The following is a 115,343-nucleotide window of genomic DNA, read 5'->3' as shown; positions in this document are numbered from 1 at the left end:
TACCGTCGTCCGACGCGTCCCCGATCGACGTGCGGCTGCCGGGCCGCGCGGTTCGCCTGCGGCCGGGGGAGACCCGCCGGCTGGCGCTCGCGGACCGACGCCGGCCGAGCGGTGCGCACTGACGTCCGCCGAGCGGCGCGGGAGCCGACCGGGCATCGCGGGGCGGGACCCATGGACCGTGCGCGGGAGCGTGGTCGAGGCTCGTCTCAGGGCTTCAGGGCTTCAGGGCTTCAGGGCGTCTCACCGCGCGGGCCGGTCACCGGCCTCCGGCCGCTCCAGGTGCGAGGCGAGCACTGCGGCCTGTACCCGGCGCTGCACGCCCAGCTTGGCCAGCAGCCGGGAGATGTGGTTCTTGACCGTCTTCTCCGACAGGTAGAGCCGCTTGCCGATCTCCCGGTTGGTCAGCCCGTCCTCGATCAGTGCGAGGATCTCCCGCTCCCGTGGGGAGAGGACCGCCAGTTGGGGCGCCACCTCCGGACCCGCGGCGGGCTCGGCGCGCAGGGACCGCATCAGCCGGGCCGTCGTCGCGGGGTCGAGCATGGACTGTCCCGAGGCGACCGTGCGCACCGCCGAGACCAGGTCGGAGCCCCTGATCTGCTTGAGCACATAGCCCGACGCCCCGGCCATGATCGCGTCGAGGAGGGCGTCCTCGTCGTCGAACGACGTCAGCATCAGCACTGCCAGCTCCGGCATGCGGCTGCGCAGTTCGCGGCAGACGGTGATGCCGTCGCCGTCCGGGAGGCGTACGTCGAGTACGGCGACGTGCGGCCGTATCACGGGAGCCCGTACGAGCGCGTGTTCGACATTCTCGGCGTCGCCGACCACGCTGATGTCCGGCTCAGCGTCCAGCAGATCGGTCAGGCCGCGCCGGACGATCTCGTGGTCGTCCAGCAGGAAGACGCGGATCGAGTCCTGTGGCGTGAAGGTCCGTGGCTCGGTCATGTCGACCCCTTGTTCCCCGGTGGGTGGCGGACTGCGGACGGCCCCTGACGCCGATCATCACGCGCCGGAGCCGATCGCACCAGGGCCGACCGGCCCTATCGGCCCCCGCGGCTACCCCGACAGTGTTCCCCCCACCGGCGCGCGACCAGAGCGCCGTGCCCCGTCGGAGTCGGCGCCGACGCGGCACGGCTCACCGCTGCCCGGGCCGCTGCCGGGGCAGGGCTCACCGCCAGTCAGCACGATGTGCTTGCGGCGGCCCGGCGGCCGACGGTGGCGACGGCGCTGGTCATCACATCGCCGACGACGGGCGGGAGTCATCCGTGCACGGTGCTCCCTTCGACGCGTCGTGCGTATGACCGGTGCGGGGCGTGGTCACCGCAGGCCCCCGCTGCCGTACGGGCCGTACAGGTCCAGCAGCCGGGTACGGGCCGTGCGCAGCCGATGGGCCACGACATCGCCCACCCACTGGGCGACGGACACACCGAACAACGGGTCGTCCTTGCACAGCGCGCGCACGACGGCGGCATCGAACTCGTACGCCCGCACCGGGGTCGCCGCCTCGGCACCCAGGTGCCAGGTGTGCGGGGCGAACAGCCAGGACGAGCCGACGAGTTCATCGGGTCCGAGGGACTCGATGACCGCGGCGCGCCGTCCGGGCACGCGCATGTCGAGGTAGACCGTGCCGGACCGGATGATCCAGAAGCGGTCGGCGTGGCCGCCCTCCTGGAAGAGACGGGTGCCCTGGGGGAACGACACCTCCCGGGCGATCTCCATCAGCCGCTGCCGGTGCTCGGCCGGCAGAGCCCGCGGCATGGTTGTGGTGACGGGAGCGTTCATGGCCTGCCTCCAGGAAGGCGGGAAGGGACTTGCCACCTCCAGCGTCTCCGCGCCGTGCGTCGCGTGCCATGGGCCACCCGGCCCCAGAACCGGCCACCCGGCGGCCGGTGGGAGTCCCTCGGCAGTCTGTGCCGCGGGGCGGGCCCGCTGCACCGGGTCGTCGGCCGCGACCGCCGGCTGCTCCGACCGCGCCGGCGCGCCCCCTGGGGCCGGTCGGTCCCTGCCGGGGACCACCGGCCCCTGCACCACCGCACCCCCGGTCACCAGGCTGGAAACAGATCCCCGAACAGGAGGCAGAATGATGGTCCGCACTGTTGTCGTAGGCCTCGACGGCTCTCCCGAGGGCCGGGCCGCCGCTGAATGGGCGGCCCGCGAGGCGAAGCTGCGCGGCCTGCCGCTGAAGCTCGTCCACGTCCGGGAGCCCGTTCCGGACCCGATGGCCCAGGCCCCGCTCCTCGGCGCCGAGACGCAGCAGCACTGGAGCGAGCGGATCCCCCGCGAGACGGCCGAGGGCATCGAGCTGCGCCACCCCGGGGTGGCGTCGTCGCGGAACAGCTGCACGGGCGGCCCGCCGACGTGCTGACGGACGCGGCGAAGGACGCCGAACTGCTTGTTCTGGGTTCCCGCGGGCTGAGCGGGATCGGCGGCTTCGTGGTCGGCTCCGTCGGCATGGCCGTCGTGGCGCACGCCGAACAACCGGTGGTCCTGGTCCGCGCCGGTGAGCAGGCCGCCGACGAGCACGAGACGGACCCGGCGGGCATTCCGTCGGCCGCCACGGGCTGCCGGCCGGTCGTCCTCGGCCTCGACGCCGGCAGCCCCGACGACACGGTGATCGAGTTCGCCCTCGACGCGGCCGCCCGCCGCGGCACTGACCTGCAGGTCGTGTACGGCTGGAACCTGCCGCCGTACTACGTCCACGGACTCGCCGCCGACCTCGAACTGCACGACGAGATCGCCCGGCAGCACGCCGCCACCCTGACCGAGGCGATGGCGTCCTGGCGGCACAAGTACCCCTCCGTGGAGGTCGTCGAGCAGTCCCGCTCCGGCAGCGCCGCCGGCCTGCTCGTCGACGCCTCCCGCGAGGCCTCCCTGGTCGTCGTCGGCCGCCGCGTCCGCCGCGGCGCGCTCGGCACCCACATCGGCCCCGTCACACACGGCGTCCTGCACCACGCCATTGCCCCCGTCGCCGTCGTCGCCCACGCCTGACCGCTGCCGCGGACCGGCCCCACACAGGGCGTGACGACGCCCGCACCCGAGGTCGGGCCTCCCTGGTGCACCGACAACGGCGGTGCCCGGCCTTACCCTGGGCGCCGTGCGTATCCGCTGCCCCCGCCCCGACGCATGAGCCGCCGACCGACGGCCGGTCCCGGCGAAGGCCCGCGTTCCGCGGCGGCCCGGCTCACCGGGCGTCGGGCGGTCGGAATCCGTCCGCTGTCGGGAGCGCTCGCCGAAGTCGTCCTCGACGACGGGCACGTGGTGATGGTCAAGCACGGCGACGGCCCCGGCGCAATACGGGCCGAGGCGACCGGACTGCGCTGGCTGGCGGACGCCGGAGCGGTTCGCGTCCCGGCCGTGCACGGCCATGACGGCCAGTGGCTGGTGACCGACCGGGTCCCGACGGGCCGGCCGAACGCGGGGAGCGCGGCCCGGTTCGGCCGCGAGCTGGCCGCCCTGCACGCCGCCGGCGCGCCCGCGTTCGGCGCCGCGCCGCCCGGCGGCCCCGAGGACGCGTACATCGGGCTCGCCCCGATGCGCAACGTCCCCGGAGCCGACTGGCCGCACTGGTACGCCGAGCACCGGGTGCTGCCCTACCTGCGCGGAGCGGTCGACAACGGCACCGTGCGCCGGCCCGAGGCGGCCGTCATCGAGCGGGTCTGTGCACACCTGCCCGAGTTGGCGGGCCCCGCGGAGCCGCCCGCCCGGCTGCACGGCGACCTGTGGCACGGCAACGTGTTGTGGGGCGCCGACGGGGAGATCTGGCTCATCGACCCGGCGGCCCACGGCGGACACCGGGAGACCGACCTCGCCATGCTCCGGCTGTTCGGCTGCCCGCATCTGGACCGTGTACTGGACGGCTACCAGGAGGTGGCACCGCTCGCCGACGGCTGGGCGGACCGCGTCGGGCTGCATCAGCTCTTCCCGCTGCTGGTGCACGCGGTGCTGTTCGGCCGTGGTTACGCCGAGCAGGCCCTCGCGGTGGCCCGGGCGGCCCTGACGGGGTGAACCGCGGGCCCGCTCGGGGTGGAACCGAGGGCCCGCTCGGGGTGGAACCGAGGGCCTGCTCGGGATGGAACCGAGGCCCCGCCTGGTGCGAACTGCGGGCCCGCCGGCGTGAACTGCGGGCCCGCTCGGCGCGCCCGCAGTTCACGCCGGTGGCCTTGGCCCCCGGCACCTCGTCAGTGGCCCCCCAGCCCGCCGCCCCCGAACGACCCGCTGGTGCCCTTGCTCCAGCGCGGCCGTGGCTTGGACGGGCTCGAACGGGTTCCGAGATTGCCGAACGCGTGCAGGTCGTGCGGCAGCACCCGGGCGGGGCTCTGGGGCATCTCGTCGGGTTCGCGGTTCTCCCGAACCTCACGGACCGCTCCGCCCGGCGGCAGATGCGGCTGTTCGTCGGGGCGTGGCGGAGGCGACTCACGGCGCCGCACGATGGCCCCCCACCAGAAGCCGCCGAGCAGCATGGCCACGACCGCCACTCCCGCCAGGAGTGGCCCGAGGGTCAGCCAACCGCTTTGTGCGGCTATCTGCATGTTTGCGGTATTCATGCCCTACGAATACCCCTTGCGGTCGAGGGTGAACCCCAAGTTCCGGAACGGTCGTCGGAGCGCGGGGTTTGACGCCGTCCGGCGCGGCTACCCGCAGGGTGTGGCATCTACGAGATCCCAGCAGGAGCTGTTCCGCTTCCTGGAGGACCGGTTCGCGTGCGCGCAGGCGTGTACGGAATGCGCCCGGGCGTGTGCGCTGCGGGCGAGCCTGGTGGATCCCAGAGGAACCGAGGGGCAGGAAGTCGTACGGCGGAAGGGGATCATGTGCGCGGAGGTCTGCGACGCCACCTGCCGTGTGCTGACCGAGCAGAACGACATGGACGAGGCCGGTATGCGCTTCCAGCTGGAGTGGTGCCGGACCGTCTGCCTGGAGTGCGCATGGGTGTTCGATGAGCAGCCGAGTGCCGAGGGGAGCGCGGAGGTCTGCCGCGCGTGCGCACGGGCCTGTACGGAGTTCATGGCCACGCTGGTCTGACCCTTCATGGCCTCTCGCGGCCTCACTGATCCGACCCTCATCGCGCAGGCTCGGGCGCGATTGTCCCGCGCTCCCATTCCTAATTTCTGAAACACGTTCTACGGTGTGCGCCGTCAGGACCGGCCAAGGGGAGCCTGGAGGCGCCGTGCACCTCGATCACACGCCCGAACAGCAGCGGCTGCGTACGGAATTGCGCGCCTACTTCGCCGAGCTGGTGCCGGACACCGCCCACACCCGGCACGGTGATCCCGCCGCCCAGAAGCGGTTCTACCGCGACACCGTCCGCAGGCTCGGCGCGGACGGGTGGCTCGGCGTGGGCTGGCCGAAGGAGTACGGCGGGCGTGGCCTGACGGCGATGGAGCAGTTCATCTTCTTCGACGAGGCCGCCCAGGCGGGTGTACCGCTGCCGCTGATGGCCCTCAACACGGTCGGCCCGACGATCATGCAGTTCGGCACGGACGAGCAGAAGGAGTACTTCCTGCCCCGGATCCTCTCCGGCGAGATCGACTTCGCGATCGGCTACAGCGAGCCCGACGCGGGCACGGACCTGGCCGCCCTGCGCACGCGCGCGGTGCGGGACGGCGACGAATACGTCGTCAACGGCCAGAAGATCTGGACCACCAACGGCGACACGGCCGACTGGGTGTGGCTCGCCGTCCGCACCGACCCCGATGCCCCGTCCCACAAAGGCATCACCATGCTGTTGATGCCGACCACCGACCCCGGCTACTCCTGCACCCTCATCCACACCCTCGCCGGTCACGACACCACGGCCAGTTACTACGAGAACGTCCGCGTCCCCGTCTCCCGTCGCGTCGGCGCGGAGAACCAGGGCTGGCGGCTGATCACCAACCAGCTCAACCACGAGCGCGTCACCCTCGCCGCGCACGGCACGATGGCCATCCGCGCCCTGCACGACGTCCAGCGCTGGGCGATGGAGACCAAGCTCGCCGACGGCCGCCGCGTCGTCGACCTGCCCTGGGTGCGCCGCCGCCTGGCGCAGACCCACGCCAGGCTCGACGCCCTCAAGCTCCTGAACTGGCAGATGGTGACCGCCGTCCAGAACGGCACCCTCACCCCGCAGGACGCCTCCGCCGTCAAGGTCTACGGCTCCGAGGCCCGCCGGGACGCCTACGCCTGGCTCCTGGAGATCGTCGGGGGCCCGGGCGCACTGCAGGAGGGCTCGGCGGGCGCGGTCCTGCACGGCGAACTGGAACGCGGCTACCGATCGGCGGTGATCTTCACCTTCGGCGGCGGCAACAACGAGATCCAGCGGGAGATCATCTCCTGGATAGGCCTGGGGATGCCGCGGGTACGGCGTTAGCTTCCCGAAGCCAATCACCGCACCGTCAGGGACCCTGCGGGCATGGAGCCCCGACGCGCAGCCGACCCCGGGCTCTTCGGCCCCGCCCGCCGGTCCGGCTTCTCGCTCACTGACGCCCAGGCCGACCGCTACATCGCCGAACACCGCGTCGGCGCGCGTCTGGTGGGTCTCGACCCCGACGCCGTACCCGCGAACCAGGCCGAGATGGCCGCCTGCTTCGAGAAGGTGCGCCCCGAACTCGCCGCCGGACCCGAGGCACGCACAGTGGACGACTTCCTCCTCTGCCCGCCGACGCACCCCCTCCTCGTCCCGGCGCGCGAGGCGCTGTGGCGGCGCGTGGCACATCTGGCGTACGCCTCTCTGCCGCCGTACGCCCACGCGTTGTACGGCAGACCGGCCCCGCAACCCGTCACCGTCACCCGCCGGTTGCGTGCCACCGGCACCCTGTTGCGCTGCGTTCCCGCACGTCTGCGCTGGCAACTCCCGCCCAAACACATCCTCCGCGCCATGGTCCGCCTCGGCTCCGGCGCTCGCCCGGCACCGTACAAAGTAGGGCGATAGGCCGCCATACTGGACGAGCCAGGGAAGGACGGGGCGAACGGGGGCGACCGTACGAGATGGCGGAGACCAGGCTGATCCAGGGCCGGTACCGGCTGCTCGACCTGATCGGGCGCGGTGGCATGGGCGAGGTGTGGCGGGCACGCGACGAGTCCCTCGGCCGGCATGTCGCCGTGAAGTGCCTCAAGCCGCTCGGTCCGCCGCACGACCAGTCCTTCACCAGGGTCCTGCGGGAGCGGTTCCGGCGTGAGGCCCGGGTTGCGGCGGCCCTCCAGCACCGCGGGGTGACCGTCGTCCATGACTTCGGCGAGTCCGACGGCGTCCTGTTCCTGGTCATGGAGCTCCTGGAGGGCCGCAACCTCAGCCAGCTCCTCGAGGACAACAAGCACCATCCGCTGCCCGTCCCCGACGTCGTCGAGATCGCCGACCAGGTCGCCGCCGCGCTCGCCTACACGCACCGGCAGGGCATCGTGCACCGCGACCTCAAACCCGCCAACATCGTCCGGCTCACCGACGGCACGGTGAAGATCTGCGACTTCGGCATAGCGCGTCTGGGTCACGACATCGGCTTCACCTCCCGCCTGACCGGCACCGGCATCGCGATGGGCACCCCGCACTACATGTCGCCGGAGCAGATCGGCGGCACCGAGGTCGACCAGCGCAGCGACCTGTACTCGCTCGGCTGCGTGCTGTACGAGATCGCCACCGGGGCGCCGCCGTTCGACCTCGACGACGCCTGGGCGGTCCTCGTCGGCCACCGCGACACACCGCCCCGCCCGCCGCGCAGCCACCGCGCCGAGCTGCCCGAGTACCTCGAGCGGATCATCCTGGACCTGCTGGCCAAGCAGCCGGAGCAACGCCCCTGCGACGCACGTGAGCTGGGCCGCCGGATCAGCGCGGGCCGCACCACACCGACGTACGTGCCGACGGTGGTGACGCCCCGGCCGGAGCTGCGCCTGCCCGCGCCGGCCGCCCGCGAGCCGCGCCTGCCGTCCTGGACCCGGGGCATGACCACCGGTCACAAGGCGACCGCGGCCGGGCTGCGCACCACGCCCCCGGACAGCGGAGCCGGACTCACCGGCGAGTGGATCCCGCGCTCCGTCACGGGCCGTCCCCCGGAGCCCCAGCCGGACACGCCGCCCGCCCCGAGCCCGGAGACCCTCACCGCCCTCGCCGGACGCCACAACGCCGGGCTCAGCCTGGGCCGCCTCGGCCGGTGGACCGAGGCCGGCGAGGTGCACCGCGCGGTCGCCGCCGAACGCGAACATCTCCTCGGTCCCGACCACCCCGACACCCTCGCCAGCCGCTACGAGGTCGCCTTCACCCTCAGCCGCACCGGCCGTGCCGCCGACGCGCTGCGCGAGTACAAGCACGTCGCCGCGGCCCGCACCCGGGCGCTGGGCGCCGACCACCCCGACTCGCTCGCCGTACGCCAGGAAATGGCCTACGTACTGGGCCAGCTGGGCCGCCACTTCGACGCGCACCAGGTCTACAACGCGGTACTTGCCGCCCGGGAGCACACCATGGGCCCCGACCACCCCGACACCCTGCGCTGCCGCCACAACCTCGCCTTCAACCTCAGCAGGCTCGGCCGCCTGGAGGACTCGTACCGCATGGCCTGCGAGGTGGCCGCGGCCCGCGCCCGCGTCCTGGGGCCCGACCACCCCGACACCCTGGTGACCCGCTACGAGGTCGCCTACGCCCTCGGCCAGCTGGGCCGCTGGCCGGAGGCATTGCAGACGTACTACGAGGTCGCCGAGGCCCGCGCCCAGGCCCTCGGCCCGGACCACGCCGACACCCTCGCTGCCCGCTACGAGATCGGCATCAGTCTCGGCCGCCTGGGCCGCAGCGCGGAGGCGCTCACCCTGTACCGCGACCTCGTCGACGACCGCACCCGAGTCCACGGCCCCGCCCACCCCGAGACCCTCCGCGCCCGCCATGGCCTGGGTGTCAACCTCGGCCGCCTCGGCCGCTGGGAGGAGGCCCTGGCCGAGTCCCGCGACGTCTGCGCGATCCGCGAGCGTGTCCTGGGCCCGGACCACCTGGACACCCTGGTCAGCCGGCGCGAGGTCGCCGTCGGCCTGGGCTGGCTGGGCCGCTGGCCGGACGCGCTGGCCGAGTACCGGCGGGTGGCGTCGGCCCGTGAGCGCGTCCTCGGCCCGGAGCACCCCGACACCCTCGCCAGCCGCAACGACGAGGCCCACTGCCTGGAACAACTCGGCCGGGGCGCGGAGGCGGTCGAGCTGTACCGGAGGGTCGCGGTGCTGCGCCAGCAGCAGGCGCCGGGCGGGCGCTGACCTTGGCGCCCTCCCTCTGGCCGACCTAGATCATCTCGTGTTACCAAGGAACATGCCTGCACACGAGGGACACCGCAGCTACGACGCCGTCATCGTCGGCGGAGGGCACAACGGCCTGGTCGCCGCCGCCTATCTGGCCCGGGCCGGACGGTCCGTGCTGGTGCTGGAGCGACTGGACCACACCGGGGGCGCCGCCGTCTCCAGCCGCCCGTTCGCCGGCGTCGACGCACGGCTGTCACGCTACTCGTACCTGGTCAGCCTGCTGCCGAAGAAGATCGTGCGCGACCTGGGCCTGGACTTCCGGGTGCGCGGGCGGACCATCTCCTCGTACACCCCCGTCGAACGCGACGGACGGCCCACCGGCCTGCTCGTCGGCGGCGGCGAACGGCGCAACCGGGAGGCCTTCGCGCGCCTCACGGGCGGCGCGCGCGAGTACGAGGCCTGGCAGCGCTTCTACGCCATGACGGGCCGCGTCGCCGAACGGGTGTTCCCGACCCTGACCGAACCGCTGCCCACCCGTGAGGAACTGCGCCGCCGGGTCGACGACGAGGACGCCTGGCGGACGCTGTTCGAGGAGCCTCTCGGGGTCGCCGTCGAGGAGTACTTCGCCGACGACCTGGTGCGCGGTGTCGTCCTCACCGACGCGTTGATCGGCACCTTCGCCGACGCCCACGATCCCTCGCTGAAGCAGAACCGCTGCTTCCTCTACCACGTGATCGGCGGCGGCACCGGCGCCTGGGACGTACCCGTCGGCGGCATGGGCGCCCTGACCGACGCCCTGGCCGCCGCCGCGCGCCAGGCGGGCGCCGTGCTCGCGACCGGGCACGAGGCGGTACGGATCGACACGGACGGGCGAACCGCCTCGGTGACCTACCGCACAGCGGACGGGGAGGGCGTCGCCGAGGCCCGGCACGTCCTGGTCAACGCCTCCCCCCAGCAGCTCGCCGCCCTCACCGGCGACACCCCGCCCGCCCCCGCCGAGGGCGCCCAGCTCAAGGTGAACATGCTGCTCAAGCGGCTGCCGAGGCTGCGCGACAGTGCCGTCGACCCGCGCGAGGCTTTCGCCGGCACCTTCCACATCGCCGAGGGCTACGAGCAACTGGCCGCCGCGCACGCCCAGGCCGCCGCCGGTGACCTGCCGACCGCGCCGCCCTCCGAGATCTACTGCCATTCCCTCACCGACCCGACGATCCTCGGCCCGGAGCTGGTCGAGCGGGGCTACCAGACACTCACCCTCTTCGGCCTGCACACGCCGGCCCGTCTGTTCGAACGTGACAACGACGCGGTACGGGCGGAGCTGCTGAAGTCGACGCTGGCCCAGCTCGACGCGCACCTCGCCGAACCCCTCGCCGACTGCCTCGCCATCGACGCCGACGGCCGCCCGTGCATCGAGGCGAAGACCCCGCTGGACCTGGAGCGCGACCTGCGCCTCCCCGGCGGCAACATCTTCCACCGCGAACTCTCCTGGCCGTACGTCCAGGAGAACACCGGCCGCTGGGGCGTGGCGACCCGGCACGCCAATGTGCTGCTCTGCGGGGCCGGCGCGGTGCGCGGGGGAGGGGTGAGCGGGGTGCCGGGGCACAACGCGGCGATGGCGGTGCTGGAGGAGGGGGACGGCTGACCGGGCCCTGACACCCGGTCACGTACGTCCGGCACCCGGGCATGTACGTCCGGCACCTGGGCATGTACGTCCGGCACCCGGGCACATACGCTCGACACCCGGCCACGTACGCTCGGCCGATGGACACCACGTTCGTACGACTGGAGGCGGCCGCCACTGCGTCGGCTTGCGCCCTTCTCCTGCGCCCCTGGAACCAGGCCGACGCCCCCGGCCTGATCGAGCTGTACCGGGACGAGGCGCTGCGCCGCTGGACCAGTGGGGCCGTGGACGACGCGGAGAGCGCGGCGAGCTGGGTGCGGGAGCAGGAACGGGGATGGGAGGCGGGGGACCGCTTCGCGTTCGCCGTCGTGGAGACCCGGACGGACGGCGCCGACGGGCGGTTGGCGGGCCACGTCGTCCTCAAGAGGCCCGTCCCCGATGCTCCGTCGGCCGAGGTCGGCTACTGGACGGCGGCACACGCCCGCGGCCGGGGAGTGGCGCCCCGGGCCCTCCACACGCTGACGGACTGGGCCTTCGCCGCCGACGGGCTGACCCGGCTCGAACTCATACACAGGGTGGACAACACCGCGTCCTGCCGCGTCGCGCAGAAGACCGGGTTCGCCTTCACCACCCTTCTGCCGGCGGCCCCGCCCGCGTTCCCCCTCGACGGTCACCTGCACACCCTCGTACGCGAGGCATGCCAAGAAAACTGACGGAGCATCAGAAAAGGTCTTCCGTCGTCGGGACGGCTGCGGCATTCTGCGCCCATGCAGACGGAGCTGAGCAGGAAACTGGGAGTCGAGCACGCCGTCTTCGGCTTCACGCCGTTCCCCGCCGTCGCCGCGGCCATCAGCCGGGCCGGCGGTTTCGGAGTGCTCGGCGCGGTTCGCTACACCGCCCCGGGCGACCTCAAGCGCGACCTCGACTGGATCGAGGCACACGTCGACGGCAGGCCCTACGGCCTGGATGTCGTCATGCCCGCCAAGAAGGTGGAGGGCGTCAGTGAGGCCGATGTCGAGGCGATGATCCCCGAGGGGCACCGGCGGTTCGTCACGGACACCCTCGCCAAGTACGGCGTGCCCGAGCTGGCGGAGGGCGAGGCCTCCGGCTGGCGCATCACCGGCTGGATGGAGCAGGTCGCCCGCACCCAGCTCGACGTCGCCTTCGACTACCCGATCCGGCTGCTCGCCAACGCCCTCGGCTCGCCGCCCGCCGACGTGGTGGCCCGCGCCCACGAGCACAACGTGCTGGTCGCCGCGCTCGCGGGCAGCGCCCGGCACGCCGTCAAGCACAAGGAAGCCGGCATCGACATCGTCGTGGCCCAGGGCTACGAGGCCGGCGGGCACACCGGCGAGATCGCCTCCATGGTGCTCACCCCGGAGGTCGTCGAAGCCGTGGATCCGCTGCCCGTGCTGGCCGCGGGGGGCATCGGCAGCGGTCAGCAGGTGGCGGCCGCGCTCGCCCTGGGCGCCCAGGGCGCGTGGCTGGGTTCCCTGTGGCTGACCACCACCGAGGCCGAACTCCCCTCGCCGAAGCTCATCCAGAAGCTGCTCGCCGCCGGCTCCGGCGACACCGTCCGCTCCCGCGCACTGACCGGGAAGCCCGCACGTCAGCTCCGTACCGAATGGACCGACGCCTGGGACGCCCCGGACGGACCCGGCACCCTCCCCATGCCCCTGCAGGGCCTGTTGGTAGCCGAGGCCGTCTCCCGCATCCAGAAGTACGAGGTCGACCCCCTGCTCGGCACGCCCGTCGGCCAGATCGTCGGCCGGATGAACAGCGAACGCAGTGTCCAGGCCGTCTTCGACGACCTCACCCGCGGCTTCGAGCAGGCCGTGGACCGCATCAACCGCATCGCCGGAAGGAGCGGCCAGTCGTGAGCACACCCCCCGCCGGATTCTGGGCCCAGGCCACCGCCGACCCCGACCGCACGATCCTCGTCGCCCCCGACGGCGAGCAGTGGACCGCCGGACGCCTGCACGCCGCCGCCAACAGGCTCGTCCACGGGCTGCGCGCGGCCGGACTCGAACGCGGTGACTCCTTCGCGGTCGTCCTGCCCAACTCGGCCGAGTTCTTCACGGCGTACCTGGCCGCCACCCAGGCCGGGTTCTACCTCGTCCCCGTCAACCACCACTTCGTCGGCCCCGAGATCGCCTGGATCGTCGCCGACTCCGGCGCCAAAGTGCTCATCGCCCACGAACGGTTCGCAGGACCCGCCCGCCACGCAGCCGACGAGGCGGGCCTGCCGGCCGGCCACCGGTACGCCGTCGGCACCGTCGAGGGCTTCCGCCCGTACGCCGAACTCCTCGACGGTCAACCGGAGTCGGCGCCCGCCGACCGCACCCTCGGCTGGGTCATGAACTACACCTCGGGCACCACCGGCCGCCCCCGCGGCATCCGCCGCCCGCTGCCCGGCAAGCTCCCCGAGGAGGCCTACCTCGGCGGCTTCCTCGGCATCTTCGGCATCAGGCCCTACGACGACAACGTCCACCTCGTCTGCTCGCCGCTGTACCACACGGCCGTCCTCCAGTTCGCGGGCTCCTCCCTGCACATCGGCCACCGCCTGGTGCTGATGGACAAGTGGACGCCCGAGGAGATGCTCCGCCTCATCGACACCCACAAGTGCACCCACACGCACATGGTCCCGACCCAGTTCCACCGCCTCCTCGCCCTCCCCGAGATCGTGCGCGCCCGGTACGACGTCTCCTCCATGCGGCACGCCATCCACGGCGCCGCTCCCTGCCCCGACCACGTCAAACGCGCCATGATCGACTGGTGGGGCCACTCCGTGGAGGAGTACTACGCGGCCAGCGAGGGTGGCGGTGCCTTCGCCACCGCCGAGGACTGGCTGAAGAAGCCCGGCACGGTCGGCAAGGCCTGGCCCATCAGCGAACTCGCGATCTTCGATGACGGCGGCAAGCGGCTCCCGCCCGGCGAACTCGGTACCGTCTACCTGAAGATGAACACCGGCGGCTTCTCGTACCACAAGGACGAGGCCAAGACGAGGAAGAACCGCATCGGCGACTTCTTCACCGTCGGCGACCTGGGCCTCCTCGACGAGGACGGCTACCTCTTCCTCCGCGACCGCAAGATCGACATGATCATCTCGGGCGGAGTCAACATCTACCCGGCCGAGATCGAGTCCGTCCTGCTCGCGCACCCCGCCGTCGCCGACGCCGCCGCCTTCGGCATCCCGCACGACGACTGGGGCGAGGAGGTCAAGACCGTCGTCGAACCGGCGCCCGGGCATGAACCGGGCCCGGCCCTCGCCGCCGCGCTCCTCGACCACTGCGCCGGGCAGCTCGCCGGCTACAAGCGCCCGAAGACGGTCGACTTCATCGCCGAGATGCCGCGCGACCCCAACGGCAAGCTCTACAAGCGACGGCTGCGGGATCCGTACTGGGAGGGCCGCACGAGAGTGGTGTGAGGGGGCCACAGGGCGTACCTGTCACGCGGAAGGGTGGTCGCCCGTCCTGATGCCGAAACGCCCCCGGGCATGGACCACACCCGGGGGGCGACTTCAGGATTGAGCGGACCGACAGGTACCCGCCCTGCTGCCGGGCGCTTGACCTCCTTCTTCGGCGGACCGAGGATCAAGTCTCATGACGCCTGGACACGGGAGCACGGTTGACGGGGTGCTGCGGCGCAGCGCCCGGCGCACCCCGGCGCGGGTCGCGGTGGGCTACCGCGACCGCACCTGGACCTACGACGAACTCGACACGGCCGTCTCCCGCGCGGCGAGCGTCCTGCTCGACCAGGGCCTCGCCCCCGGCGACCGGGTCGGCGCCTACGGCCACAACTCCGACGCCTACCTCATCGCCTTCCTTGCCTGCGCCCGCGCGGGCCTGGTGCACGTACCGGTCAACCAGAACCTGACCGGCGACGACCTCGCGTACATCGTCGGCCAGTCGGGCAGCGCGCTGGTCCTGACGGACCCGGACCTGGCCGGACGACTCCCGTCCGAAGTCCGTACGTTGCCCCTGCGCGACACCGACGGCTCACTGCTGGCACGGCTGGTGACGGCAGCGCCGTACGATGGCCCGGAGCCGCGCGGTGAGGACCTGGTGCAGCTGCTCTACACCTCGGGGACGACGGCCCTGCCGAAGGGCGCGATGATGACCCACCGCGCCCTGGTCCACGAGTACCTGAGCGCGATCACCGCCCTCGACCTGAGCGCGGGCGACCGCCCGGTGCACTCCCTGCCCCTGTACCACTCCGCGCAGATGCACGTGTTCCTGCTGCCCTACCTCGCGGTCGGTGCCACGAACGTCATCCTCGACGCGCCGGACGGCGACGAGCTGTTCGACCTGATCGAGACGGGCCGGGTGGACAGCCTGTTCGCGCCGCCGACGGTTTGGATCGGCCTGGCCAACCGCCCCGACTTCACCACCCGCGACCTCGGCGGCCTGCGCAAGGCCTACTACGGGGCGTCGATCATGCCGGTCCCGGTCCTGGAGCGGCTGCGCGAACGCCTGCCGAAGCTGGCCTTCTACAACTGCTTCGGCCAGAGCGAGATCGGCCCCCTGGCCACGGTCCTCGCCCCCGACGAGCACAAGGGCCGGATGGACTCCTGCGGCCGTACGGTCCTCTTCGTGGACGCCCGGGTCGTCGACGAGGACGGCAAGGACGTCCCCGACGGCACACCCGGCGAAATCGTCTACCGCTCCCCGCAGTTGTGCGAGGGCTACTGGGACAAGCCCGAGGAGACCGCCGAGGCCTTCCGGGACGGCTGGTTCCACTCCGGCGACCTCGCGGTGCGCGACGCCCACGGCTACTTCACCGTCGTCGACCGGGTCAAGGACGTCATCAACTCCGGTGGCGTCCTGGTCGCCTCACGCCAGGTCGAGGACGCCCTGTACAGCCATGAGGCCGTCGCCGAGGTCGCCGTCGTCGGCCTGCCCGACGAGCGCTGGATCGAGGCGGTCACCGCGGTCGTCGTCCCGCGCGGCGAGGTCACCGAGGCCGAACTCATCGCCCACGCCCGCGAGAAACTCGCCCGCTTCAAGGCGCCCAAGAGGGTGCTGTTCGTGGAGGGACTGCCGCGGAACGCGAGTGGGAAGATCCTCAAGCGGGAGTTGAGGGAGCGGTTCAAGGACCGTTCGTGAGCGGCATCGGCGGCCGCAGTCCCGGTGCGAAGTGTGTTGCGCTCGGCCGTCGGGCCACGTGAAGATCGGGGTCATGCCGGCGTTCACCGCAGCTGACGGAACCGAACTCGCCTACCACATACGGGGTGAGGGCGACCCGCTGGTCGTCCTCCCCGGGGCCCCATGCGTGCCTCCGCCTACCTCGGCGACCTCGGCGGACTGACCGCCCACCGCCGCCTGATCCTCCTCGATCTGCGCGGCACCGGCGACTCCGCGGTGCCGGCGGACCCGGGGACGTACCGGTGCGACCGGCTCGTGGACGACGTGGAGGCGCTCCGAGTCCGCCTGGGCCTGGAGCGGATGGACATGCTCGCCCACTCGGCGGGCGGCAGCCTTGCGATGCTGTACGCGGGCCGGTATCCGGAGCGGGTGGCACGGCTCGCGCTGATCACCGCCACCCCGTGGGTGCTGGGGCTGCCGGCCACGGCCGAGCACCGCCTGGCCGCGGCACGGCTGCGCAAGGACGAGCCGTGGTTCGCGCAGGCGTACCCGGCGTTCGAGGCGTGGCTCGCCGGCGACGACGCGGCCGACGACGACCTGATGGCCTTCGCCGGATTCTTCTACGGCCGCTGGGACGACACCGCCCGCGCCCACATCGCCCCCCTGGACGAGCAGTCGAACGAAGAGGCCGAGGACGTCTACTTCGCCGAGGGTGCCTTCGACCCGGCCGCCACCCGGGAGGGGCTCGCCCGGGTCACTGCCCCTGTCCTGGTCCTCGCCGGTGAAGTCGACGGCGGCCCGCGCCCCGAGCTCGCCCGCGAGACCGCCGCAGCCTTTCCGAACGCCGAGTTCGCCGTACAGCCCGGCGCCGGCCACTACCCGTGGCTGGACGACCCGGAGTGGTTCGTGCGCCGGGTCGCCGCGTTCCTCGACGGTCGTGGTGCCACTGCCCCCTCGGCGGAGTAGCGCGGCGACGGGCGGCGGACGTGTGGGAGGTGTGAGCGGCGTCCGTCACCGGTCAGCCGCCACCGCCACCTCCCGCGCCCACCGGTAGTCCGCCTTGCCGCTCGGGGAGCGCCGGATCGCGTCGGTGATGACCAGCTGTCGGGGGATCTTGTACCCGGCGAGGTGGGCGCGGCAGTGGGTCTGGATGTCCTCCAGGGACGGTCGCGCCGCGCCCGAGCGCAGCTGCACGACGGCTGCCACGTGGTTGCCCCACTGCACGTCGGGCACCCCGGCCACCAGCGCGTCGTACACGTCCGGATGGGACTTCAGCGCCTGCTCGACCTCCTCCGGATACACCTTCTCGCCCCCGGTGTTGATGCACTGCGAGCCGCGGCCGAGGACGGTGACCACGCCCTCCTCGTCGACGGTCGCCATGTCGCCGAGCAGCACCCACCGCTCGCCGTCCTTCTCGAAGAAGGTCTCGGCGGTTTTCCGCGGGTCGTTGTAGTAGCCGAGCGGGACGTGTCCGCACTGGGCGACCCGGCCGATCTCGCCGACGGCGACCGGCTCGTGCGTCCCCGGGTCGACCACCTGCGTACGGGAGTTGACGCGGACGCGGAAGCCGCGCTCGGGGCCGGAGTCCTGTGTCGCGGTGCCGTTGAAGCCGGACTCGGAGGAACCGAAGTTGTTGAGGAGCATCACGTTCGGGATCAGGGCGAGGAACTGCCGGCGCACCGTCTCCGACATGATCGCGCCCGACGACGACACGCTGAACATCGACGAGCAGTCCGTGCCCTTCATCGGACCGCTCAACGCGTCGATGAGCGGGCGCAGCATGGCGTCGCCCACCAGCGACATGCTGGTGACCTTCTCCTTCTCGATCGTGCGCAGGACTTCATCGGGCACGAACTTGCGGTGCAGCACGACCCGTTGGCCGAAGTTGAAGCCGATGAACGCCGTGAGGGTGGAGGTGCCGTGCATGAGCGGGGGCGTGGGGAAGAAGGTGATCCCCGCCCCGCCGGCCGCGACGCGCTCCGCCAGTTCCTCCGGTTTCTGCACCGGCTCGCCGGTCGGCGCCCCGCCGCCCAGCCCGGAGAAGAACAGGTCCTCCTGGCGCCACATCACGCCCTTGGGCAGCCCGGTGGTGCCGCCGGTGTAGATGATGAACTGGTCGTCGCCGGACCGCGCCGGGAACCCGCGCCCGGGCGACCCCGCGGCCTCCGCCTCCGCGAACGGCACGGCGTCCACCCCCGCGAGGGGTTCCCCCACCCGCAGCAGGTGCCGCAGCTTCGGGGCTCGCGGCAGCGCCGCCGCCACCCGGTCCGTGAACTCCGCGTCGAAGACCAGCGCCACCAGATCGGCGTCCCGGTAGAGATAGGCCAACTCCTCTTCCACATACCGGTAGTTGACGTTGACCGGGACGATCCGCGCCTTCAGGCACCCCAGCACCGTCTGGAGGTATTCGACACCGTTGTAGAGGTGCAGGCCGAGGTGCTCGCCGGGGCGTATCCCGCTGTCGATGAGGTGGTGGCCGACGCGGTTGGCGGCCGCGTCCAGCTCCGCGTATGTCAGACGGCGTTCCGCGCCCGTGCCGGGGTGGTCGATGTACACCAGTGCCTCGCGGTCCGGCACCACGTCGACGACCGACTCGAACAGGTCGGCAATGTTGTACTCCACCGCTCCTCCTGACCCCGGGTGTGCCTGGCATCCGACGGTTCGCCGGTCATCAGAGCAAAGGGCACGGCAACTGTGAAGGGTCCGCGCGAAGAAATCTGACTGTCTGTCAGAAAACCCTTGAAGTGCCATGCCGGCTACTGCAACCTGTTCTCGTTCTTCGAGAGGGGAGATGGGCGATGGGTGGGACGGAACACCTCACCGTGCGGCGCGAAGGCGCCACACTGGTGCTCACGCTCAACAGGCCGGGCGCCAAGAACGCGCTCTCACTGGGGATGCTCGTCGGCCTGTACGACGGCTGGGTCGACGCCGACGAGGACGACGCCGTCCGCTCGATCGTGCTCACCGGCGCGGGGGGCGCCTTCTGTGCCGGGATGGACCTGAAGGCCCTCGCCGGGAAGGGGATGGAGGGCGAGCGGTACCGCGACCGGCTCAAGGCCGACCCCGATCTGCACTGGAAGGCGATGCTGCGCCACCACCGTCCGCGCAAGCCGGTGATCGCCGCCGTCGAGGGGTACTGCGTCGCGGGCGGCACGGAGATCCTCCAGGGCACCGACATCCGGGTGGCCGGCGAATCCGCGACCTTCGGGCTCTTCGAGGTCAAGCGGGGCCTGTTCCCGATCGGCGGCTCCACGGTCCGGCTGCAGCGCCAGATCCCGCGCACCCACGCCCTGGAGATGCTGCTCACCGGCCGCCCCTACAGCGCCCGGGAGGCGGCCGACATCGGCCTGATCGGGCATGTCGTCCCCGACGGCACGGCCTTGACGAAGGCCCTGGAGATCGCCGAACAGATCAACGCCTGCGGGCCGCTGGCCGTCGAGGCCGTCAAAGCCTCGGTATACGAGACCGCCGAGCTGACCGAGAGCGACGGCCTCGCCGCCGAACTGAAGCGCGGCTGGCCGGTCTTCGACACCGCCGACGCCAAGGAAGGCGCCCGCGCCTTCGCGGAGAAGCGGCCGCCCGTCTACAAGCGCGTCTGACCCCGCCGAGGAGAGAGAGCCGCCATGCCCGAAGTCCTCAAAGCCCCACTCGTCGTCGAGTTCCCCTTCACCCGCTCCCTCGGCCCGGTCCAGAGCGCCTTCCTCACCGGCCTGCGCGAGCGCGTCGTCCTGGGGGTGCGGACCGGCGACGGCCGCGTCCTCGTCCCACCCGTCGAGTACGACCCCGTCACCGCCGACGAGATACGCGACCTCGTCGAGGTCTCCGCCACCGGCACGGTCACCACCTGGGCCTGGAACCACGCACCCCGCCGCGGCCAGCCCCTCGACACCCCCTTCGCCTGGATCCTGGTCCGCCTCGACGGCGCCGACACCGCCCTCCTGCACGCCCTCGACGCCCCCGGCCCCGACGCCGTACACACCGGTATGCGCGTCCGCGTCCGCTGGGCCGCGGAACGCACCGGCGCCATCACGGACATCGCCTGCTTCGAACCGTACGACGGCTCGGCGCCCCAACTCGCGGGTCACGTCGGGGAGTTCGAGGACGCGGTCACGCGTATCGTCGCCCCCGCCCGCCTCGACTACACCTACTCGCCCGGCCGCGCCCAGGCCGCCTACATCGGCGCGCTCACCGAACAGCGGACCGTCGGTGAGCGCTGCCCGTCCTGCCGGAAGGTGTACGTCCCGCCGAGGGGCGCCTGCCCCACCTGCGGCGTCGCCACCGCCGAGCAGGTGGAGGTGGGTCCACGCGGCACCGTCACCACCTTCTGCATCGTCAACATCAAGGCGAAGAACCTGGACATCGAAGTGCCGTACGTCTACGCCCACATCGCCCTCGACGGCGCCGACCTCGCCCTGCACGGCCGCATCGGCGGCATCCCCTACGACCAGGTGCGGATGGGCCTGCGCGTCGAGCCGGTGTGGACCGAAGGGGCCCGCTACCCCGACCACTACCGGCCCACCGGCGAACCCGACGCGGACTACGAGACCTACAAGGAGCTGCTGTGACGCGCGAAGAAGCCCCGGGGGAACGCGAGATCGCCGTCGTCGCCTTCGCCCAGACCGACCACCGGCGCTCCACCGACGAGCTCTCCGAGGTGGAGATGCTCATGCCGGTCCTGCACGACGTGCTCGACCGGACCGGCTTGAAGACCGCCGACATCGGCTTCACCTGCTCCGGCTCCAGCGACTACCTCGCCGGCCGGGCCTTCTCCTTCACGCTCGCCCTCGACGGCGTGGGCGCCTGGCCCCCGATCTCCGAGTCGCACGTCGAGATGGACGGCGCGTGGGCGCTGTACGAGGCGTGGACCAAGCTGCTCACCGGTGACGCGGAGACGGCCCTGGTCTACGCGTACGGCAAGTCCTCGCCCGGCTCCGTGCGCGATGTGCTGACCCGGCAGCTCGACCCGTACTACGTCGCCCCCCTGTGGCCCGACGCCGTATCCCTCGCCGCGCTCCAGGCGCAGGCGCTCGTCGACGCCGGGGACACCGACGAGCCCGCGCTCGCCGCCGTGGCCGCCCGCAGCAGGGCGTCCGCCACCTCCAACCCTCATGCCCAGCTGCGGGGTCCGGTGCCGCACGGGGACTACGCCGTACGGCCCCTGCGCACCGGCGACTGCCCGCCCGTCGGCGACGGCGCCGCCGCCGTGGTCCTCGCGGCCGGGGAGCGGGCCCGGCAGCTGTGCGCGCGGCCCGCCTGGATCCGCGGCATCGACCACCGCATCGAGGCGCACAGCCTGGGGGTGCGCGATCTGACCGACTCCCCGTCCACCCGCCTGGCCGCCGAGCGTGCCGGTGCCTTCGAACGGCCCGTCGACACCGCCGAGTTGCACGCACCGTTCACCGCGCAGGAGGTCGTCCTGCGCAAGGCGCTGCGGCTCGACGACAGCGTGCGTGTCAACCCCTCCGGTGGAGCTCTCGCCGCCAACCCGATGATGGCCGCCGGACTCATCCGAATCGGCGAGGCCGCCGCCCGTATCCACCGAGGTGACTCCGACCGGGCCCTCGCCCACGCCACCTCCGGCCCCTGCCTGCAACAGAACCTGGTCGCCGTACTCGAAGGGGATCCGCGATGAGCAAGGAGCCCGTGGCCGTCGTAGGGATCGGCCAGACCAAGCACGTCGCGGCCCGGCGGGACGTGTCGATCGCCGGGCTCGTCCGCGAGGCCGCCCGGCATGCCCTCGCCGACGCGGAGCTGACCTGGGCCGACATCGACGCCGTCGTCATCGGCAAGGCGCCCGACTTCTTCGAGGGCGTGATGATGCCGGAGCTCTACCTCGCCGACGCGCTCGGCGCGGTCGGCAAGCCCATGCTGCGGGTGCACACGGCCGGTTCGGTCGGCGGATCGACGGCGCTCGTCGCCGCCAACCTCGTCGCGGCCCGCGTGCACGGCACCGTGCTGACCCTCGCCTTCGAGAAGCAGTCCGAGTCGAACGCCATGTGGGGCCTGTCCCTGCCGATCCCGTTCCAGCAGCCGCTGCTCGCCGGGGCGGGCGGCTTCTTCGCGCCGCACGTGCGGGCGTACATGCGGCGCAGCGGAGCGCCCGACACGGTCGGCTCCCTGGTCGCCTACAAGGACCGGCGCAACGCGCTGAAGAACCCCTGCGCCCACCTGCACGAGCACGACATCACGCTGGAGAAGGTCCAGGCCTCGCCGATGCTGTGGGACCCGATCCGCTACTCGGAGACCTGCCCGTCCTCCGACGGCGCCTGCGCGATGGTCCTCACCGACCGGGCGGGGGCGGCGCGCGCCCCCCGGCCACCGGCCTGGATGCTCGGCGGCGCCATGCGCAGCGAGCCCACGCTCTTCGCCGGCAAGGACTTCGTGTCGCCGCAGGCCGGGAAGGACTGCGCGGCCGACGTGTACCGGCAGGCCGGGATCGCCGACCCGCGGCGGGACATCGACGCCGTCGAGATGTACGTGCCGTTCTCCTGGTACGAACCCATGTGGCTGGAGAACCTCGGCTTCGCGGAGGAGGGCGAGGGCTGGAAACTCACCGAGGCGGGGGTGACCGAGCTGGACGGGGACCTGCCCGTGAACATGTCGGGCGGGGTGCTGTCGGCCAACCCCATCGGCGCCTCCGGCATGATCCGCTTCGCCGAGGCGGCGCTCCAGGTGCGCGGGCAGGCCGGGGAACACCAGGTGGAGCGGGCCCGCAGGGTGCTCGGACACGCCTACGGGGGAGGGTCGCAGTTCTTCTCCATGTGGCTCGTGGGAGCGCAGCCTCCGGATGCCTGAGAGCAGGCCCGCGAGCACAGAGTGAAGGGCTCCCGAAAGGTCCCCCTCACGTGGCCTGTCGGCGGTAGGAACCGATCGCTAGGCTGGCCCGCGGACGACGAATCGGGAGGAGCACGGACGTGGCCGAGAGCACCATCCAGATGCAGCCGCTCACCGGCTGGGACAAGCCGGAGCTGGACCTCAGCAACGCCGAGTGGCAGTCCAGCAGCCGAGGCCGAGGGGATGTTCAGATCGCTTTTGTCGAGGGATTCATCGCGATGCGCAACAGCGGCCGCCCGGAAAGCCCTTCCCTGATCTTCACGCCGGCGGAGTGGGGCGCGTTCGTGTCGGGCGCACGGGAAGGGGAGTTCGACCTCACCTGAACCGCGGGCGGTGAGCCGCGGGCCGATCCGGGTGTGTCGCACCTGATTTTCCGGACACGCGACCTTGTGCGCCGTACTGGAGCCGATGCCTGAGCCAGGCTGACCCCAGGAACGGGAAGGTCGTATTCCGGAGGTGGAGAACCATGAGCGCCCTGCCGGTCATCACGGCGGTCGACGGCTCGGACGACAGCTTGCGCGCCCTGGAGTGGGCCCTCGGCGACGCCCGCAGGCGCGCGGCACCGCTGCGGGTGGTCCACGTGCGGCAGTACGCCGCATGGGTACCGCCCGCAGTCCCGGTCGTCGCACCGCCGGCCCCGGCGGACGACCCGGTACTGGCCCAGGTCAGGGAGCACCTGGCAGGGCGCACCGACCTGCCGGAGACGGAGTACGTCGCCCTCGACGGCGCCCCCGGCGCCACGCTGCCCGAACTCGGCTCCGACGCCCAGCTCCTGGTACTCGGCTCCCGGGGCCGCGGCGGCTTCGCCAGCCTGCTGCTCGGCTCCAACGGCCTGGCCGCCGCCCGTGACGCCGAGTGCCCGGTCGTCGTGGTGCCCCGGCCCGACCGCCAGGTCGAGGACGCGCCGCCGGCCGGGCCCGGACCCCGGGTGGTCGTCGGCCTGAACGTGGACGGCCCCGACGACGCCACCCTCGACTTCGCCTTCACCGAAGCGGCGCTGCGCGAAGCGCGCCTACAGGTGGTCGCCGCCTACCCGTGGCCGATCCATTCCTGGGTGGCCCCCGGTGAGCTCGTACCGCCGACGATCGACCAGGACGCCATCGAGAGCGAGACACGCACCCTCGCCGAGGGCTTCCTCGCCCCGCACCGCGAACGGCACCCCGACGTCCGGGCCGAGCCGTACGTGCCCCCGGGCGACGCCGCAGGCCATCTCGTCGCGGCCTCGAAGGACGCCGACCTGGTCGTCGTGGGCCGCCACCGCCGCCGTCTCCTCGCGCCCGCCCGCATGCTGGGCTCCGTCACCCACGCCGTTCTGCTGCACGCGGCGAGCCCGATCGCGGTGGTGCCGCCCGGGCCTCCGGAGGAGTGACGCCGGCCACCCTCATGGGCTAATGGGAAACCGTGGATCTATCATTAACCGCATGCAGGACTCGCCCAGTACGGACACCACGCTCGCCCTCGACCTCGCCCTCACCATCCGGCACGACGGCAACGGCGGGGTCGCCGACGACCTGTCCGACCCCGCCGGTCTCACCGCCTGGGTCCGCGCCCACCCCGACGCCGTCCCGGACGCCGCCGGTTTCGTCGCCGACGGCCCGGCCCTCGCCGCCGTACGCGACCTGCGCGCCGCCGTCCGCGCGCTCCTCGCCCGCGCCGTGCGGCCGGGCGAGCCGAGCCCCGCCGACGCGGCCCGCCTCATGCCCGTGCCGGAGGCACTGGAGCGCCTCAACACCGCGGCCGCCCGTATGCCCACCGTCCCCGTCCTGCACTGGCCCGCGGACACCGAACCCTTCGTCCATCGGCGGCCGGATCGAGGAGAGCTGACCGCGGTCCTCGCGCAGGCCGCGATCGCCTTCCTCGCCGGCCCCGACCGGCAACGGCTGCGCGCCTGCCACGCGCCGCGCTGTGTGCGCTACTTCCTCAAGGAGCACCCGCGCCAGGAGTGGTGCAAGCCGTCCTGCGGCAACCGGGCCCGCGTCGCCCGCCACCACGAGCGGCACCGGCAGGACGCCGGGACGGCTTCGGTCAGTAACGGTCAACGACGGGGCACGTGACCCCCGCCAGGCGTACGCTGAGCTGCCTGTAGGTCATGGTGTGCGCCCGCTCCCCGCGCGGGTGGACCACCGTGGCAGGGGGTGCATCATGGGGCAGCACATCGCACGCGGCAGAAGGACCCTCTTCGAGCGTGAGAGCGAACTCGCCGCCGTCGACGAGGCGTTGGGGGAGCTGACCGGCCTGCGCGCGGACGGCGCCGAACCGTCCGACCGGCCGCGCGGCGCCCTGCTCGCCTTCGCCGGACACGCCGGCATCGGCAAGACGACCCTGCTCGGCGAGGTCCGCCGTCGCGCCGTCGCCCGCGGCTGCACCGTGCTCTCCGCCCGCGGCGGTGACCAGGAGCAGCGCGTCGCCTTCCACGTCGCCCGCCAGCTCCTCCAGCCGCAGTTCGCGGGCGCGGCGGAGGCCGATCTGCGCTCCGCGCTGGGCAGTTGGTACGACATCGTCGGGCCCGCACTCGGCATCTGCGCCCCGACCGAAGGCGCCCCGCCCGACCAGCAGGGCCTGCGCGACGGCCTGGACTGGGTGCTCACCCACCTCACCGTCCAGCGCGCCCCGATGGTCCTCCTCCTCGACGACGCACACTGGGCCGACCCCGAATCGCTGCGCTGGCTGGCCGCTTTCGCACCCCGCGCAGAGGAACTCCCGCTGCTGGTCGTCGTCGCCTACCGGCCCGACGAACTCCCCGACCACGCCGAGTCGTTCCGACGGCTGCCCGGGCGCGCCGGCGGACGTCCCATCGACCTGGAGCCGCTGAGCGCCGGCGCCGTCGCCCGCCTGGTGCGCGAGACGGTCGGCGGCCACGCCGACGACGCGTTCTGCCGCGAGTGCTGGGCCGTCACCGCGGGCAACCCGTTCGAGACCGTCGAGCTGACGGCCAAAGTGCGCGACCGCGGCCTCAACCCGACCGAGGACGGCGCCCACCTGCTGCGCGACCTCGCCGCGGCCGCCAAGGGCAGCGGCCTGATCGCCCGCCTCGAACGCCTCGGCGCCTCCACCGTCCGCTTCGCCTGGGCCTGCGCCGTCCTCGGCACCGAGATCCCCCAGGCCCTCGCCGCCGCCGTCGCCGGACTCGGCCACGAGGAGGCCGCCGACGCCGCCGACGCCCTGCGCGGCGCCCGTATCCTCACCGGCGAGAGCACCCTGGAGTTCGTCCACCCGCTGATCGCCACCGCCGTCTACCGGGCCATCCCCGCGGGCTTCCGCGTCGCCCTGCACGGCCAGGCCGCCTGGTGCGTCGTCGACGCGGGCCTGGGCCCCGCGGCAGCCGCCCGCCACCTCCTGGAGACGCACCCCGAGGGCGACCCCTGGGTCGTCCAGCAGCTGCGCGCCGCCGCCGGCGAGACCCTCCGGGCCGGCGCCCCCGACGCCGCCCGCAGCTATCTGGCCCGCGCCCTGCGCGAACCCCCGACCGCCGGGCACCGGGCCGCCATCCTGTACGAACTGGGCTGCGCCTCCCTGCTCACCGAACCGGCGACCACCGTCAACCACCTGCGCGCCGCCCTCGAAGAACCCATCGCCGACCCCGAGCTGCGCCACCACATCGTCTACCGCCTCTCCCAGGTCCTCGCCCACAGCGACCACCTCGCCGAGGCCTCCGACACCCTCGCCCGCGAGATCCACGTCACCGACGACGCCCGGGTCAGGCTGCGCATGGTCGCCGAACAGTTCATGTGGGACGCCTTCCGCGCCGACGAACCCGACCACCCCGCCCGCTCCCGCCGCCTCACCCGGCTCGCCGACCGGCTCAAGGGCCGCGACCTCACCGAGCGCTACATCATCGGCCTGCGGACCTGGGACGCGATCCAGCGCGGCGAACCCGCCCACGTCGCCCTCCACCACGCCGGACGCGCCCTAGCCGGCGGCCTCGGCTGGGCCGAACCCGACCGCGGCTTCGAGGTGCCCGTCCTGGTCGCCGTCGCCTTCATGTACGCCGACCGCCCGGGCCGCGCCGAGGAACTCTTCGCCGCCGGCATCGCCGACTTCGAACGCCAGGGCTGGCGCGGCGCCCACCTCTCCTTCGCCTACACGCTCCTCGCCTACGTCCGCTACCGGCGCGGCCGGCTCGCCGAGGCCGAGGACTTCGTCCGCGCCGGCCTGCGACTGGCCGAACGCGTCGGCCCCGGCACCCCCGCCCACTGGTACGCGGTCGGCATCCTCATCGAGGTCCTGATCGCCCGCGGCCGCGTCGCCGAGGCCGCGCAGACCGCCGACGACCACAGCTTCTCGGCGCCCTTCCCGGCGGCCGTCGTCTTCCCCGACGCCCAGACCGTGCACGGCGAACTGCTTCTCGCCCGCGGACTGGCCAAGGAAGCGGCGGCCGAGCTGGCCGCCGCCGGCCGCCGCCTCGACCCGCGCGGCATCCGCAACCCCGCCTGGTGTCCCTGGCAGCTCCACCTCGCCCGCGCCGAGAGCCACGACGACCCCGAGCGCGCCGTCGCCACCGCCCTCGAAGCACTCGCCCGCGCCCGCCAGTTCGGCGCCCCCTCCGCGATCGGCCAGGCGCTGCGCACCGCCGCCGAAGTATCCGCGGGCTCCGCCCGCGTCAAATACCTCGAGGAGTCCGTGGCCCACCTGGAGCGCTCCCCGGCCGCCTACGAACTTGCCTGCGCCCTGGTCTCCCTCGGTACCGAGCTGCACCGCACCGGCCGCACCCAAGAGGCCGCCGAACACCTCTACCGCGGCCTCGACACGGCCGCGCAGTGCGGCGCGGACGGACTCGCCGAGGCCGCCCGCGACGGACTCGCCGCCGCCGGACTGCGCCCCCGCCGCCTCCACACCACCGAGACCGACACCCTCACCGCCCGCGAACGCACCGCGGCGGCGCTGGCCGCCCGTGGCCGCACCGAGACCGAGATCGCCGGGGAACTGCACACCGACGAGCAGACGGTCGTCCGCCTGCTCTCGGCGGTCTACCGGAAGGTCGGCACGGAGCCCACGGGACTGGGGGCGGCCCTGACGGAGCGGACGCGGGCGTAGACCGGTACCCCCGTCCGGGCGCCTCCCGCACGCCGCCGAACACGCCCGGGCACGTACCATGGCCGCATGTCGTTCCTCCGCCGCCGCAGCGCCACTCCCGCCGGGCCCGACTTCGACGTCCTGGCCATGGACCCGGGCGACTGGCCCGGCAATCTGGGCGCCGGCCTGCTGCCCGCCCCCGACGGCAGCTGCCAGGGTGTCTTCCTGCGCTACGACCTCTTCGGCGGCCGCGGCCCCGCGATGATCATCGGCAATCTGCCCGAGGGCTCACCGGCCCGGGAGGTCGCCGAGGGAGAGGTCCCCTTCGAGGTGGCCCAGCTGCTGCTGGCGCTGGAGAACGACGAGGAGGTGACCGTCGTCGGCACCGAGGACATGCCCGTGATGCAGGGCGACAACCTCCTGATCGTGCGCCGGCTGAAGCTGTCGGAGGGCAGGATCTCCTGCGTGCAGTTCGACCGCAGCGACAACGTCCTGGTGACCATCGCCGCCTGGGACCGCCCCATCACCGACGACCTGTACGCCCTGCTGAAGCCGCTCCCGGCGGAGCTTTTCCAGCAGGGCTGAGGCGGCCGCTAGGCGGCCGACGGCACCAGCTGTACGTCCGCGGCGCGCACGAACTCCACCCGGTGGCCGTACTGGATCTCGTAGTACAGGTCCGTGCCGACGACCACCTTGTGCGAGTCGGTGGTGAAGGTGACCGCGTAGTAGTACTCGCCCGGCACCTCGTCGCCGACCGCGTACCTCTGGCCCGCGAGCACCTTGTACGGCAGCGGTGACACCGTCTGGGCGGGTACGCCCGTCGGGTAGGCCTCCTTCTCCGGGTAGGCGCGCCCGTACACGGGGACGCTGTCCAGGCCGTCCTTCGGCGTGATCACGAAACCGGCCGCGTTCACCGCGGTCGGCTGCTTCTTCGGGTTCTTGAACCAGGCCTTCTGGCCCAGGTACCAGATCGCGGTCCAGTCGCCCCACCGGTCGGCGACCGCGTACTGCTGTCCGGTGGACACCCGCGAGGACAGGTCGTTCACTCCGGTGGTGGGCGTCGTCCCCAGGCCGATGTCCTTGATCAGCGCCGAGCTCTCGTCGTGGTCGGAGTACAGCCGCACCTCACCGGAACCGTGGGCCGCGCACGGCTCGCCGCTGGTCACACAGCCCGTGTACACCGGCTGGTTGGCCGCGTAGTCAGGCAGGATGGTCACCAGGCCGCCGCTCTTTCCGGCGGTGCGCTTGAAGGGGTGGTCGAGCAGCTCGAAGTAGTGCCGCCAGTCCCAGTACGGGCCCGGGTCGGTGTGCATACCCGGGACGGTCCCGGTGGTCGGGCCGGGCACGTTGTCATGGCCGAGGATGTGCTGCCGGTCCAGCGGGATGTCGTACTTCTTGGCGAGGTACTTCACCAGGCGCGCCGACGACCGGTACATCGCCTCCGTGTACCAGGCGTCCGGCGAGGCGAGGAAACCCTCGTGCTCCAGGCCGACCGACTTGGCGTTGACGTACCAGTTACCGGCGTGCCAGGCCACGTCCTTGGCCTTCACATGCTGGGCGATGTGGCCGTCGGTGGAGCGCAGCGTGTAGTTCCACGACACATAGGTCGGGTCCTGCACCAGGTTGAGGACCCCGTCCCAGGTGCCCTCGGTGTCGTGGATGACGATGTACTTGATGCTCTGGGAGGCCGGGCGGTCGCCCAGGTCGTGGTTTCCGTAGTCGTTGTCGCCGAACTCCTCGTACGGCGCCGGGATCCACTCGCAGGACACCGACTTCGGGCACTCCGTGCCGTCGGCGGAGGCCGTGCGCAGGCCCGTCCGTCCCAGTTGCGCGGTGTCGGGGGTGAGCTCCGGCTGTGCGGCCAGGGCGACCTGCTGCCCGGCGTCCGTGGTGCGCTCCTCGCCGCCGCGCAGCACGTCGTACACGTCGTTCGCGTACGCCGCCGCCGTCGCGGTGTCGTCCGCGCCGGAGAAGCGGGCCACCGCTCCATACCAGTCCGCCGGATCGTCGCTCAGCGGTTCGCCCAGGTCCTGCTGGGCGGCGGCGAGCAGCGCGGCGCCGCCCGCCACGTTGGCGGCGGGGTCCGTACGCAGCTCCTCGGCGCTCAGACCGGTCAGCTCGGCCGCCTTCGGCAGTGTCTTCAGGCGGGCGGGAAGTTCCGTGTTCTCCGGCACCTTCGTGTCGGGGAGCAGGGCCGGGCGGGCGCTGTCGCCGCGCGCGTCCTCCGTGCCCTCGCTGTGGTGCGGTGCCCGCGCGAGCGCGGTGCGGGCGTCGGTGAGGTGCATCGGGCCGTACCCGCCGGTGACGCTCGGCGCCCCGTCGTGCGTGTCCCAGCGGGACTGGAGGTAGGAGACGCCGAGGAGGACGCTCTGCGGTACGTGGTACTCGGCGGCCGCGGTGGCGAACGCCTGCTGGAGGGGGCCCGGGGAGTCCGTGGCGCCGGCGGACGGGGCCGCGCCGAGCAGCGGCAGCAGCAGAGCCGCGGAGGCCACGGCGCCCGCGGCTCTGCGCGCGCGTCTGTGCCCGGGGGCTCGGTTGGGGTCGGTGGCGGATCCTCGCAATGCAGCCTCCAGGGACGGTTGAGCGCGATGAGCCGTGCGGGGCCGGGCGTGTCAGTGCTACCGGTTCTCCGACGATCCGTCAATCATGCCCAGAAGGAGGCGATTTCCCATGTCAACGGGGGGTGCGGGGAGTTTCGTGGCGGTGGGCCGCGGGCCTGCGGGGCGTCAGTGGCGTACACCAATGGCCGCAGTGGACACATGCGGATATGACGAAGGTCCGCGGTGCGCCGTTGTTCCTGGCGCACCGCGGACCACCATCCCCGTCAGCGAGTGCCGACCGCCGCGCGTACGGCCCGCCGGGCCATCTGGCAGTCGTCGTGCAGCCGCCGTAGGAGCAGCCGCTGTTCCTCGCCGGACGGCGCAGCACCCGGGGGAGCCACTCCCGGTGCCGCCGGGGTCGTGTCGTGCATCGAACGCTGCACGGCCGTCTCGTAGGTACGGATCTCACGGGTCAGGACGAGCATCAGGTTCACCAGGAACGCGTCCCGTGACGCCGGTCCCGCCGACTGCGCCATCTGGCTGATCTGCCGACGGGCCACCAGCGAGTCGCCGAGCACCGCCCACAGCGTCGCCAGGTCGTAGCCCGGCAGGTACCAGCCCGCGTGCTCCCAGTCCACCAGCACTGGACCGGCCGGTGAGAGCAGGATGTTCGAGAGCAGTGCGTCGCCGTGGCAGAACTGGCCCATGCCCTGCCGGCCCGAGGAGAGCGCGATGCCGTGCAGCAGCTTCTGGAGGTCCCCCATGTCCCGGTCGGTGAGCAGCCCCAGCTCGTGGTACCGGGAGATGCGCGCCGCGTAGTCCAGCGGTGCGTCGAACGTGCCCGCCGACGGCCGCCAGGCGTTGAGCCGGCAGATCGCGCCTAGTGCCGTCCGGATGTCGGCGCGGGGCGGGGCCTCGGCCGGGTGCCGCTGGAGGGCCGCCACCCGCCCGGGCATCCGCTCGATGACCAGGGTGCAGTTGTCCGGATCCGCCGCGATCAGTCTCGGCACGCGCACTGGGGGGCGGTGCCGGACGAACGTGCGGTACGCGGCTATTTCGTGCCGGTACCGCTCGGCCCACACGGGGGAGTGGTCCAGTAAACACTTGGCGACGGCCGTGCTGCGTCCCGTCGTGCCGACGAGGAGCACCGAGCGCCCGCTGCGGCGCAGCACCTGCACCGGGGCGAACTCCGGGCAGATCCGGTGCACCGACGCGATCGCCGTGCGCAGCTGGGCGCCCTGAGGGCCGGACAAGTCGAGTCTCCCGCTGAGCGGTTGCGTGCCGATCCCCGGTGCGCGCCGCGGCCGGCCCGCACCGATGACGGGGGCCGCCGCCGACCGCGCGGGGTCGAGGTAGGGGCCGCTGCCGCCCGGGCGGGGGTGCAGGGGCCGGGGCGGGGCGGACACGGAGGACGATGCTGCGTACATGGGCGAAACAGATCCCTTCGTGTGCCTGCGACGTCAAAGCGCTGCCCCGCCCGACCGCCCGGGTGCACCCTGGGGAATGCGTCCGCCTTGTCAGGATGGCGACCGGGTCGGGGTGGCGCATTCCTACCTGACACCCGATGCCCAGTGGCAGACCATCTGGCGCACCCTGGCGAAGCCTGGCGAATAGTCGCCCGGCAACTCTCACCGGGCTACTGTCAAATCAGCCGAGAACCTGGGGGCTTGACGTGAGCGGAGAACCCAACACCCGCCTCTCCGACCTGTTCGGCCTGGCCGGCTGGTCCAAGGGCGAACTCGCGAGGCTGGTCAACCGGCAGGCGGCGGCCATGGGCCACCCCCAGCTCTCGACCGACACCTCCCGGGTGCGGCGGTGGATCGACATGGGAGAGATCCCGCGCGATCCGGTACCGCGGGTGCTGGCAGCCCTGTTCACCGAGCGTCTCGGCCGTGTCGTGACCATCGAGGACCTCGGTCTGGTCCGGCACGGGCGTGCGGGGAAACGGCAGGGCGCCGGGAGCGTGGAGCATCCCGACGGTATGCCGTGGGCGCCCGAGCGGACTGCCGCGGTCCTCACCGAATTCACGGGAATGGACCTCATGCTCAACCGACGCGGCTTGGTGGGCGCGGGTGCCGCGCTCGCCGCCGGATCCGCCCTCAGCAGTGCCATGTACGACTGGCTGCACACCGATCCGACCCTGTCTGCCGACGCTCCTCACTCCGACAACCCCCTGCACGCCGACCCCGCTGGGTTCGACCGCTACGAGGCCGCCCCCATCGGGGCGCAGGAGGTCGATGAACTGGAGCGCTCCGTCGAGGTGTTCCGGGCCTGGGACGCAGCCCGCGGCGGCGGGCTGCAACGCAAGGCCGTGGTAGGCCAGCTCAACGAGGTGGGCGGCATGCTCGCCTACCACCATCCACCCCATCTCCAGCGGCGCCTGTGGGGCGTCGCCGCCAACCTCGCCGTCCTCGCGGGCTGGATGTCGCACGACGTCGGCCTGGAGCCCACGGCGCAGAAGTACTTCGTCATCGCCGCCCATGCCGCGAGAGAGGGCGGTGACCGGCCGCGCGCCGGAGAGGCGCTCTCCCGGGCGGCCCGCCAGATGGTGCACCTCGGCCGGCCCGACGACGCACTCGACCTGATGAAGCTCGCCCAGTCCGGTGCCGGCGAAGAGGTGCTGCCGCGCACCAAGGCGATGCTCTACACCGTCGAGGCCTGGGCGCAGGCGTCGATGGGCAAGGGCCAGGCGATGCGCCGCACCCTCGGACAGGCGGAGGATCTGTTCGTCTCCGACAAGGCCGACGTGGAGCCGCCGGACTGGATGCAGACGTTCAAGGAGGAGGATCTGTACGGCATGCAGGCCCTGGCCTACCGCACACTGGCCGAGCACGACCCGGAAGCGGCCGTGCACGCCCAGCACTACGCGGAGAAGGCCCTGGCCCTGCGGGTCGACGGACGGCAGCGGTCGAAGATCTTCGACTTCCTGTCCATGGCCTCCGCCTGCTTCATCGCGGACGACCCCGAACAGGCGGACCGCTACGCCCGGCTCGCGCTGGTGTCGATGGGCTCGAACTCCTCACACCGCACCTGGGACCGGCTGCGCCAGATGTACCGGCTCACCGCCGAGTACGCCAGCTACCCGAAGATCCACGAGCTGCGGGAGGAGATCAGGCTGGTGCTGCCGAAGACGGCGAAGGGCGGCGACAGCGCACGGGCATAAGGGTTCCCGCGGCTGTCCTGATTGATTGTTACGAGGCCACCCTGACCAGGAGCACGCACGCGTCGTCCTGCCGGTCGGTCTCGCCGAACTCCTCCACGACCATCCGTACGCAGTCCTGTGCGGTGCGCGCCTCGTCAAAGCGTGGGGCCAGGTCGAGGAGACGGTTCACGGCCGCCGCTCCTCCCCATCGACTGGGCACCAGCCCGTCGGTGTGCAGCAGGAGCAGATCGCCCACCTCGAGGGTCTCTTCGGCCTGTCCGTAGACGGCACCCGAGGTGGCGCCGAGCAGCACGCCGTCCGGAGCGTCGAGCCTGCGCCCCGTCCCGCCGCGGTACAGCAGCGGGGCGGGGTGTCCGGCCTGGGCCCAGAGCAGTGTGCGGGTGTCGGCGCGGTAGCGGCAGCAGACCGCGCTACCCAGGGCCGGCTGGACGGTGGCGTCGAGTAACTGGTTGAGCCAGGTCATCAGTTGGGCGGGCTGGGTGCCCGCCATCGCCATGCCGCGCAGGGCACCCAGCAGCATCGCCATGGCAGAGGTGACGGTGGGGCCGTGTCCGGTGAGGTCGCCGACGGTCAGGAGCGTCTCACCGTCGGACAGTTCGAGGGCGTCGTACCAGTCGCCGCCGATCAGTGTGCTCGTCGACGCGGGCAGGTAGTGGGCGGCCAGGTCCAGTGCCCGGGGGCCCTGGTGCGGGAGCCGCAGGGAGCCGCGCCACGGGGGCAGCACGGCTTCCTGCAGCTCGACCGCGAGCCGGTGCTCGGTCTGTGCGCGGTGCTGGTGGCGCTGGAGCGAGTCACGGGTCTCGCTCACCGCCCGCTGACTGCGCCGCAGTGCGCTGACGTCCCGCAGTACGGCCCACATCGAGGCGGTGCTGCCGTCGGCGTCGAGCACGGGTTCGCCCATCATGTGCACGGTCCGGACCTCGCCGTCCGGGTGCACGACCCGGAACTCCCCGTCGATGGGTTTGGCGTCGACGAGGCAGTCCGTGACCATCGCCGTCAGCATCGGCCGGTCCTCGTCGAGGACCAGGGACGGCAGTTCGTCGAGGGTGAGCGGAGGAGCGGCCGGGTCCCGGCCGAGGATCTGGAACAGCTCACCGGACCAACTGGCCTCGTCCGTCAGCAGGTTCCACTCCGCGCTGCCGACCCGGCTGAGCAGCGAGTCACGCTGGGGGGCGTCCGCGGCGGGCTGGGGGAAGGACACCGTCTCGGACGCCGTGGGCGCGGGCGGTGGACCGTCGCGCAGTTGTGCCAAGTGCGCGTCGAGGTCGCTGAGTTGATGGAGCGCCAGGTCGCACAGCGCGCGTTGCCAGCGTCCCTCCGGGTGTGATCCGTCGCTCTGCGCATCCCGCCGTACGGCGTCCACCTCGCCCTTGAGGTGTCGCGTCTGCGATATGAGCGCGTCGACCGAGCCGCGTCCGGGCGGCTGGGCGGCTGGGCGGTCCGCAGAGAGATGGGACGGCATGACGCACTCCGATGCGGGGACGGTACGACCAAGGCTGACGGAAGGACCGTTATGACTGTTGCACAGCCCGCGACGCCGTGTAAGGGATTTGGCAACACTCGATCCGGTGGTGCTTCTGGCATATGCCACAGTCTTTATGGTGTGGTTGTGCAGGGTGAATGATGTACGTCACCGGCGGGTGCGAGTCGTAGGTGGCCTACGTGGCTTGACGGAGCGTCGAGGCTTAGGGGATCGCGCCAATCCATATGTTCGACGTCTCTGTGTTCTATGACGTGGGTGAACCGCGTCCCGAGTGACGCAGGTCACATCAAATTGTTGTCGGTTCTGCGTAATGCGAAGGCCCTGTGCGAGGTCGTAAAGACAACACGGCAATGCCGACCGACCGCCACTCACCCGGGGGAGACCGACCATGGACGTCACCGTCGAGCAGCTCAGCCACGGCCGCCTGATCACCGCGGAGCAGCAGGAGCTTCCCGTCCCCGCCACCTTCCGCTACACCGACGCCGACCCGCTCGCCGTGCACGTCGACTTCCCGTCCGAGGTCTCCCTCGACGGCGAGGAGGCCACCTGGACCTTCGGCCGCACTCTGCTGGAGGCCGGGCTGCGGGGACCGTCCGGAAGCGGTGACGTGCACATCTGGCCGTGCGGTCGGGACCGCACGGTCCTGGAGTTCCACTCGCCCCACGGGATGGCCCTCCTCCAGTTCGACACCCCGGCGCTGCGCCGCTTCCTGCTCCGGACGTACGCGGTCGTGGCGCCCGGCGAGGAGGACCTCGCCGCCGCCGTCGACAAGAGCCTCAGCGCCCTCTTCCGCCCTGCGTGAGTGCGCACCACACCCTTCGAGGTGACCGTGAACGTCACCGCGGCGGCCGACGAGCTGGTCGGCTTCAACCGCGTCGAGCGTCAGCGGCTCACCCCCGCGTACAGGTCCGGGCGTGGGGCGAGCTCGACGGTCACCCGGCCGCCGCTCTCCAGCGCTCGGACCCCGGCCTCGGCGACGACGGAGGCCGCGTAGCCGTCCCAGACGCTCGCGCCGGTGACCTGCCCCCGCCGGGTCGCGTCGACCCATGCCTGCACCTCACGGTCGTAGGCGTCCGCGAACCGCACGAGGTAGTCCTGCGGCACGTCCTGGCTCGCGCTGCCCCGTGCCGTCACGGCCATCGTGTGCTCCTCGCCGATCCGGACGCTGCCCGCCTCGCAGACGGCCTCGCAGCGCACCTGGTAGCCGAAGCCGCAGTTGACGAAGACCTCCACGTCGACCAGGGCGCCCCCGTCGGTCTCGAAGAGCACGAACTGCGGGTCGAGCAGGCCCTGGGGAGCACCCGAGGCGGACCGGGGGCGCAGCACGCTCACCGCGGTCAGCTCCTGGTCCAGCAGCCAGCGGGCCGCGTCGATCTCGTGCGACACGGAGCTGTTGATCAGCATGGCGCTGGTGAAGCCGGGCGGGGAGGAGACGTTGCGGTGGGTGCAGTGCAGCATCAGCGGCCGCCCCAACCGTCCGCTGTCCAGCAGGGACTTGAGCCGCCGATACTCGGCGTCGTAGCGCCGCATGAACCCGATCTGCGCCAGCTGTCGGCCCAGCCGCGCCTCCGCCTCCACCACGCGTAGCGCTCCCGCGGAATCGGGCACCATCGGCTTCTCGCACAGCACCGGCAGCCCGCGTGCGAAGGCCGCGAACAGCGCCTCCTCGTGCGCGGGACCCGGCGAGGCGATCAGTACGGCGTCGACCCCCGGCGCGTCGAGGGCGGCCTCCACCTCTGTGTGCACGCAGACGCCGTCCAGCCCGGCCACCGCCTCCTTCGCCCGGCCCGCATCGGGATCGGCCACGGCGGCCACCCTCGCGCCGCTCACCACCTGATCGAGGCGTCGTATGTGGTCGGCCCCCATGTGGCCGGCACCCAGGACGGCTACCCCCAGCAGTTCAGACACGATCCGTCGGCTCCTTTCCCAGCCCCACGCGCACACCCGGCGGAGCGAGCCGGCGCAGGGCCTCACATACGTCGATCCGGTCGATTCCGCCCTCGCCGAGCGGACATTGGACATTGCAGGACGGCCCCCTCGCTGGTCCGCCGCCATGCCGAGAGGGGTTCCACGCCCTCGGCCGTCGCATCGCCGACCACCCACAGCCGCAGCCGGCCCGGAGGGGGACGGCCGACGTCGAGCCTGCGTACATGGCGCCACGGCAGGGAGAACGCCTCCTGGCCGTCGCACCGCGCGCACATGCCCGACTCGTCGAAGCCGACGGCGCCCGGCAGGGCCGAGGCTTGGGGATGCGGTGCAGACCGGGGAGGGAGGCGACCAGACGGCTGAGCGACGCCGGCGGGCGGCAGGCGGCGGGGACGGCGGCCGTGCACACGAACACGGCACCGGGACCGAAGTCCGCGGGCGGTTCGAAGCGGGACGGCTCGGGCGACTCCACGCCGACCAGGGTTTCATGGTCGTCAAGAGGCCCCTGGGGCAGGGCCTCAGTACCGCAGCACGCCCGCGATCCCCTGGGCGTCACCCAGCGTGCCGTCCGGTACGAAGCGCACGTCCGCGCCCGTCTCCAGGCACTGCTCGACGATCTCGTCCACGATGTCGTCGCGGGCGTCCAGGTCGCCGCTCGAAGCCGGGATCAGATGGTCGCCGTCGTCGCGCATCGTGACGCGGTAGTTCTCCTCGACGGCGAGCAGCCGGATCCGCGCCTCCCGGGCGTTCTGCCAGACCTCGTCCACCCCGGCCGCGAACTCCTTCCGGCCGCGGGCGGTGACGAGTTCCCGGCTCACGGTGTCCACGTTCTTGCGGTCCTCGGCGGCCAGGATGGGGCGTACGGCCTGCCACACCGCGTCGGGGGAGGCGTTCGCGAGACCGCCGTGCGGGATGTGCACCGCGTTCCTGCTGGTGGCGCCGCCGGCCTCGTCCAGGAGGGACAGCGCCGCCCGCTCCCCGGTGATGTACAGCGGCCGCGGATCGTCCCGAAGGATCTTGCTCATCGCCGTGTCCGCCTCGCGCAGGAAATGGCGGGTCCCCTCGTCGCGGAAAGTGCTGGGCAGGTCGCCGATCTGCTCCTGACGCTCCGCGTCGAAGTTCTCGGCGCTCCGCGTCAGCGGGAAGCCGCCGACGTGCTCTTCGGTGACGCGTTCGGCGCCGCCGCTCCACAGCGTCACGCGGCCGGCGGAGACCGACAGCACCCAGAAGGGGCGCTCGGCGGCCTGCGCGGAGACCAGGTTGCGGGTCAGGAAGGTGTCCGAGAGCACCACCCGTTCCGGCACGGGGCGGGCCAGCGACCACACCTGGTGTTCACCCGGGGCGGCGAAGATCACCAGGCCGTCCTCGGCGTGCGCCAGGTCGACCTCGGCCAGCGCCCGGTCCAGTTGCTCGACGACTTCCGTGCGCCGCTCGCGGGTGACCGCTGGATCAGCCTCCAGCTGCCGCTTGGCCTCGGCCAGCACATTGCGCAGCCGGACCGGGTCCTGGGTGTTGTCGGGCTCGCGCCGGTGCGTCGGGGTCAGTACGGACACCGCCGGGTACGGGCGGGGCCGGCGCAGCTCGGTGAGGGTCGCGGGACTGAGTGCGTGCTCCATATCAGCACCATAGGACTGATTCGCGTATCAGGCATTTGGGGCAGTTCGGTCGGGCATTCGGGAGGTTTCAGGGTTAGCGTCGCTGGCGTGGCTGCCGCGAAACTGAGCCTGCCGACCCTCACGACCATGGTCGTCGGCTCCATGGTCGGGGCGGGTGTGTTCTCCCTCCCGAGCCGCTTCGCCCAGGAGACGGGCGTGGCCGGCGCGCTGATCGCCTGGGCTGTCGCCGGCACCGGCATGCTGATGCTGGCCTTCGTCTTCCAGACCCTCGCGGTGCGCCGGCCGGATCTCGACGCCGGCGTGTACGCCTACGCCAAGGCGGGCTTCGGCGAATACCTCGGTTTCTTCTCGGCCTTCGGCTACTGGGCCAGCGCCTGCGTCGGCAACGTGACGTACTGGGTGCTGATCATGTCGACGATCGGCGCGATCGCCCCCTCCCTCGGCGAGGGCGACACCGTGCTCGCCGTGGTCCTCTCCTCGGTGGGCCTGTGGCTGTTCTTCCTGCTCATCAGCCGCGGGGTGAAGGAGGCGGCGGCCATCAACCGGATCGTCACGATCGCCAAGGTCGTGCCGATCATCGTCTTCGTCGTCCTCGCGCTCTTCTACTTCGAACCCCGGGTCTTCGCCGACAATTTCGCCGGCGCGGACTACGCCGGATCGCTCTTCAACCAGGTCAAGGGCACCATGCTGGCCACCGTCTTCGTCTTCCTCGGCGTGGAGGGGGCCAGCGTCTACTCCCGGCACGCCCGTCGCCGCGAGGACGTCGGCCGGGCCACCGTTCTCGGTTTCCTCAGCGTCTTCGCGATCTTCGCGTCGGTGACCATCGTGTCGTACGGCCTGATGCCGATGAGCGAGATCGCCGAACTGCGCCAGCCGTCCATGGCCGGCGTCCTGGAGCACGCGGTGGGCACCTGGGGCGAGGTCTTCGTCAGCGTCGGGCTGATCGTCTCCGTGCTCGGCGCCTATCTCGCCTGGACCCTGATGGCCGCGGAGGTGCTGTTCGTGGCGGCCAAGGACGACGACATGCCGCGGTTCCTCAAGCGCTCCACCGCGGCCGACGTGCCGGTGCCCGCTCTGGTGATGTCGACCCTGCTCAGCCAGCTCTTCCTGATCGTGACGCTGTTCTCGGACGACGCGTTCAACTTCGCGCTGGACCTGACCAGCGCGCTGACGCTGATCCCCTTCCTGCTGGCCGCGGCCTTCGCCGTACAGGTCGGGCTCGCCCGCGGGCCGCGCGGGGAGGGGGAGGGCGGGGAAGTGGAGCGGCTGGGGGACCGGGGCGGGGGCAGGGACGGGGAGCTGCTCGTCGCCGCGCTCGCCACCATCTACACCGCGTTCCTCCTCTATGCGGCCGGCCTGAAGTTCCTCCTCGTCTCCTTCATCATCTACGCCCCCGCCACCGCCCTGTTCGTGATGGCCCGCAGGGAGCAGGGCAGGCGGCTGTTCTCGCCGCACGAACTCGTCGTCCTGGCCGTGTCGGTGGCCGGCGCGGCCGTCGGGATCGTCGCCCTGGCCCTGGGCTGGATCAGCCTCTGACCCCGGAAGGTGCACCGTGACCAGTCAAGACACCCGCCCCGTGTACGGCGTCCACTCCGAGGTCGGCAGGCTGCGCAAGGTGCTCGTCTGCGCCCCTGGGCTCGCCCACCGCAGGCTCACCCCCACCAACTCCGACGACCTGCTCTTCGACGACGTGATGTGGGTGGAGAACGCCCAGCGCGACCACCTCGACTTCGTCAACAAGCTGCGCGGACGTGGCGTCGACGTGGTCGAGTTGCACGACCTGCTCGCGCAGACCATGGCGATCCCCGAGGCCCGGGACTGGCTCCTCGACCGGAAGATCACCGCCAACGAGGTCGGGGTCGGCCTCATCGACACCACGCGCGCCTACCTCGAGACCCTCGAACCGGGCCGGCTCGCCGAGTTCCTGATCGGCGGCCTGGCCACCGCCGACCTGCCGGACGAGTACCGCACCGGCTACGTCACCCTCGCCCGCGAGTCGACCGGCGTGCGCGAGTACCTGATGCCCCCGCTGCCCAACACCCTCTACACCCGCGACACCACGTGCTGGCTGTACGGCGGCGTCACGCTCAACCCGCTGTACTGGCCGGCCCGGCACGGCGAGACCCTGCTGATGAAGGCGATCTACGCCTTCCATCCCGACTTCGTGGACTCCACCGTCTGGTGGGGCGATCCCGAACTCGACTGGGGGCAGGCGACGTTCGAGGGCGGGGACATCATGCCCGTCGGCAACGGTGTCGTGTTGATGGGGATGAGCGAACGCACCTCACGGCAGGCCATCACCCAGGTCGCCAAGGCCCTGTTCGACCGGGGCGCCGCCAGGCACGTCGTCGTCGCCGGCATGCCGAAGCTGCGCTCCGCGATGCACCTGGACACCGTGTTCACCTTCGCCGACCGCGACCTGGTGACGCTGTATCCGACCATCATGGAGGCCGTCCACGCCTTCTCCCTGCGGCCCTCGGACAAGGCGCCCGGCGTCGACATCACCGACGAGGGCTCGGCCTCGTACGTCGACGTGGTCGCCAAGGCGCTCGGCCTGCCGGAGTTGCGGGTCGTGGAGACCGGCGGGGACGTCTACGCCTCCGAGCGGCAGCAGTGGGACAGCGGCAACAACGCGGTCGCCCTGGAACCCGGTGTGGTGTTCACGTACGACCGCAACACCCAGACGAACACACTGCTGCGCAAGGCCGGTATCGAGGTGGTCACCATCGTCGGTGCCGAGTTGGGGCGAGGGCGGGGCGGCGGGCACTGTATGACGTGTCCGATCGTGCGGGACCCTGTGGAGTTCTGACGGCAAGGCAGCAGTTCAGGATGCAATCAGTCCACTTCGCGGCCAACTCCGTTGGACACTCAGGGTTTACATGCGTTCGGCCTGTCGGACGAACAGAGTTGCTATGGTCTACCCGTTGGTAGCAAGCCGAGTGGGGGACGCGAGGAGTAGGTGGCCGTAGTGCCGCGACTTCTCGGGCGGGTCGTCGAGGTGGACGGTCCGGCAAGGGGGCCGGACCGAACGCGAATTCTGCGCATCAGCAGCACGCGATTCTCGAACTCCAGTTCCCTTTCTTCTGATCCCGGACAGGTGAAACTCGTCACATGGCTCGTTCCCTGGTTGATGTCCTGACCACGCACGCCTCGCAACAGCCGGACCGCATCGCCTACCGCTACCTCGTCACGGGTGACTGTGACGGAGAAACACGGGACATTTCCTACGCCCGCCTGGCCCGCCGCTCCCGAGCCGTCGCCGCCTGGCTCCAGGAACGCGGCCTCGCCGGCTCCCGCGCCCTGCTGCTCTATCCGCCCGGCCTGGAGTTCATCTGCGGCTACCTGGGCTGTCTCTCGGCCGGCGTGGCCGCCGTACCGGGCGTGCCCCCGCAGGGCAGAGCGCACAACCACCGCGCCCTGACCCGGATGAAGCGGCTGATCGCGGACGCGGACACCAAGGTGATCCTCGGCGGCCGCGAAGTGATCGCCGCCCTCGGTGCCATGGCGGAGCACCTGCCCGAACTGGCCGACCTCACCTGCGTCGTCACCGAGGACATCCCCGACGACGCGGCTGACGCCTGGCTCGAGCCCGAACTCGGCGCCGACTCGGTCGCCTTCCTCCAGTACACCTCCGGTTCCACCTCCGCCCCGAAGGGCGTGGTCGTGACCCACGGGAACCTGCTCGACAACGAGCGGGTCATCACCGAACTGATGGGCCACACCCCGGACGTGATCGACGAGTACGACCACGAGATGTTCGTCAGCTGGCTGCCCGTGTACCACGACATGGGCCTCATCGGTCCTGTTCTGAACGCGGTGTACCTCGGAGTCACCGCCACGCTCTTCTCCCCGCTGCACTTCCTCCAGCAGCCCACGCGCTGGCTCACCGCCGTCAGCCGCTACCGCCCGCACACCAGCGGCGGCCCCAACTTCGCCTACGAGCTGGCCCTGAAGCACGCGACCCCGGAACTCCTCGACGGCCTCGACCTCGGCTCGTGGAAGGTCGCCTTCAACGGCGCCGAGCCCGTGCGGGCGGCCACGCTGCGCCGGTTCACCGAGACCTTCGGCCGGGCCGGCTTCCGCCGTGCGGCCTTCTACCCCTGTTACGGCCTCGCCGAAGGCACCCTGATGGTCACCGGCGGCACGGTCGACGCCCCGCCCACCCTCCTGGCCGCCGCCGACTCCGGACCGCACGCCGGTGAGGCCGACGCGGCAGCCGTCGGATGCGGCCGCCCCGGCCCGGGCGTGACGGTGGCCATCGCCGACGCCGAACGGGGCGAGGAGCTGCCCGAGGGGGAGACCGGCGAGATCTGGGTGAGCGGCGCCGGCGTCGCCAAGGGCTACTGGCGCAACGCCCTCGCCACCCGCCAGACCTTCCGCGCCACCCTGGCCGGCCGCGAGGGACGCTTCCTGCGTACCGGCGACCTCGGATTCCTGCGCGACGGCGAGCTGTTCGTCACCGGCCGCCTGAAGGACCTGATGGTCATCGACGGACGCAACCACTACCCGCAGGACCTGGAACTCGCCGCCGAGATGTCCCACCCGGCGCTGCGGCCGGGCTGTACCGCCGCGTTCTCCGTCGACGCCGGAGTGGAAGGCGAACGGCCCGTCCTCGTCGCCGAGGTGGTCCCGGACGCGGCCGGCGAGGCCGAGAAGATCACCGACCTGGTGCGCGCCGCGATCGGCGAGGCCCACGGCCTGCCCGTGCGCGATGTCGTCCTCGTCCACCCCGGCACCATCCCCAAGACGTCCAGCGGGAAGATCCAGCGCCACGCCTCCCGGGCCGCGTACCTCGAAGGCACCCTCTCCCTGGTCGGCGCGCCCGCCGGGAGATGACCCCGTCCCCCGTCGGCGCGGCCGTCCGCGCCGGCGGCCCGACGCAGTCCGTGTCCGGCCGTACGCCCCCGCGTATGCCGTCCTGCGCTGCGGGCCGCGCGCGCCCGCGTTCGCCGTACACCCGCGCCTCGGTGGTACGGACATCCACCTGAGCTCCCAGTTCACGAGGACACCCTTTTCCAGATGCCTGCGAACGAGTCCCCGAAGCCTGCGCACGAGTCCCCGGAGCAGACCCCCGAGCCCGTGACGACCGCCGAGGGCGTGCGGGCCTGGCTGGTGTCGGCCGTCGCCGAGGCGGCCGGACTCGACCCGCTGACCGTCGACCCGCACCGGCCCATCGCTGAATTCGGCCTGGGGTCACGTCAGTTGGTCGCCCTGGCCGTCGACCTGTCCGAGCGCATCGGCCGGACCCTGGAGCCCTCCCTCCTGTTCAACCACCCCACCATCGCGGCGCTCGCCGACGCGGTGCTCGCCGACCGGCCGGCCCGGACCGTGGAGTCCGCGCAGCTTCCCGAACGGGCCGGCGACGACATCGCGATCATCTCCATGGCCTGCCGCTTCCCCGGCGGTGCCGACGACCCCGAGGCGCTGTGGCGGCTGCTGACCGCAGGCGACGACGCCATCTCCGAGGTGCCCCCAGGCCGTTGGGACACTCAAGGACTCCTCGACCCCGACCCGGAGGCCACCGGCAAGGCCTACACCCTGCGCGGCGGATTCCTCGACGGCGTCGACCGCTTCGACGCGGCTTTCTTCGGCATCTCCCCGCGCGAGGCCGCGGCCATGGACCCCCAGCAGCGGCTGCTGATGCAGACCAGCTGGGAGGCGATCGAGCGCGCCGGCATCGTCCCGGACACCCTGAACGGCAGCTCCACGGGCGTCTACGTCGGCCTCTACGACAGCGGCTACCTGGCCTCCGCCTCCCTCGGGCAACTCGACGGGCACGTCGGCACCGGCTCGGCGTCCAGTGTCGCCTCCGGGCGCATCGCCTACACCCTCGGCCTCCAGGGCCCGGCCGTCACTGTCGACACCGCCTGCTCCTCCTCCCTGGTCGCCCTCCACCTGGCGGCGCGGGCCCTGGCGAGCGGCGAGTGCGACCTGGCGCTGGCGGGCGGAGCGACCCTGCTGGTGACCCCGCGCGGCCACGTCGAGTTCAGCCGTCTGCGCGGGTTGTCGCCGTCCGGACGGTGCAGCCCCTTTTCGACCGACGCGGACGGTGTGGTGTGGGCCGAGGGCTGCGGACTGGTGCTGCTCAAGCGGCTCGCGGACGCACGTCGGGACGGCGACCGGGTGCTCGCCGTCGTCAAGGGCTCGGCGGTCAACCAGGACGGCCGCAGTCAGGGCCTGAGCGCCCCCAACGGTCTTGCCCAGGAGCGGGTGCTGCGCGCCGCCCTGTACGCGGCCGGACTCCGGCCGGACGACATCGACTACGTGGAGGCCCACGGCACCGGCACCCGGCTCGGCGACCCCATCGAGGGCAACGCGCTGGCCGCCGTCTTCGGGCCGGGCCGTCCGGCCGACCGGCCGCTCGGCGTCGGTTCCCTGAAGTCCAACATCGGTCACACCCAGGCCGCGGCCGGTATCGGCGGCGTCATCAAGACCGTACTGGCCCTGGGGCACGAGCAGATCCCGGCGTCCCTGCACGCCGGGACACCGACCGAGCACGTCGACTGGGCGCGCGGCGGCCTGCGCGTGCACAGCGGCGCCGGGGCGTGGCCGCGTCGCGAGGACCGGGTGCGGCGGGCCGGGGTGAGCGCGTTCGGGATCAGCGGCACCAACGCGCACGTGGTGCTGGAGGAGGCGCCGGGCGATCCGTCCGCGGGCGCCGAAGGACTGCCTGACTCCTCCCTCTTCCCGCTCTCCGCCCGCACTCTCCCCGCCCTCCGGAGCCAGGCCGCCCGCCTCCTCGAAGCTCTCGACGCACGGCCCGAGTTGCCGTTGCCGACGGTGAGCGCCACGCTCGCCCACCATCGCACCCATTTCGAGCAGCGGGTCGTCATCCGGGCCGGTGACCGCGACGAACTGACGACCGCACTGCGCGCACTGGCCACCGGAGGCGCCGATACCGACCTGACCGTCAACCCCCAACAGGCCGTTTGCGCCGGTAAGTTGGCTTTCGTTTTCCCAGGCCAGGGCGCCCAGTGGGCCGGCATGGCCCGCGACCTGCTGGAGCAGGACCCGGTGTTCGCGGACGAACTCGACCGCTGCGACGGCGCCCTGCGCCCGTTCACCGAGTGGTCGGTGGCGGCCGTCCTGCGCGGTGACGCCGGCGCGCCGTCCCTGGAGCGCGTGGACGTCGTGCAGCCGGTCCTCTTCGCCGTGATGGTGTCACTGGCCGCGGTGTGGCGGGCACGCGGCATTCGGCCTGACGCCGTGATCGGACACAGCCAGGGCGAGGTCGCCGCGGCCTGCGTCGCCGGGGCGCTGAGCCTCAACGACGCGGCGGCCGTGGTCGCCCTGCGCAGCCAGGCCCTGACCGAGCTGTCCGGCTCCGGTGCGATGGCCGTCGTGGCCCTGCCGCACACAGAGGTGGCAGCCCGCATCGCCGAATCCGACGGAGCCGTCTCGGTCGCCGCCGTCAACAGCGGCCGCTCGACGGTGATCGCCGGTGCGGTCGAGCCTCTGGAGGCGCTGCTCGCCGACCTCGACCGGGAACAGGTCTTCGTCCGCCGCCTCGACGTCGACTACGCCTCCCACAGCGCCCAGGTCGAACCGGTCCGTGCGACGATCCTCGACGAACTCGACGGCGTCGCCACCTACCCGACGTCCGTCGCCTGGTACTCCACGGTCACCGGCGAACCGATCACCGACGAGCTCGAAGCCGACTACTGGTACACCAACCTCCGCGAACCCGTCCGCTTCGCGGCCACCGTGGAGCGCATGGCGGCCGACGGCTACCGCCACTTCGTCGAACTCAGCCCGCACCCGGCGCTGTTGACCGCACTGCGTACGGTCGGTGAGGACCACGGCCACGACCTGGTCGCCGTGGGCTCCCTGCGCCGTGCCGAGAACGGCCCAACCTGCCTGGACCGGGCGGCTGCCGAACTCCACGTCCACGGACGGCAGATCGACTGGCGCCGCCTGGTTCCCGACACCGCACCTGCTGACCTGCCGACCTACGCGTGGGATTCGCAGCGGTACTGGATCGAGCCCGAGTCCGGCACCGGAGGGCCCGGCCTGTTCGACCGCGCCGCGCACCCGTTGCTCGGCATCCAGCTCCAGTCGGCCGACGAGACCCGTTGGACCTTCCGTAACGAATGGTCCCCGGCCACCGCCGGCTGGCTGCCCGACCACGCGGTGTTCGGCCGGACCGTGGTGTCCGGCACGACCCTGATGGAGCTGTGCCGCGCCGCCCTGGAAACGGCCCGCCCGGACCGCCCGGCCGACGTCACCGGCCTGCTCGTCCTCACCCCGCTCATCCTGCCGGCCTCCGGCACGGTCGAGGTGTCCGTCGAGGTGGTCGCCGAGGGGCCCGTGCCGGAGATCACGGTGCACAGCCGCCAGCGCGGCGGCGAGACCAACGGCTGGACCCTGCACGCAACGGCGTCCGCGACGACCGACGCCCCCGCGACGACCGGGCGGCCGCCCGCGTGGCCGGACGCCGCCGAACCCGCCTGGAGCCCGGACACATACGAGCGCCTGACCGCGCTCGGCCTCGGCTACGGCCCCGCCTTCCGGGGCGTACGGGAGGCAGTCGTGGCCGACGACGGCCGGCTCCTGGCCCGACTGTCGCTCCCGCCCGTGGCCCGGGACGTGGCCGACCCCTACCCCGTCCACCCCGCGCTGCTCGACGCCGCACTGCACGTGGCCTCCGTGCTCGACCCGTCCGAGGACCGGGTCCTCCTGCCGGTGGCGGTGGGCCGCTGCGTGCTGCCGCCCGGCGGCGCGACCGACCTGACCGCCTCCGTACGGCGGACGGGCGGCTCGGCGACCGACCTGACACTGGACGTGACCCTGTGGGACGCCGACGGCTTCCCGGCGGGCCGGCTGGAGGGCGTACGGCTGCGAGCGGTGAACCCGGCCGACCTGAAGACCGGCTCGGGGAACGGCCGCCACCTGTACGAGGTGGCGTGGACGGAGGTGCCCGCGGCGGAACCGGACGACGGCACCTGGGCCGTCCGCGGCGAGCCGTCGGACCCCGCGGTCGAGGCGACTCTGCGCGGCCTCGACGCAGCGGGCATCCCGGTACGGGAGACGGGCGCCGACATCGTCGTACGATTCTGGCCACGCCCGGCGTCGGGCGCCGAACCGGCAGCCAGTGCACAGGAGTTGGCCGCCACCGCGCTCTCCGAACTGCACGCCCTGATCGCCCTCCCGCCCGGCGAGGCGCCGGGCCGGACCGTCTGGGTGACCCGCGGAGCGGTCGCGGCCGGTGGCGGCGAGGCCGTACCCGGGCTCGCCCAGTCAGTGCTGTGGGGCCTGGCCCGCAGCGCCCGCACTGAACACCCCGACCTCGGTCTGACCCTGCTCGACCTCGACGACGCTTCCCCCGACGCACCGATCACCGTCCTGGCGCACACCGATGAGCCCGAACTCGCCCTGCATGCAGGCGTGTTGCTCGCCCCACGGCTCGTGCGGGCCCGCGCGGCGGAGCCGACCGGCGGCATACCCGTCGACGGCACGGTGCTGATCACCGGCGGACTGGGAGCCGTCGGGCGGCACATTGCGCGGCTGCTCGCCGAGCACGGCGTGCCGAAACTGGTTCTGACCTCCCGCGACAAGGCTGCCGACAGGCGTGCCGCCGAGGCCACGGCCGAACTCGCCGCGCTCGGCGCCGAGGCCGAGGTGGCGGCATGCGACATCGCCGACCCGGACGCCCTCGCCGACGTCCTCGCCGGTATCGGCGACGAGATGCCGCTACGTGGTGTCGTGCACTGCGCCGGTGTCCTGGACGACGGGGTGGTCGCAGAGCTGACGCCCGAACGCCTCGCACGGGTACTGCGCCCCAAGGTCGACGGCGCCGCCCACCTCCACCGGCTCACCGCCGGCCTGCCGCTCGACCTGTTCCTGCTGGTCTCCTCGGCCGCTGGAGTCGTCGGCAACGCCGGACAGGGCAACTACGCGGCGGCCAACGTCTTCCTCGACCAGCTCTCCCACCACCGCTCGGCCCTGGGTCTGCCCGCGACCTCCGTCTCCTTCGGTGCGTGGGCCGGCGAGGGACTGGCCGCCGAGCATGCCGACCTGGAGCGGATGGCCCGCGCCGGCCACCGTGCCCTCACCCCCGAGCAGGGCCGCGACCTGACCGAACTCGCCTTGCGGCGAGGCACCCCGCACCTCGTCGCCTGGGCCCTCGACCTGCCCCGCCTGCGCGAGAGCGCGGCAGCCGACGGCGCGCTGTGGCGTTCGCTGCTCCCCGCGCCGCGCACCGGCGGGCAACCCGGCGGCCTGGCGGAGCGCCTCGCCCGGCTGTCCGAGGCCGAACGCGCCGAACGCGTCCTCGCCCTGGTCCGCGAGGAGGCCTCCCGGGCTCTCGGCCTGCGCTCGGCCGAGTCCGTCCGCCCCGACCAGCCGCTGCGCGACCTCGGCATGGACTCGGTGACGGCCGTCGAGCTGCGCAACCGCATCGGCACCCGCATCGGCGCCAAGCTCCCCGCCACCCTGCTGTTCGACCACCCCACCCCGGACCGCCTCGCCGCGCACCTGCTCACCACCGCGCTCGCGACCGAGGGCGGGGCGCCCCGCCGGACCGGCCCGCGCCGGGTCACCGCCACGGCCACTGCCACGCCCTCCGACGAGCCGATCGCCGTCGTGGCCATGGCCTGCCGCCTCCCCGGCGGCGTCGGCGGCCCGGACGACCTGTGGCGGCTGGTCGCGGACGGCCGGGACGCCGTCGGCCCGTTCCCGGCGGGACGCTGGGACGTGGAGTCGCTGTACGACCCGGATCCGGACGCCCTGGGCAAGTCCTACGCCCGCGAGGGCGGCTTTCTCGACGACATCGAGTCCTTCGACGCCGGCTTCTTCGGCATCACCCCGAAGGAAGCCGCCGCCATGGACCCGCAGCAACGCCTGCTGCTGGAGACTGCGTGGGAGTCCCTGGAACGCGCCGGGATCGTGCCCGCCGAGCTGGCGGGCAGCACCACCGGTGTGTACGTCGGCATGTTCGGCAGCGACTACCTGTCCGGCTCCCGGCTCGACCAGCTCGACGGGTACGTCGGCACCGGGTCCGCGCTGAGCGTGGCCTCGGGGCGGCTCGCCTACGCGCTCGGACTGCACGGCCCGGCGCTGACCGTGGACACCGCCTGCTCGTCGTCCCTCGTGGCCACCCACCTGGCCGCCCAGGCGCTGCGCTCCGGCGAGTGCGACCTGGCCCTCGCGGGCGGGGTGACGCTGATGGTGACGCCGCAGACCTTCGTGGAGTTCAGCCGACTGCGCGGCCTGTCCACGACCGGCCGCTGCCGCTCCTTCTCCGACGACGCCGACGGCGCCATCTGGGCCGAGGGCGCCGGCATGCTCGTACTGAAGCGGCTGAGCGACGCCCGCCGGGACGGGGACGAGGTGCTCGCGGTGCTGCGCGGCACGGCCGTCAACCAGGACGGCCGCAGCCAGGGGCTGTCCGCGCCGAACGGTCCCGCGCAGGAACAGGTGATCAGGCGGGCCCTGGAGCTGTCCGGGCTCGAGCCCGCCGACATCGACTACGTCGAGGCGCACGGCACCGGAACGCCCCTGGGCGACCCGATCGAGGCGAACGCCCTCTCGGAGGTCTTCGGCGACTCGCGGCCCGCGTACCGCCCGCTGTACCTGGGCTCGCTGAAGTCCAACATCGGGCACGCCCAGGCGGCCTCCGGCGTCGCCGGGCTGATCAAGGTGATTCAGTCGCTGCGCCACCAGGCCCTGCCCGCCACCCTGCACGCCGACGCGCCCAGTCGTCACGTCGACTGGGACGGCAGTGGGCTGGAGCTGCTCCAGCGGGCCGTGGACTGGCCCGCCACGGGGGAGCGGCCACGGCGTGCCGGTGTGAGCGCCTTCGGGATCAGCGGCACCAACGCCCATGTGATCGTCGAGGAAGCCCCGCCCGCCGAGTCGCGGACGCAGACCGAAGTCCCCCCGGGCAAGCGGCTGTTCGTGCTGTCGGGGCGGAGCGAGGACGCCCTACGCGGACAGGCGGCCCAGCTGGCCCGGCACCTCACCGACGACACCGGCCTGCCGGACGTCGCCCACACCCTCGCCCGGCACCGCAGCCACTTCGAGCGGCGCACGGCGGTCGTGGCGGGGGACCGGGACGAACTCCTCGCCCACCTCGGCGCGTTGGCATCCGGACGCACACCCTTGTCCGTGCCTCGCGAGGACCAGACCGGCAAGGTGGCCTTCGTCTTCGCCGGGCATGGCGGCCAATGGCCGGGTATGGGCGTGGAGTTGGTGGCCGAGTCGGAGACGTTCCGCGAGGAGCTGACCCGTATCGACGAGGCGGTCCGGCGGCACGCGGGCTGGTCGGTGCTCAACGTGCTGCGGGCGCCGGAGGAGTTCTCCCCGCTCGGCCGGACCGAGTACCTGCAACCGGTCCTCTTCGCGGTCAACGCCTCACTCGCCGCCGCCTGGCGCGCCCGCGGTGTCGCCCCGGACGCCGTGGTCGGCCACAGCCTCGGCGAGATCGCCGCAGCCTACAGCGCGGGCGCTCTCACCCTGGACGACGCCGTGACCGTCGTGACCGGGCGCGCCCAGACGGTCGTCCCGGTGGTCGGGCGGGGCGGCATGCTCGCCGTAGAGCTGCCGCCCGCCGAGGTCGAGACACTCCTCGCGCCGTATCCGGACCGGCTTTTCGTCGCGGCGGTCAACAGTGCCCGTTCCACCGCGATTTCCGGGGACGTCGACGCGCTGGCCGAGCTGCGCCGCCACCTGGACGGACAGGGCATCACCGCACGCCCGCTGTCGACGCCGTTCGCTTCGCACACCCCCCTGATGGACCCCCTGCGTGACGAACTGCTCGACCGGCTCTCCGGCATCCAGGGCACGCGGACGCAGACGCCCATGTACTCGACGGTGCTGGCCGAGCCCGTGCCGGGCGACCATCTCGACGCCGCCTACTGGTACGCCAACCTCGCCAGGCCCGTCCGCTTCGCGGACACCGTCCGGCGCATGCTGGACGACGGCTACCGCTACTTCGTCGAGCTGAGCCCGCACCCCTCTCTGCTCCCCTCCGTCGAGGCGGTCGCGGCCGAGGCCGGGATCGACGCGGTCGGTGTCGGCTCGCTGCGCCGACAGCAGGACGGCCGCGCCGTACTTCTGCGCAGGGTAGGGGAGTTGTACGTGGCCGGGCACACGCCCGACTGGTCCGCGCTGTTCCCGGACAGCGCGGGCCGCCGGGTCGGCCTGCCCACGTACGCCTTCGCCCGCGAACGCCACTGGCTCGCCCCCGCACCGGCTACCGCCATCGCCGGCTCGCCCCTGCTCGGCACGCACGTCGAGGCCAGCGACGAAGCCGACCGGCACCTCTTCCAGAGCGACATCGACCTGCGCGACAGCCGCTTCGCCTACCTGACCGACCACCAGGTCACCGGCGAGGTCTGGCTGCCCGGTGCCGCCTTCCTCGACATGGTCCTGGAGGCCGTGGCCACGCTCCAGGACGGTGATGCCGTGACGCTGGCCGAGGTCGATTTCGTACAGCCGCTGCGCCTCGACGCGGACAAGCCCGTACGGCTGCAACTGCTGCTGCGGCCCGCCGAGGACGGCTTCCGGGACTTCACCGTCTCCTCCACGCCGGCCGGTGACCGGCGCGCGCGGTGGGAGCGGCACGTCACCGGACGTGTCGCCGTCGCCGCCCCGGAGCCGACGGCTGGCGTAAGCCTCGCCGACGTGCGCGAGCGGTGCACGGAGCAGGCCGACATACCGTCCGTCTACGCCCAACTCGCCGCCCTCGGCATCGACTACGGTCCGGTCTTCCGGGGCTTGGAGACCGGTCACCGCACCGCCACCGCGGCGCTCGGCCGGCTCGCCGCCCGCCCCGCTGCCGGGCATCTGCTGCACCCGGCCACCCTCGACTCCGCCTTCCACGCGGCCGCCCTGCCGGGCGACGCGCCGCAGGGCAGGGCGTTCGTGCCCGCCGGGTTCGGACGGCTGCGGTACACCGGGCTGCGTACCGCGCCCGCCTGGGTGGCCTGCGAGCTGCGTTCGGTGGCCGGTGACACCGCGACCCTGGACCTGAAGCTGTGGGACGAGAAGGAACAACTCCTGCTGGAGGCGGAGGAATTCCGCCTTGCCGCGCTCTCCCTGCTGGACGGCGCGCTCTTCGAGACCCGCTGGCAGCCGCGCCCGGTCGCCCAGGAGCCGCCCACCACGGGCAGCTGGCTGATCCTGGCCGACGACACGGGCATGGCCGCCGAGCTCGCCCAGCGGCTAGGCTCCTCGGTGCCGCACGTGATCGCCCGCAGGGGCGAGGCGTACGAGGCGGAGGGGCCCGGCCGCTATGTGCTCGACCCGGCCGATCCTCAGCACCTGGCCCGCCTCCTCGACGAGGCCTTCGCGGACGGGCCGCCCGAGCGGGTGGTCCAGCTGTCCGCACTCGACGCCCCCGCGATCGAGGACGACCCCACGGCCGAGGAAGCGGCGCGGTTGTGCTGCCTGAGCACCCTGCACCTGGTGCGTGCGCTCGCCGACCGCCCGCAAGGTGGCCGCGTACCCCGCCTGTTCGTCGTCGTACGCGGCACCCAACCCGCCGGTGGCAGCGCTCAGGTGACGCAGCCTCAGCAGGCGCTCGCCTGGGGCTTCGCCCTCACCGTGGCCCAGGAACAGCCGGAGCTGGCGACCACGCTCGTCGACCTGCCGGCCCATGGTGGGATCGATGCCCTGTGGACGCAGCTGTGGCACGCGGACGACGAACGGCTCGTCGCGCTGCGCGACTCGGGCCGGTTCGTGCCGCGCCTGGCCCGCACCCGCCCCGACGACGGCGAGGACGACGGGATCACCCCGGACGGCGTGTATCTGATCACCGGCGGACTCGGCGGCCTCGGCCGTGTCGTTGCCGAGCGGCTGGTCCGGCGGGGCGCCCGCCGGCTGGCACTGCTGAGCCGGGGAACACCCGACGCGGACACCACCCGCTGGCTCGAGGGCCTCGAGGAACGCGGGATCACCGTGCACCTCGCCCGCGCCGACGTCGCCGACCGCACCGGTCTGACGGCCGCCCTGGACGCCGTACGGCGCGAGACCGGCCCCATCGCCGGGATCGTGCACGCGGCCGGTGTCCTCGACGACGCCACCCTCGACCACCTGACCGACGAACGCGTCCTGCGCGTCCTCGCCCCCAAGGTGCTCGGCACCGCCCTGCTCACCGAACTCGCCCCCGAAGCGGGCAACCTGGTCCTGTTCGCCTCGGTGGCCGGCCTTCTCGGTTCCGCCGGACAGAGCCCGTACGCGGCGGCGAACGCCTTCCTCGACGCCTGGGCCCACCACCTGTCCCGGAGCGACCGGCGGGCGCTGAGCCTCGACTGGGGCGCCTGGGCGGGCGTCGGCATGGTCGCCGAGTCCGGCACCCGTGCCGCCGAGACCAGCCGCTCGGGCCTCGTCGCCTTCTCCCCGCAGGAGGGCGGCGAGCTGTTCGAGCGGGTACTGGCCACCTCCCGGCGCCAGCTCGCCCCGGTTGCCCTCGACCGGGAGCTGCTGGCCCTCGACCCGGACGCGGCACGCAGCCGCCCGATCCTGGCCGACCTGGTCACCGTCCCGAAGGGCACGGCAGCCTCGGACGACCTCGTAAAGAAGGTGTTCGCGGCGACGACCGGCGCCGACCGCGCCGCCTGGCTCGAGACGTACGTGCGCGCCCGGGTCGTCGAGGTCTCCGGCGGCCTCGTCGACGCGGCCGCCACCATCGCCCTGAAGGAACTGGGCCTGGACTCCCTCATGCTGGTCCGGCTGCGCAACGCCTTCGCCCGCGAGCTGGGCGTCGAACTCCCCGCCGCCGACCTGTTCGCCGCGTCCGACATCCGCGGCCTCGCCCGCACCCTCGCCGAGGGCCTGCCGGAGCGCCACGAGGCTCCGCAGCGGCGGTCGGCCGACCCGCAGACCGAGGTACCCGAGACGGAGCTGAGGCCCGCGACCCGCGACGTCGTACGGCTGCTGCGCAGCGCCCAGCCGGGCATGCCCGACGCGGCACACGCCGTCGGCCTCGCCGTCCGGCTCACCGCGCCGACCACCCGCGAGACGCTCACCGGGATCCTCACCCGCCTCGTCGCCCGGCACGCGGCCCTGCGTACGGCCGTCGTCACCGGCGCCGAAGGCGGACGGCAGCTGCGCGTGGACCGGGAGCCGGCCGGGCCGGTGCTGCGCTGGACCACCGCCGAGGGCGGGTTCGACGCCGCCGACCGGCTGCGCGCGCTGCTGGAGCCGCCGTTCGACCTGGCGAGCACACCGCTGTGGCGGTTCGATCTGCTGGACGGCGGCGCGGCCGGCCAGACCCTGTTGTTCGGCGCCCACCACGCGGTGAGCGATCTGCAGTCCCTGCTGCTCGTGGCCGCGGAGATCGACGCCGAACTGTCCGGCACCGCGCTCGACGCCACCGTCACCAACCGGGACGTCGACCTGCTCATCGAGGCCCAGCAGGGCGGTGAGGGCTCCGGCGCCGACTGGCGCGAGGCCTTCGAGGGCAGCGAGCGCCTCGACCTCACCCTCGCCGGGCCGCGTCCCGAGACCCGGTCCTACCGGGCCGGCAGCGTCACCGTCACCCTCCCCGACGGACTCCTGGAGCGCGTCTCGACGGCCGCGAGCGGCCTCGCCGTCACACCCGCCGCCCTCTGCCTCGGCACCCTCACCGTGCTGCTGGCCAGGAAGCGGGAACGCGAGCGGTTCGTGCTCGCCGTGCCCGTGGACACCCGTATCCACGCCGACGCGTACGACGCGGTGGGCTTCTACGGCATCCCCGTGCCGTTCCCGGCCGAGGCCCGGGCGGACGAGACGGTCGAGGAGGTGCTGCGCCGCACCGACGGGCGGCTGCAGCGGATCCTGGCGAAGGGCGCCATGTTCTCGGACGTCCTGGCCACCCTCGCCCGGCAGGGCCTGCACCGGCCCAACGCGCCGCTCGTCGAGGTGTACTTCAACTACGTACGCTCCTCGGGCCGCCTGAACAGCCTGGAGGTGCTGCCCGCCGGGACGGGCTACTCCGACCTCGACCTGATGATCACCATGACCCCGGACGCGGGCGCCATCCGGCTCGACCACAACCTCGACATCCTGGACGCGCGGAGCGCGACCGGGCTGGGGGAAGAGTTCCTGGGGCTGCTGGCGGAGGTGGTGGAGGATCCGGGCGCGGTCGTCCGTACGGCCCCTGCCGTCGAAGAGCCCGTGCCGCGCCGGTCTCTCGCCCTCGCCGCCACCTTCGCCCTCGGCAACCTGCCGCTGATGTGCGAGGCCGCGGTCGACGACGCTGAACTGACGGTTGCCGAGGCCCCGTACCACCAGGTCCTCGCGAGCCTCCAGGACCCCTCCGGAGTCTTCGCCGACCCCGCCACCGCAGTGGGCGTGGTCCTGCTGCGGGCGACCGACCTGGAACGCTTCGGCCCGCTCGACGACACCGTGCTCGCCGAGCTGCGCACCGCGTACCCGGCCGCGCTACGGGACCTGGCCGCGCGCACCCGCAAGCCGCTCGTCGTCGGTTTCCTGCCGGCCGTCGGTGCGGCGGAGCGCCTCACCCGCTGGGAGCGCGAGATCGCCGCCGAACTCGCCGAACTGCCCGGCATCGCGGTGCTCGGCCCCGACGAGTGGACCCGGCACCATCCTGTCGACGAACCCTTCGACGAGCGGACCGAACGGCTGGCCCACCTTCCCTTCACCCCGCCCTTCCAGGCGGCGGTGGCCCTGCGCCTCGCCGAGGTCGTACGGGCGGTGCGGCGCCCCGCGCCGAAGGTGATCGCCGTCGACGGCGACGAGACGCTGTGGGGCGGGGTCGCCGGCGAGGTCGGCCCCGACGCCGTGGACCTGACCGGTCCGCGGGCCCTGCTGGCCCGCAGGCTGCTCCAGTGGCGCGCGGCCGGTGCTCTGCTGGCCCTCGTCAGCAACAACGACGAGGCCACGGTCCGCGCCGTCCTGGACCGCCCGGACAGCCTGCTGAAGGCCGAGCACTTCAGCGTGCTCTCCGCCGACTGGGGCCCCAAGCCGACGCGTCTGGCGGAGGCGGCCCGCACGCTCAACCTGGGCCTGGACAGCTTTCTGTTCCTGGACGACAACCCCGCCGAGATCGCCAAGGTGCGGGCGGCACTGCCGCAGGTGCTGTCGGTGACCTGCCCGCCGGCGGACGAACTGGCTGACTTCCTCGGCCGGTTGTGGCCGCTGGTCCCGGCCGCCGCGACCGCCGAGGACGCGCTGCGGGCCCGCTTCTACGAGCAGGAGCGGGAGCGGGACGCCGTACGCGAAGAGGGCGGATTCGAGGAGTTCCTCGCCCGGCTGGAGCTTCAGGTCGACATCCGGGAGGTGTCCGAGGAGGACGTGCGGCGGGCCGAGCAACTCGTGTGCCGTACCAACCAGTTCACGCTCCGCGCCCGATCCGCCGACGGCGACGACCTCGCCCGCTGGCGGCAGCGCGGCGAGGTGTGGACGGCCGCGGCCCGGGACCGCTTCGGCGACTACGGTCAGATCGGCCTCCTCGCCGTCCGGGCCGACGGCGACCAACTCGACGTCCTCGCCTGGATGATGAGCTGCCGGGCGCTCGGCCGCGGGGTCGAGGAACGCCTGTTGCAGTGGCTGGCCGACCGAGCCGACGAACTGGGTTGCACAAAGGTCCGGCTGACGGCGGAACGCACCGAGCGCAACGTACCGGCTCGTCGGCTGGTCGCCGCGCTGGGCGGCGGCCACCAGGATGACGAGCGGCTGGAGGCCGTGGCCACGCCGGAACACCTGCGTGCGTTCCGCTCCTGGAGCCGGCAGTGAGCGAGCGGGAGCGGCCGTGACGGACCTGACGGACCTGACGGACATGACGGAAAGGGCAGTGTGCAACGTGAAGGGCTCCCATGCGTGACGTGAACGAGGACGCCGGGCGGCGGTCGGTCGCCGAGTCGATCGAGCGGGGCGGCGGCGGGCTCAGCGTGACCGAACTGCTGGCCCGGGTGACGGCCGGCACCACGACGGCACAGCCGCAGACGGTGCCGGTGCCGGTTCCGGTTCCGGCTTCGGTTCCGGCACCGGTCCTGGTTTCGGCTCCGGGCCCGGACGTGGACGGCCTGGCGGCCGCCATCGCCGCCGCGGCCGGCCGCTACCTGCCCGAGGGCCGTCTGTCGCCGGACGCCGACTTCTTCGACGCCGGGGGTACCTCCGTCCACGCCGTGGAACTCGTCGCGGAGCTGGAGCGCGACCTGGGCATGGAGCTCGACCTCGACGACGTGTTCGCCGACGCCCGGCCTGTCAGCCTCGCCAGGCGCTGGGCGGCGGCGGGCGGGACGACGACGCTTCCCACGACGCTCGCGGCTCTGGCCGCCCCCGCGGTCCCCAGGGCTCAGGTGGCCGCGGCGCCGCCGAGCCTCCTCCCGCTCCCCGCCCCCCGCACCCTCCCCATCCCGGCCCCGCGCACCACCCCGGCCCCCACGGCCACCCCCGACGCCCCGCACACCCGGGCCTGTCGCGAGGACCTCGACCAGATCCTGGCCGACCTCGCCCTCGCCGACCGGCTGCCGTTCACCGACGTGCCCGAGCCGCTGCCGCCCCGCCGGATCCTGCTGACCGGCGCCACCGGCTTCCTCGGCAGCCACATGCTCCTGGACCTGCTGCGGCACAGCGACGCCCACGTCTACTGCCTGGTCCGCGCGGTCGACGAGGAGGCGGCCGTCGCCCGGCTCGGCGAGCAGCTGCGGAGCTACCGGCTGCCCTGGTCGGCGGAGGTCCGTCGCCGGGTCACCGTGCTGCCCGGCGACATCCGGCGCCCGCGCCTGGGCCTGTCCGAGGAGCTGTGGCACACCCTCGCCCACGAACTGGACAGCATCGTCGGCGTGGCGGCGGCCGTGGACTTCCTGCGCGGTTACCAGTCTCTGCGTGGCAGCAACGTGCTCGGCGCACTGACCCTGGCCGAACTCGCCGCGACCGGCCGGCCCAAGCCGCTGCACCACATCTCCTCCATCGCCGTCTTCAACGAGGTCGGCATCACATCCATGGGCGAGGACGACCCGCTCGCCCACGCCGACCGCCTCATTGCCGGCTACGACCAGTCCAAGTGGGCCGCCGAGGTCGCGCTGCGTCGCGCCCGCGACCACGGCCTGGTGGTCTCCGCCCTGCGTCCCGGCGGCATCGGCGGCCACACCAGGACCGGCGCGTACAACCCGCAGGACCTCAGCAGCGGCCTGATCTCGGCCTTCGGCCGCTTCCGCACCGTGCCCGCCTTCCGCTACCTCAACGCGGCCCCGGTGGACTGGGTCAGTCGCGTCGCGGTCGCCGTCGTCTGCGAGCCGGACGCCTGGGGTTTCGACTACAACCTCACCGGTGTGCCCAACACCCTCGACGACGTCGTGCGGGACATGGCGTTCGGCGGCATGCACGTGCGCGTGCAGGACTGGGACGAGTGGCGCGCCGACGCCCTGGTCCGTCTCGAGACCGACCCGATACCCGAACTCGGCTTCCTGAACCGGGTGTTGCAGAGCCCCACCGCCCTCAAGCTGTGCGAGGCGACCCTGAAGGGCCCGGCCGCCGGCGACGACCGCACCGCCGCGCTCGTCGAGGCGCTCGGCCTGCCGCCCGCGGCCCGCTACGACGCCCAGGCACAGATGAAGACCTTCGAGAGCCTCGCCGACGACGGCCTGGCCCGCCTCCCGCACAAGGACGACCAGCCCTACCTGTGGTTCGCCGAGACCACCGAGGGCAGCGTCCACCCGGTCGACGGCGGCGGCGACACCGAAACCCCCTGCTCGATGGCGCTCACCCTCTCCATTGCGAGCATGTACCAGCTGGTGAAGGAGCGCCGGGTGGACGTCACCGGCGAAGTGCGCTGCCCGGCCGTACACCCCGAACCGCTGAGCGTGGAGCGCGGTGACGTCTGGGTCCGCCCCGAGGAGGGAATCCCGGAGCAGCACGGCCTGCGTCACCAACTCCTGCGCTACCGGCTGCGGTTGCGTGACGCCGACGGTGGACTGTGGTGGCTGGAGGGCCACAAGTACGCCCGCGCCCGCCGCGACCTGTGGCGGCAGACCCGCGCGCTGACGGTCGGGATCGGCCGCGAGGGCGAACCGGCCACACTGGCCGGCGAGGTCGTCGTCCCCGCCGACTCCTACGTCCGCGACCAGATCGACGGCATCAAGGTCGCCCCGCACCTGACCGGTCAGGAGAAGCGGGCCGCCAAGCTGACCTGGCTCGCCTGGTTCGGCCTGGAGATGGGCCGCGGACTGCTCGGCCCGTTCGCCCGGGCCGCCGCGGACCTGCTCGACCTGCGCCGCACCCCCACCCCCACGGAGCACCGCCGATGATCTTCAGGACCAGCACCACCACCACCACCAGGCCGGCGCTCCGCCGGGTCCGCACCACCACCGCCCTGCGCCCCCTGCGCCACCGCCTCGACCCGGCGGCCGTCGAGGAGATCCCGTTCCGGGCGTCCGACGGCGTCCGCCTCGGTCTGACCCGCGTCGAGACCGGAGACACCGGCCGGCCCGCCGTACTGCTCCTGCACGGGCACACCGCGTCCGCCGACATGTTCCTGCAGCCCGAGACCCGCAACCTGGTCGACGTCCTGGTCGACGAGGGCTACGAGCCGTGGCTGCTGGACTGGCGGGGCAGTTGCCGGCTGCCGTACAACGAGACCGGACAGCGGTACACCTACGACGACGTCGCCCTGTACGACATCCCCGAGGCCGTCTCCTGCATCCGATCCCGCATCGGTGACCGTCCGCTGTTCGCGGTCGCCCACTGCATCGGTTCGCTCACCCTGTCGCTGAGCATGACGGCGGGCCTGGTGCCGGGCCTGGCGGGTGTGGTGTCCCAGGGGGTCTTCCTGACGCCGAAGCTCGCGGGCCGTACCTCGCTGCGGATGACGGTGGCCGGGGAGCTGCTGAAGACCCGGATCGACCACATCCCGGTCGACTTCCGCAAGGTCGGCCTGTGGTCGAAGTACACCCCGCTGTTCGCGCTGGCCTCCCGCGGAGCCAGCTGCCCCGACCCGACCTGCCAGATCCTGCACAACTCGGCGTGGGGCACGGGCGCGTCCCTCTTCGTGCACGAGAACCTGTCCGACGCCACCCACGACCGGCTCGCGGAGCTGCTCGGCCCCGCCCCGCTGTGGATCCTGCCCCACCTGCGCCGGATCGAGCTGGCCCGCACCGTGGTCCGCTGGCACGACACCGACCACCGCTACCGGGCCCTGCCGCCCAACGCGCTGGACGCGGCCGGCCGCATCGACACCCCGGTCCTGCTGCTCGCGGGCAGCGAGAACGGACTGTGGCTGGACTCGCAGAAGCTGTGCCGCGACGTACTCGCCCGCCGGCAGCCGCAGTTGGGCGTGACGTACACCGAGATCCCCGGCTACGGACACCTGGACACGTTCCTGGGCCGGGGCGCCGCCCTCGACGTGTTCGGGCACATCCTCGAATTCCTCGGCGAACGGCGGTGACGGCTGCCGGGGTGGCCGGTTACCGTACCGGACAGTAACCGGACCGGCCGGACCGCACTCCAGGAGGCCCCCCATGCCGCAGCTCGAAGTCGACGGCGCAGCCCTGACGTACGACGACGAGGGTCCGCGCGACGGTGCCGGCGTGCCCCTGGTGTTCATCCACGGCTGGACCGCCAACCGGCACCGCTGGGACCACCAGGTGGCGCACTTCGCCGAGCAGCGCCGGGTGATCCGGCTCGACCTGCGCGGGCACGGCGACAGCGGCGGGGCGGGCGTGCGGACGATCGAGGAGCTGGCGAAGGACGTCCTCGCCCTCATCGACCACCTGAAGGTCGAACGGTTCGTGCTGGTCGGTCACTCCATGGGCGGGATGGTCTCCCAGACCATCACCCTTGCCCACCCGGAGCGGGTGGAGCGCATGGTGCTGGTCAGCTCCATCAGCCGGATGACGTACAGCCGGGGGCGAGGCCTGCTGATGGCGGCCTCGACCCTCGTCCCCTTCAAGCTGTTCGTCGCCACCAACATCCAGCGGGCGTTCGCCCCCGGCTACCCGCGCGAGGAGATCCGGGAGTACGTGCGGTCCTCCGCGGACACCCCGCGGGAGGTCGTGATGACGCTGTACGGCGCCATGCGGGCCTTCGACGTCCTGGACCGGGTCGGCGAGATCCACACGCCCACCCTGCTGATCCACGGTTACTACGACATCCAGCTGCCGGTGCAGCAGATGCTCCGGATGGCCAAGGGGTACCCGGACGCGGAGGTCCGGATCATCGACGCCGGCCACGAACTCCCGGTGGAGAAGCCGGCCGAACTCACCGCGGCGATCGACCGGTTCGTGACCGGCCGCGCAGCCTGAGGGGCCCGGACCAGGTTCCCGAAGACGACCGTGGGGATCCGGTCGACCGCGCAGACTTCCCCCTGGTCACGGGCATGTACGGGTGGACGGGCACGCTCAGTCGTCGCCCTCGGGGCCGCAGGAGCTGCCGCTCGCCGGCAGGGAGCCGTACAGCAGGAACGCGTCGACCTTGCCATGCACGCACTTCGAGGACGCGTACCCGGTGTGGCCGTCGTCCCTGTTGTCGAGCACCACGGCCGACGGGCCGAGCCGCTTCGCCGTCTCCAGGGTCCAGCGGTACGGCGTCGCTGGGTCACCGCGGGTGCCGACGAGGAGCATCTTCGGCGTGTGGACGTTCTTGACGTGGTCGCGGATGTAGTCGGTGCCCTTGGGGCGGCCGTAGCACATCAGCACCTGGGTGAGCCGGTACTCGCCGAACACCGCGGACGCCTGGTCGTACTCGGTGCGCAGCCGGTCGAGGTCCTTGGTGACCTGCGCGGCGGCGGGGCGATCGGGGTCGTCCGCGCAGTTGATCGCCATCAGTGCCGCCGGAAGGTTGTCGAGGGGAACGTCGTCCGGGTCGACGAGGCCGCCGGCCTTGTGCCCGGAGTGCGGCTTCACGTTCTCCTGCCGGATCGGGGGCTTTCCGGTCTCCTGCCGGATCGGGAGCGCGTATCCGCCGGAGACGAACCCCATGATCGCGCTCGTGTCGCCGTCGTTGACCAGTTGGACCAGGGCCCGCTCCAGCAAGGGCCAGAACTCCTTGCTGTAGAGCGCCTGACTGATCGCGCCCACGAGGTCCTGGCCGGAGAACTGGTCGCCGAAGGCCGTCGGTACCGGGTCCTCGTCGAGCGAGTGGACGATCTGTACGACCTGCTCCCTGGCCTTGCGCGCATCCTGCCCGAACGGGCAGGCGACATCTTTCACGCACCAGTCGATGAAGTCCTCCAGCGCGACCTGCTGGCCCGCGGCAACGGCCATCGCCTGCTCGGCCAGCGGCTCGGTCAGCGTGTCCACCCCGTCGAGCGCCATCCGGCCCACCCGGTCCGGGAACTGGGCCGCGTACACCGCGCCGAGCCGCGTCCCGTAGGAGAACCCGAGGTAGTTGAGCTTCTTGTCGCCGAGCGCCTGGCGTATGACGTCCATGTCCCGCGAAACGTTCACCGTGCCTATGTACGGCAGCACAGGCCCGGCGTGCCGGGCGCACGCGTCCGCAGCCTTCTTCAGCTGCCTGAGTACGGCCTGCGGATCGGCAAGGCCGTCCGGGCTCTCCCCGGTGGCCGTCCATGCCACGTCCTGGCTCTCGCCGCAGCTGACGGGAGAGGACCGGCCGACTCCGCGGGGGTCGAAGGAAACCACGTCGTAGCCGTTGGTCAGACCCATGAAGTCCTTGCTGCCGACGGCCAGTCCGCTGACCCCGGAGCCGCCCGGACCGCCGAAGTTGAGCAGCACCGAGCCCCGCGACTCACCCGTCGCCCGGTAGCGGGCCAGGGCCAGGTCGAGGGTGCCGGAACCGGGCCTCGCGTAGTCGAGGGGAACCGTGACCTTGCCGCACTGCAGGTCCTCGGGCATGCCGTCGCCCTGGCACGCCGACCAGGTGACCTGCTGGCGGTAGAACCGGGACAGATCGGGCTCGCCGCCGTCCCGGCTCGGCGCGGTCGCCGCAGGCAGTCCCGCGCCGACCAGGGCCAGCCCGACGGCTCCGACGAGCGCGCAGCGCCGTATCGCGGGCCGCGCTGACAGCTTTGCCGGCATCGATGCCTCCAGGGCGCCCCACAGCGGACCGGGCGCTCCCGCTCACGATAGGCGGGCTCAAGAAGCCCCGCCTCCGGGCGAGCGGGGCCGGGGCGGCGGCGTCGGGCGGTAGGACGTCGGCGCCCTTCCCGGGCCGAGATGCGGCATCCGGACCTTCACTTCACGATGGGTGAGGGGGTGACCAGGTCACGACAGCGAGGCAAGACGCGTGAGCGCTGAACGCCGGCCTCTGTCGTCATCCCCGACGAGCGCCTGCGCTACCTCTACGTCAATCCGGCCTGGGGCCGGGGCAGCGGCGTGCCGGCCACCGCGTTCCTCGGCCGGACGGTCGGCGAGGTGCTGCCGGACGTGCACAGCCCCGACGACGTACTGCTCCGGGTGATCGCGGACGGGCAGTCCCGCGAAGTGACCCTGACCGGAACCACCCGGGTCCCCCTCGGGCCTGGGACGCAGGCTGTGGCGCGTGGTCTTCCACCGGCTGGAGACGGACGGACGGGTCGTCGGCGTGTGCGGGATCGGTGTGGAGGTCAGCAATCTGCGCCGCTACCTGGACGACCTGGAGAACGCGCACCAGCGGCGACTACGAGTCGATCACCGTGCCGGTCGACCGCGACACCGTTCGGCGTGCACGAGGACGACGTGGCGCTCCTCGCCGCCCGGCGGTCCCGCTGAACCTCGCTCCGGCACCGTTGGTACCGATACGACGGTATTGCTGCCTGTTCGACAGCTGTGCCGCTCAATGGGGTGAAAGGCCGGTAAGCCATAACTTCGATGGTTCGACCTGCGTTCTACCCGGTGCGGGCGAGCGCCCGCGACCATGTCTGGAAGGCAGAGAACCTATGAGACGGGCTACCCGAAACGGTGTGATCGCCGTAGCCGCCGCCTCCGGCGCGATGGCAGTCACGATCCCCGCGTACGCCGGTTCCGCGGCGGACGGTTCCGCGGCCGGCTCGCCCGGTGTGATCTCCGGCAACACCATCCAGGTTCCGGTGCACATTCCGGTGAACGTGTGCGGGAACACTGTGAACGTGGCGGGGCTGCTGAACCGGGCCGCGGGCAACATCTGCGCCAACGAGGACTCCGCCGAGGCGGAGACATCCGCACCTGGCGGGGCACCCGCACGTGGCGGGGCGGCGGCGCAGGGCACGACGGCGAACTCGCCCGGCGTCGTCTCCGGCAACGTCGTGCAGCTCCCCGTCCACCTCCCGGTGAACGTCAGCGGCAACACTGTGACCGGGGTCGGCGCCGGCAACGCGACCGTGGGCAACGAATCCACGAACACCTCCGACGACCCCCCCGCCACCCCCGCGAGCCCGGCGGCCCCGGTGAAGTCGGTCCCGCCGAAGGCGCACCAGGAGCCGCAGCCCGCACCGCACGACCTGGGCGAGCCCGTCTCCTCCCTCGCCCACACGGGAGCGGACCAGACCCTCCCGGCCCTCGCCGGCGGCGCCGCCCTGGTCCTGGGCGGAGCAGCCCTCTACCGGCGCTTCCGGCCGCGTGCGGAGTACTGACCGGACCAGCCCAGCGCTTCCGGTCCGACGGAGGGCCTCCCCTGTGGGGCCCTCCGTCAGGCGTCCCCGTATTGATTCGCACACCCGGGCCGCCAGTTGCTGCGGCGATGTCAGGTACACGAGATCCTCCTGCCGTCCGCCTGTCTGCCCCCGAGACGGCCGCTCTCGTGAGGGGCCACGTCGGCCGCGTCCAGGCGCGCATCGACTGCCTGGCCGGCTACCGCGACCGGCTGAGCGCATATCTCGCGGCGGTGCGGCCGGACGCCGACCAGCTGTAAATCCGTTGAGCCGGCCGGGCCTCGATGCTGGGGTGAGTGCATGAATCAGATGAATCATGCGGCGGTACTCGCCCACTACGACCGGGCCATGCGCGAAGGCGCCCGCCCCGACGGCCCCGATGCCCGCATCGAACGCGTCGGCGACGTGGTCCGCCAGGTCGCCTCCGCACAGGGCTGGAACGGGGTTCTGTGGTCAGCGCTGGACGCGGTCGGCGCCGACGCGGCGATCGCCGAGCAGATCGAGTACTTCACGCGGCTCGGCCGGGAGTTCGAGTGGAAGGTCTACGGGCACGACCTGCCGACCGACCTCGGGCGGCGGCTCGGGGCGGCCGGGTTCACCCCCGAGCCCCAGGAGACGCTGGTCATCGCCGAGGTGGCGAGTCTGACCCTCGACGCCGAGCCGCCGGCCGGAATCCGCATCCTGCCTGTCACCGACGCCGCGGGTGTCGACCTGATGGCCGAGGCACATGAGAAGGCCTTCGGCAGGGACAGCACCCGGCTGCGCCACCGGATGCTCGCCCGGCTCGCCGCCGCCCCCGACACGATCGTCGCCATGGTCGCCGTCGCCGGCCATGAGCCCGTGAGCTCGGCCCGCATGGAACTGGTCCCCGGCACGCCGTTCGCCGGACTGTGGGGTGGCGGCACCGTCGAAGCCTGGCGCGGCCGGGGCATCTACCGCGCCCTGGTCGCCCACCGCGCCCGCGTCGCCGCCGACCGCGGCTACCGCTACCTCCAGGTCGACGCCTCCGCCGACAGCCGCCCCATCCTGGAACGTCTCGGCTTCACCGCACTGAGCACGACGACGCCGTACGTGTACGTGCCGTAGCGCGCCGGCCGCCGCGGCCGCAGCAGGCCGGTCCTGGCGCCCGCTCTCCGTCACACCGGGCACGACAGCGCCGTACGCGTAGGTGTTCACGGCCCAGGTCGACGCCTCGGCGGACAGGTTCGGCCTGACGTGACGTCACCCGGGCCGTGCTTCGGCACGTCCGCCGGGTGAGGGCGGCGCCGCGCCGGGTCACAGGTCGTGCTGGTACTCCACCGACCTGTGCGTGGGGACGTAACCGAGGGCGTCGTTGACCGCGAGCATGGGTGCGTTGCTGTCCGCCGTGTCGGTGAGCAGCCCGCCCAGCTCCGGGTGCCGCTCGCGCGCCCGGCGGATCGACGCCGCCTTCATCCAGCGGCCGAGGCCGTGGCCGCGGTGTTCCGGGAGCACCGCCGTACCGTAGTGCTGTCCGTCGCCCCGGCCATCGCCCGGCACGACCAGTTCGGAGAAGCCGACGACGGAGCCGTCCGCCGCGTCCACCGCGGCGACGGTGTGCAGCAGGTCGCCGCGCCGTGCGACCGCCTCGGCGACCGCGACCACGCGTTCCACGTCCCATACGACCGTGCCGTAGTCGGTGTCCTCCATCGGCATGTCGTCCATGGCGCGCCGCGAGTCGGCGTACGTCCGCGCCAGTTCGGTCGGCACGGTGCCCTCCCACTCCGTCAGCCGGTAGCCCGGGTGGGCGCGGTCGGCGAGTTCGTCGAGGGCGGTGAGGTCGGCGTCCGCCAGCGGTAGCCGGGCGTACGTCAGGGACAGCACCGGCCGGAAGCCCCGCGCTGCCAGGAACAGGTCGGCGGGGGAGCCCTGTTCGGCCTGGGCGACCACCGATCGCCGGCCTTCCGTCCGCGCCGCGGCCAGGGCGGCGTCCAGCAGTCGGGTGCCGACGCCCTGCCGACGCTCCGCACCGTGCACCGCGAGTTCCAGCTCGGCGAGGTGCTCCTGACCCTCCCGGGTGAACAGCCGCAGGAACGCGGACCCGACCGGCCCTCCGTCGACGCCGGAGGCCAGCCAGACCAGACGGCGGCTGGACGGGCCGGGCTCGGGGTCCACGAGCGGGGTGATGCGCAGGGACAAGGTGACTCCGTCACGGTTCGTTGGGTCGGTGGATGGCGAGCCGCAGCAGCCAACCGCACCGGGGCACCGCCCCGCAACGGGATTTACGGCAGCCCGCCAGGCAGCGGCCCCTGGCGCCAGGGGTGCGCCTTCGTACTTTCCAAGAGCCGCCGCCCGCCCCTTTTGAACCTAAGCCCCGAAAGCCTGGCGCCAGCCTTACCGTCGTGCCCGGGACCGGTCCAGCGCGGCCACGCCCAGCGCGGCGAGGCCGATCTGGATGAGCCACTCGATCCAGTCGATGCCCTTGGTGTCGGCCACGTCGAACGCGGCGGCGATCGCCGACCCGACGAACGCGGCCAGTATGCCGACGGCGATCGTCCACAGGATGCCGATGCGCTGGCGCCCCGGGACGACGAGCCGTCCCAGCACACCGATGATGATGCCGATGACGATGGCACTGAAGATGCTCGAGATCTCCATTTCCGCCCCTCTTTGTCGGACCCTCGCTGTACTGCATCTGCCCACTCGAGGCTGGGGCAGTCCCTTCCGGTTATTGCCCGCGCTTGATGGTCCTTGCGCACTGATGCCATGTACCTTTCAATCGTTCCACGCGTGTAGACCCCCCACCTTCGGTCTACGCGCGAAGACTTGGCGCCCGCACCCGCAATTTCCCCACCCTCACGGAGGTTTGACGGATGCTCGGATCCAGCAGGTCCCGCCGCAGAAGACTCATCACCGGCCTGGCCGGCCTCGGGCTGCTCGTCACCGGAGCCGCCCTTCAGGTCTCGACCGGCGCCGCGCCGGCTCACGCGGCCACCCCCCACCGCATCCTGTTCGACGACGGCCACGCCGAGGAGGCCGGCAACGCCGACTGGATCATCTCCACCAGCAAGCCCGACCCGCTCTCCCAGGACTCCTCCCCGTCCTCGGAGACGGACTGGACCGGCGCGCTCTCGTCGTGGGGTGTCGCCCTGCAGAAGACCGGCGACTACAGCCTCAAGACCGCCACCAGCGCCCTCACTTACGGCGGCTCCACGACGACCGACCTGTCGAACTTCGACACGCTGGTCCTGCCGGAGCCGAACACCCTCTTCACCACCGCCGAAAAGACCGCGATCATGAACTTCGTCAAGAACGGCGGCGGCCTGTTCATGATCTCCGACCACACGGGTGCCGACCGCAACAGCGACGGCGAGGACGCGGTCGAGATCCTCAACGACCTGATGACGAACAACAGCGTCGACTCCACTGACCCGTTCGGCTTCTCGATCGACTCCCTCAGCATCAGCTCCGGCTACCCGGCCGCCATCAGCGACAGCACCGACCCCGTGCTGCACGGCTCCTTCGGCACCGTCACCAAGAGCCTCATCGCCAGCGGCACCACCGCCACCCTCAAGCCCGCCGACAACTCCAGCGTCAAGGGCCTGCTCTACCGCAGCGGCTACTCCGGCAACACCGGCGCCTTCTTCGCCACCAGCACCTTCGGCAGCGGCCGTGTCGCATTCTGGGGCGACAGCTCGCCCATCGACGACGGCACCGGCCAGTCCGGCAACACCCTGTACGACGGCTGGAACGACACCGGCGCCACCAACGCTCCCCTCGCCCTCAACGCCACCGAGTGGCTCGCCGGCGGGAGCAGCAGCGGCGGCGGAGACGACGGCGGCTCGGGCACGTGCACCGCCGCCCAGCTCCTGGGCAACAGCGGCTTCGAGTCGGGCAGCACCACCTGGAGCGCCAGCAGCGGCGTCATCACCAACTCCAGCAGCCAGTCGCCCCGTACGGGCTCGTACTACGCCTGGCTGGACGGCTACGGCACCGCCACCACCGACACGCTCTCGCAGTCGGTGACCATCCCGTCCGCCTGCACCACCGCCGCCCTGAGCTTCTACCTGCACATCGACACGGCGGAGACGAGCACCAGCACGGCGTATGACACGCTCAAGGTCCAGGTGCTCAACAGCTCCGGGACCGTCCTGAGCACCCTGGCGACCTACTCCAACCTCAACGCCGCCAGCGGCTACACCCAGCGCAGCTTCAGCCTGGCGAGCTACGCCGGCCAGACCGTCACGCTCAAGTTCACCGGCACCGAGGGCTCCACCCTGCAGACGTCGTTCGTCGTCGACGACACGGCACTCGGCGTGAGCTGACACCCCGGGGCCCGGCCCAGTGCCGGGCCCCACCTGGTCACGCCGCCGGGACGGTCCGTTCCGGCGTGTTCCAGCCGGAGATCCGCACCCGCGGCGCGGAGCCGTGGAGGTCGGCCGTCCGGTAGGTGGCGGTCAGCGTCACCGACTCGCCGGGCCAGAGACTGACGGCGTTGTCCGACCACTGCACCGGCAGGACCGGCTTCCCCGTCGAGTCGAGGAGATGGACGTCCGTCAGCAGCGACGGCGTCTTCGTGCTCCCCGTGGCGCGCACGGTCACCGTCGTGGTCGACGTGTCGCCCGAGGACTGCGTCGACGCTGTGGCCGACACCGGCGCCTGCGCCATCGAGGCCAGTCCCTTCAGGTCCGCGTAGTTTGTCGTCGGCGTGTAGTACCAGTCGGTGTGGTCCCAGTCGAGGGTGTCCGGCTCGGTGGAGAGCCAGTACACGTTCCGGCTCACCTCCTTGCCGGCCGAGTCGGTCAGCGTCAGACGGGCCAGGTACGTCGTCGACAGCCCGCTCACCGACGACGGCAGCGCCAGTGCGGTGCTGTGCGCGCCGTCTCCGCTCACCGTCACCCCGGTCACCGTCTTGTCGTACTTCTGTGTGCCGTCGGGGTTGAACAGTGTGGCTCGCACGGTGAGTCCGGTGGCGGAGGCGTGCCGGTTGTCGACCACGACGACCGAGCGGTCGTCGTACGAGTACTGGACGTGCAGTGGCTCGTTCGCCTTTTTCGCCCCGAAGTAGGCGCCGCCCTGGTCGAGGTAGCGGTCCATCAGCTGCCAGTGCAGGGACGTCCAGCCGCTGTTGAACATCCAGTGGATCACTCCGGTGGACGGCTTCGAGGAGTCGGTGGCGTTGCGCCCGTATGCCTCGAACTGGGCGCGGACGGCCTCGTACTGGGCGAGCTGTGCCTTGCGCACGTAGTCGGTGAGGCTCGTCGGGGCGCCGTAGCGGCCGGTGAGGGCGTTGTCGTAGAGCTTGAGCGTGCCGAAGGTGGGGGACGGGGAGCGGTGGTACTGCTTGGCGTCCGGGTTCTTCCAGAGGGTGTCCAGCTCGGCGGGTGTCATCATCCGGCGCAGGGTGTCGAGGGTGGGGATGTCCGGGCCCGCGCTGGTCTCGGAGTTGAAGCCGGTGGCTCCGCCCTCCCGCTTGGTGTACCAGTAGTTCGGGGGGATCCAGTCGTAGGGGCCGGTCATCTTCATCCCGGATCTCCCCGACCGGGGTGAGGATTTGTCGGAGGCGGCCGGGACCACGGGGGTCGGCCAGTCGGCGGCCGTCAGGGCGTCCAGGTAGTTCTTCTCGATCGTGGCGTCGGGGGCGGCGTCGCTGCCGATCAGGAAGGAGAGCACGCTGGGGTGGTCGCGCAGCCGGGCGGCCTCGGCGGCCATCGAGGCCTTGGCGACGCGATAGTCGGCGGACGTCCACTTCTCGCCGGACTCGCTCGGGTTGACCTGGCCCTCCCACTTGTCGCAGCACTCCCAGCCCGGCAGGGTGAGGATGCCGTACCAGTCGGCGAGGTCGAAGAACTCGTCCGGCTCGATGTGGCCTTCCAGCCGGATGGTGTTGAGGCCGAGGTCGACGGCGTACTTCAGCCGGTCCTCGACGTAGGTGCCGTCCCAGCGCAGGAACTCGTCCGGTGACCAGCCGCCGCCCTTGACCAGCAGCCTGCGGCCGTTGATCCGGTACTGGCGGGAGCCGTCGGAGTTCAGCGGCGCCTGGACGTCGCGGATGCCGAAACTCTCGTGCGCGGTGTCCGACACCGTGCCCGCGACGGACGCGGTCAGGGCCAGGCCGTACAGGGGCTGTCCGCCCATGCCCGCCGGCCACCACACCTCCGGGGACGTCAGGTGCAGGCCGGGGACGTCGGCGGGGGTGAAGATCACGGTCTTCGTCTCATGGGCGGCGAGCGCGACGGTCCTGGTGAAGGACGTTCCGCCGATGCTTCCGGCGATCTCGGCCATGACGGCCGCGTCGGAGTCGTTGCGGGCCTGCGCCTTGACCGTCAGGTCCGCCGATGCCAGCGACGGTACGTCCAGCCTCGTCACCACGTGCGCGTCGCGCAGCGCGACCGGGCCGCCGTGGCGGACGAGGACGTCGCGCACGATGCCCATGTTCTGGTCGGGCGGCGGCTGGAGCCAGTCGAGCCAGCCCATGGTGAGGTTCTTGTTCGGCTGGTTGGGCTGGATGCGGAAGGCGACGGTGTTCGTGCCCGCTCTGACGAGGGAGGTGACGTCCAGCTCGTGGTGGGTGTAGGTGCCGGTGACGTCCGCGGTCCCGGCCACCTGCTTGCCGTTGACGTACACGTCCGCCGCCGACGTCACCCCGCTGAAGTCGAGGTAGGTGCGCTGTCCGGGGTCGGTGACCGTGAAGTCGGAGCGGTACCACCAGGGGACCTGGAAGTCGGCCTTCGGGATCTTCTGCTGGTTGGTGGAGTAGAACGGGTCGGCGTAGACGCCGTCGGCGAGCAGGGCCGCGAGGACGGTGGAGCGGGGCCCGGCCGGGTACCAGCCGGTCACCGGATAGCCGGGGGAGGAGATGGCCGACGGTGCGTCGCTCACCTTCGCCGTCGACTGGATCGCGAAGCCGGAGAGCGGGGTGGTGGTGCCCGCAGTGGCGGGGACACGGGCGGTCCGGACCTGCCCGTGCGGCGGCGCCGGATGCCGGGCCTCGGCCCACGCGCCCGTGTTGAGCGAGCAGCAGAGCAGGCCCAGACCCAGGGCCAGGGCGGACGTGGCGAGGCGGCGGCGGGCGGCGGGGCGAGGGAACACGGCGGTCTCCAGCCACGTAAAGTTAGGAAACTTTACTAACTCGGCTCAAGCTAGGTCGCGGGGTGGGTCGTGTCAATCACCGTGGCCCGGGGTGTGAATTGCTCACGGCGCGGACGATCTGCGCTCGAACACCATGTCCCGCGCCGTCCCCAGCGCCGTCGCCACCGCGCCGAGCAGCACCGCGTCCTCACCCAGTCGGCTCGGGGATATCTTCGGCCGCAGTGGCGTGAGCGTGCGCAGGTGCTCCCGGACCGGTCCCAGCAGCAGGTCCACGCTGTGGCCGACACCCCCGCCGAGCACCACCAGGTCGGGGTCGAGCACGGCGGCGGCCGCCGCCACCGTGTGGGCGATCCGCTCGCCCTCGAGCTGCACCGCCCGGCGCGCGGCCGGGTTGCCGTGCCGCGCCGCGTCGAACACCGCCTTCGCGGTGAGCTGCCCGCTCATCCCGAACCCGCGCGCCGCCTCCACCACGGCCACTCCCGACACCGCGTCCTCCAGCCGCTCCGGCTTGGACTGCCCCGGCCAGGGCAGGAACCCGATCTCCCCGGCCAGCCCGTGCGCGCCGGTGAACAGCCGCCCCTCGCTGACGACCCCCATGCCGAGACCGGTGCCGATCAGGATGTACGCGAACAGCCGGCTGCCCGCTCCGACCCCGTACGTGTACTCGCCCAGCGCGGCCAGGTTGGCGTCGTTGTGCACCTCCAGCGGGACGCCCAGCTCCTCCCGCAGCCGGTCCAGCAGCCCGGCGCGGCCCCACCCCGGCAGATGCATCGCGTACCGCACCCGGCGCTGCTTCTCGTCGTACACCCCGGGCGTGCCCACCACCCCGTGCACCACCTCGGCCGGATCCACGCCGGAGTTGGCCACCACCTGGCGGGCGGCGGAGACGATCAGGTCCGCCAGAGCGCCGGAGCCGCGGGCCCGGTTGCGCACGTCGGCCCGGGCGACCAGCGTGCCGTCCAGGTCGGCGACGGCCACCCGCAGCCGGCTACGGCCGACGTCCACGCCCAGCGCGTACCCGGCGGCCGGGTCGGGGGCGTACAGGACCGCCGTACGGCCGCGCTCGGGGGCGTGGGTGCCGACCTCGCGGACCAGTCCGGCGGCCTCCAGCGAGGCGAGCGCGCTGGACACGGTCGGCTTGGACAGTCCGGTCTCACGGGCCAGTTGGGCGCGTGACGCGGCACCGAGGCCGCGCAACCGGTCGAGGAGCAGCCGCTCGTTCGTGCTGCGCAGGCGCTGCCGGTTCCAGGGCTGTTCCTGCTGCTCTACGGCGTCGCTTGCGGGCATCGGACCATTCTCGTGCATCCCCGCGCATACTTGACGCGTCTAGTAAGTCTCCTTAACTATATCGGGCACTCGGCCGCTCGGCCCCGCCGGGCGAGCTCCACTCCCTGCCGCGCGTCAGGAGTCCCCATGTCCGGTAGCCCGCCACCCTCGGGTGGCTTCGTCCGCCGCGTCGGCCTGTTCCAGGCCACCGCCATCAACATGAGCCAGATGTGCGGCATCGGTCCGTTCGTGACGATCCCGTTGATGGTCGCCGCGTTCGGCGGCCCCCAGGCGGTCATCGGGTTCGTCGCGGGCGCGGTGCTGGCGCTGTGCGACGGGCTCGTCTGGGCCGAACTGGGCGCCGCCATGCCCGGCTCCGGCGGCAGTTACGTCTATCTCCGTCAGGCCTTCCAGTACCGCACCGGGCGGCTGATGCCGTTCCTGTTCGTGTGGACGGCGATGCTCTTCATTCCGCTGATCATGTCCACCGGCGTGGTCGGCTTCGTCCAGTACCTCGGCTACCTGGCCCCCGACCTGGGCCGGACGTCGGGCGACCTGATCGGCCTCGGCGTCATCGCCCTGGTGGTGATCCTGCTCTGGCGCGGCATCGAGCACATCGCCCGTATCACCGCCGTGATGTGGGCCGTGATGATCGCCTCGGTGCTGCTGGTGATCGTCGCCGCGGCCACCGACTTCAGCCCGCATCTCGCCTTCACCTACCCCGCGCACGCCTTCGACCTGACGAGCGACCACTTCTGGCTGGGCTTCGCCGCGGGCCTGACCATCGGCATCTACGACTACCTCGGCTACAACACCACCGCCTACATGGGCGCCGAGATCAAGGACCCCGGCCGCACGCTGCCGCGCTCCATCCTCTTCTCGATCCTCGGCATCATGGCGATCTACCTGCTGCTGCAGATCGGCACGCTCGGTGTCATCGACTGGCGCCGGATGGCCGACCCGCACGACATCGCCGCCACCTCGGTGGCCTCCGCGGTGCTGGAGGAGACCTGGGGCAAGGGCGCCGCCGACACGGTGACCGTCCTGATCCTGATCACGGCCTTCGCCTCGGTGTTCACCGGCCTGCTCGGCGGCTCGCGGGTGCCGTACGACGCCGCCCGCGACCGGGTGTTCTTCCGCCCGTACGAGAAGCTGCACCCCCGGCACCGGTTCCCCACGCTGGGCCTGGCCACGATGGGCGTGATCACCGCGATCGGCTTCCTGATCGGCCGTCACACCGACCTGGCCACGCTGATCCAGCTCCTGACCACGGTGATGGTGATCGTCCAGGCGCTGGCCCAGATCGTCGCGCTGACGGTCCTGCGCAGGCGTCGGCCGACCCTCGACCGCCCGTACCGGATGTGGCTCTATCCGCTGCCGAGCATCCTGGCCTTCGCCGGCTGGTGCGTGATCTACGGCTACGCCGACAAGAACTCCCCGGGCCGCCACCCCATCGAATGGTCCCTGGCCTGGCTCGCTCTCGGCTGCGTGGCGTTCGTGATCTGGGCATCAATGGAGAAGGTGTGGCCGTTCGGGGAGAAGGAGATCAGCGAGGAGTACGCCGCCGCGCCCGCGCCCGAGGGGGAGCCCGCCGGAACCTGACCGCACTCCTTGCGCAGGCGCGCCGCAGCGTCCATGGGCGGCGCTCCGGTGCGCCGTGCTGCTCCGACATGCAGGTAGTCACCTGCGCTTGACATGCAGGTAATTGCCTGCATAACTTTGGGTGTGCGATCAGAGGACGACTCAAGGATGGACAAGGTCTTCAAGGCGCTGGCCGACGGCACGCGCAGACGGCTGCTGGACCGGCTGCACGAACAGAACGGGCAGACGCTGGGCGAGCTGTGCGAGCACTTCGCCATGGCCCGGCAGTCGGTGACGCAGCACCTGGCCGTCCTGGAGGCCGCCAACCTGGTCGCCACCGTGCGGCGGGGGCGGGAGAAGCTGCACTACCTCAATCCGGTCCCGCTCCACGAGATCCAGGAGCGGTGGATCGACAAGTTCGAGCGCCCGCGCCTGCGCGCGCTCGGCGCCGTGAAGCAACGAGCCGAGGAAGCCATGACCGACAAGCCCACATTCGTCTACGTCACCTACATCGCGAGCACGCCCGAGAAGGTCTGGGAAGCGCTCACCGACGCAGACCTGACCGCCGCGTACTGGGGCCACCGCAACGTCTCGGACTGGCAGCCGGGTTCACGCTGGGAACACGTCCGCACGGACGACTCCGGCGTCGCCGACGTGGTCGGCACCGTGGTGGAGAGCGAGCGCCCGACCCGGCTGGTGACCACCTGGGCCGCACCCGAGCACGAGGGGCGCGAGGACAAGCACTCCCGGGTCACCTTCGACATCCAGCCGCACGCCGACATCGTCCGGCTCACCGTCACCCACGAGAACCTCACGAGCGAGGGCGACCTCGCCGACGTGTCCGCCGGCTGGCCGGCGGTGCTTTCCAACCTCAAGTCCCTCCTGGAGACCGGCAGCCCGCTGCCGCAGGACCCGTGGCAGGTGCCGAACGGCTGAACGGGCACGAGCGGGCCGGTCCGCGTGGTGCGGACCGGCCGGCAGGGTGATTCGCCTCCTGCGGTAGGTGCGGGACTTTTACGACCTGGGGGCGCTCCTCGCCGCCGTGACCGCGCACACCAACCCGAGGATCAGGGCAAGGACGCCGATGATGATGTTGTTCAGCACGACACCGGTGTCGGGGCTCGTGCCGACGACCCACGGCGAGATGATCATCCACACGCCCAGTGCGCACATGGCCCAGCTGAGCCCGTACATGCGTTCCGGAGCGGCGGTGAACCCGAGAGCCAGCAGGCCGATCGCGACGCCGATGATCAGGTTGTGGGGCGCGAGCGCGGGCTGGCTCGTCGTGTAGTGGAGTATCCAAGGGGATACGGCGCAGTACAGACCGAGCAGGAACACCGGTCCGTCCACGAGCGCCACATCACGACCACCGAGCATGCGGGCGTACCGTGCCCGCATTTCGGAAATATCAGGGTGAGTGGATATGTCACCTCTGGTGGGCGAGACGTTGGCCATGACTCGTCTCCTTTGACTATCGGGCCTGACCGCGTCTGGTGCGGTATGCGGTAAGCGCCGCGTACGTACATTCTGCCCTTATTTCGCCTTTATGTGTAGCTGGGCGGAGTGGGCGGTGAGCCGCGGAGAGGTCGGACCGCGCCCGGCCGACCTCGCGCCGCGGCAAGCTCGGCTCGTACCCGGGGCGCGCCTCCGCCCGCTCTCCTCTCAGGCGTACATCTCCTGTCGCAGACAGCGGCGCAACTGGTGCAGCCCGCGCCGCGCGTGACTCTTGACCGTGCCGAGGGGCAAACCGGTGCGCTCCGCGATCTGCGTCTGGGTCAGGTCCTCGTAGAAGGTCAGTCGCAGCACCCGCTGTTGGGGTGCCGGGAGCCGGGCGAGCCCGTCGCGTACGAGCACCTGGTCGAGGACGGCCTCGGGACGCTGCTCCGCGGGCTCGGAGAGCGCGAGCGCGGCGCCGGCCGAGGATACGAGGTCCGCGCGGCGGGTGCGCGCGGTGAGCGCGTCGGCGATCTTGCGCTTGGTGATGCCGACGATCCACCCGGCGATCGTGCCGCGCTCGGGCCGGTAGCCCCGGCGGCCGTGCCACACACCGAGGAACACCTGCTGCGTGACGTCCTCCGCCTCCCTCGCGTCCCCCAGGGAGCGCCAGGCGAGCGTGTGCACCAGGGCCGACCAGCGGTGATAGGCGGCGGTCAGGCAGGCCTCGTCGCCTGCCACCAGGCCCCGCGCCAGTTTCTCGTCGGCGAACGACTCCGCCGGGGGGACCCACGGAGGGGCGCTCGGATGCGGGCTCATGACGGCGGCTCCTCACGTCGGACGGACCGGCCCGCAGCACCGCCGGCGGGCCCGGTGCCGTCATCGTGCGAGCGCGAGGGCAATCCCTTCAACTTGCATCGGTTCTGCATCGTATAGTCGCCCCATGGGTGCTTCCGCGAGCGAGTACGCCCCCGGGACAGGTCTCACCACCGGTGCCGTGGCACGCCGGCTGGGGGTGTCACCCACCACGCTGCGCTCCTGGGACCGCAGGTACGGCATCGGTCCCGCGCTCCGTTCCGACGGACGCCACCGGCGCTGGACCCGGCAGGACGTGGCGACGCTGGAGACGATGTGCCGGCTGACGTCCGCCGGTGTGCCGCCCGCCGAGGCGGCCCGTGCCGCGAAGGGGCAGCCGGGCGCCGCCACGCCCGATGCGGATGCCGACGCCCCTGGTGCGCCGCGACCGTCGGGCCGTGCACGGTCACGGGCGGCCGGCCCGCTGCCCCTGGGTGACGTACGCCAGGAGTGCCGCGGCCTCGCCCGCGCCGCAGTCCGGCTCGACGCCCCGGCGGTCGAGGAGCAGCTGTTCGCGGCGATTGAGGAACACGGGCTGACGGTCGCCTGGCAGGAGGTGATGGTGCCGACGCTGCACGCGGTGGGACGCAAGTGGGCCTCGTCCGGCGACCGTTACGTCGAGGTCGAACACCTCCTGTCCTGGCATGTGTCCGGCACCCTGCGCCGGCACACCCGTCCCCCGGTACGGCAGGGCGACGCCGCCGCCCCGGGACCGGTGGTACTGGCCTGCGTGCCCGGCGAGCAGCACACCCTGCCGTTGGAGGCGCTCAACGCAGGACTGAGTGAACTCGCCATCCCCACCCGGATGTTCGGGGCGGCCGTACCCGCGGAGGCGCTCACGGCCGCGGTCGACCGGCTGGGCCCCGCGGCCGTGGTGCTGTGGGCGCAGGCACGCTCCTCGGCGCCCCTGCCGCTGGCCCAGCGTGTCGCCGCCGCCCAGTGGGGAGTGAAGGGCGCGCGCCGGCAGCCGTTGGTGGTGCTCGCCGGTCCGGGCTGGCTCGGGCGCTCCGCGGACGGGATGGCGAGGCCGAGCGTGCTGAAGGACGCGGTGGAGATGCTGGCCGGTCTGTACAGAGGGCACGGCGGACACGGACACGGAGGATCCGGCGGCCACGGATGGTAGGCGCCCGGCGTGCGGTTCGTGCACGCCGCCTCAACCGCGTTCGCGGGCCTGTCGGAAGCGGGCCAGTCCGTCCGCGAGGTCGACGATCGGCTCCGGGTAGTCCGGTGCGGCACGGTCCAGGCCCCGGAGTTTCCACGGCTCGTGCACCAACGGCGCCTCGATGTGTGCCAGTTCCGGTACCCATCGTCGTACGTAGGCCCCGTCGGGGTCGTGGCGCCTGGCCTGGGTGACCGGGTTGAGCACCCGGTTGGGGCGGGTGTCGGTGCCGGTCCCCGCCACCCACTGCCAGTTGAGCTGGTTGTTGGCGACATCGCCGTCGACCAGCAGGTCCAGGAAGTGCCGGGCTCCGACCCGCCAGTCGACGTACAGCGTCTTGGCGAGGAAGCTCGCGGTCAGCAGGCGGCACCGGTTGTGCATCCAGCCCTCGTACCGGAGCTGGCGCATCCCCGCGTCGATCACCGGGTAGCCGGTGCGGCCTTCCCGCCATGCCGCCACGTCCTCCCGCGCCGTCCGCTCGGACCGCCAACGATCCCGCTTGGTGCGGTAGTCCGCGGTGGCCACCTCCGGGCGCGCCGCGAGCACCTGGCGGTGGAAGTCGCGCCACGCGAGCTGCCGTACGAACGCCTCGGCACCGGGCCCGCCCGCGCGGCGCGCCCGGTGGACGAGTTCGATGGGCGAGAGGGTGCCGAAGTGCAGGTGGGGCGAGAGACGGGAGGTGGCGTCGCCGGCGAGGTCGTCGCGGCTGTCCTCGTAGCCGGTGATACCACCGCGGAGCCAGGCCATGAGCCGCTTCCGGCCCTCCGTCTCGCCGCCGGCGGCGAGACCCTCCGACACTCCGGCCAGGCCGCCACGGGAGGGCAGCTCCTCGGAACCGACGCCGTCCGGGACCGGTACGGCGCGTGGCGCGCCGAGGGTGTCGCGCAGCGCCTGCCGCGACCAGTGCCGGAAGTAGGGGGTGAAGACGGCGAAGTGGTCCGCGGAGGTTGGCGTCACCGCTCCCGGACCGACGGCCGTGGTCACCGTGTCGTGGACGTGCAGTCGCACGCCCTGTCCCTCCAGCGCGCGCCGCAGCCGCTCCTCCCGCCGGTGCGCGTAGCCGCTCACGTCGGCCGCCATGTGCACCTCGTCGGCGTCCGCCTGGGCGGCAGCCCCGCAGACCTGCTCGACGACGTCGCCGGAGCGCACGACGAGCCGCCCGCCGCGCTCGCGCAGGCCCGCGTCCAGGTCCCGCAGGCAGTCGGCGAGGAACGCCAGCCGGTTGGGCGCGGCGAAACCCGAGCCTTCCACGGCCCGGTCGCGCACGAAGAGCGGCACGACCTGACGGGAGCCCTCGATGGCGGCCCGCAGCGGGGGATGGTCGTGCAGACGGAGGTCGGAGGTGAACAGGACGACCGAGACGTTCATGAGGGAAGCTCCGGAGAAGGGTGGGGGCCGGTGAGGTGCTTCCGGCCCGGGGCGCCCGGCGGATGCACACGTCATCCCGTGGGCGCACGTTCCCTCTCCGGGGGGACCGGGCCCGCCACCGCGGCCCGCGCGATGTTGCGGGCCATGCCGCCGAACACGAGGGCGTGGAAGGGGGAGACGCTCCACCAGTAGGCCTGGCCGAGCAGCCCGCGCGGATGGAACAGGGCACGCTGTCGGTAACGGGTGCGGCCGTCGTCGTCCGTCTCCGCGTACATCTCCAGCCAAGCCAGACCCGGCAGCCGCATCTCGGCCCGCAGCCGAAGCAGACGCCCGGGTTCGATCTCCTCGACCCGCCAGAAGTCCAGCGAGTCGCCGACCCGCAGCTGCGCCGCGTCCCGGCGCCCGCGGCGCAGCCCGACCCCGCCGACCAGCCGGTCCAGCCAGCCGCGCACGGCCCAGGCCAGGGGGAAGGAGTACCAGCCGTTCTCTCCGCCGATGCCCTCGACCACGCGCCACAGCGCCTCGCGCGAGGCGTCGACCGTCAGTTCGCGGTCGTCCGTGTAGAGGCTGCCCCCGGCCCAGTCCGGGTCGGTGGGCAGCGGGTCGCTCGGGGCGCCCGGCACGGAGGCGGAGGACCACCGGGTCGTCACCTTCGCCTCGCGCACCCGCCGCAGGGCCAGCCGGACCGCCTCGTCGAAGCCGATCGGATGCCCCGGCGGGTCGGGGACGTGACGGACGATGTCGTGCTCGTGGCACACGACCTCGTGCCGCAGCGACTCGGTCAGCGGTCGGGCCATGGCCGCGGGCACCGGCGTGACCAGGCCGACCCACAGACTGGACAGCCCCGGGGAAAGCATCGGCACGGAGAGGATGAGACGGTGCGGCAGGCGCGCGACGGCGGCGTAACGCACCATCATCTCCCGGTACGTCAGGACGTCAGGACCTCCGATGTCGAAGGCGCGGTTGACCTCGGCGGGCATCCGGGCACTGCCGACGAGGGTGCGCAGCACGTCCCGTACCGCCACCGGCTGGATCCTGGTGTGCACCCAGCTCGGCGTGACCATCACGGGCAGACGTTCGGTGAGGTAGCGCAGCATCTCGAAGGAGACCGAGCCCGAGCCGATGATCACGGCCGCCCGCAGCACGGTGGTCGGCACCCCGGAGTCCAGCAGGATGCGGCCGACCTCGGCCCGCGAGCGCAGATGGGGCGAGAGCTCCCGCTCGGGGACACCCGCGGGGGTGAGGCCGCCGAGGTAGACGATGCGCCGTACGCCCGCGGCCCTGGCCTGTTCGCCGAAGATACGGGCGGCCGCGCGGTCCGTCCGCTCGAAGTCCTTGCCGCTGCCCAGCGCGTGGACCAGGTAGTACGCGACGTCGACGTCCCGCATGGCGTCGGCGACGGATGCGGCGTCGGTGACGTCGCCGCGCACCACGTCCGTGTCGCCCGCCCACGGGTGGTCGCGCAGCCGGTCGGGGGAGCGGGCCAGGCAGCGCACCCGGTGGCCCGCGGCGAGCAGCTCCGGTACGAGCCGGCCGCCGATGTACCCCGTGGCGCCGGTCACCAGGGAGCGCAGCCCGGCAGTGCTGTCGTCTTCGATCACGTGGACTCGGCCCTTCGCGTCGCTTCCCCCCTCGTGTCTCCCTCATCACTTCCCCGCGCAGGGCCGCTCCGGATGCGGCGTACGGGTTTCCGTACGACCGCGTGTCACAGCGAGCGACCGGGAGGAGCCGCGCGCGGGGAAAGCGGTCCCAGGACGGCGCGGTGTCGACCGACCTGCCCGCGGCGGTTCCCCGCTGGGCACGCGCACGCCGGGTCCCGCACATGATCGCGCCGATCCGGGGCAGGCGGTTCGTACGAGAGACAGGAGTATCGGCCGATGGCCGATGGTCGATTCCGGAGGTGTCTGCCGCTATGGGCGCGAAGGTGTTGGAGCGTTTTCCTGCGGGAGCCCCGCGCGGATCATGGCCGGCGGAGGAGTACGCGGCGGCCCGCCGTGCGCAGGGCGAGCCCGCGACCGTGGTGATGGACCTGAAGTCGGACGCCTTCCTCGTGGTGGTTCCCGGGCACGACGACGACTGAGCACGACAACTGGCCGTGTGTACGTGGGTCAGTCCTCGTCGGGAATACGCGAACGCGGGACCACGCCCGCCCAGCAGGCGATGGACGTAGCGGTGCATCACATAGCCCGACCGCATGCCGATGAGCGGCTCCGCGAGCAGGTCGTCCGGCGTCACCGCCGCCCGGGACGCCAGCGGACTGTCCGGGCGTACGCACACCACCGGCCGCCCGCGCAGCAGCTCGGTCGACTCGAACCCGGCCGGCATGTCGTCGCCGTCCAGGTGGTTGACGAGCCCGAGGTCGAAAGCGCCCTCCAGCAGGGCACGGTGGATGTCGGTCTGCTGTGCGCCGACCACCTCGACCTGGGTGAGGGGATGCGTGCCGCGGAAGTTCCGCACCACCGGAATGAGCAGCGGCACGGTCGCCGCGTTCACCGTGCCGAGCCGCACCATGCGGCTGATGCGGTGCTGTTCGCCCGCCACTGCCCGCAACCGGTCCACCGCGTCCAGCACATTGACGATGTGCGGCAGCAGTTCCCGGCCCGACGCGCTCATCCTGGCGCCGGAGCGCTTGCGTTCCAGGAGATCGACGCCGAGCTCGCGTTCCAGATTCCGCACGGTCTCGCTCAACGCGGGCTGGGACAGGCGTAGTTCCTCGGCGGCCCGGCGCAGGGAACCGAGTCTGGTGACCGCCGCGATGTATTCCAGCTGTTCTGTCCGCACGGCAGCAGAATGCTGGCGCTTTCCGGGGCGGTTCAAGGGTTTCCCTGTCATGCCTTCGTGAAATTCAATGGTCCGCGATACGAGACCGGTCGGGTTTTCCTTGACTGCCCCGACCGGCGGCTGCCACGATCGACGGCATGAAGATGCGACTGGACCTCACGCGGCGACGCCATGTCGACCTCGCGCGCGTCTCCAGCGCCTCCTGTTGCGCCGCGGCCCGAGAATCCTTCTGATTCGCCGCGTTTACCTTCTTCCCTCTCTGTCGTCGGGCGGACGTGCGTCGTCTTCCGTTGCCTGAACGCAGAGATCATCGCGCCGTGTGAATTCGGCGTTCCCGAAATTCCGCAACTGGAGTTCCGCATGTCCACAGCGCCCGTGAAATTCGCCTACTGGGTCCCCAACGTCAGCGGGGGACTCGTCACCAGCAAGATCGAGCAGCGCACCGACTGGGGATACGACTACAACCGCGAACTCGCCGTCCTCGCCGAGAACAACGGCTTCGAGTACGCGCTCAGCCAGGTCCGTTACATGGCCGGCTACGGCGCCGAGTACCAGCACGAGTCGACCAGCTTCAGCCTTGCCCTGCTCCTCGCCACCCAGCGCCTGAAGGTCATCGCAGCCGTCCATCCCGGTCTGTGGCACCCGGGCGTCCTCGCCAAGCTGGGCGCGACCGCCGACCACCTCTCGAACGGCCGCTTCGCGGTGAACGTCGTCAGCGGCTGGTTCAAGGGCGAGTTCACCGCCCTCGGCGAGCCCTGGCTGGAGCACGACGAACTCCCCCAGTTCTCGGCTTCGCTCGAACCGGGGGCACCCCCATCCGCCGTTCCGAGGAGTTCATCAGCGCCCTGCGCAAGATCTGGACCGAGGACCACGCCGAACTCGCCGGCGACTTCTACCGGTTGCGAAACTTCTCCCTCAAGCCCAAGCCCCTCAACACCCCGGAGCGCCCGCACCCGGAGATCTTCCAGGGCGGCAACTCCACCGCCGCCCGGCAGATGGCCGGCCGGGTCTCCGACTGGTACTTCTCCAACGGCAAGGACTTCGACGGCGTCGTCGAGCAGATCGACGACGTACGGGAATCGGCGGCCCGAGCGGGCCGTACGGCGCCGAAGTTCGGCCTCAACGGCTTCCTGATCGCCCGCGACACCGAGGCCGAGGCACGCGAGACCCTCCGTGAGATCGTCGCGCAGGCCGACGGCGAGGCCGTCGAAGGGTTCGGCGCGGCCGTGAAGCAGGCCGGCCGGTCCACGGCCGACGGCAAGGGCATGTGGCAGGACTCGACCTTCGCCGATCTCGTCCAGTACAACGACGGCTTCCGCACCGGCCTGATCGGCACTCCCGAGCAGATCGCCGAGCGCATCGTCGCCTACAAGAAACTCGGCGTCGACCTGCTCCTCCTGGGCTTCCTGCACTACCACGAGGAGGTCGAGTACTTCGGCAAGCGGGTGCTGCCCCTGGTACGCGAGCTGGAGGCCCAACTCCCGGCTGGGGAGCCCGACTCCGTCGCCGTGCACGCCTGACCTTCCGAATCGCGCGACCGCGTCGCCCACAAGCGGCGTGAGGTCGGCCGCCGGGTCCTGGAGGGCGAACTGCCCGAACCCACCTGGTACTCCTGACCGCTTCCCTCAGCGGTGCCTCCCGCACGGAGGTGCCCCGCCGTCCCGAAAGAGGACCCATGGCCACCGTCCTGTCCGTCTCCGGCAGCCCCTCCGCCTCCTCCCGCACCAACCGCCTGCTGCGCCACCTGGACCAGCGGCTGGTCGCGCAGGGCCACGAGGTGATCCCGCTCGACGTCCGCACCATCCCCGCCGAGGCACTGCTCGGCGCGGACTTCCGGCACCCGGCGATCGTCGAGGCCACCGAGCTGTTCGCGCGCGCCGACGGTGTCGTCGTCGGCACCCCCGTCTACAAGGCGTCGTACTCCGGTGTCCTCAAGGCGCTCCTCGACCTGCTCCCGCAGTACGCCCTCACCGGCAAGACCGTGCTGCCGCTGGCCACCGGCGGCTCCACCGCGCACGTCCTGGCCATCGACTACGCGCTGCGGCCGGTCCTGAACTCCATGGGGGCGGCGCACATCGTGCAGGGCTGGTTCACCCTCGACAAGGACATCACCGTGCACGACAACGGCTCGCTGACCGTCGCCCCGGCCGCCACCGAGGCGCTCACCCAGGTGGTCGACCAGTTCTCGGCCGTGCTGGGCCGCACCCCGCTGCTGGCCGCGGCGAGCTGAGCGCATCCGCTGGAAGACCCAGCACATCGGCCGGTACGTGCTCAACGGGACGCAGCCGCCCCGCCACGGCCTCCTCTAGCCGCCGCCCAGATCGGAGACCCCAGGTGTCCCTCACCTTCCACTGGTTCCTGCCCACCAACGGCGACAGCCGCCACGTCGTCGGCGGCGGCCACGGCACCCCGGCCACCGCCTCCGGACGGGACCGGCCGCCGACGGTCGCCTATCTGAGTCAGATCGCCCGCGCCGCCGAGGACCTCGGCTTCGTCGGCGCGCTGACGCCGACCGGGGCCTGGTGCGAGGACGCATGGCTGACCACCGCGATGGTCAGCCAGAACACCGAACGCCTGAAGTTCCTGGTCGCCTTCCGCCCCGGCTTCGTCTCGCCCACCCTCGCGGCGCAGATGGCGTCCACTTTCCAGCGGCAGACCGGCGGACGGCTGCTCCTCAATGTCGTCACGGGCGGCGAGAGCCACGAGCAGCGTGCCTACGGAGACTTCCTCGACAAGGACGCGCGCTACCGCCGTACCGGCGAATTCCTCCAGATCGTCAGGGAGTTGTGGGAGGGCAGGACCGTCGACCTGGCCGGGGAGCACCTCCAGGTCGAGGACGCGAAGCTGGCGCGCGTGCCCGATCCGGTGCCCGAGGTGTACTTCGGCGGGTCGTCCCCCGTCGCGGGCGAGGTCGCCGCCAAGCACGTCGACGTCTACCTCACGTGGGGCGAGCCGCCGGCCCAGGTCGCGAAGAAGATCGCGTGGATCAGGGGGCTGGCCGCGAGGGAGGGCCGTACCCTCCGCTTCGGGATCCGGCTGCACGTCATCACCAGGGACACCTCCGAGCAGGCCTGGGCGGAGGCGCACCGGCTGCTCGACGGCTTCGACCCCGAGACGGTGAGGGCCGTGCAGGCGGGGCTGGCGCGCAGCGAGTCCGAGGGGCAGCAGCGGATGCTCGCGCTGCACGGCGGTGGCCGGGACGGGCTCGAGATCCACCCCAACCTGTGGGCGGGCATCGGACTGGTCCGCGGCGGCGCGGGCACGGCGCTGGTCGGCAGCCACCAGGAGGTCGCCGAGCGGATCAAGGAGTACGCGGCCCTCGGGATCGAGGAGTTCGTGCTCTCCGGGTATCCGCATCTGGAGGAGGCCTACTGGTTCGGGGAGGGAGTGCTGCCGCGGCTGGCCGCGGAGGGAGCGTGGAAGCACCCGTTCCGGCAGGATGCGGCTCCCTGGGCCCAGGTGCCGTTCGCGTCCTGAGCGCCCCCAAGGACCTGTCCGGCGTTGCCCGCAAGGGTGTCGAGGTGCGCCTGGCGTGACTCCGTCGTCTGGCCCTGGACCAGCAGGAACAGGCCCTCGCGGGCAAGGCGTTGGGCCTTGCTGGTCAAGGCCGGCGCACGGCCGCCGCCGGCCGCCACCGCCGCGGTGGTGGCCGCCCGCATCACCTCGTACGCCTGCGTCCTGAGCACCAGGCGGTCCGCCAGGTGCTCGTGAGGTACGGGGTGGTCGGCGAGGGCGTAGGCCCGGCGCCGTACCTCGTCGACGCGGGTGCGCAGCGGCGCGGCGGTTTCCTCATCCAGCAGGTCCAGCGCCGCCCGCGCGACCCCGAACACCGCGGGTGAGGCGTTCACCGCCTTCGGCCGGTCGGTCGGGGCCCAGCGGTCGTACGGCGACCGCAGGGCCAGGGCCTCCTCCGGCAGCCACAGGCCGTCCAGCTCCAGCGACACGGTGTGCGCGGCGGTGAGTGTCGCGAGCCGCATCGGCGGCGACGCCCGCAGGCCCGGCTGCTCCTGCGCCTCGGTGAAGGCGAACAGGGCCTCGTCCGCGTCGGTCACCCCGATGCTGCTCGACTGCCGAGAGGACGTACGCGTGATGTGATCGGATCGTCGCGGAAAGTAGCTCCCCGTGTCGCGGAATGTATTTCGGTGCATGAAAGGTTGGCAATTGCATCCAGATAAGGTTGGCCAGTACAACGAGCTGACCGCTCATGACCGAACCGGCGGGTCGCAAGACCCGCCCACCACCAGCGAGGCACCGTGAACGAGACCCCCGAGCAGCCCGCAACGGCCGTGGCTCGGCTGCGCGCCACCTTCCGAACCGGCCGCACCAAGCCCGTCGAGTGGCGCACCACCCAGCTGCGCCGCCTGCGGGAGATGCTCACGGAGAAGGGCCCCGACCTGGCCACCGCCCTCCACGCCGACCTGGGCAAGAGCTCCACCGAGGCCTACCGGACCGAGATCGACTTCACGATCCGCGAGATCGACCACACCCTCGACCACCTCGCGGAGTGGCTGCGCCCTGAGCCCGCCCCCGTCCCGGCGCACCTCGGCGCCGACGCGACGGCCTGGACGCAGTACGACCCCCTCGGCGTCGTCCTCGTCATCGCCCCCTGGAACTACCCCGCCCAGCTCCTCCTCGCCCCGCTGGTCGGCGCCCTGGCCGCCGGAAACGCGGTCATCGTCAAGCCCAGCGAGCTGGCACCGGCCACCTCCACCGTGCTCGCCGGTCTCCTGCCCGCGTACCTCGACGCCGACGCGGTCGCCGTCGTCGAGGGCGGCATCCCGGAGACCACGGCCCTGCTGGCCGAGCGCTTCGACCACATCTTCTACACCGGCAACGGCACCGTCGGCCGCGTCGTGATGCGTGCCGCCGCCGAGCACCTCACCCCGGTCACCCTCGAACTCGGCGGCAAGTCACCGGCGTTCGTCGACCGCGGCGCCGACCTCGCCGTCGTCGCCGACCGGTTGGTCCGCGGCAAGTTCCTCAACGCCGGCCAGACCTGCGTCGCCCCGGACTACGTCCTGACCGACCCGGAGACCGCCGCCGCCCTGGAACCCGCGCTCGCCGGTGCCGTCGAGGCGCTGTTCGGCACCGAACCGGCCGCCTCCGGCGAATACGGCCGCATCGTCAACGAGCGCCACTTCGACCGGCTCGACGGCCTGCTCGACTCGGGCCGGGGCGTCGTGGGCGGGAGCACCGACCGTACGACGAAGTACATCGCGCCGACCGTCCTGGCCGACGTCGACCCCGCCTCGCCGGTGATGCGGGAGGAGATCTTCGGCCCGATCCTCCCGATCGTCACCGTGCCCGGCCTGGACGAGGCGGTCGACTTCATCAACGACCGCGACAAGCCGCTTGCCCTGTATGTCTTCACCGAGTCCGACGAGACCCGCCGCCGCATCGCCGCCGAGACCTCCTCCGGCGGCCTCGGCTACGGCCTTCCGCTCGCCCATCTCACCGTCTCCGACCTGCCGTTCGGCGGCGTGGGGGAGAGTGGCATGGGCAACTATCACGGCCGGTACTCCATTGAGACGTTCAGCCACCGCAAGGCCGTGCTGGAGAAGCCCCTGGGCTGAAGCCGCCGGGCTGCTCCACGGCTGTGCAAAGTGCCCGTTCCGCTGTCCGGGGCGTGTGTGAGACTCCGCTGATGACCTCTGAGACGATCACCGCGGACGCGGCGGGCACCTGGACACTCGGCGACCTGACCGTCGGCCGCGTCGGCTTCGGCGCGATGCGGCTGACGGGCAGCGCCGCCTTCCACCACGGCACACCGAGCGACCGCGACCGCTCGATCGCCGTCCTGCGCAAGGCCGTCGAACTCGGCGTGAACCACATCGACACGGCCGCCTTCTACTTCTCCTCGCTGCGCTCCGCCAACGAGCTCATCAACAGCGCGCTGTCCCCATACGCCGACGACCTCGTCATCGCCACGAAGGTCGGCCCCTTCCGCAACTACGCGGGGGAGTGGGGCGGTTTGGACCGGCCGGAGGACCTGCGCGCGCACGTCGAGGAGAACCTGCGCCAACTCGGCCGCGACCACCTCGACCTCGTGTATCTGCGGCGCATGCGCCAGGACTCGATCGCCGAGCACTTCGGCGCACTCGCCGACCTGCGCACGGCGGGTCTCGTCCGCCATCTCGGCATCTCGGACGTCGAACCCCGGCACCTTGCGGAGGCGCAGGCCATCGCGCCCGTGGTGAGCGTGCAGAACAAGTACGGTCTGGACTTCCGCGAGCCCGAGACGGACGAGGTTCTGCGGCTCTGCGGCGAACAGGGCATCGCCTTCGTGCCCTTCTTCGCCATCGCCGGTGACGGAGGTGCGCGGGGCGCGGCCACCTCCTACGACGCGGAGGTGCTCGCCATCGCCCGCGCGCACGGCGCCGGCCCCGCCCAGGTACGGCTCGCCTGGACCCTGCGACAGGGCCCGCACGTACTCGCCATCCCCGGCACCGGCAACCCCGACCACGTCGTGGAGAACGTGGCCGCCGGCGCGCTGCGCCTCACGGACGAGGAGGTGGGGCGGCTCAACGCCCTTCGTCAGAAGGCCGGTTGAGGGGGCGCGGGGCCCAGACCCCGTCCCGCATGAGGTGCCGGCCGGGCAGCTCGTGCTCCCCGCGCCACGCCTGCACCGCACGCGGGCGCACCCGGAAGTAGACGTACTCCGCGCTGTCCCCCAGGGGATCCCAGCCAGTCTTCGTGCGGAACGCGTCGGCCGCCGCCCCCGGCACGTCCACCGCGGTGAACATCTCCGCATCACCGTCCACGAGCACGACGTCCTGGGTGTCCCCGAACGCCAGCCGGGCCCGCCCACCGCTCCGCAGATTGCGGCCGGTGGGATTGGCCGGCCGGGTGGACAGCCACAGGGCCTCGCCGTCCCAGACGAACCACAGCGCGACCAGGCACGGGACCCCGTCGGCGTCCGCCGTGGCCACCCAGATGTCCATCTCCTCTTCCAGGCGGGCCAGTACGTCGTGCTTGCGCTGTCCGGAGGTGCGCGGCGCGCCGGTGATCTTCATGGCGGGCACGCTAGCGAGCGGCGGTCCACCGCGCCTCGGGCCGGAGACCGGTTGCGGCACGGCCCGGAGACCTAGGCCGGGGCCGCCGTGTCCCCCGTGTACTGCGCCAACCCGGCCGTACTCCCACCAGCCGGTACATACTAGTAGGTACAGAACTCCGACCGCGCAGCGACCCGTGATTCCCGACCGGTCGCAGAGCGACTGGCGTGCGTGAGGTTTTACGTATAACCTCTCCCGTCAATCGTACGTACCGAAAGGCCCCGATGAGACGCATCGCCCTGGTCACCCTCGTCGTCGACGACTACGACGAGGCGATCCGCTTCTACACCGAGGCGCTCGGGTTCCGCCTCGTCGAGGACGCCCCACGCCCCGACGGCTCTCGCTGGGTCGTCGTGGAACCCGGGACGACCGGCGCCGATGGGCAGGGCACCGGGCTGCTGCTCGCCCGGGCCAAGGACGAGACGCAGCGCGGCCGGGTCGGTGACCAGACGGGCGGGCGTGTGGGGTTCTTCCTGCACACCGACGACTTCGCCCGCGACCACGCCCGGATGCGCGCCGCGGGCGTGACCTTCCTGGAGGAGCCGCGCCACGAGCCGTACGGCTCGGTCGCCGTCTTCCAGGACCTGTACGGAAACCGCTGGGACCTGCTCCAGCCCGCCGAGCAGCGGATCTGACCCACTTGCCACAGAGAGACCGCCCATGACCGCCCCCCGCATAGACGCCGACACCCTCCGACGCCTCCCCAAGGCCGTCCTGCACGACCACCTCGACGGCGGTCTGCGCCCCGCCACCGTGGTGGAACTCGCGGCCGAGGTCGGCCACACCCTGCCGACCACCGACCCCGACGCGCTCGCCGCCTGGTACTACGACGCGGCCAACTCCGGAGACCTGGTCCGCTACATCGCCACCTTCGAGCACACCCTCGCCGTGCTGCAGAACCGCGAGGGCCTGCTGCGCACCGCCGAGGAGTACGTGCTCGACCTCGCCGCCGACGGCGTCGTCTACGCCGAGGTGCGCTACGCCCCCGAGCTGATGCTGAACGGCGGGCTGACGCTGAACGAGGTCGTGGAGACCGTGCAGGAGGGCCTCGCCGCAGGTATGGCGAAGGCGGCCGCCGTCGGCACCCCCGTCCGGGTCGGCACCCTGCTGTGCGGCATGCGGATGTTCGACCGCGTCGGCGAGGCCGCCGAGCTGGCCGTCGCCTACCGTGACGCCGGTGTCGTCGGCTTCGACATCGCCGGCGCCGAGGACGGCTTCCCGCCCGCCGACCACCTGGCCGTCTTCGAGCACCTGCGCCGTGAGAGCGTGCCGTTCACCATCCACGCCGGCGAGGCCCACGGCCTGCCCAGCATCCACCAGGCCCTCCAGGTGTGCGGAGCCCAGCGCATCGGCCACGGTGTGCGCATCACCGAGGACATCGTCGACGGCAAGCTCGGCCATCTCGCCGGCTGGGTGCGCGACCGCCGCGTCGCGCTGGAGATGTGCCCGACGTCCAACCTCCAGACCGGCGCCGCCACCTCGATCGCCGAGCACCCGATCACTGCCCTGAAGGACCTGGGCTTCCGGGTCACCCTCAACACCGACAACCGTCTGGTGTCGGGGACGACGATGACCCGTGAGATGTCGCTGCTCGTGGAGCAGGCGGGCTGGACCCTCGAGGACCTGCGCACGGTCACGGTGAACGCCGTCAAGAGCGCGTTCATCCCGTTCGACGAGCGCAAGGCCCTCATCGAGGAGGTCGTCCTGCCGGGCTACGCGGCCGCGCTCTGAATCAGCCCCCGGGCGTAGGCGGCCTGTCCGACGTGCTGGAGATCGTCGGACAGGACGCTGACCAGTCGCACGCCCAGGGTGACGGGCGGATCCCAGCGGGTGTCGACGACGCGCTCCAGGTCCTTGGCGGTCAGGCCGCGCAGGGCTTGGAGGCTCTGTTCGTGCACCGCGTCGTAGTAGCCGGTCAGCAGGTCTCCGGAGTCGACCCGCACCTTGGCGACCTTCGCCGAGGTGTGGCCGTAGCCGGTGTCGTGGCGCGGCAGGTCGAGGCCGAAGCGTTTCTCCCACTCCTGCGACAGCCATACCTGGTCGAGGCCGAAGGCGTCGGCGATGTGGTCGTCCTGGACCCGGGTGAGGTGCCAGACCAGCCAGGCGATGGAGTTGGCGTCCGCGCCGGGGCGGGCGGCGAGGTCGTCGGGGCCCAGCCCCTCGACCACGGAGTGGACTTCTTCCTGGATGCGGTTGTACGCGTCGATGAGGACGTCCTTTGCATACATACGTCCACCATCGCGCAGCCGTCGCTCACGCGCCGCCTGTTTCCAGCAGAGCCATCAGTGCCCGGGCCGCCGGACTGGTGCCTTGGGGCGGCGGCAGCAGGGCGGCGGTCTCGTACACCGTCTCGCCGGTGCCCTTCAGGGGCAGTGCGGTGAGCGACTCCCGCTTGTGCCGGAAGTGGCGCGGTACGACGGCGACGCCGAGGTTCTCGTCGATCAGGTCGAGGAGGCTGTGCACGTCGTTGACCTCCAGCGCGACCGTTCGCCGCACCCCGGCCTCGGCGAAGGCGGCGTCCGTGGTGCGGCGCGGGCCCCAGTCCGGATGGAAGTCGACGAAGACCTCGCCGCTGACCTCCTCCGGCGTCACCGCGGCGCCGGCCATGGCGAGGCGATGTGCGGGGTGGCACAGCAGCGTCATCGGCTCGCCGGCCAGCGACACGGAGCGCAACTGGTCGGTGTCCGCCTCCGTCCGGTAGGCGAAGGCCAGATCCAGCCGCCCGGCCGCGACCTCCTCGGCCAGCGCGCCCGACCCCGCCTGCCGCAGCCGGATCTCCACGTCCGGGTGGCGCCGCCGGAAGGCGGCGAGCAGCGCCGCCACCTGCACTCCGGCGATGCACTGCTCGGTGCCGAGCGCCAGCGTGCCGCGCAGCACGCCCTGCACCGCGGCCACCGCCTCGTGCGCGGCCCTGACCTGCGCCAGGATCCGCTCCGCCTCGGCAAGCAACGCGCGCCCGGCCTCCGTCAGCGTCACCCGGCGGGTGGTGCGCACGAACAGCGGGGCCCGCAGCTCCCGCTCCAGCGCCCGGATCGAGGCCGACAGGCCCGACTGGGACACCATCAGCCGTTCGGCGGCCCGGGTGAAGTGCTGGTCCTCGGCGACGGCGACGAAGTGCTGGAGGTGGCGCAGTTCCATGATTGAGAAGCGTATCCGCTGAATTCCATCGGATTCTTCTGTTGGACCACTGCCCGTGGGCCGCGCGAGAGTGGGTAGCGGTTCCCTGAACCTGATGTCCTGAACCGGATGTCCTGAATCTGACATCCTGCGCCAATCCCTCATGGAGTCGCGTTGTACACCGCACACCCCGACCGCTACGCGGACATGCCCTACCGGCGCACCGGACGCAGCGGCCTCAAGCTCCCCGCGCTGTCGCTCGGACTGTGGCACAACTTCGGCCCGGACCGCCCGGTCCAGGCCCAGCGGGCCATCCTGCGACGCGCCTTCGACCTCGGTGTCACCCACTTCGACCTGGCCAACAACTACGGCCCGCCGCCCGGCGCCGCCGAGTCGGCCTTCGGTGAGGCGCTCAAGGCGGACTTCGCGCCCTACCGCGACGAGCTGGTGATCTCCACCAAGGCCGGCTACCTGATGTGGCCCGGCCCGTACGGCGAATGGGGCTCCCGCAAGTACCTGCTGTCCTCGCTCGACCAGAGCCTGACCCGGATGGGTCTGGACTACGTCGACATCTTCTACTCGCACCGCCCCGACCCGGAGACTCCGCTGGAGGAGACGATGGGCGCCCTGCACTCGGCGGTCCAGCAGGGCAAGGCCCTCTACGTCGGCATCTCCAACTACTCCGCGGAGCAGACCCGCGAGGCCGCCCGCATCCTCGGCGAGCTGGGCACCCCGCTGCTCATCCACCAGCCGCGCTACTCGATGCTCGACCGCCGCCCCGAGGACGAGGGCCTGCTGGACGCGCTGGACGAGCTCCAGGTCGGCTCCATCGTCTTCTCCCCGCTGGAGCAGGGGCTGCTGACCGGCCGCTACCTCGACGGCATCCCGGAGGGCTCCCGGGCCGCGAGCGACAGCCCCTTCCTGAACTCGGACGCGGTCACCGAGGACCTGGTGGCCAGGCTGCGCACCCTCGACGAGGTCGCCAAGTCCCGCGGCCAGACCCTGGCCCAGCTGGCCCTGGCCTGGGTCCTGCGCGGCGGCCGGGTGACCTCCGCCCTCGTGGGCGCGAGCAGCCCGCAGCAGCTGGAGGACAGCGTCGGCGCCATCCGCAACCTCGACTTCGACGCGGAGGAGCTGGCCCGGATCGACGCGCTCGTCAAGCCGTAGTACGCGGGCGGCACGGTGACCTACGCGCCGAGGCGCTCCTCGAGGCGTACGGTCACCGGGTCGCCCTCCTCCTTCCCGATGGCCTTGCGTACCTCGGCCTTTACGGGAAGTTTGTGCGTGCCGTCCCCGAGGGCCATGAACGAACTCTCGAAAGGGTGCCCGTCGATCGTCCCGCGGATCTTGACCAGTCCCCGGGTGCCGAAGAATTCGACGGATTCCGGCCGGACGACATAGGTCCAGCCGCCTTTGTTCGGGCTCTTGCGCAGTTCCGCGGTGAATTCCGCTTTCAGTTTCCCGGTCACGCCCATGGTGTCCTCCGCTCGCGGTGATCTCGACGGTCTCCCATTCAAGAGACGACTCAATAGACCACCGCGGGCGGCGGAACTCATCGAGGCACCGGCCGTCACGCCCCGGCGGGCACCCGGTCCAGGAATCCGAGCACGGTCCTGATCCGGCCCTCGGCGTCCAGCGTGATCACGTCGGATCCGGCGACCGGCGCCGAGCCGTCGGCCTCGCTCACCAGCTCCCAGGAGAAGCGTGCCGTGTCGTGGTGGCCGTCGACGGCGCCGGCGAGCCGGAAGGCGAAGCCGGGGAACTGGGCGTGGGCGGCCGTGATCACCGCCGCGATCGCCTCGTGGCCGCGGACGTCGGCTGGGGGTCCCCCCCTCTGGGGGAGGGTCGGTGTAGCTGCCGTCCGCCGTCCAGGCGGCGGCGACCGTCTTTGCCAGGGCCTCCGGCTCGGCCGCGTTCCAGGCCTCGAAGTAGCGGGCGACGGCGTTCTCGTAACGGTCGATGTTCGCGGACATGTGAAATCAGCCTCCGTCGAGGTCGTATCTGCTGGTCAGGAACCGGATTCCGGTTTTCGCCGATCCGGTGCGACCAACCATGCCCGGGTCCGCCGGAAGGGTCGATTACTCCGCAGGTAATGCCGACCGGTGGCCCGCCCGTCACATTTCGGCCAACGGGGGCGGTGAATATGCCAAGAGACTGGCCGAAAGTAATGGTGACAGTGTTTCAGGAGTCAACATACTCGAATGTCAGGGGCAGTTCACCGCACAGGAGCCGCACGGAAAGCGAGGCCCGACCGGCAAGAGAGAGATGCGACGGGGGAGTGAACCGTGCACGACGAATTCCTGTGCCATGTCACCGCGTACGGTGTGTGCGACGGGCGGCGTATCGGCGTACCGCTCGGCACCTATCGGGCGCCCACCCTCGCGCTGGCCCTGTGGTGGCTGCGCGATCGGGCCTCCTGGATCGCCGAGCGACTCGACCCCAGCCCGGAGAGTCCGCACTTCCCGCCGAGCGCGCTGGTGCCGGTCGCCGAGGGCGCGCCCGACGTGCCCGGCCTGTTGCGTGCCTGGTGTGCCGACGTGGAGCGACAGGAGCTGGTGGCCGACGAGTTGGCCGGCGGGCGGCTGGTGCGGATCGCCACCAGTGACGACACCACCGAGTACGAGCTGCTCGCCGAGTCCGTCGACGCGCTGCGGATGCAGCGGGCCGCGCCGGCGCTCGTCATGCCGGTCGCCTGACGCCTGACGGGGGTCACGTGCCGACCCTGATGCGCACGGGATCGGCGTACATGTGAGCGAATCGGTAGAATTCACGCATGGCGGATGGGTTGGCCGCGCCGACCGCGCCCGAACTCGTGCTGGCGACCGAGACGGGCTCCACGGTGATGGCTCCGGGCCGCGACTACCACGTCGGACGCGACCCGCTGTCCGACGTCGTCCTCGACGACACCCGGGTCTCGTGGCACCACGCCGTGCTGCGGCCCGAGGCCGGCCAGTGGACCCTCGAGGACGAGCACAGCACCAACGGCACCTACACCGACGGCCGCCGCGTCCAGGAGTGGGGCGTCGGCCCGGGCAGCGTCATCCGGTTCGGCAACCCCGCCGACGGCCCGTGCGCCGTCCTGTTCAGCCGCCCACCGCAGGCCGCGGAGCGCCCCTCGGGGGTATCGATGCCCGGTCTGACCGGCACCTTCCGGGAGCCCGCGAGCGTACGGCCGCTGCCCGCCCGTACCGTGCGCATCGGCCGCGCCGCCGACAACGACCTGGTCATCGACGACCTGGTGGTCTCCCGCCGGCACGCCGAGCTGCGCGCCCTGCCGGACGGCACGCACGAGATCGTCGACCTCGACAGCCACAACGGCACCTACCTCAACGGCCGGCCCGTCACTCGTGCCCCCCTCGGCCCCGGCGACATCGTCGGCATCGGCCACTCGGCGTTCTGCCTGGTCGGCGATCAGCTGCAGGAGTACGTCGACACGGGTGAGGTCTCCCTCGACGTACAGGACCTCACGGTCGCCGTCGACCGCGGCCGCAAGACGCTGCTGGACCGTGTGTCGTTCCCGGTGGGGGAGAAGTGCCTGCTGGCCGTCGTCGGCCCGAGCGGGGCCGGCAAGTCCACGCTGCTGGGCGCCCTGACCGGGCAGCGGCCCGCCGACCGGGGCACCGTCCTGTACGACGGCCGCGACCTCTACCGCGACTACGCCGAGCTGCGCCAGCGCATCGGCCTCGTCCCCCAGGACGACATCCTGCACGCCCAGCTCACCGTGCACAGCGCCCTTTCCTACGCCGCCGAGCTCCGCTTCCCCGAGGACACCGCCAAGGCCGAGCGCCGGGCCAGGGTCGACGAGGTCATCCGCGAACTGGGCCTGGAGCAGAGGGCAGGACAGCCCGTGCACAGTCTGTCCGGCGGACAGCGCAAGCGGGTCTCCGTGGCCCTGGAACTGCTCACCAAGCCGTCCCTGCTCTTCCTCGACGAGCCGACCTCCGGCCTCGACCCCGGGATGGACCGCTCGGTGATGCACATGCTGCGCGGACTCGCCGACGACGGCCGGACCGTCATCGTCGTCACCCACAGCGTCCTCAGCCTCGACGTCTGCGACCGGCTCCTGGTGCTCGCGCCCGGCGGCAGGGTCGCCTACTACGGCCCACCCGACGACGCCCTGGCCTTCTTCGGCTTCGAGCAGTGGCCGGAGGCCTTCGAGGCCTTCGAACGGGACCAGGACCGGGACTGGGCGGGGGAGTACCGCGGCTCGCCGTTCCGCCTGCGGTACGTGGTCGACTCCAGTGCGCAGCCCCGGCTGCCGAGCCATGGCCCGGTCGCCGTGGCGCCCCCGCCGCGACCGCGCAGCCGACGTGCGCAGCTCGGCACCCTGGTCCGCCGCTACACGGTCGTGCTCAGCGCCGACCGCACCTTCCTCGCCGTCATGATCGCGTTGCCGTTCGTGATGGGAGCCATGGCCCGCGTACTGGCCGGGGGCGAACTGACCGGGGACCACGCCACGAGCGCGCTGCTGATCCTGTGCGTCGGCGGAGTGCTCACCGGTGCCGCCAACGCCGTGCGCGAACTCGTCAAGGAACGGGTGATCTACCAGCGCGAGCGGGCCGTCGGCCTGTGCAGATCGGCGTATCTGATGTCCAAGGTGGTTGTCCTGGGCACGGTGACCGTCCTCCAGGCGGTCGTGCTCACCCTGGTCGCCCTGCTCGGCGTCGACCTCGACGCGCCCGGCGGGAAGGGCGTGCTGATGCCGCCCCTGGTGGAGATCACCGTCGCCGTCGCCCTGCTGGCCTTCACGGCGATGATGCTGGGCCTGGTGGTGTCGGCGCTGGTGCGCAAGGAAGAGGTGACGATGCCGCTGCTGGTGCTGCTCGCCGTCGTCCAGGTCGTGTTCTGCGGCGCCCAGCTGTCGCTGCACGGAAAGATCGTCCTTGAGCAGCTGTCGTGGCTGGTGCCCTCACGGTGGGCGTTCGCCGCCATGGCCGGGACCATCGACCTGGCCCGGCTCGCGCCCGGCGCGCTCACCGGCGATCCGCTGTTCCGGCACTCGCCCGGGGGGTGGCTGTTCGACGTCGGCATGCTCGTCGTGCTGTCGGTCCTCTTCGGGTTCCTGGTCTCCCGGCTGCTGCGTCGGCACGAACCGGCCGTGATGCGGAAGTAGGCGGCGCGATGACGACCTCCGGCTTCCGGCCCACCCACGTCGTCCCCCAGCACGGCATGCCCGCCTGGGAGGCCCCCGACCCCGCCCGTCCCACGGTGCCCCTCGACCCGCTGCTGCCGGTCGAGCTCGGGGAGCGGCGCGGCGACTGGGGACACATCCGGTGCGCCAACGGCTGGTCCGCCTGGGTGGACGGCCGCTTCCTGGTCGCCGTACCCCCGGACCCGCCCGCCACCGGGGGCCCGCTCGCGAGCGCGGCCGACCCGCGCCCGCTGCTCCGGCGCGCCGAGGAGGCGCTCGCGCAGTACCGGGCGGCCGTCGAGGAACTCGCGGGAGCCGGCCTCGACGGCGAGTCCTTCCTCCGCCGCACCCGGGGACTGAGGATCGGCGTGGTCGTCGACGGGGAGTCCGTGTGGCTGTACGACGCCGAACAGGGGCGGTGGATGTACGGCGACGGGACCCGCCTGAGCACGTACGCGGCCGACGAAGAGCCCGCGGCCGGGGACCGGGGCCACGGGACCACCCGCATCGTCGCCCCCGACGGTGAACCCTGATGCCGGGCGACACCGGCCCCTTCGCGGGCGGGCCCTCCGAACTGATCGGCCGGCAGATCGCGAGCTACCGCATCGAGAGCGAGGTCGGCCGCGGCGGCATGGCCGTGGTCTACCGCGCCCGGGACCTGCGCCTGGACCGCACGGTCGCCCTCAAGCTGCTGGCCCCGGAACTCGCCCGCAACGACACTTTCCGGCAGCGCTTCACCCATGAGTCCCGGGTGGCGGCCGCGATCGACCACCCGCACATCGTGCCGGTCTTCGAGGCCGGCGAGACCGAAGGCGTCCTCTACATCGCCATGCGCTACGTCTCCGGCAGCGACCTGCGCCGTCTCCTCGACCGCCGCGGTCCTTTGCCGCTGCGGACCGCCCTGCGCATCGCCGCCCAGGTGGCCTCCGCGCTCGACGCCGCCCACGAGCACGGGCTGGTCCACCGCGACGTGAAGCCCGGCAACATCCTGGTGGCCCGCGGCACCGACAGCGACCACCCCGAGCACGTCTACCTCACGGACTTCGGCCTGACCAAGAAGTCGTTGTCCCTGACCGGCTTCACGACTGTCGGCCAGTTCGTCGGCACGCTCGACTACGTGGCTCCCGAGCAGATCTCCGGCCGTCCGGTCGACAGCCGCTGCGACGTCTATGGCCTCGCCTGCGTCGTCTATGAGTCCCTGGCGGGCCGTCCGCCCTTCCGGCGTGACGACGACATGGCCCTGCTGTGGGCCCACCAGTACGACGAACCGCCCCCGCTGTCGGCGTCCCGCCCCGGCCTCGCCCCCTACCTCGACGCCGTGTTCGCCAAGGCCCTCGCCAAGACCCCCGACGACCGCTACGACTCCTGCCTCGCCTTCGTCGCGGCCCTGCGCACCCCACCGTCCGACGCCCCCGACAACGACCACCCCCCGACGGAGGTGGACCTGCGCGTCGCGAAGCCACCGCCGCGGTGGGCCGCGCCGGTGTTCAGGGAGCAGGGCTGAGGCTGGGCGGGGTGGGGCTGTGGTGGGTCAGGGAGGGACGCCGGGGGCGCTGAGCGGGGCCTCGCCGTGTCGGTGCGCGCGGCGGGCCAGCAGGCCGCCGAGGAAGCCGGTGACCAGGCCCCACAGCACGGCGAACCCGAGCGCCGTCCACACCTTCGGTCGTAGGGACAGGTCGCCGGACAGGCCGCCGCCCAGGTCGCCGATGACGGGCAGGGACAGGCCGTAGTGCGCGGAGACCCGGCCCACCAGGCAGATCATCACAACCGTGAGGGCGAGCGCGACCGCCATGCGGACGGCGTGCTGCCAGGCCCTCATCCGGGCCGGGGAACGCGCCGCCAGTACGAACGCGGCCACCAGCAGCAGCACCGCGTCGACGACCACGAGCCACCACCACCGGCCGTCGTGGTCGGTGAGGGTGGCCAGGTTCAGCGTGGAGACGTCCGGGGTGCGCAGCACCTCGTCCAGCACACGCGGCATCGGCAGGGCGAACGAGCCGTCCACATGGCCCTCCCAGGTGGCGCCCATGCCGATGGTGAGCGCGAGCCAGACGAGGTTGGGCATGCCGAGCAGGATCACGGCGGTGGTCTCGGCCGGGTGACCGCGGGTCGCCGCCGCCACGAGGGCGATGACGATCCCCACGGCGACGCAGGCGAGCAGCAGCACGACCATGGCGTACGCGGCCGGTCGTACCGACTCCTGGTAGCGCAGCAGCCGCGCGGGCAGCGGGGCGCCGCGCGACACCAGCAGGGCCAGGACCAGCACACCGGCCAGCCACAGGAGGCCGAGGAGGAGGGTCAGCGGCACATTCGCCGTGAAGCCCACCTCGGGCGACACGTCGAACAGGTCACCGATGTCGCTGATCGCCCCGTTGTCGAGGGAGATCGCGAAGGTCTGCCGGGCTCCGAAGGCCAGTCCGAGGAGTCCGAGCAGCCACAGGACGGCGATCCTGGCGGCCCACCCGGCCAGCTCCGCGGCTCCGGTCACGGCCCGGTGCCGCAGCGGCCGCAGGAATCCGGCCGCCACTACGAGGGCCCCGACGAGGGTGACGGACAGCGGGATCACCGTCAGCCCCGCCTGGGTCTCGGCGAGGTCCCCGGCGTTCCCGGAGAGCTCGACGGTGCCGCCGACGGCCGTGACGACCGTTGCCGCGACCACCCGCGGGAACGCTCCGTCCGGCAGGTCCGCCGCGCCCGCCGCCCACAGCCCCAGCGCGGCCACGACCCCCATGGCGACCAGCCCGGCCAGCACCGTGGCGACGGCCCGTACCCAGCCGTGACGTGCCACTGCCCGGCCGGAGGGGGTTCGCTGGCTCACCCTGCCACGCTAAGCAGCCTCGGGACCGCGCGCCCGCCAGGAGGTCCGTCCGCGTCCGCTTGCGAGTGGTACCCGTCCGGCACACACAATGGGCACGTCGCGGAAAAATCGGCGGAAACGTGATGAAAGCCGCGTCGGCCCACGTCGGGAAGGTGAGCCCGTGAGCGTCGAACCACCGCCCGCCGGCCGTCCCACGGGCCCGCCTTCGGGCCCGCTGTCCGGACTCCCGCAGCCGCCGTCGGGCCCGCCGTCAGGTCCGCCGTCGGGTCCACCGCCGGGTCCGCCGTCGGGTCCCTTCTCCCGGCCGCCGGGCGGCGACGGCGGTGCTCCGGAGCCACACCCGCCGTGGTGGAGGTCCGCGCCGCGTGTCGCGCTCATCGCCACCGCGGCTGTGGCCGCCGTGGTCCTCGCGGTCGTCTTCACCCGGTCCGGCGGCGGTTCCGGTTCCGGCTCCGCAACCGCGAGTGAGGTCCTGCAGCCGGCGGCCAAGACCGGACAGGACCCGTTCACGCCGTCCACGGCGAAGGGCGGTTCCCTCCCTCCGGCCTCCCTCCCCCCGGTCACCGTCTCCCCGGGCGCCCAGTCGGTCCCGCCCAACGCGGTGCGCAGTGTCGACGGCGCCGCGCCCGGCCTCTACGGAGGCACCCGCAAGGTCTCCAGCTGCGACGTGGCGAAGCAGATCACGGCCCTGCAGGCGGACCCCTCGAGGAACAAGGCGTTCGGCTGGGTCCTCGGCACCCGACCCGAAGACATCCCGGCCTACCTGCGTTCTCTCACCCCCGTGCAGCTGCGCATGGACACCCGTGTCACCTACCACGGCTACCGCGACGGCGGGGCCACCACCTACCTGGCCGTCCTGCAGGCCGGTACGGCGGTCCTGGTCGACGGCCACGGGGTGCCACGCGTGCGCTGCGCCTGCGGCAACCCGCTGACACCGCCGACCGCCGCCCAGCAGAGCACACCCCTCAAGCAGACGGGCGACCCCTGGCCGTCCTTCAACCCGTCGAACGTCGTCGTGGTGACCCCCTCCACGACGACCATCGACATCTTCGTCATCTACGACCCCCACAGCGACGAGTGGATCGCCCGTCACCGGGGCGACACGGGCCACAAGGACCAGAAGACCAAGCCGCCGGGACAGCCCACCCCGTCGGTGAGCGTCTCCACGCCGACGCCGTCCGGGTCCCGCACCCCGTCCGGTGTGCCGCCCTCGTCGAGGCCCGGTTCGAAGCCGCCGTCCTCCGAGTCGCCCCCCTCGGAGCCCCCGTCGACAGAGCCCCCCTCCGCAGAGGCCCCCTCGTCGGAGACCCCGCCATCGGAGCTGCCGTCCTCGGAGCAGCCGCCCTCCGGGTCCACGACCAGCGAATCACCGTCGTCCGCGTACGAGTCGCCCGAGCCCTCCGCTCCCGAGGGGTCGCTGTCCGCCGGTACGACGACGTCGTCGGAGTCAGCCCCGAGCGTCCCGGAGCCCTTGGTGCCCCTGCCTTCGCTGTGACCCGCCGCACCTGTCAGCAGGGGCACAGCGGCCACGGGGAGTGCGGGGCGCGGCTCGGGGTACGAGCACAGGTGCAGCAGCGTCCGGCCAGTCCGGCTTCCGAGAGAGAAACGCATGACCGAGCATCTGGGCGGGGCAGTGATATCGACTGGTTTCGACGTACCCGTGGAACCGCTACGGCGGGCGGCCCACTTCACCGGCGAACCGGGATGCATTGCAGAGGCACGGGCCTTCGCCGCCCTCTTCGTCGAGCAGCTCCGAACCGAGTGGTGCGCCACGATCGGCGACCGCACGAACGGTGCGCTGCTCCTGGTGGTGAGCGAACTGATCACCAACGCGGACCGGCACAGCAACGGGCCGTACATCCTGGATCTGGAGGGCACGGACGCCTCGGTGACGGTGAGCGTCTACGACAGCAGCGCGGCCTTGCCCCTGCGCTTTCCCCGGGACCCCGAACGCGTCGGCCGGCACGGACTGGAGATCGTCCACGCGCTGGCCCTGGAGGTCACCGCCGAGCGCGTGCCGGTCGGCAAGCGCGTGCGCGCCGTACTGGCGCTGAGCGGGGACTGAGCCGCCCCCGCGGGCCCAACCGTCACTGGTCGCAAGCGGTCGTGGGCCGCCTTACGTTCCGGGTGTCGGGGAGGCTCCCTCGTAGCGCTGGAGCATCTGCTCCACGAAGGCGAGGGCTTCCTCGTGCCGGGTCGTCATTCCCATGGCGTTCTCCATCATGAGGTTCCGGCCGAGCGCGTTCGTCAGGACGAGCAGCACGGCCGGGGACAGTTCGGGCGGCAGTTCCGTCCCTCGTTCCGCGAGTGCGCGGGTGAGGGCTTCCAGTTGCGCCTCGCGGTAGCGGTCCGCGGTGGCGGCCAGCTCGGCGCGGATCGCCTTGCGGTGATTGGCCAGCGCCGTGAACTCGGTGGTCAGCGTGTTGCCGGGATGGCTGCTCAGGCGCCACAACGCCCTCAGCGGCTGCGGTCCGCTCAGGAGACGGGCCTGCCGCGCCAACTCGTCGTCCGCGCGCCGCCGCAGCACGGCGAGGAACAGGTCGTCGAGGGTGCGGAAGTAGTACAGGACGAGAGCCGGCGCCACCTCGGCCTCGCGCGCCACCCTCCGTACGCCGACGGCGGCGTACCCCTCCTCGAGCATCAGCCGCTCCGTGACGTCGAGCAGGAGCAGGCGCGTCTTGGAATTCTCGGTACCCATGCGTCGAGTTCGTGGAGTTCGTTGGGGCGCAGTCATGCCGTCATTGTGCTTGACGCTCTTCAAGAGCGGGTGTTAAACAGTCGTTCAGCACATTCGGTTAAACACTCGTTCAGCATATGGGCGGAGGACCGGATCGATGGCACGAACCGTGGGCGACGAGGCCGACGCGGCCTACGTGGGCACGCGCGCCTTGCGCGTCGAGGATCCGCGACTTCTGACGGGCGCCGGCACCTACGTCGACGACGTCGTGCGGCCCGGCATGCTGCACGCCTGCTTCGTCCGCAGCCCGATGGCCCGGGCCAGGATCCTCGGCATCGACGCGTCCGAGGCGCTGCGACTCGACGGTGTGCACGCCGTGTTCGTCGCCTCCGACCTCAACCTCGGCGTCCGGGAACAGTGGTACACGCTGAACGGGCGCGACGACCCGGACACCCCCCGGCCGCCGCTCGCGGAAGGTGAGGTCCGGTTCGTCGGGGACCCGGTGGCGATGGTCGTGGCCGCCGACCGCTACATCGCCGAGGACGCCGCCGAACTGGTCGTTGTCGACTACGACCCGCTCACCCCGGTCGTCGACTACGCGAGGGCCCTCGACTCCGCCGAATCGGTGCACGCCGACCGGCCCGACAACCTCGTAGGTCAGCTCGGCGGACGTCCTCTGGCCGACCTCGCCCCGGTCTTCGAGAGCGCGCCGCACGTGGTGACCCAGACCCTGTACCAGCAGTCCCACGGCCCCGTCCCGATGGAGACCCGGGGGATCGTCGCCGAATGGGCGGCGGCGGGTGGGGAGATGACGATCTGGGCGGCGACCCAGTCCCCGCACGAGGTCCGGTCGTTCTGCGCGCGCCTGCTCGGCATCGCCGAGCACCGGGTGCGCGTCGTCATGCGGGACACCGGCGGCGGGTTCGGGCAGAAGGTGCTCCCGCAGCGCGAGGACATGTGCGTCATGCTCGCCGCCGCCCGGCTGCCCGCGGCGCTCAAGTGGATCGAGGACCGGCAGGAGCACCTTCTCGCGGCCGGTCAGGCGCGCCACGAGCACGGCGAGGCCCGGATGGCCCTCGACGACGAGGGCAGGATCCTGGCCGCGACGCTCGACCACGTCCAGGACGCGGGCGCCTACCCGACACCGTCGCCCGTGCAGAGCGGCATAGCCGTCGGCATGCTGTTCCCCGGCCCGTACCGGATTCCGCAGGGCACGTTCTCCTCGCGGTTCGTGTTCTCCAACACCAGTGGAAGGGTGGCGTACCGCGGGCCCTGGCAGTACGAGTCGATGGCCCGCGAGACTCTGCTCGACACGGCGGCGCGCCAACTGGGCCTCGACCCCGTGGAGTTACGGCGTCGCAACATGCTGAGCCGCGAAGAGCTGCCCACGACGAACTTCAACGGCATGCCCTACGACCACATCTCCCCGCGCGAGACCTTCGAGCAGGCCCTGACCATGCTCGACTACGAGGCGTTCCGGCGGGAACAGCAGCGGGCCCGGCGGCAGGGCCGCTATCTGGGCGTCGGCACCTGCACATACGTCGAACCCACCGCGGGCGCCACGCCGTTCCACGCCACCGAGGGGGCGACGATACGCATCGAGCCCTCCGGCAAGGTCAACGTGTACGTCGCCGGAGGATCGTGCGGCAACAGCCTGGAGACCACGGTCGTCCAGCTGACCGCCGACGCGCTCGGCGTCGCCATCGACGACGTCAGCACCGTGCAGGGCGACACGGCCGTCACCCCGTACGGGGCGGGTACGGGCGGCAGCCGGTCCGGTTCCATGACAGCCGGGGCGATCGCCCGAACGGCCGGGGAGCTGCGGGAACGGATCTGCGCCATCGCGGCCCACAAGCTCCAAGTGCCGGTCGAGGACGTGGAGTTCGTCCGTGGGCGAGCGACGTCGAAGACACATGGCGCCGTGCTCACCCTCGCCGAGATCGCCGACCTCGCGTACTACCAGGTCCACGCCCTGCCTCCCGGAGTGCCGGCCGGGCTCGAGGCGAGCGGTCGCTACCACACCCCGCACCTGATGATCTGGGCCAACGCCACGCACGTGTGCACCTGTGAGGTCGACGTGGTGACCGGAGAGGTCAAGCTGCTGCGGTACATCGTCAGCGAGGACTGTGGCCCGATGATCAACCCGAGCGTCGTGGAGGGCCAGATCTTCGGTGGCACCGTCCAGGGGATCGGCGGAGCGCTGTACGAGGAGCTCGCCTACGACGAGGACGGAAACCCCGTCTCGACCACGTTCATGGACTATCTGCTGCCCACGGCCACCGAGGTGCCGGTCATCGAGGTCGGACATGTGCAGACGCCGAGCCCAGGACCCGGTGGATACAAGGGGGTGGGAGAAGGCGGTGCGATCGGCTCCGCGCCGGCCGTCGTCAACGCGGTCGCCGACGCCCTTGCCCCGCTCGGCGTACGGATCAGTCGCCTTCCGCTGACCCCGTCGTCCCTCGTCGGTCTTGTCGAGGAGCGGCAGGGGGTGACCCCGTGAAGCCCGCGGCGTTCACGTACCACGCGCCCGCCAGTGCCGCGGAAGTGGTCGGTCTGCTGGGGGAGTTGGGCGACGAGGCGAAGGTCATCGCGGGCGGGCAGAGCCTCGTGCCCATGCTGGCCCTGCGCCTGGCATCCTTCCGTCACCTCGTCGACCTTCGCCGCGTCGACGAGCTGCGCGGCATCGAACGGCGCGGCGACGACAGCGTGTGGATCGGGGCCTGCACCACCCAGGCCACCGTGCAGCGCTCCGAAGGAGTCCGGACCGCCGTCCCCCTGCTCGCCCGCGCCACGCCCCTGATCGGGCACTTCCAGATCCGCAGCCGGGGAACCGTGGGCGGCTCGCTCGCGCACGCCGACTCCGCCGCCGAATACCCCGCGGTGGCCCTGACCCTGGACGCACAGATGCACGCCGTGTCGCCGCGCGGCCGACGCACCATCCCGGCAGCGCGTTTCCTGACCGGCATGTGGAGCACGGAGCTGGCCGACGACGAGCTGCTGACCGGGATCGACATCCCCATCTGGAATGGCCGTTGCGGCTTCGCCGTCGAGGAGTTCGCGCGCAGGAGCGGGGATTTCGCCATCGCCGGAGCGACGGTCGCGGTCCGGGTGGACGGCGACGGCCGCCTCGACCGGTGCGCCATCGGCCTGTTCGGACTCGGTCCGACCGCGATGCGGGCCCGGGACACCGAGGCCGCGCTCATCGGCTCCGATCCGCTTGATTCCGACGCCGACGGCATCGGGCGGTCCGCGACCGAGGGCCTCGGCTCCGTCCCCTCCGATCTGCACGGATCGGCCCCCTACCGCACCCGCGTGGGCGCCGCCATGGTCGCCCGCGCCTGGCGACGCGCCGTACAGGAGGCACTCCATGGCTGACATGTCTGATGCGGCCACCGTCGACATCCGCGTACGCGTCAATGGAACAAGGCGCCGGGAGACCGTACCGGCCCGGCTCACCCTCGCCGACTTCCTCCGCGTGAACTGCGGCCTGACCGGTACCCACCTCGGCTGCGAGCACGGCGTCTGCGGCGCGTGCACGGTGCTGCTCGACGGCGAGGCCGTCCGCGCCTGTCTGGTCTTCGCCGTGCAGGCCGATGGCGCAGAGGTGACGACCGTCGAGGGGCTGGCTGGGCCCCACGGTGAACTCTCCACCGTGCAGGCGGCGTTCCGCGAACACCACGGCCTGCAGTGCGGGTTCTGCACACCGGGCTTCGTCGTGTCGGTCACCGCGTTCCTGGCCGAGAACCCCAAGCCCACGGACGACGAGATCCGTGAGGCGCTGACCGGGAACCTGTGCCGCTGTACCGGGTACCAGGGGATCGTGAACGCGGTCCGGGCGGCGGCGGAGAACTCTGTGGCGGAGGGCCCGGCATGAAACTGGAGAACACCCTCAGCATCCCCGTCGCCGTGGAGGACGCCTGGCGGGTCCTGCTCGACGTCGAGCGGGTCGCGCCCTGCGTTCCCGGCGCGACCCTCACGGCCAGCGACGGCGACGAACACCGCGGAACGATCAAGGTGAAGCTGGGCCCCATCGGGCTCACCTACAGCGGCACCGTCACCTTCGTGTCGTGCGACGCGCAGGCCAAGGTCGTGGTCCTGGAGGCCGGAGGCCGGGAGGCACGCGGGAACGGGACCGCGAAGGCCCTGGTCACCTGCCGCCTCACCCCCGCCGACACCGACGGTGGGGGCGCCCGCACCGACGTACACGTCGAGACCGAACTCAACATCACCGGCAAGCCCGCCCAGTTCGGCCGTGGCACGCTCGCCGAGGTGTCCGGCGCGCTCATGGACCGCTTCGCCGAGAACCTCGCCGCAGAACTTGCCGTGGACTCGCATGACTCCGTGGAAAGTTCGACGACTCCGGCCGCAGAGCCGGTTGCCTCCCCGCTCGACCTCATCGACGCCACCGGCGCGAGCGCCCTCAAACGTGTCGTACCGATCGCGGCAACCGCCGTCCTGTTGATCCTCGCCGTCGGCCTGCGCGGCCGGCGACGGCACCACCGGTGACCGGCTTCCCGGTCACCTGCGCACGTCCTCACCACGTCCTTCAACCCAGGAACGAGGTACCCCATGCCCGGACGAGTCGAAGGAAAAGTCGCTTTCATCACCGGCGCGGCGCGCGGCCAGGGACGCAGCCACGCGATCCGCCTCGCCGAGGAGGGCGCCGACATCATCGCCGTCGACGTCTGCAAGCAGCTCGACGGCGTCAGGTTCCCGATGTCGACCCCGGAAGACCTGGAGGAGACGGTCAACCAGGTCCAGAAGCTGGGTCGGCGCATCGTCGCCACACAGGCGGACGTCCGCGACCACGACGCGCTCAAGGCCGCCGTGGACGACGGCGTGGCCCAACTGGGCCGCCTCGACATCGTCTGCGCCAACGCGGGCCTCGGCAGCGACGGCGCCCGCCTCGAGGCCATGGACGAGAAGACATGGCGCGACATGATCGACGTCAACCTGACCGGCGTCTGGCTGACCGTCAAAGTGTCGATCCCGCACATCGTCGCGGGCGGCCGGGGCGGCTCGGTGATCCTGACCAGCTCCGTCGGCGGCCTTCGCGGGCATGCGAACATCGGGCACTACATCGCCGCCAAGCACGGCGTGGTGGGCCTGATGCGCACGCTGGCCTGGGAGCTGGGCGAGTACAGCATCCGCGTGAACTCGCTGCACCCCACTCAGGTCAACACCCCGATGGTCATGCACGACGAGACGTACCGGATGTTCCGCCCCGACCTGGAGAACCCCACCGTCGACGACTTCGCCGCCGTGTCGCAGGGCATGCACCTGCTCCCCACTCCCTGGGTCGAGCCGCGCGACATCAGCAACGCGGTCCTCTACCTCGCCTCCGACGAAGGCCGCTTCGTCACCGGAACCACGATGACCATCGACGCGGGAGCCATGCTCAAATGACCACCGCCGAGCCCGTGTACTGGGACCCCTTCGACGCGGCACTCGCCCGCGACCCCTACCCCGTCTACGCTCGTCTGCGCGAGGAATCCCCGCTCTACCACAACGACCGGCACGACTTCTACGCCGTCAGCCGGTACGCCGACTGCCAGCGCGGCCTCGCCGACTGGCAGGCCTTTTCCTCCGCACGCGGCGACATCCTGGAGATCATTCAGGCGAACCTCGAGCTGCCGCCCGGCACCCTGATCTTCGAGGACCCGCCCGTCCACGACATCCACCGCCGACTGCTCGCCCGCGTCTTCACCCCGCGCCGGATCGCCGAACTGGAGCCGAGGATCCGGGCGTTCTGCGAGCGGGTCCTGGAACCCGTGACCGGCGCCGAGCGCTTCGACCTCGTCGAGGCCGTCGGCGCCGAGATGCCGATGCGGGTGATCGGGATGCTCCTCGGCATCCCGGAGGCCGACCAGCAGACGTTCCGGGACCGTACGGACGCCACCCTGGAGACCGGGGACGGAGGCAGGATCGACCATGAGGAGATCCTGAGCACCGAGGGTTTCCAGGAGTACATCGAGTGGCGCAAGAAGCACCCCTCCGACGACCTCATGACCGAACTCGTCACCGCCGAGTTCGAGGACGAGAACGGGAACCGGCGCACCCTCACCGACACCGAGGTGCTCACCTACTGCACGGTGGTCGCGGGCGCCGGCAACGAGACGACGGGACGGCTCATCGGCTGGTTCGGCGCGCTGATGGCCCGCTACCCGCAAGCCCGGCGGGAGCTGGTGGCCGACCCCTCCCTCATCCCGAACGCCATCGAGGAGATCCTGCGCTTCGAGCCGACCGGCCCGTTCACCGCCCGGTACGTCACCAAGGACGTGGAGTTCCATGGCTCCACCGTGCCGGCCGGCAGCGCCATCCTCTTCATCCAGGCCGCCGCCAACCGCGACCCCGAACGCTTCCCCGACCCCGACCGCTTCGACATCCACCGGGTGACCCAGCACATGTCGTTCGGCGTGGGCGCCCACTACTGCCTGGGCGCGGCGCTGGCCCGCCTGGAAGGGAAGGTGGCGGCGGAGGAGATCCTGCGCCGCTTCCCGGACTGGGAGGTGGACTGGGACGGTGCGGAGTTGGCCCAGACCTCGACCGTGCGGGGCTGGAAGACGCTGCCGCTCGTCATCCAGGGGGTGTGATCGATGGGGGACCGCTGGAAGGTGACGGTCGACCCACGGGTGTGTGTGCGTACGGGACTGTGCGCGGCATCCGCGCCGAAGGAGTTTCAGCTCGACGAGCAGGGTCAGGGCCGGGCGACGGCCGACACCCTGCCCGCCTCCGAGGAAGTACTCGAAGTCGCCGAGTCCTGCCCGATCGAGGCGATCTCGATCGCCGACGCGGACACGGGGCAACCGGTCTTTCCTCCGGAGTCGTGAGCCGGCCGGGGGCGCGTGTGGGTGCCTGCCGCTCCGGCCGGTCGCCAGAATCCAGTGGCCCCCTGCTGGGAGAGTAGAACCCGCGCCCGTTTCGGGGGGCGAGGTGCAGCATGAGAGCGGTCTTCCTGTCCCCGGCGTGAGAGTCGCCGCCGACGCCGGGCGGCCCGGGCTCCTCCCCGCGGACCGCTTACGCCGGCTTGGCCGCCCACGCCGCCTCCACCGCGTCCGCGAGCGCATCGCCCTTCGCGAAGCCGTAGTAGGCGGCGAACTGCAGCACGATCTCGTCCATCTCCGCCTTCGTGATGTCCCCGGAGTGGAGCGCGGCGCTGACGTGGGTGCGCAGCGGTACGGGCGAGTCGTCGAGCGCGACGCCGGCGACCGTGATGATCCGGCGTTCCCTGCGGGTGAGGCCGGGGCGTTGCCAGACGTGTCCGAACACGAAGCTGAGGATTCCGGCGTGCCGGTAGGGCGAGTTGGCCGGCGGCGCGGGGGTGAGGTTGATGTCGATGAACTCCTCGACGCCGCGCTCCAGCCTCTTCTCCATGTCGCCTGGACCGAGTGTGTGGTTCGCCAACTCCGGCCAAGGTGGCGTCTGTTCACCGCGCTCACGGTGGATGCGGTCCCACTGGCGGGCGATGGCGCCTTCCAGATGCGACGCCTTGGGCCAGCCGCAGTAGACGGCGAAGTGCAGTACGAGCTCCAGCATCTCCTCCAGCGAGATGTCCCCTCCGGCGAGCGCCGCGTGGACCTGCTCCTCGATCGGCTCGGGCGAGTCCGCGGCGGCCACACACGTCAGGGTGACGAAGCGACGGTCCCGCCTGCTCAACCCGGGTCGCGACCACACCTGCCCGTACAGGAAGTCGCGGGACGCCCGAGCGAACGGCGTCTGTGCGGAAGAGAGCTCAGAGGTGGCCGGGACCTCGGTCGCGGTCCGGTCCACGTGGCCGTCGTTCATGAGTGCCTCCGTAAGGTGTTGGGCGGCCAGGGACCTTCGGCCCTACGCGCGGATGAAGACGTTCTTCGTCTGGAGGAACTCGTACAGCCCTTCCTTACCGCCCTCGCGGCCGTGACCGCTGTGCTTGTATCCGCCGAACGGTGCCCCCGGCGGCTGCCCCGACGCTCCGTTGACGTGCACGGTGCCCGCCTGCAGCTGGGGGACGACCCGCTGGACCCGTGCCACGTCGCGTGTGTACACGACGGCGCCGAGGCCGTACGGAGTGGAGTTGGCCAGCTCGACCGCCTGCTCCTCGGTGGCGAAGGGGATGACCGACAGGACCGGGCCGAACACCTCGTGCTGGGCGATCTCGCTGTCCGGGGCCACGTCGGCCAGGACCGTCGGTTCTACGAAGTAGCCGTCGCGGAGCGGCGCCGGGAGCGTCGCCGGGTCGACGGCGTGGCCGCCGGCGACGAGCCGGCTGCTGTCGACGGCCTTCTCGATCACGCCGAGGATCCGGTCCCGCGCGGCGGCGGTGACCACCGGGCCGAGCGCCGTCGTCGGTGCGAACGGATCACCGACGCCCACAGCCGCGGCGGCCGCGGCAGCGGCCTGGACGACTCGCTCGTACACGTCGCGATGGACCAGCAGGCGGGTGGTGAGGTTGCAGCCCTGACCGGACAGGTTGAAGCAGGACCGGACCGTCTCGGCGACGGCCGCGTCGACGTCGGCGTCCGGGAACACCACGCTCGCTGTCTTGCCGCCGAGTTCGAGCAGGACCGGCTTGAGAGTGTGGCGCGCGGAGTCGAGGATCTTCTTCGCGGTCGGGATGCCGCCGGTGAAGGAGATCATGTCGACGTCGGGATGGCGGACGAGATGCTCACCGGCCTCCGGACCGCCCGGCAGGATGTGCAGCACCCCCGGCGGCAGCCCCGCCTCGAGTGCGATCTCCGCGAACCCGGCCACGGTGAACGGCGCGAGATCAGGCGACTTAACCACGACGCAGTTCCCGGCGGCCAGGGCGGGGGCGATCTTCATCCCGACCGACATGATCGGACCGTTCCAGGTGAGGATGATCCCGACGACTCCGTACGGTTCCGGGACGGTGTAGTCGAGGCCCGGGACCATGACCGGGCTCGGCGGGATCGTCGCCCCCTCGATCTTGTCCGCCCAGCCGGCGTAGTACCCGAACCACCCGGCGCACAGGTGGGCCAGCGCGGACGACACCATCACAGGCGCGCCGAGTTCGAGCGTCATGAGCCGGCCGAGCTCGGGGACGCGGGCCAGCATGAGCTCCTCCACGCGCTGCAGGACGCGCCGCCGCCGGTCCGGGGACATCGCCCGCCATTCGGGGTGCGCGGCCTTGGCCGAGGCCACGGCCGCGTCGACCTCCTGGGGCCCGCACAACAGTACGGACCCGTTGACGCGGGCGGTCGCGGGATTGACGTGGTCGACCGCGCCGACGGACGTCTTGTCGAGCCACGTGCCGTCGACGAGAGGACCGGTGACGCCGAGTTCGTGGGTCACGCCGGTGGGAGAGGTGGTGGTCATGTCGATGCCGCCTGTTCTCGTTCTCGTATGCCTACGGGTGGGCGGTGAGCGAGGGTCACGGTGTCGGCGGGGCGTCCGACAACGACAAGGTCTCTTGTCCCGGGGGCTGGGTCACAGCCGCGTGACCCAGCCCCCGTCGACGCTGATCGTCTGTCCGTTGATCCACTCTCCGGCGGGAGAGGCCAACAGGAGCAGCGTTCCGAGCAGGTCCTCGGCGGGTGCGGACTTCTTGCCGGGGATGGCGGAGGCGAGGGCGGCGCGCGCGGGGTGTTCGGCGGGCAGGCTCTTGAACCCGGGTTCGTTCTCCACGAGCCCCGGCGCGACGGCGTTGACGTTGATGCCCAGCGGTCCGAGTGAACGGGCAAGCCCCACAGTGACGTTGACCAGGGCGAGCTTGCTCACTCCGTAGATGCCGCCGCCCATGAACGCGCCGGCCGACACCTGGTTGATGATGCGCCCGCCGCCGCGTTCGACCATGGATGCCTTGACGGCGCCCGCGCACACGATGGCGCCGTACACGTTCACGCGCATGACCCGGTCGAACCATTCCGCGGGCAGCTCCAGCAGATCGACCTGGGGGATGTCCGCCATCAACGCGGCGTTGTTGACCAGGATGTCGATGCCGCCGAAGGTGCTGATCGCTTGCTGGGCCATGGCGGCGGCGGAGGCGCGGTCGGTGATGTCGACGCGCACGCCGAGGGCGCTCAGGCCGTCGGCGGACAGTGACTTGGCCGCGCGCTCGGCGCCCTCGGCGTCGAGGTCGGCCAGGACGACCTGGGCACCGGCCTCGGCCAGGGCGCGGGCGTACACCTGGCCGATCGCCCCGGCACCGCCGGTGACGACGGCGACCTTGCCGGCCAGGCTCATCCGGTCGAGGGTGCTGCTCGTTGTGCTGCTCATGGCGTGTCCTTGATCAGTCGGGACAGGTACAGGTCGACATCGGCGCCGAGCTCACGCAACTCGTCGGCGGCTTCCTGCGCGGTGAGAAGAAGGAATCTGTTCTCGCTGACACCGTCGGCGACCAGCTCACCGACGGATTCGGCGTCCACCACGGGGAATCGGGGGCCCTTGGGCGGTGCCGGCTTCCCGTAGAAAGTCATCTGCTCGACGATGTTGGTGGCCACACCGGCCGGGCACAGGCAGGAGACGCCGACGCCCCGTGGCCGCAGATACAGCGCGAGCGCCTCGGACAGGCCGACGACAGCGTGCTTGGTCGCCGTGTAGGGAAGACGGTCGAACCCATAGGGCAGCAGCCCTGCCGTGGAGGCCGTGTTGACCACGTGCCCCGCGCCCTGTTCCAGGAGCAGCGGGAGGAACACGAGGTTGCTGCGGACCACGCTCAGCAGGTTCACGTCGATCACGCGCTGCCACGCCTCAAACGGGATGTCCTCGGCAGGACCGACCGCCAGGATGCCGACGTTGTTCATCACCAGGTCGACGCGACCGAACCGCTCAAGTGCCAGATCCCGCACGAACTGAAGGTCGTTGAGGTCGGTGACATCGCACGCGGCCGAGATACTCGCGGCGCCGAACTCGCCGAGTTCATCGGCGACGGCCTGTGCGCGGGCGCCGTCGAGATCGGTGACCACGACCCGCGCGCCCCGTCGGGCGAAGGCCCGGGCGCTGGCCCGTCCGATCCCGCTCCCCGCGCCGGTGACCACCGCCACGGCGTCGTGCAGCTCGAAGCTCATCGAACAACCTCTCCTCGGAGGGCAGTTGGCCGGCCGGGTGCTACGGATGAACGGGCAGCGCGAGACCGAGCGGGCCGGTCGTCTCCAGCGCGGACACCGTGACCTCGGACACCGGCGCCCGCAGGAACCCCACCAGGCCGTCGACCAGATCCCCGAGATGGACGGCGAACGGCAGGACCGGCTCGTCGCGGGCCCGGCTCTGCTCCCGCTCGGCTCCCGCCTGCACGCTGAACGCCATCGCATGGGCGATGCGGTGGCCGCGCAACGGTTCCGGAACGTCCGCGAGCAGCGCCCCGACGCGCTCGCGGAAGAGACGTGTCGGCGCCAGCAACTCCGGGCCGAGCCGTTCGAGGACGTCCCGGCGGCCGTGCTGCTGAAGCTTCGCGACGAAGCTCAGGTAGTGGCTGCCCTCCCGCTCGCCCTGCTCGAGGACCGGCACGACATGGCACTCCACCCATGACCGGAGGTCGTCAGGGCGTCGTTCGGCGACCAGAGCACAGCGCCGCTCGTTGAGTGCTCGCAATCGGTACTCGAAGATCGCCTGGACGAGCCCTTCCTTCGAACCGAAGTGGTACTGCACCGCGGTGTTGTTGCCGTTCCCGGCGGCCGCGCTGATCTGCCGTAGGGAGGCCCCGCCGAGGCCGCGCTCGGCGAAGTGGCGCTCCGCGGCCAGGATGATCTGCTCCTTCACGGATACGGAAGGTTGCACCACGACACCACACCCTTCGGAGAGGGTAGTTGCGCGCCAATGGAAACGTCATTTTCGTATGACGGGAATGGAAGCATGCCTCGCGGGTGAAGTCAACTGCCTTAAAAGTCGGGGTGGTTGATCGTCTGCTCCTGGACCGCATCGGAGCCGACCTGCCGCACCCGGAGGGCGTCATCGTCGGGCTGGCGCGAATCGGCTCAGCTGCCGCCTGTCGGGACCCCGTGGTGCGGAGGCTCCCGTGGGCCGCGTGGGCGTGTGCATCGGCTGAATCCGCACGAGCGGCTTGACGCGCCATCACGGGTGAGAATACCGTTCTCATGTTGAGAGATCAGTGTTATCGGCAGTGTGTGGTGGAGTCCGACTGGAGGGTGCGAGGTCCATGCCGCATTTCAAGAAGCCCGCTGAGGGTAGTTGGACGGAGCATTTGAAGATCGGG

At 71.9% G+C, this 115,343-nt stretch carries 85 protein-coding genes and 8 pseudogenes (1 of these 93 running past the window's edge); 61 read left to right on the top strand and 32 right to left on the bottom strand.

Annotated elements, in window-relative coordinates:
• A protein-coding gene (locus tag ABT114_RS10405) for a glycoside hydrolase family 65 protein (RefSeq protein ID WP_351140742.1) crosses the window boundary here: on the top strand, positions 1-122 show its 3' end. Its footprint begins 2,272 nt before the window's first position; the window shows 122 of its 2,394 coding nt (coding positions 2,273-2,394); its start codon lies off the left edge, out of view; its stop codon occupies positions 120-122.
• Positions 123-240: 118 nt separating this feature from the next.
• Here the strand turns inward: ABT114_RS10405 and ABT114_RS10400 are convergent, their stop codons facing one another.
• Positions 241-942, bottom strand: coding sequence for a response regulator (locus ABT114_RS10400; RefSeq protein ID WP_351140740.1), 702 nt, complete (start codon positions 940-942; stop codon positions 241-243).
• A gap of 372 nt (positions 943-1,314) precedes the next feature.
• The gene (locus ABT114_RS10395) at positions 1,315-1,779 is read right to left on the bottom strand and encodes a Crp/Fnr family transcriptional regulator (protein ID WP_351140738.1); all 465 of its coding nucleotides are present in this window, start codon (positions 1,777-1,779) and stop codon (positions 1,315-1,317) included.
• A gap of 301 nt (positions 1,780-2,080) precedes the next feature.
• Between ABT114_RS10395 and ABT114_RS10390 the strand changes: the two are divergent.
• Positions 2,081-2,985: pseudogene (locus ABT114_RS10390) on the top strand (universal stress protein).
• 135 nt (positions 2,986-3,120) lie between these two features.
• Positions 3,121-4,002: a fructosamine kinase family protein gene (locus ABT114_RS10385; RefSeq protein ID WP_351140736.1), complete on the top strand. Its 882-nt coding sequence runs from the start codon at positions 3,121-3,123 to the stop codon at positions 4,000-4,002.
• A gap of 173 nt (positions 4,003-4,175) precedes the next feature.
• Here the strand turns inward: ABT114_RS10385 and ABT114_RS10380 are convergent, their stop codons facing one another.
• On the bottom strand, positions 4,176-4,541 hold the full coding sequence (locus ABT114_RS10380; protein WP_351140734.1) for a DUF6479 family protein: 366 nt from the start codon (positions 4,539-4,541) through the stop codon (positions 4,176-4,178).
• A 100-nt stretch (positions 4,542-4,641) separates the two neighbouring features.
• Here ABT114_RS10380 and ABT114_RS10375 point away from each other — a divergent pair, with 100 nt between their 5' ends.
• The 10 genes and pseudogenes from ABT114_RS10375 to ABT114_RS10330 all read left to right on the top strand — a co-directional run bounded on the left by ABT114_RS10375 (position 4,642) and on the right by ABT114_RS10330 (position 16,845).
• Positions 4,642-5,016, top strand: a complete 375-nt coding sequence (locus tag ABT114_RS10375; protein ID WP_351140732.1) for a four-helix bundle copper-binding protein — start codon at positions 4,642-4,644, stop codon at positions 5,014-5,016.
• A 145-nt stretch (positions 5,017-5,161) separates the two neighbouring features.
• Positions 5,162-6,340, top strand: coding sequence for an acyl-CoA dehydrogenase family protein (locus tag ABT114_RS10370; protein WP_351140730.1), 1,179 nt, complete (start codon positions 5,162-5,164; stop codon positions 6,338-6,340).
• Positions 6,341-6,424: 84 nt separating this feature from the next.
• Positions 6,425-6,901: pseudogene (locus tag ABT114_RS10365) on the top strand (oxygenase MpaB family protein); the annotation flags it as partial.
• Positions 6,902-6,957: 56 nt separating this feature from the next.
• The gene (locus tag ABT114_RS10360) at positions 6,958-9,195 is read left to right on the top strand and encodes a serine/threonine-protein kinase (RefSeq protein WP_351140728.1); all 2,238 of its coding nucleotides are present in this window, start codon (positions 6,958-6,960) and stop codon (positions 9,193-9,195) included.
• A 52-nt stretch (positions 9,196-9,247) separates the two neighbouring features.
• The gene (locus ABT114_RS10355) at positions 9,248-10,816 is read left to right on the top strand and encodes a phytoene desaturase family protein (RefSeq protein WP_351140727.1); all 1,569 of its coding nucleotides are present in this window, start codon (positions 9,248-9,250) and stop codon (positions 10,814-10,816) included.
• A gap of 119 nt (positions 10,817-10,935) precedes the next feature.
• Complete coding sequence (locus ABT114_RS10350) at positions 10,936-11,508, top strand: GNAT family N-acetyltransferase (protein ID WP_351140725.1); 573 nt, start codon at positions 10,936-10,938, stop codon at positions 11,506-11,508.
• A 54-nt stretch (positions 11,509-11,562) separates the two neighbouring features.
• Positions 11,563-12,675 carry an NAD(P)H-dependent flavin oxidoreductase gene (locus tag ABT114_RS10345; RefSeq protein ID WP_351140723.1) on the top strand — a complete coding sequence of 371 codons (1,113 nt, stop codon included), beginning with the start codon at positions 11,563-11,565 and terminating at the stop codon, positions 12,673-12,675.
• Positions 12,672-14,222 carry an acyl-CoA synthetase gene (locus tag ABT114_RS10340; RefSeq protein ID WP_351140721.1) on the top strand — a complete coding sequence of 517 codons (1,551 nt, stop codon included), beginning with the start codon at positions 12,672-12,674 and terminating at the stop codon, positions 14,220-14,222. Before ABT114_RS10345 ends, ABT114_RS10340 begins: the two co-directional genes overlap by 4 nt.
• 175 nt (positions 14,223-14,397) lie before the next feature.
• A complete protein-coding gene (locus ABT114_RS10335) occupies positions 14,398-15,900 on the top strand; it encodes an acyl-CoA synthetase (RefSeq protein WP_351140719.1) in 1,503 nt (500 codons plus the stop codon).
• 73 nt (positions 15,901-15,973) lie between these two features.
• Positions 15,974-16,845, top strand: a pseudogene (locus ABT114_RS10330) (alpha/beta fold hydrolase).
• A 45-nt stretch (positions 16,846-16,890) separates the two neighbouring features.
• On the opposite strand, the gene ABT114_RS10325 reads toward ABT114_RS10330, so the two are convergent.
• Complete coding sequence (locus tag ABT114_RS10325) at positions 16,891-18,501, bottom strand: acyl-CoA synthetase (RefSeq protein ID WP_351140717.1); 1,611 nt, start codon at positions 18,499-18,501, stop codon at positions 16,891-16,893.
• 176 nt (positions 18,502-18,677) lie between these two features.
• On the opposite strand from ABT114_RS10325, the gene ABT114_RS10320 reads away from it, so the two are divergent.
• The 9 genes from ABT114_RS10320 (at position 18,678) to ABT114_RS10280 (ending at position 28,311) form a co-directional block, all read left to right on the top strand.
• A complete protein-coding gene (locus tag ABT114_RS10320) occupies positions 18,678-19,478 on the top strand; it encodes a crotonase/enoyl-CoA hydratase family protein (RefSeq protein WP_351140715.1) in 801 nt (266 codons plus the stop codon).
• A 24-nt stretch (positions 19,479-19,502) separates the two neighbouring features.
• A complete protein-coding gene (locus ABT114_RS10315; RefSeq protein WP_351140713.1) occupies positions 19,503-20,444 on the top strand; it encodes a Zn-ribbon domain-containing OB-fold protein in 942 nt (313 codons plus the stop codon).
• Positions 20,441-21,511, top strand: a complete 1,071-nt coding sequence (locus ABT114_RS10310) for a thiolase family protein (RefSeq protein ID WP_351140711.1) — start codon at positions 20,441-20,443, stop codon at positions 21,509-21,511. Before ABT114_RS10315 ends, ABT114_RS10310 begins: the two co-directional genes overlap by 4 nt.
• Positions 21,508-22,674, top strand: coding sequence for a thiolase family protein (locus ABT114_RS10305; protein ID WP_351140709.1), 1,167 nt, complete (start codon positions 21,508-21,510; stop codon positions 22,672-22,674). Before ABT114_RS10310 ends, ABT114_RS10305 begins: the two co-directional genes overlap by 4 nt.
• 119 nt (positions 22,675-22,793) lie before the next feature.
• Positions 22,794-23,036 carry a DUF397 domain-containing protein gene (locus ABT114_RS10300; protein ID WP_351140707.1) on the top strand — a complete coding sequence of 81 codons (243 nt, stop codon included), beginning with the start codon at positions 22,794-22,796 and terminating at the stop codon, positions 23,034-23,036.
• A gap of 143 nt (positions 23,037-23,179) precedes the next feature.
• Positions 23,180-24,082 carry a universal stress protein gene (locus ABT114_RS10295; RefSeq protein ID WP_351140705.1) on the top strand — a complete coding sequence of 301 codons (903 nt, stop codon included), beginning with the start codon at positions 23,180-23,182 and terminating at the stop codon, positions 24,080-24,082.
• A 52-nt stretch (positions 24,083-24,134) separates the two neighbouring features.
• Entirely contained in the window at positions 24,135-24,767 is a 633-nt protein-coding gene (locus ABT114_RS10290) for a CGNR zinc finger domain-containing protein (RefSeq protein ID WP_351140703.1), read from the top strand.
• An 88-nt stretch (positions 24,768-24,855) separates the two neighbouring features.
• On the top strand, positions 24,856-27,747 hold the full coding sequence (locus ABT114_RS10285; RefSeq protein ID WP_351140701.1) for an ATP-binding protein: 2,892 nt from the start codon (positions 24,856-24,858) through the stop codon (positions 27,745-27,747).
• Between the two features lie 66 nt (positions 27,748-27,813).
• On the top strand, positions 27,814-28,311 hold the full coding sequence (locus ABT114_RS10280) for a hypothetical protein (protein WP_133913251.1): 498 nt from the start codon (positions 27,814-27,816) through the stop codon (positions 28,309-28,311).
• A gap of 8 nt (positions 28,312-28,319) precedes the next feature.
• Here ABT114_RS10280 and ABT114_RS10275 read toward each other — a convergent pair whose 3' ends face one another.
• Entirely contained in the window at positions 28,320-30,287 is a 1,968-nt protein-coding gene (locus ABT114_RS10275; protein WP_351140699.1) for an N-acetylmuramoyl-L-alanine amidase, read from the bottom strand.
• 263 nt (positions 30,288-30,550) lie between these two features.
• The gene (locus ABT114_RS10270; RefSeq protein WP_351140697.1) at positions 30,551-31,693 is read right to left on the bottom strand and encodes an aminoglycoside phosphotransferase family protein; all 1,143 of its coding nucleotides are present in this window, start codon (positions 31,691-31,693) and stop codon (positions 30,551-30,553) included.
• 245 nt (positions 31,694-31,938) lie between these two features.
• Here ABT114_RS10270 and ABT114_RS10265 point away from each other — a divergent pair, with 245 nt between their 5' ends.
• The gene (locus ABT114_RS10265; RefSeq protein ID WP_351140695.1) at positions 31,939-33,429 is read left to right on the top strand and encodes a DNA-binding protein NsdB; all 1,491 of its coding nucleotides are present in this window, start codon (positions 31,939-31,941) and stop codon (positions 33,427-33,429) included.
• Positions 33,430-33,457: 28 nt separating this feature from the next.
• On the opposite strand, the gene ABT114_RS10260 is transcribed toward ABT114_RS10265, so the two are convergent.
• Positions 33,458-34,891 (bottom strand): PP2C family protein-serine/threonine phosphatase, encoded by a 1,434-nt coding sequence (locus ABT114_RS10260; protein WP_351140693.1) that lies wholly within the window; start codon positions 34,889-34,891, stop codon positions 33,458-33,460.
• Positions 34,892-35,300: 409 nt separating this feature from the next.
• Here ABT114_RS10260 and ABT114_RS10255 point away from each other — a divergent pair, with 409 nt between their 5' ends.
• On the top strand, positions 35,301-35,714 hold the full coding sequence (locus ABT114_RS10255; protein WP_351140691.1) for an SsgA family sporulation/cell division regulator: 414 nt from the start codon (positions 35,301-35,303) through the stop codon (positions 35,712-35,714).
• 80 nt (positions 35,715-35,794) lie between these two features.
• Here the strand turns inward: ABT114_RS10255 and ABT114_RS10250 are convergent, their stop codons facing one another.
• Both ABT114_RS10250 and ABT114_RS10245 read right to left on the bottom strand, forming a co-directional pair.
• Positions 35,795-36,820 carry a Gfo/Idh/MocA family protein gene (locus ABT114_RS10250; protein WP_351140689.1) on the bottom strand — a complete coding sequence of 342 codons (1,026 nt, stop codon included), beginning with the start codon at positions 36,818-36,820 and terminating at the stop codon, positions 35,795-35,797.
• Between the two features lie 536 nt (positions 36,821-37,356).
• Positions 37,357-38,454 carry a baeRF3 domain-containing protein gene (locus tag ABT114_RS10245; RefSeq protein ID WP_351140687.1) on the bottom strand — a complete coding sequence of 366 codons (1,098 nt, stop codon included), beginning with the start codon at positions 38,452-38,454 and terminating at the stop codon, positions 37,357-37,359.
• Positions 38,455-38,580: 126 nt separating this feature from the next.
• On the opposite strand from ABT114_RS10245, the gene ABT114_RS10240 reads away from it, so the two are divergent.
• The 7 genes from ABT114_RS10240 (at position 38,581) to ABT114_RS10210 (ending at position 61,640) form a co-directional block, all read left to right on the top strand.
• Entirely contained in the window at positions 38,581-39,990 is a 1,410-nt protein-coding gene (locus ABT114_RS10240) for a basic amino acid/polyamine antiporter (protein ID WP_502988308.1), read from the top strand.
• A gap of 16 nt (positions 39,991-40,006) precedes the next feature.
• Complete coding sequence (locus ABT114_RS10235; protein ID WP_351140683.1) at positions 40,007-41,263, top strand: arginine deiminase; 1,257 nt, start codon at positions 40,007-40,009, stop codon at positions 41,261-41,263.
• Between the two features lie 302 nt (positions 41,264-41,565).
• The gene (locus ABT114_RS10230; protein WP_351140681.1) at positions 41,566-43,290 is read left to right on the top strand and encodes a fatty acyl-AMP ligase; all 1,725 of its coding nucleotides are present in this window, start codon (positions 41,566-41,568) and stop codon (positions 43,288-43,290) included.
• Between the two features lie 183 nt (positions 43,291-43,473).
• On the top strand, positions 43,474-57,132 hold the full coding sequence (locus ABT114_RS10225; protein ID WP_351140678.1) for an SDR family NAD(P)-dependent oxidoreductase: 13,659 nt from the start codon (positions 43,474-43,476) through the stop codon (positions 57,130-57,132).
• A gap of 80 nt (positions 57,133-57,212) precedes the next feature.
• A complete protein-coding gene (locus tag ABT114_RS10220) occupies positions 57,213-59,648 on the top strand; it encodes a thioester reductase domain-containing protein (protein ID WP_351140676.1) in 2,436 nt (811 codons plus the stop codon).
• Positions 59,645-60,784 (top strand): alpha/beta hydrolase, encoded by a 1,140-nt coding sequence (locus ABT114_RS10215; protein ID WP_351140674.1) that lies wholly within the window; start codon positions 59,645-59,647, stop codon positions 60,782-60,784. The genes ABT114_RS10220 and ABT114_RS10215 overlap by 4 nt, the downstream gene beginning before the upstream one ends.
• 73 nt (positions 60,785-60,857) lie before the next feature.
• Positions 60,858-61,640: an alpha/beta fold hydrolase gene (locus tag ABT114_RS10210; RefSeq protein WP_351140672.1), complete on the top strand. Its 783-nt coding sequence runs from the start codon at positions 60,858-60,860 to the stop codon at positions 61,638-61,640.
• A gap of 96 nt (positions 61,641-61,736) precedes the next feature.
• Here the strand turns inward: ABT114_RS10210 and ABT114_RS10205 are convergent, their stop codons facing one another.
• Positions 61,737-63,374, bottom strand: coding sequence for an alpha/beta hydrolase (locus ABT114_RS10205; protein ID WP_351140670.1), 1,638 nt, complete (start codon positions 63,372-63,374; stop codon positions 61,737-61,739).
• A gap of 234 nt (positions 63,375-63,608) precedes the next feature.
• On the opposite strand from ABT114_RS10205, the pseudogene ABT114_RS10200 reads away from it, so the two are divergent.
• From ABT114_RS10200 to ABT114_RS10190, 3 genes and pseudogenes are all read left to right on the top strand, one after another.
• Positions 63,609-64,046 (top strand): annotated as a pseudogene (locus tag ABT114_RS10200) (hypothetical protein); the annotation flags it as partial.
• Between the two features lie 167 nt (positions 64,047-64,213).
• Positions 64,214-64,885 carry a chaplin gene (locus tag ABT114_RS10195; RefSeq protein ID WP_351140668.1) on the top strand — a complete coding sequence of 224 codons (672 nt, stop codon included), beginning with the start codon at positions 64,214-64,216 and terminating at the stop codon, positions 64,883-64,885.
• 327 nt (positions 64,886-65,212) lie between these two features.
• Positions 65,213-65,989, top strand: coding sequence for a GNAT family N-acetyltransferase (locus ABT114_RS10190; protein ID WP_351141356.1), 777 nt, complete (start codon positions 65,213-65,215; stop codon positions 65,987-65,989).
• Between the two features lie 189 nt (positions 65,990-66,178).
• Here the strand turns inward: ABT114_RS10190 and ABT114_RS10185 are convergent, their stop codons facing one another.
• The gene (locus ABT114_RS10185; RefSeq protein WP_351140665.1) at positions 66,179-67,060 is read right to left on the bottom strand and encodes a GNAT family N-acetyltransferase; all 882 of its coding nucleotides are present in this window, start codon (positions 67,058-67,060) and stop codon (positions 66,179-66,181) included.
• A gap of 195 nt (positions 67,061-67,255) precedes the next feature.
• On the bottom strand, positions 67,256-67,519 hold the full coding sequence (locus ABT114_RS10180; protein ID WP_351140663.1) for a GlsB/YeaQ/YmgE family stress response membrane protein: 264 nt from the start codon (positions 67,517-67,519) through the stop codon (positions 67,256-67,258).
• 215 nt (positions 67,520-67,734) lie between these two features.
• On the opposite strand from ABT114_RS10180, the gene ABT114_RS10175 reads away from it, so the two are divergent.
• Positions 67,735-69,186 (top strand): hydrolase, encoded by a 1,452-nt coding sequence (locus ABT114_RS10175; protein ID WP_351140661.1) that lies wholly within the window; start codon positions 67,735-67,737, stop codon positions 69,184-69,186.
• Positions 69,187-69,223: 37 nt separating this feature from the next.
• On the opposite strand, the gene ABT114_RS10170 is transcribed toward ABT114_RS10175, so the two are convergent.
• Both ABT114_RS10170 and ABT114_RS10165 read right to left on the bottom strand, forming a co-directional pair.
• The gene (locus ABT114_RS10170; protein ID WP_351140659.1) at positions 69,224-71,953 is read right to left on the bottom strand and encodes a glycoside hydrolase family 2 protein; all 2,730 of its coding nucleotides are present in this window, start codon (positions 71,951-71,953) and stop codon (positions 69,224-69,226) included.
• Positions 71,954-72,055: 102 nt separating this feature from the next.
• Entirely contained in the window at positions 72,056-73,240 is a 1,185-nt protein-coding gene (locus ABT114_RS10165) for an ROK family transcriptional regulator (protein WP_351140657.1), read from the bottom strand.
• Positions 73,241-73,366: 126 nt separating this feature from the next.
• Between ABT114_RS10165 and ABT114_RS10160 the strand changes: the two genes are divergently transcribed.
• Both ABT114_RS10160 and ABT114_RS10155 read left to right on the top strand, forming a co-directional pair.
• Positions 73,367-74,821: an APC family permease gene (locus ABT114_RS10160; RefSeq protein ID WP_351140655.1), complete on the top strand. Its 1,455-nt coding sequence runs from the start codon at positions 73,367-73,369 to the stop codon at positions 74,819-74,821.
• A gap of 147 nt (positions 74,822-74,968) precedes the next feature.
• A complete protein-coding gene (locus ABT114_RS10155) occupies positions 74,969-75,736 on the top strand; it encodes an ArsR/SmtB family transcription factor (RefSeq protein WP_351140654.1) in 768 nt (255 codons plus the stop codon).
• 78 nt (positions 75,737-75,814) lie between these two features.
• Here the strand turns inward: ABT114_RS10155 and ABT114_RS10150 are convergent, their stop codons facing one another.
• A complete protein-coding gene (locus ABT114_RS10150; RefSeq protein ID WP_351140653.1) occupies positions 75,815-76,255 on the bottom strand; it encodes an SPW repeat protein in 441 nt (146 codons plus the stop codon).
• A gap of 207 nt (positions 76,256-76,462) precedes the next feature.
• Positions 76,463-77,053 (bottom strand): sigma-70 family RNA polymerase sigma factor, encoded by a 591-nt coding sequence (locus ABT114_RS10145; protein ID WP_351140651.1) that lies wholly within the window; start codon positions 77,051-77,053, stop codon positions 76,463-76,465.
• Between the two features lie 124 nt (positions 77,054-77,177).
• On the opposite strand from ABT114_RS10145, the gene ABT114_RS10140 reads away from it, so the two are divergent.
• Positions 77,178-78,212, top strand: a complete 1,035-nt coding sequence (locus ABT114_RS10140; RefSeq protein ID WP_351140649.1) for a MerR family transcriptional regulator — start codon at positions 77,178-77,180, stop codon at positions 78,210-78,212.
• 30 nt (positions 78,213-78,242) lie between these two features.
• Here ABT114_RS10140 and ABT114_RS10135 read toward each other — a convergent pair whose 3' ends face one another.
• Positions 78,243-79,616, bottom strand: coding sequence for a cryptochrome/photolyase family protein (locus ABT114_RS10135; RefSeq protein ID WP_351140647.1), 1,374 nt, complete (start codon positions 79,614-79,616; stop codon positions 78,243-78,245).
• A 71-nt stretch (positions 79,617-79,687) separates the two neighbouring features.
• On the bottom strand, positions 79,688-81,217 hold the full coding sequence (locus ABT114_RS10130) for an SDR family oxidoreductase (RefSeq protein WP_351140645.1): 1,530 nt from the start codon (positions 81,215-81,217) through the stop codon (positions 79,688-79,690).
• A 311-nt stretch (positions 81,218-81,528) separates the two neighbouring features.
• Here ABT114_RS10130 and ABT114_RS10125 point away from each other — a divergent pair, with 311 nt between their 5' ends.
• Positions 81,529-81,696, top strand: coding sequence for a DUF8839 family protein (locus tag ABT114_RS10125; RefSeq protein WP_351140643.1), 168 nt, complete (start codon positions 81,529-81,531; stop codon positions 81,694-81,696).
• Positions 81,697-81,728: 32 nt separating this feature from the next.
• Here ABT114_RS10125 and ABT114_RS10120 read toward each other — a convergent pair.
• Positions 81,729-82,397: pseudogene (locus tag ABT114_RS10120) on the bottom strand (LysR family transcriptional regulator); the annotation flags it as partial.
• A gap of 137 nt (positions 82,398-82,534) precedes the next feature.
• Here ABT114_RS10120 and ABT114_RS10115 point away from each other — a divergent pair.
• The 4 genes and pseudogenes from ABT114_RS10115 (at position 82,535) to ABT114_RS10100 (ending at position 85,874) form a co-directional block, all read left to right on the top strand.
• Positions 82,535-82,630, top strand: a complete 96-nt coding sequence (locus ABT114_RS10115; RefSeq protein WP_351140641.1) for a putative leader peptide — start codon at positions 82,535-82,537, stop codon at positions 82,628-82,630.
• A 127-nt stretch (positions 82,631-82,757) separates the two neighbouring features.
• Positions 82,758-83,917: pseudogene (gene sfnG, locus ABT114_RS10110) on the top strand (dimethylsulfone monooxygenase SfnG).
• 155 nt (positions 83,918-84,072) lie between these two features.
• Entirely contained in the window at positions 84,073-84,627 is a 555-nt protein-coding gene (gene ssuE / locus ABT114_RS10105) for an NADPH-dependent FMN reductase (protein WP_351140639.1), read from the top strand.
• A gap of 104 nt (positions 84,628-84,731) precedes the next feature.
• The gene (locus ABT114_RS10100; RefSeq protein WP_351140637.1) at positions 84,732-85,874 is read left to right on the top strand and encodes an LLM class flavin-dependent oxidoreductase; all 1,143 of its coding nucleotides are present in this window, start codon (positions 84,732-84,734) and stop codon (positions 85,872-85,874) included.
• Between the two features lie 29 nt (positions 85,875-85,903).
• Here ABT114_RS10100 and ABT114_RS10095 read toward each other — a convergent pair.
• Positions 85,904-86,452 (bottom strand): annotated as a pseudogene (locus tag ABT114_RS10095) (acyl-CoA dehydrogenase); the annotation flags it as partial.
• A gap of 198 nt (positions 86,453-86,650) precedes the next feature.
• Between ABT114_RS10095 and ABT114_RS10090 the strand changes: the two are divergent.
• The gene (locus tag ABT114_RS10090; protein WP_351140635.1) at positions 86,651-87,970 is read left to right on the top strand and encodes an aldehyde dehydrogenase family protein; all 1,320 of its coding nucleotides are present in this window, start codon (positions 86,651-86,653) and stop codon (positions 87,968-87,970) included.
• A 71-nt stretch (positions 87,971-88,041) separates the two neighbouring features.
• Positions 88,042-88,947: an aldo/keto reductase gene (locus tag ABT114_RS10085; protein WP_351140633.1), complete on the top strand. Its 906-nt coding sequence runs from the start codon at positions 88,042-88,044 to the stop codon at positions 88,945-88,947.
• Here ABT114_RS10085 and ABT114_RS10080 read toward each other — a convergent pair.
• Complete coding sequence (locus ABT114_RS10080) at positions 88,919-89,410, bottom strand: pyridoxamine 5'-phosphate oxidase family protein (RefSeq protein ID WP_351140632.1); 492 nt, start codon at positions 89,408-89,410, stop codon at positions 88,919-88,921. The two genes, ABT114_RS10085 and ABT114_RS10080, sit on opposite strands and share 29 nt — an antisense overlap.
• A 263-nt stretch (positions 89,411-89,673) precedes the next feature.
• Here ABT114_RS10080 and ABT114_RS10075 point away from each other — a divergent pair, with 263 nt between their 5' ends.
• On the top strand, positions 89,674-90,084 hold the full coding sequence (locus ABT114_RS10075; RefSeq protein WP_351140630.1) for a VOC family protein: 411 nt from the start codon (positions 89,674-89,676) through the stop codon (positions 90,082-90,084).
• A 25-nt stretch (positions 90,085-90,109) separates the two neighbouring features.
• Positions 90,110-91,180, top strand: a complete 1,071-nt coding sequence (locus ABT114_RS10070) for an adenosine deaminase (RefSeq protein WP_351140628.1) — start codon at positions 90,110-90,112, stop codon at positions 91,178-91,180.
• Here ABT114_RS10070 and ABT114_RS10065 read toward each other — a convergent pair.
• Both ABT114_RS10065 and ABT114_RS10060 read right to left on the bottom strand, forming a co-directional pair.
• Positions 91,162-91,677: a mycothiol transferase gene (locus ABT114_RS10065; RefSeq protein WP_351140626.1), complete on the bottom strand. Its 516-nt coding sequence runs from the start codon at positions 91,675-91,677 to the stop codon at positions 91,162-91,164. The two genes, ABT114_RS10070 and ABT114_RS10065, sit on opposite strands and share 19 nt — an antisense overlap.
• Before the next feature lie 25 nt (positions 91,678-91,702).
• Positions 91,703-92,587: a LysR family transcriptional regulator gene (locus ABT114_RS10060; RefSeq protein ID WP_351140624.1), complete on the bottom strand. Its 885-nt coding sequence runs from the start codon at positions 92,585-92,587 to the stop codon at positions 91,703-91,705.
• Between the two features lie 153 nt (positions 92,588-92,740).
• Here ABT114_RS10060 and mgrA point away from each other — a divergent pair, with 153 nt between their 5' ends.
• Entirely contained in the window at positions 92,741-93,733 is a 993-nt protein-coding gene (gene mgrA, locus ABT114_RS10055) for an L-glyceraldehyde 3-phosphate reductase (protein ID WP_351140622.1), read from the top strand.
• A gap of 20 nt (positions 93,734-93,753) precedes the next feature.
• Here the strand turns inward: mgrA and ABT114_RS10050 are convergent, their stop codons facing one another.
• Both ABT114_RS10050 and ABT114_RS10045 read right to left on the bottom strand, forming a co-directional pair.
• Positions 93,754-94,041 (bottom strand): DUF1905 domain-containing protein, encoded by a 288-nt coding sequence (locus ABT114_RS10050; RefSeq protein ID WP_351140619.1) that lies wholly within the window; start codon positions 94,039-94,041, stop codon positions 93,754-93,756.
• Positions 94,042-94,136: 95 nt separating this feature from the next.
• Positions 94,137-94,539 (bottom strand): annotated as a pseudogene (locus tag ABT114_RS10045) (nuclear transport factor 2 family protein).
• 312 nt (positions 94,540-94,851) lie between these two features.
• Between ABT114_RS10045 and ABT114_RS10040 the strand changes: the two are divergent.
• The 4 genes from ABT114_RS10040 (at position 94,852) to ABT114_RS10025 (ending at position 99,201) form a co-directional block, all read left to right on the top strand.
• Entirely contained in the window at positions 94,852-95,262 is a 411-nt protein-coding gene (locus tag ABT114_RS10040; protein WP_351140617.1) for a hypothetical protein, read from the top strand.
• 77 nt (positions 95,263-95,339) lie between these two features.
• Complete coding sequence (locus ABT114_RS10035; RefSeq protein WP_351140615.1) at positions 95,340-97,679, top strand: FHA domain-containing protein; 2,340 nt, start codon at positions 95,340-95,342, stop codon at positions 97,677-97,679.
• A gap of 8 nt (positions 97,680-97,687) precedes the next feature.
• On the top strand, positions 97,688-98,230 hold the full coding sequence (locus ABT114_RS10030; protein ID WP_351140613.1) for an SH3 domain-containing protein: 543 nt from the start codon (positions 97,688-97,690) through the stop codon (positions 98,228-98,230).
• A complete protein-coding gene (locus ABT114_RS10025) occupies positions 98,230-99,201 on the top strand; it encodes a serine/threonine-protein kinase (RefSeq protein WP_351140611.1) in 972 nt (323 codons plus the stop codon). The genes ABT114_RS10030 and ABT114_RS10025 overlap by 1 nt, the downstream gene beginning before the upstream one ends.
• Positions 99,202-99,228: 27 nt before the next feature.
• Here the strand turns inward: ABT114_RS10025 and ABT114_RS10020 are convergent, their stop codons facing one another.
• Positions 99,229-100,515 carry a streptophobe family protein gene (locus ABT114_RS10020; RefSeq protein WP_351140609.1) on the bottom strand — a complete coding sequence of 429 codons (1,287 nt, stop codon included), beginning with the start codon at positions 100,513-100,515 and terminating at the stop codon, positions 99,229-99,231.
• Between the two features lie 160 nt (positions 100,516-100,675).
• Here ABT114_RS10020 and ABT114_RS10015 point away from each other — a divergent pair, with 160 nt between their 5' ends.
• Both ABT114_RS10015 and ABT114_RS10010 read left to right on the top strand, forming a co-directional pair.
• The gene (locus ABT114_RS10015; protein ID WP_351140607.1) at positions 100,676-102,010 is read left to right on the top strand and encodes a DUF6777 domain-containing protein; all 1,335 of its coding nucleotides are present in this window, start codon (positions 100,676-100,678) and stop codon (positions 102,008-102,010) included.
• Positions 102,011-102,124: 114 nt separating this feature from the next.
• Positions 102,125-102,580, top strand: a complete 456-nt coding sequence (locus tag ABT114_RS10010) for an ATP-binding protein (RefSeq protein ID WP_351140605.1) — start codon at positions 102,125-102,127, stop codon at positions 102,578-102,580.
• 51 nt (positions 102,581-102,631) lie between these two features.
• On the opposite strand, the gene ABT114_RS10005 is transcribed toward ABT114_RS10010, so the two are convergent.
• A complete protein-coding gene (locus tag ABT114_RS10005; RefSeq protein WP_351140603.1) occupies positions 102,632-103,213 on the bottom strand; it encodes a TetR/AcrR family transcriptional regulator in 582 nt (193 codons plus the stop codon).
• Positions 103,214-103,349: 136 nt separating this feature from the next.
• Between ABT114_RS10005 and ABT114_RS10000 the strand changes: the two genes are divergently transcribed.
• The 7 genes from ABT114_RS10000 to ABT114_RS09970 all read left to right on the top strand — a co-directional run bounded on the left by ABT114_RS10000 (position 103,350) and on the right by ABT114_RS09970 (position 110,022).
• Entirely contained in the window at positions 103,350-105,692 is a 2,343-nt protein-coding gene (locus ABT114_RS10000) for a xanthine dehydrogenase family protein molybdopterin-binding subunit (protein WP_351140601.1), read from the top strand.
• Complete coding sequence (locus tag ABT114_RS09995) at positions 105,689-106,567, top strand: FAD binding domain-containing protein (RefSeq protein WP_351140599.1); 879 nt, start codon at positions 105,689-105,691, stop codon at positions 106,565-106,567. The genes ABT114_RS10000 and ABT114_RS09995 overlap by 4 nt, the downstream gene beginning before the upstream one ends.
• Entirely contained in the window at positions 106,560-107,066 is a 507-nt protein-coding gene (locus ABT114_RS09990; RefSeq protein ID WP_502988297.1) for a (2Fe-2S)-binding protein, read from the top strand. The genes ABT114_RS09995 and ABT114_RS09990 overlap by 8 nt, the downstream gene beginning before the upstream one ends.
• Entirely contained in the window at positions 107,063-107,698 is a 636-nt protein-coding gene (locus ABT114_RS09985) for an SRPBCC family protein (protein WP_351140597.1), read from the top strand. Before ABT114_RS09990 ends, ABT114_RS09985 begins: the two co-directional genes overlap by 4 nt.
• 63 nt (positions 107,699-107,761) lie before the next feature.
• Positions 107,762-108,598, top strand: a complete 837-nt coding sequence (locus tag ABT114_RS09980; protein WP_351140595.1) for a mycofactocin-coupled SDR family oxidoreductase — start codon at positions 107,762-107,764, stop codon at positions 108,596-108,598.
• Complete coding sequence (locus ABT114_RS09975) at positions 108,595-109,785, top strand: cytochrome P450 (RefSeq protein ID WP_351140594.1); 1,191 nt, start codon at positions 108,595-108,597, stop codon at positions 109,783-109,785. Before ABT114_RS09980 ends, ABT114_RS09975 begins: the two co-directional genes overlap by 4 nt.
• A 3-nt stretch (positions 109,786-109,788) precedes the next feature.
• A complete protein-coding gene (locus tag ABT114_RS09970; RefSeq protein ID WP_351140592.1) occupies positions 109,789-110,022 on the top strand; it encodes a ferredoxin in 234 nt (77 codons plus the stop codon).
• 187 nt (positions 110,023-110,209) lie between these two features.
• Here ABT114_RS09970 and ABT114_RS09965 read toward each other — a convergent pair whose 3' ends face one another.
• From ABT114_RS09965 to ABT114_RS09945, 5 genes are all read right to left on the bottom strand, one after another.
• Complete coding sequence (locus ABT114_RS09965; protein ID WP_351140590.1) at positions 110,210-110,977, bottom strand: carboxymuconolactone decarboxylase family protein; 768 nt, start codon at positions 110,975-110,977, stop codon at positions 110,210-110,212.
• Between the two features lie 42 nt (positions 110,978-111,019).
• Entirely contained in the window at positions 111,020-112,507 is a 1,488-nt protein-coding gene (locus ABT114_RS09960) for an aldehyde dehydrogenase family protein (RefSeq protein WP_351140588.1), read from the bottom strand.
• Positions 112,508-112,618: 111 nt separating this feature from the next.
• Positions 112,619-113,407, bottom strand: coding sequence for an SDR family oxidoreductase (locus tag ABT114_RS09955; protein ID WP_351140586.1), 789 nt, complete (start codon positions 113,405-113,407; stop codon positions 112,619-112,621).
• The gene (locus tag ABT114_RS09950) at positions 113,404-114,198 is read right to left on the bottom strand and encodes an SDR family oxidoreductase (RefSeq protein ID WP_351140584.1); all 795 of its coding nucleotides are present in this window, start codon (positions 114,196-114,198) and stop codon (positions 113,404-113,406) included. The genes ABT114_RS09955 and ABT114_RS09950 overlap by 4 nt, the downstream gene beginning before the upstream one ends.
• A 40-nt stretch (positions 114,199-114,238) precedes the next feature.
• The gene (locus tag ABT114_RS09945; RefSeq protein ID WP_351140582.1) at positions 114,239-114,910 is read right to left on the bottom strand and encodes a TetR/AcrR family transcriptional regulator; all 672 of its coding nucleotides are present in this window, start codon (positions 114,908-114,910) and stop codon (positions 114,239-114,241) included.
• Positions 114,911-115,343 lie beyond the last annotated feature (433 nt).

It is taken from the genome of Streptomyces sp. NPDC002088 (assembly GCF_040296605.1).
Taxonomy (GTDB): domain Bacteria; phylum Actinomycetota; class Actinomycetes; order Streptomycetales; family Streptomycetaceae; genus Streptomyces.
Note: the sequence above shows the minus strand (reverse complement) of the source record. Positions and strands in the feature narration are given on the sequence as shown.

Coding starts and splice junctions, on each gene's coding strand:
- ABT114_RS09965 (WP_351140590.1), bottom strand. CDS start 110,977: ATGAACGACGGCCACGTGGACCGGACCGCGACCGAGGTCCCGGCCACC.
- ABT114_RS10360 (WP_351140728.1), top strand. CDS start 6,958: ATGGCGGAGACCAGGCTGATCCAGGGCCGGTACCGGCTGCTCGACCTG.
- ABT114_RS10160 (WP_351140655.1), top strand. CDS start 73,367: ATGTCCGGTAGCCCGCCACCCTCGGGTGGCTTCGTCCGCCGCGTCGGC.
- ABT114_RS10070 (WP_351140628.1), top strand. CDS start 90,110: ATGACCGCCCCCCGCATAGACGCCGACACCCTCCGACGCCTCCCCAAG.
- ABT114_RS10385 (WP_351140736.1), top strand. CDS start 3,121: ATGAGCCGCCGACCGACGGCCGGTCCCGGCGAAGGCCCGCGTTCCGCG.
- ABT114_RS10335 (WP_351140719.1), top strand. CDS start 14,398: ATGACGCCTGGACACGGGAGCACGGTTGACGGGGTGCTGCGGCGCAGC.
- ABT114_RS10140 (WP_351140649.1), top strand. CDS start 77,178: ATGGGTGCTTCCGCGAGCGAGTACGCCCCCGGGACAGGTCTCACCACC.
- ABT114_RS10260 (WP_351140693.1), bottom strand. CDS start 34,891: ATGCCGTCCCATCTCTCTGCGGACCGCCCAGCCGCCCAGCCGCCCGGA.
- ABT114_RS10115 (WP_351140641.1), top strand. CDS start 82,535: ATGAAGATGCGACTGGACCTCACGCGGCGACGCCATGTCGACCTCGCG.
- ABT114_RS09990 (WP_502988297.1), top strand. CDS start 106,560: ATGGCTGACATGTCTGATGCGGCCACCGTCGACATCCGCGTACGCGTC.
- ABT114_RS09950 (WP_351140584.1), bottom strand. CDS start 114,198: ATGAGCTTCGAGCTGCACGACGCCGTGGCGGTGGTCACCGGCGCGGGG.
- ABT114_RS10285 (WP_351140701.1), top strand. CDS start 24,856: ATGGGGCAGCACATCGCACGCGGCAGAAGGACCCTCTTCGAGCGTGAG.
- ABT114_RS10125 (WP_351140643.1), top strand. CDS start 81,529: ATGGGCGCGAAGGTGTTGGAGCGTTTTCCTGCGGGAGCCCCGCGCGGA.
- ABT114_RS10210 (WP_351140672.1), top strand. CDS start 60,858: ATGCCGCAGCTCGAAGTCGACGGCGCAGCCCTGACGTACGACGACGAG.
- ABT114_RS10175 (WP_351140661.1), top strand. CDS start 67,735: ATGCTCGGATCCAGCAGGTCCCGCCGCAGAAGACTCATCACCGGCCTG.
- ABT114_RS10295 (WP_351140705.1), top strand. CDS start 23,180: ATGAGCGCCCTGCCGGTCATCACGGCGGTCGACGGCTCGGACGACAGC.
- ABT114_RS10400 (WP_351140740.1), bottom strand. CDS start 942: ATGACCGAGCCACGGACCTTCACGCCACAGGACTCGATCCGCGTCTTC.
- ABT114_RS10085 (WP_351140633.1), top strand. CDS start 88,042: ATGACCTCTGAGACGATCACCGCGGACGCGGCGGGCACCTGGACACTC.
- ABT114_RS10000 (WP_351140601.1), top strand. CDS start 103,350: ATGGCACGAACCGTGGGCGACGAGGCCGACGCGGCCTACGTGGGCACG.
- ABT114_RS10315 (WP_351140713.1), top strand. CDS start 19,503: ATGCCCGAAGTCCTCAAAGCCCCACTCGTCGTCGAGTTCCCCTTCACC.
- ABT114_RS10180 (WP_351140663.1), bottom strand. CDS start 67,519: ATGGAGATCTCGAGCATCTTCAGTGCCATCGTCATCGGCATCATCATC.
- ABT114_RS10190 (WP_351141356.1), top strand. CDS start 65,213: ATGAATCATGCGGCGGTACTCGCCCACTACGACCGGGCCATGCGCGAA.
- ABT114_RS10345 (WP_351140723.1), top strand. CDS start 11,563: ATGCAGACGGAGCTGAGCAGGAAACTGGGAGTCGAGCACGCCGTCTTC.
- ABT114_RS10010 (WP_351140605.1), top strand. CDS start 102,125: ATGACCGAGCATCTGGGCGGGGCAGTGATATCGACTGGTTTCGACGTA.
- ABT114_RS10005 (WP_351140603.1), bottom strand. CDS start 103,213: ATGGGTACCGAGAATTCCAAGACGCGCCTGCTCCTGCTCGACGTCACG.
- ABT114_RS10035 (WP_351140615.1), top strand. CDS start 95,340: ATGGCGGATGGGTTGGCCGCGCCGACCGCGCCCGAACTCGTGCTGGCG.
- ssuE (WP_351140639.1), top strand. CDS start 84,073: ATGGCCACCGTCCTGTCCGTCTCCGGCAGCCCCTCCGCCTCCTCCCGC.
- ABT114_RS10075 (WP_351140630.1), top strand. CDS start 89,674: ATGAGACGCATCGCCCTGGTCACCCTCGTCGTCGACGACTACGACGAG.
- ABT114_RS10195 (WP_351140668.1), top strand. CDS start 64,214: ATGAGACGGGCTACCCGAAACGGTGTGATCGCCGTAGCCGCCGCCTCC.
- ABT114_RS10065 (WP_351140626.1), bottom strand. CDS start 91,677: ATGTATGCAAAGGACGTCCTCATCGACGCGTACAACCGCATCCAGGAA.
- ABT114_RS10395 (WP_351140738.1), bottom strand. CDS start 1,779: ATGAACGCTCCCGTCACCACAACCATGCCGCGGGCTCTGCCGGCCGAG.
- ABT114_RS09980 (WP_351140595.1), top strand. CDS start 107,762: ATGCCCGGACGAGTCGAAGGAAAAGTCGCTTTCATCACCGGCGCGGCG.
- ABT114_RS10305 (WP_351140709.1), top strand. CDS start 21,508: ATGAGCAAGGAGCCCGTGGCCGTCGTAGGGATCGGCCAGACCAAGCAC.
- ABT114_RS10245 (WP_351140687.1), bottom strand. CDS start 38,454: ATGGAGCACGCACTCAGTCCCGCGACCCTCACCGAGCTGCGCCGGCCC.
- ABT114_RS09955 (WP_351140586.1), bottom strand. CDS start 113,407: ATGAGCAGCACAACGAGCAGCACCCTCGACCGGATGAGCCTGGCCGGC.
- ABT114_RS10215 (WP_351140674.1), top strand. CDS start 59,645: ATGATCTTCAGGACCAGCACCACCACCACCACCAGGCCGGCGCTCCGC.
- ABT114_RS09960 (WP_351140588.1), bottom strand. CDS start 112,507: ATGACCACCACCTCTCCCACCGGCGTGACCCACGAACTCGGCGTCACC.
- ABT114_RS10205 (WP_351140670.1), bottom strand. CDS start 63,374: ATGCCGGCAAAGCTGTCAGCGCGGCCCGCGATACGGCGCTGCGCGCTC.
- ABT114_RS10255 (WP_351140691.1), top strand. CDS start 35,301: ATGGACGTCACCGTCGAGCAGCTCAGCCACGGCCGCCTGATCACCGCG.
- ABT114_RS10230 (WP_351140681.1), top strand. CDS start 41,566: ATGGCTCGTTCCCTGGTTGATGTCCTGACCACGCACGCCTCGCAACAG.
- ABT114_RS10155 (WP_351140654.1), top strand. CDS start 74,969: ATGGACAAGGTCTTCAAGGCGCTGGCCGACGGCACGCGCAGACGGCTG.
- ABT114_RS10165 (WP_351140657.1), bottom strand. CDS start 73,240: ATGCCCGCAAGCGACGCCGTAGAGCAGCAGGAACAGCCCTGGAACCGG.
- ABT114_RS10380 (WP_351140734.1), bottom strand. CDS start 4,541: ATGAATACCGCAAACATGCAGATAGCCGCACAAAGCGGTTGGCTGACC.
- ABT114_RS10220 (WP_351140676.1), top strand. CDS start 57,213: ATGCGTGACGTGAACGAGGACGCCGGGCGGCGGTCGGTCGCCGAGTCG.
- ABT114_RS10320 (WP_351140715.1), top strand. CDS start 18,678: ATGGGTGGGACGGAACACCTCACCGTGCGGCGCGAAGGCGCCACACTG.
- ABT114_RS10225 (WP_351140678.1), top strand. CDS start 43,474: ATGCCTGCGAACGAGTCCCCGAAGCCTGCGCACGAGTCCCCGGAGCAG.
- ABT114_RS10135 (WP_351140647.1), bottom strand. CDS start 79,616: ATGAACGTCTCGGTCGTCCTGTTCACCTCCGACCTCCGTCTGCACGAC.
- ABT114_RS10350 (WP_351140725.1), top strand. CDS start 10,936: ATGGACACCACGTTCGTACGACTGGAGGCGGCCGCCACTGCGTCGGCT.
- ABT114_RS10060 (WP_351140624.1), bottom strand. CDS start 92,587: ATGGAACTGCGCCACCTCCAGCACTTCGTCGCCGTCGCCGAGGACCAG.
- ABT114_RS10050 (WP_351140619.1), bottom strand. CDS start 94,041: ATGGGCGTGACCGGGAAACTGAAAGCGGAATTCACCGCGGAACTGCGC.
- ABT114_RS10270 (WP_351140697.1), bottom strand. CDS start 31,693: ATGTACGCAGCATCGTCCTCCGTGTCCGCCCCGCCCCGGCCCCTGCAC.
- ABT114_RS10240 (WP_502988308.1), top strand. CDS start 38,581: ATGGTCGTCGGCTCCATGGTCGGGGCGGGTGTGTTCTCCCTCCCGAGC.
- ABT114_RS10290 (WP_351140703.1), top strand. CDS start 24,135: ATGCAGGACTCGCCCAGTACGGACACCACGCTCGCCCTCGACCTCGCC.
- ABT114_RS10280 (WP_133913251.1), top strand. CDS start 27,814: ATGTCGTTCCTCCGCCGCCGCAGCGCCACTCCCGCCGGGCCCGACTTC.
- ABT114_RS10080 (WP_351140632.1), bottom strand. CDS start 89,410: ATGAAGATCACCGGCGCGCCGCGCACCTCCGGACAGCGCAAGCACGAC.
- ABT114_RS09970 (WP_351140592.1), top strand. CDS start 109,789: ATGGGGGACCGCTGGAAGGTGACGGTCGACCCACGGGTGTGTGTGCGT.
- ABT114_RS10150 (WP_351140653.1), bottom strand. CDS start 76,255: ATGGCCAACGTCTCGCCCACCAGAGGTGACATATCCACTCACCCTGAT.
- ABT114_RS10145 (WP_351140651.1), bottom strand. CDS start 77,053: ATGAGCCCGCATCCGAGCGCCCCTCCGTGGGTCCCCCCGGCGGAGTCG.
- ABT114_RS10025 (WP_351140611.1), top strand. CDS start 98,230: ATGCCGGGCGACACCGGCCCCTTCGCGGGCGGGCCCTCCGAACTGATC.
- ABT114_RS10030 (WP_351140613.1), top strand. CDS start 97,688: ATGACGACCTCCGGCTTCCGGCCCACCCACGTCGTCCCCCAGCACGGC.
- ABT114_RS09985 (WP_351140597.1), top strand. CDS start 107,063: ATGAAACTGGAGAACACCCTCAGCATCCCCGTCGCCGTGGAGGACGCC.
- ABT114_RS10355 (WP_351140727.1), top strand. CDS start 9,248: ATGCCTGCACACGAGGGACACCGCAGCTACGACGCCGTCATCGTCGGC.
- ABT114_RS09975 (WP_351140594.1), top strand. CDS start 108,595: ATGACCACCGCCGAGCCCGTGTACTGGGACCCCTTCGACGCGGCACTC.